This is a genomic window from Allorhizobium ampelinum S4 (genome assembly GCF_000016285.1).
In the GTDB taxonomy this organism is placed as follows: Bacteria; Pseudomonadota; Alphaproteobacteria; order Rhizobiales; family Rhizobiaceae; genus Allorhizobium; species Allorhizobium ampelinum.
Window position 1 is genome coordinate 2,750,222 of the sequence record NC_011989.1, and the last position, 114,384, is coordinate 2,864,605.

At 55.8% G+C, this 114,384-nt stretch carries 113 protein-coding genes and 1 tRNA gene (2 of these 114 only partly in view); 56 read left to right on the forward strand and 58 right to left on the reverse strand.

Annotation, left to right across the window (positions count from 1 at the left end; all coding sequences use genetic code 11):
• The 6 genes from AVI_RS13100 to AVI_RS13125 all read left to right on the forward strand — a co-directional run.
• Positions 1-821, forward strand: partial view of a LysR substrate-binding domain-containing protein gene (locus AVI_RS13100; protein ID WP_015916799.1) — the 3' portion only. Its footprint begins 97 nt before the window's first position; the window shows 821 of its 918 coding nt (coding positions 98-918); its start codon lies off the left edge, out of view; it ends in the stop codon at positions 819-821.
• A gap of 124 nt (positions 822-945) precedes the next feature.
• Entirely contained in the window at positions 946-2,178 is a 1,233-nt protein-coding gene (gene puuD, locus AVI_RS13105; protein WP_015916800.1) for a urate hydroxylase PuuD, read from the forward strand.
• Positions 2,178-3,485: a guanine deaminase gene (gene guaD, locus AVI_RS13110; RefSeq protein WP_015916801.1), complete on the forward strand. Its 1,308-nt coding sequence runs from the start codon at positions 2,178-2,180 to the stop codon at positions 3,483-3,485. The genes puuD and guaD overlap by 1 nt, the downstream gene beginning before the upstream one ends.
• 128 nt (positions 3,486-3,613) lie before the next feature.
• A complete protein-coding gene (locus tag AVI_RS13115; protein WP_041696942.1) occupies positions 3,614-4,633 on the forward strand; it encodes an ABC transporter substrate-binding protein in 1,020 nt (339 codons plus the stop codon).
• A 93-nt stretch (positions 4,634-4,726) separates the two neighbouring features.
• Complete coding sequence (locus AVI_RS13120; RefSeq protein ID WP_015916803.1) at positions 4,727-5,545, forward strand: ABC transporter ATP-binding protein; 819 nt, start codon at positions 4,727-4,729, stop codon at positions 5,543-5,545.
• Positions 5,546-5,558: 13 nt separating this feature from the next.
• Entirely contained in the window at positions 5,559-6,446 is an 888-nt protein-coding gene (locus AVI_RS13125) for an ABC transporter permease (protein WP_015916804.1), read from the forward strand.
• 254 nt (positions 6,447-6,700) lie between these two features.
• On the opposite strand, the gene AVI_RS13130 is transcribed toward AVI_RS13125, so the two are convergent.
• Positions 6,701-7,930: an argininosuccinate synthase gene (locus AVI_RS13130; protein WP_015916805.1), complete on the reverse strand. Its 1,230-nt coding sequence runs from the start codon at positions 7,928-7,930 to the stop codon at positions 6,701-6,703.
• A 126-nt stretch (positions 7,931-8,056) separates the two neighbouring features.
• Here AVI_RS13130 and AVI_RS13135 point away from each other — a divergent pair, with 126 nt between their 5' ends.
• From AVI_RS13135 to AVI_RS13145, 3 genes are all read left to right on the forward strand, one after another.
• Positions 8,057-8,524, forward strand: a complete 468-nt coding sequence (locus AVI_RS13135) for an Lrp/AsnC family transcriptional regulator (protein ID WP_015916806.1) — start codon at positions 8,057-8,059, stop codon at positions 8,522-8,524.
• A 105-nt stretch (positions 8,525-8,629) separates the two neighbouring features.
• On the forward strand, positions 8,630-8,854 hold the full coding sequence (locus AVI_RS13140) for an antitoxin MazE family protein (RefSeq protein ID WP_015916807.1): 225 nt from the start codon (positions 8,630-8,632) through the stop codon (positions 8,852-8,854).
• Positions 8,851-9,174, forward strand: coding sequence for a type II toxin-antitoxin system PemK/MazF family toxin (locus AVI_RS13145; protein ID WP_015916808.1), 324 nt, complete (start codon positions 8,851-8,853; stop codon positions 9,172-9,174). The genes AVI_RS13140 and AVI_RS13145 overlap by 4 nt, the downstream gene beginning before the upstream one ends.
• A gap of 36 nt (positions 9,175-9,210) precedes the next feature.
• Here AVI_RS13145 and AVI_RS13150 read toward each other — a convergent pair whose 3' ends face one another.
• From AVI_RS13150 to AVI_RS13175, 6 genes are all read right to left on the reverse strand, one after another.
• Positions 9,211-10,617, reverse strand: a complete 1,407-nt coding sequence (locus tag AVI_RS13150) for a sensor histidine kinase (protein WP_041698153.1) — start codon at positions 10,615-10,617, stop codon at positions 9,211-9,213.
• Between the two features lie 30 nt (positions 10,618-10,647).
• A complete protein-coding gene (locus AVI_RS13155) occupies positions 10,648-11,313 on the reverse strand; it encodes a response regulator (protein ID WP_015916810.1) in 666 nt (221 codons plus the stop codon).
• A 99-nt stretch (positions 11,314-11,412) separates the two neighbouring features.
• Positions 11,413-12,159, reverse strand: coding sequence for a metallophosphoesterase family protein (locus tag AVI_RS13160; RefSeq protein ID WP_015916811.1), 747 nt, complete (start codon positions 12,157-12,159; stop codon positions 11,413-11,415).
• Between the two features lie 3 nt (positions 12,160-12,162).
• On the reverse strand, positions 12,163-12,519 hold the full coding sequence (gene uraH / locus AVI_RS13165; protein WP_015916812.1) for a hydroxyisourate hydrolase: 357 nt from the start codon (positions 12,517-12,519) through the stop codon (positions 12,163-12,165).
• The gene (locus AVI_RS13170; protein WP_015916813.1) at positions 12,516-13,025 is read right to left on the reverse strand and encodes an ureidoglycolate lyase; all 510 of its coding nucleotides are present in this window, start codon (positions 13,023-13,025) and stop codon (positions 12,516-12,518) included. The genes uraH and AVI_RS13170 overlap by 4 nt, the downstream gene beginning before the upstream one ends.
• Before the next feature lie 187 nt (positions 13,026-13,212).
• Positions 13,213-17,217: a non-ribosomal peptide synthetase gene (locus AVI_RS13175; protein ID WP_015916814.1), complete on the reverse strand. Its 4,005-nt coding sequence runs from the start codon at positions 17,215-17,217 to the stop codon at positions 13,213-13,215.
• Here AVI_RS13175 and AVI_RS31815 point away from each other — a divergent pair.
• Entirely contained in the window at positions 17,217-17,450 is a 234-nt protein-coding gene (locus tag AVI_RS31815) for a hypothetical protein (RefSeq protein ID WP_417883035.1), read from the forward strand. The genes AVI_RS13175 and AVI_RS31815 overlap by 1 nt on opposite strands.
• 959 nt (positions 17,451-18,409) lie before the next feature.
• Here AVI_RS31815 and AVI_RS13180 read toward each other — a convergent pair.
• The 3 genes from AVI_RS13180 to uraD form a co-directional block, all read right to left on the reverse strand.
• Positions 18,410-19,444: a glutamine synthetase beta-grasp domain-containing protein gene (locus tag AVI_RS13180; RefSeq protein WP_015916816.1), complete on the reverse strand. Its 1,035-nt coding sequence runs from the start codon at positions 19,442-19,444 to the stop codon at positions 18,410-18,412.
• 189 nt (positions 19,445-19,633) lie between these two features.
• Complete coding sequence (locus tag AVI_RS31950) at positions 19,634-20,068, reverse strand: hypothetical protein (protein WP_071203805.1); 435 nt, start codon at positions 20,066-20,068, stop codon at positions 19,634-19,636.
• A gap of 162 nt (positions 20,069-20,230) precedes the next feature.
• Positions 20,231-20,740 (reverse strand): 2-oxo-4-hydroxy-4-carboxy-5-ureidoimidazoline decarboxylase, encoded by a 510-nt coding sequence (uraD, locus tag AVI_RS13190; protein ID WP_015916818.1) that lies wholly within the window; start codon positions 20,738-20,740, stop codon positions 20,231-20,233.
• Positions 20,741-20,964: 224 nt separating this feature from the next.
• On the opposite strand from uraD, the gene AVI_RS13195 reads away from it, so the two are divergent.
• Positions 20,965-22,011, forward strand: a complete 1,047-nt coding sequence (locus AVI_RS13195) for an NAD(P)-dependent alcohol dehydrogenase (protein WP_015916819.1) — start codon at positions 20,965-20,967, stop codon at positions 22,009-22,011.
• Positions 22,012-22,143: 132 nt separating this feature from the next.
• Here AVI_RS13195 and AVI_RS13200 read toward each other — a convergent pair whose 3' ends face one another.
• Both AVI_RS13200 and AVI_RS13205 read right to left on the reverse strand, forming a co-directional pair.
• Complete coding sequence (locus tag AVI_RS13200) at positions 22,144-22,668, reverse strand: DUF992 domain-containing protein (RefSeq protein ID WP_015916820.1); 525 nt, start codon at positions 22,666-22,668, stop codon at positions 22,144-22,146.
• A gap of 183 nt (positions 22,669-22,851) precedes the next feature.
• Positions 22,852-23,019, reverse strand: coding sequence for a CsbD family protein (locus tag AVI_RS13205; protein ID WP_015916821.1), 168 nt, complete (start codon positions 23,017-23,019; stop codon positions 22,852-22,854).
• Between the two features lie 590 nt (positions 23,020-23,609).
• On the opposite strand from AVI_RS13205, the gene AVI_RS13210 reads away from it, so the two are divergent.
• Complete coding sequence (locus AVI_RS13210; RefSeq protein ID WP_015916822.1) at positions 23,610-25,490, forward strand: sensor domain-containing diguanylate cyclase; 1,881 nt, start codon at positions 23,610-23,612, stop codon at positions 25,488-25,490.
• Between the two features lie 105 nt (positions 25,491-25,595).
• On the opposite strand, the gene puuE is transcribed toward AVI_RS13210, so the two are convergent.
• The 3 genes from puuE to AVI_RS13225 all read right to left on the reverse strand — a co-directional run bounded on the left by puuE (position 25,596) and on the right by AVI_RS13225 (position 28,960).
• Positions 25,596-26,516, reverse strand: a complete 921-nt coding sequence (puuE, locus tag AVI_RS13215; RefSeq protein ID WP_015916823.1) for an allantoinase PuuE — start codon at positions 26,514-26,516, stop codon at positions 25,596-25,598.
• Between the two features lie 81 nt (positions 26,517-26,597).
• Complete coding sequence (locus AVI_RS13220) at positions 26,598-27,305, reverse strand: DUF1045 domain-containing protein (protein ID WP_015916824.1); 708 nt, start codon at positions 27,303-27,305, stop codon at positions 26,598-26,600.
• Between the two features lie 401 nt (positions 27,306-27,706).
• On the reverse strand, positions 27,707-28,960 hold the full coding sequence (locus AVI_RS13225) for an NAD(P)/FAD-dependent oxidoreductase (RefSeq protein ID WP_015916825.1): 1,254 nt from the start codon (positions 28,958-28,960) through the stop codon (positions 27,707-27,709).
• On the opposite strand from AVI_RS13225, the gene mnmC2 reads away from it, so the two are divergent.
• Complete coding sequence (mnmC2, locus tag AVI_RS13230) at positions 28,959-29,702, forward strand: tRNA (5-methylaminomethyl-2-thiouridine)(34)-methyltransferase MnmC2 (RefSeq protein ID WP_041696946.1); 744 nt, start codon at positions 28,959-28,961, stop codon at positions 29,700-29,702. The genes AVI_RS13225 and mnmC2 overlap by 2 nt on opposite strands.
• A gap of 38 nt (positions 29,703-29,740) precedes the next feature.
• Here the strand turns inward: mnmC2 and AVI_RS13235 are convergent, their stop codons facing one another.
• Complete coding sequence (locus AVI_RS13235) at positions 29,741-33,556, reverse strand: PAS-domain containing protein (RefSeq protein WP_187152361.1); 3,816 nt, start codon at positions 33,554-33,556, stop codon at positions 29,741-29,743.
• A 407-nt stretch (positions 33,557-33,963) separates the two neighbouring features.
• On the opposite strand from AVI_RS13235, the gene AVI_RS13240 reads away from it, so the two are divergent.
• Both AVI_RS13240 and AVI_RS13245 read left to right on the forward strand, forming a co-directional pair.
• Positions 33,964-34,287, forward strand: coding sequence for a hypothetical protein (locus AVI_RS13240; protein WP_015916828.1), 324 nt, complete (start codon positions 33,964-33,966; stop codon positions 34,285-34,287).
• 308 nt (positions 34,288-34,595) lie between these two features.
• Positions 34,596-36,050 carry a DEAD/DEAH box helicase gene (locus AVI_RS13245; RefSeq protein ID WP_015916829.1) on the forward strand — a complete coding sequence of 485 codons (1,455 nt, stop codon included), beginning with the start codon at positions 34,596-34,598 and terminating at the stop codon, positions 36,048-36,050.
• A 170-nt stretch (positions 36,051-36,220) separates the two neighbouring features.
• On the opposite strand, the gene AVI_RS13250 is transcribed toward AVI_RS13245, so the two are convergent.
• From AVI_RS13250 to AVI_RS13260, 3 genes are all read right to left on the reverse strand, one after another.
• On the reverse strand, positions 36,221-38,437 hold the full coding sequence (locus AVI_RS13250; protein ID WP_015916830.1) for a GMC oxidoreductase: 2,217 nt from the start codon (positions 38,435-38,437) through the stop codon (positions 36,221-36,223).
• A gap of 162 nt (positions 38,438-38,599) precedes the next feature.
• A complete protein-coding gene (locus tag AVI_RS13255; protein WP_015916831.1) occupies positions 38,600-39,775 on the reverse strand; it encodes an aminotransferase class V-fold PLP-dependent enzyme in 1,176 nt (391 codons plus the stop codon).
• Between the two features lie 472 nt (positions 39,776-40,247).
• Positions 40,248-40,604 carry a winged helix-turn-helix transcriptional regulator gene (locus tag AVI_RS13260; RefSeq protein WP_041696949.1) on the reverse strand — a complete coding sequence of 119 codons (357 nt, stop codon included), beginning with the start codon at positions 40,602-40,604 and terminating at the stop codon, positions 40,248-40,250.
• 123 nt (positions 40,605-40,727) lie between these two features.
• Between AVI_RS13260 and AVI_RS13265 the strand changes: the two genes are divergently transcribed.
• From AVI_RS13265 to dinB, 3 genes are all read left to right on the forward strand, one after another.
• Entirely contained in the window at positions 40,728-41,327 is a 600-nt protein-coding gene (locus AVI_RS13265) for a nitroreductase family protein (protein WP_015916833.1), read from the forward strand.
• Positions 41,328-41,346: 19 nt separating this feature from the next.
• A complete protein-coding gene (locus AVI_RS13270; protein WP_015916834.1) occupies positions 41,347-41,748 on the forward strand; it encodes an ester cyclase in 402 nt (133 codons plus the stop codon).
• A gap of 699 nt (positions 41,749-42,447) precedes the next feature.
• Positions 42,448-43,572, forward strand: coding sequence for a DNA polymerase IV (dinB, locus tag AVI_RS13275; RefSeq protein ID WP_417883042.1), 1,125 nt, complete (start codon positions 42,448-42,450; stop codon positions 43,570-43,572).
• Between the two features lie 360 nt (positions 43,573-43,932).
• Here dinB and AVI_RS29650 read toward each other — a convergent pair whose 3' ends face one another.
• Together AVI_RS29650 and AVI_RS13280 are read right to left on the reverse strand one after the other, a co-directional pair.
• Entirely contained in the window at positions 43,933-44,079 is a 147-nt protein-coding gene (locus AVI_RS29650) for a DUF1127 domain-containing protein (RefSeq protein ID WP_015916836.1), read from the reverse strand.
• A 171-nt stretch (positions 44,080-44,250) separates the two neighbouring features.
• Positions 44,251-45,231, reverse strand: a complete 981-nt coding sequence (locus AVI_RS13280; protein ID WP_015916837.1) for a 3'-5' exonuclease — start codon at positions 45,229-45,231, stop codon at positions 44,251-44,253.
• 358 nt (positions 45,232-45,589) lie between these two features.
• On the opposite strand from AVI_RS13280, the gene AVI_RS13285 reads away from it, so the two are divergent.
• Positions 45,590-47,947, forward strand: coding sequence for an Orn/Lys/Arg family decarboxylase (locus AVI_RS13285; protein ID WP_015916838.1), 2,358 nt, complete (start codon positions 45,590-45,592; stop codon positions 47,945-47,947).
• Between the two features lie 22 nt (positions 47,948-47,969).
• On the forward strand, positions 47,970-48,530 hold the full coding sequence (locus AVI_RS13290; RefSeq protein WP_041698156.1) for a GNAT family N-acetyltransferase: 561 nt from the start codon (positions 47,970-47,972) through the stop codon (positions 48,528-48,530).
• A gap of 304 nt (positions 48,531-48,834) precedes the next feature.
• On the opposite strand, the gene AVI_RS13295 is transcribed toward AVI_RS13290, so the two are convergent.
• The 13 genes from AVI_RS13295 to tssI all read right to left on the reverse strand — a co-directional run bounded on the left by AVI_RS13295 (position 48,835) and on the right by tssI (position 61,894).
• Positions 48,835-49,068, reverse strand: a complete 234-nt coding sequence (locus AVI_RS13295; protein WP_015916840.1) for a PAAR-like domain-containing protein — start codon at positions 49,066-49,068, stop codon at positions 48,835-48,837.
• Positions 49,069-49,204: 136 nt separating this feature from the next.
• Complete coding sequence (locus tag AVI_RS29150; RefSeq protein ID WP_015916841.1) at positions 49,205-50,245, reverse strand: type VI immunity family protein; 1,041 nt, start codon at positions 50,243-50,245, stop codon at positions 49,205-49,207.
• Positions 50,246-50,320: 75 nt separating this feature from the next.
• Complete coding sequence (locus tag AVI_RS29155; protein ID WP_187152362.1) at positions 50,321-51,286, reverse strand: type VI immunity family protein; 966 nt, start codon at positions 51,284-51,286, stop codon at positions 50,321-50,323.
• Positions 51,287-51,358: 72 nt separating this feature from the next.
• Positions 51,359-52,348, reverse strand: coding sequence for a type VI immunity family protein (locus AVI_RS29655; protein ID WP_080516993.1), 990 nt, complete (start codon positions 52,346-52,348; stop codon positions 51,359-51,361).
• A gap of 29 nt (positions 52,349-52,377) precedes the next feature.
• The gene (locus AVI_RS29160; protein WP_015916844.1) at positions 52,378-53,352 is read right to left on the reverse strand and encodes a DUF4150 domain-containing protein; all 975 of its coding nucleotides are present in this window, start codon (positions 53,350-53,352) and stop codon (positions 52,378-52,380) included.
• Positions 53,353-53,356: 4 nt separating this feature from the next.
• Entirely contained in the window at positions 53,357-54,412 is a 1,056-nt protein-coding gene (locus AVI_RS13325; protein ID WP_015916845.1) for a hypothetical protein, read from the reverse strand.
• Entirely contained in the window at positions 54,409-55,425 is a 1,017-nt protein-coding gene (locus tag AVI_RS13330; RefSeq protein ID WP_015916846.1) for a DUF2169 family type VI secretion system accessory protein, read from the reverse strand. The genes AVI_RS13325 and AVI_RS13330 overlap by 4 nt, the downstream gene beginning before the upstream one ends.
• 10 nt (positions 55,426-55,435) lie before the next feature.
• The gene (locus AVI_RS13335) at positions 55,436-55,687 is read right to left on the reverse strand and encodes a hypothetical protein (RefSeq protein ID WP_041696956.1); all 252 of its coding nucleotides are present in this window, start codon (positions 55,685-55,687) and stop codon (positions 55,436-55,438) included.
• Between the two features lie 184 nt (positions 55,688-55,871).
• A complete protein-coding gene (locus AVI_RS13340; RefSeq protein ID WP_041696958.1) occupies positions 55,872-56,918 on the reverse strand; it encodes a hypothetical protein in 1,047 nt (348 codons plus the stop codon).
• 273 nt (positions 56,919-57,191) lie between these two features.
• Positions 57,192-57,890, reverse strand: coding sequence for a hypothetical protein (locus AVI_RS13345; protein WP_041696961.1), 699 nt, complete (start codon positions 57,888-57,890; stop codon positions 57,192-57,194).
• Positions 57,887-58,525, reverse strand: coding sequence for a hypothetical protein (locus AVI_RS13350; RefSeq protein ID WP_015916849.1), 639 nt, complete (start codon positions 58,523-58,525; stop codon positions 57,887-57,889). The genes AVI_RS13345 and AVI_RS13350 overlap by 4 nt, the downstream gene beginning before the upstream one ends.
• A gap of 1 nt (position 58,526) precedes the next feature.
• Positions 58,527-59,792, reverse strand: coding sequence for a hypothetical protein (locus AVI_RS13355; protein WP_015916850.1), 1,266 nt, complete (start codon positions 59,790-59,792; stop codon positions 58,527-58,529).
• A 14-nt stretch (positions 59,793-59,806) separates the two neighbouring features.
• Complete coding sequence (gene tssI / locus AVI_RS13360) at positions 59,807-61,894, reverse strand: type VI secretion system tip protein TssI/VgrG (RefSeq protein ID WP_015916851.1); 2,088 nt, start codon at positions 61,892-61,894, stop codon at positions 59,807-59,809.
• Positions 61,895-62,240: 346 nt separating this feature from the next.
• Here tssI and AVI_RS13370 point away from each other — a divergent pair, with 346 nt between their 5' ends.
• From AVI_RS13370 to AVI_RS13390, 6 genes are all read left to right on the forward strand, one after another.
• Positions 62,241-63,200 carry a phage head morphogenesis protein gene (locus AVI_RS13370; RefSeq protein ID WP_234617850.1) on the forward strand — a complete coding sequence of 320 codons (960 nt, stop codon included), beginning with the start codon at positions 62,241-62,243 and terminating at the stop codon, positions 63,198-63,200.
• Between the two features lie 16 nt (positions 63,201-63,216).
• On the forward strand, positions 63,217-63,609 hold the full coding sequence (locus AVI_RS13375) for a hypothetical protein (protein WP_041696967.1): 393 nt from the start codon (positions 63,217-63,219) through the stop codon (positions 63,607-63,609).
• A gap of 8 nt (positions 63,610-63,617) precedes the next feature.
• Positions 63,618-64,061: a hypothetical protein gene (locus tag AVI_RS13380; RefSeq protein ID WP_041696969.1), complete on the forward strand. Its 444-nt coding sequence runs from the start codon at positions 63,618-63,620 to the stop codon at positions 64,059-64,061.
• Between the two features lie 207 nt (positions 64,062-64,268).
• Positions 64,269-64,466 (forward strand): Com family DNA-binding transcriptional regulator, encoded by a 198-nt coding sequence (locus tag AVI_RS31820; protein ID WP_080516995.1) that lies wholly within the window; start codon positions 64,269-64,271, stop codon positions 64,464-64,466.
• Positions 64,435-64,713: a hypothetical protein gene (locus AVI_RS13385; RefSeq protein ID WP_041696971.1), complete on the forward strand. Its 279-nt coding sequence runs from the start codon at positions 64,435-64,437 to the stop codon at positions 64,711-64,713. The genes AVI_RS31820 and AVI_RS13385 overlap by 32 nt, the downstream gene beginning before the upstream one ends.
• Positions 64,710-65,075 (forward strand): hypothetical protein, encoded by a 366-nt coding sequence (locus AVI_RS13390; protein ID WP_041696973.1) that lies wholly within the window; start codon positions 64,710-64,712, stop codon positions 65,073-65,075. The genes AVI_RS13385 and AVI_RS13390 overlap by 4 nt, the downstream gene beginning before the upstream one ends.
• Before the next feature lie 202 nt (positions 65,076-65,277).
• Here the strand turns inward: AVI_RS13390 and istB are convergent, their stop codons facing one another.
• Both istB and istA read right to left on the reverse strand, forming a co-directional pair.
• The gene (gene istB, locus AVI_RS13395) at positions 65,278-66,072 is read right to left on the reverse strand and encodes an IS21-like element helper ATPase IstB (RefSeq protein ID WP_015915598.1); all 795 of its coding nucleotides are present in this window, start codon (positions 66,070-66,072) and stop codon (positions 65,278-65,280) included.
• Positions 66,062-67,579: an IS21 family transposase gene (gene istA / locus AVI_RS13400; RefSeq protein WP_015914912.1), complete on the reverse strand. Its 1,518-nt coding sequence runs from the start codon at positions 67,577-67,579 to the stop codon at positions 66,062-66,064. Before istA ends, istB begins: the two co-directional genes overlap by 11 nt.
• Positions 67,580-68,683: 1,104 nt before the next feature.
• Between istA and AVI_RS13405 the strand changes: the two genes are divergently transcribed.
• The 3 genes from AVI_RS13405 to AVI_RS13415 are packed head-to-tail and all read left to right on the forward strand — an operon-like array spanning position 68,684 to position 70,671.
• Positions 68,684-69,823 (forward strand): alanine dehydrogenase, encoded by a 1,140-nt coding sequence (locus AVI_RS13405; RefSeq protein ID WP_015916855.1) that lies wholly within the window; start codon positions 68,684-68,686, stop codon positions 69,821-69,823.
• Positions 69,816-70,448, forward strand: a complete 633-nt coding sequence (locus tag AVI_RS13410) for a class I SAM-dependent methyltransferase (RefSeq protein WP_041696975.1) — start codon at positions 69,816-69,818, stop codon at positions 70,446-70,448. Before AVI_RS13405 ends, AVI_RS13410 begins: the two co-directional genes overlap by 8 nt.
• The gene (locus tag AVI_RS13415; RefSeq protein ID WP_012650518.1) at positions 70,438-70,671 is read left to right on the forward strand and encodes a DUF6429 family protein; all 234 of its coding nucleotides are present in this window, start codon (positions 70,438-70,440) and stop codon (positions 70,669-70,671) included. The genes AVI_RS13410 and AVI_RS13415 overlap by 11 nt, the downstream gene beginning before the upstream one ends.
• Here the strand turns inward: AVI_RS13415 and tnpC are convergent.
• Genes tnpC through tnpA form a run of 3 tightly spaced genes read right to left on the reverse strand, consistent with a single transcriptional unit; the run spans position 70,652 to position 73,158 of the window.
• Complete coding sequence (gene tnpC / locus AVI_RS13420) at positions 70,652-72,310, reverse strand: IS66 family transposase (RefSeq protein WP_015914915.1); 1,659 nt, start codon at positions 72,308-72,310, stop codon at positions 70,652-70,654. The genes AVI_RS13415 and tnpC overlap by 20 nt on opposite strands.
• A 45-nt stretch (positions 72,311-72,355) precedes the next feature.
• Positions 72,356-72,709 carry an IS66 family insertion sequence element accessory protein TnpB gene (tnpB, locus tag AVI_RS13425; RefSeq protein WP_012650519.1) on the reverse strand — a complete coding sequence of 118 codons (354 nt, stop codon included), beginning with the start codon at positions 72,707-72,709 and terminating at the stop codon, positions 72,356-72,358.
• On the reverse strand, positions 72,706-73,158 hold the full coding sequence (gene tnpA, locus AVI_RS13430) for an IS66-like element accessory protein TnpA (protein WP_015914914.1): 453 nt from the start codon (positions 73,156-73,158) through the stop codon (positions 72,706-72,708). The genes tnpB and tnpA overlap by 4 nt, the downstream gene beginning before the upstream one ends.
• 310 nt (positions 73,159-73,468) lie before the next feature.
• Between tnpA and AVI_RS13435 the strand changes: the two genes are divergently transcribed.
• The 5 genes from AVI_RS13435 (at position 73,469) to aepY (ending at position 78,177) form a co-directional block, all read left to right on the forward strand.
• Positions 73,469-74,278: a class I SAM-dependent methyltransferase gene (locus tag AVI_RS13435; protein ID WP_041696977.1), complete on the forward strand. Its 810-nt coding sequence runs from the start codon at positions 73,469-73,471 to the stop codon at positions 74,276-74,278.
• Positions 74,279-74,310: 32 nt separating this feature from the next.
• Positions 74,311-74,769: an adenosylmethionine decarboxylase gene (gene speD, locus AVI_RS13440; protein WP_049777225.1), complete on the forward strand. Its 459-nt coding sequence runs from the start codon at positions 74,311-74,313 to the stop codon at positions 74,767-74,769.
• 63 nt (positions 74,770-74,832) lie between these two features.
• The gene (locus tag AVI_RS13445; RefSeq protein ID WP_015916857.1) at positions 74,833-76,029 is read left to right on the forward strand and encodes a TauD/TfdA family dioxygenase; all 1,197 of its coding nucleotides are present in this window, start codon (positions 74,833-74,835) and stop codon (positions 76,027-76,029) included.
• Positions 76,030-76,040: 11 nt separating this feature from the next.
• Complete coding sequence (gene aepX, locus AVI_RS13450; protein ID WP_015916858.1) at positions 76,041-77,027, forward strand: phosphoenolpyruvate mutase; 987 nt, start codon at positions 76,041-76,043, stop codon at positions 77,025-77,027.
• Between the two features lie 7 nt (positions 77,028-77,034).
• Positions 77,035-78,177 carry a phosphonopyruvate decarboxylase gene (gene aepY / locus AVI_RS13455; protein WP_015916859.1) on the forward strand — a complete coding sequence of 381 codons (1,143 nt, stop codon included), beginning with the start codon at positions 77,035-77,037 and terminating at the stop codon, positions 78,175-78,177.
• Positions 78,178-78,210: 33 nt separating this feature from the next.
• Here the strand turns inward: aepY and AVI_RS13460 are convergent, their stop codons facing one another.
• The 3 genes from AVI_RS13460 to AVI_RS13470 form a co-directional block, all read right to left on the reverse strand.
• The gene (locus AVI_RS13460) at positions 78,211-79,128 is read right to left on the reverse strand and encodes a LysR substrate-binding domain-containing protein (RefSeq protein ID WP_015916860.1); all 918 of its coding nucleotides are present in this window, start codon (positions 79,126-79,128) and stop codon (positions 78,211-78,213) included.
• 76 nt (positions 79,129-79,204) lie between these two features.
• Positions 79,205-80,035: a DMT family transporter gene (locus tag AVI_RS13465; RefSeq protein WP_015916861.1), complete on the reverse strand. Its 831-nt coding sequence runs from the start codon at positions 80,033-80,035 to the stop codon at positions 79,205-79,207.
• Positions 80,032-80,613, reverse strand: coding sequence for a TetR/AcrR family transcriptional regulator (locus AVI_RS13470; RefSeq protein ID WP_015916862.1), 582 nt, complete (start codon positions 80,611-80,613; stop codon positions 80,032-80,034). Before AVI_RS13470 ends, AVI_RS13465 begins: the two co-directional genes overlap by 4 nt.
• Positions 80,614-81,382: 769 nt before the next feature.
• On the opposite strand from AVI_RS13470, the gene AVI_RS30575 reads away from it, so the two are divergent.
• On the forward strand, positions 81,383-81,631 hold the full coding sequence (locus AVI_RS30575) for a hypothetical protein (RefSeq protein ID WP_041696979.1): 249 nt from the start codon (positions 81,383-81,385) through the stop codon (positions 81,629-81,631).
• Positions 81,632-81,943: 312 nt separating this feature from the next.
• Here the strand turns inward: AVI_RS30575 and AVI_RS29165 are convergent, their stop codons facing one another.
• From AVI_RS29165 to AVI_RS13490, 3 genes are read right to left on the reverse strand one after another with little or no spacing between them, the layout of a single operon-like run.
• On the reverse strand, positions 81,944-82,606 hold the full coding sequence (locus AVI_RS29165; RefSeq protein WP_015916864.1) for a transcription termination/antitermination NusG family protein: 663 nt from the start codon (positions 82,604-82,606) through the stop codon (positions 81,944-81,946).
• Entirely contained in the window at positions 82,593-84,047 is a 1,455-nt protein-coding gene (locus AVI_RS13485; protein WP_015916865.1) for a helix-turn-helix domain-containing protein, read from the reverse strand. The genes AVI_RS29165 and AVI_RS13485 overlap by 14 nt, the downstream gene beginning before the upstream one ends.
• Positions 84,044-84,253 carry a hypothetical protein gene (locus tag AVI_RS13490; protein ID WP_041696981.1) on the reverse strand — a complete coding sequence of 70 codons (210 nt, stop codon included), beginning with the start codon at positions 84,251-84,253 and terminating at the stop codon, positions 84,044-84,046. The genes AVI_RS13485 and AVI_RS13490 overlap by 4 nt, the downstream gene beginning before the upstream one ends.
• A gap of 58 nt (positions 84,254-84,311) precedes the next feature.
• On the opposite strand from AVI_RS13490, the gene AVI_RS13495 reads away from it, so the two are divergent.
• Complete coding sequence (locus AVI_RS13495) at positions 84,312-84,887, forward strand: XRE family transcriptional regulator (protein ID WP_015916866.1); 576 nt, start codon at positions 84,312-84,314, stop codon at positions 84,885-84,887.
• 181 nt (positions 84,888-85,068) lie between these two features.
• Positions 85,069-85,251 carry a hypothetical protein gene (locus AVI_RS13500; RefSeq protein ID WP_041698168.1) on the forward strand — a complete coding sequence of 61 codons (183 nt, stop codon included), beginning with the start codon at positions 85,069-85,071 and terminating at the stop codon, positions 85,249-85,251.
• A gap of 26 nt (positions 85,252-85,277) precedes the next feature.
• On the opposite strand, the gene AVI_RS13505 is transcribed toward AVI_RS13500, so the two are convergent.
• Positions 85,278-85,559 carry a hypothetical protein gene (locus AVI_RS13505; protein ID WP_041696983.1) on the reverse strand — a complete coding sequence of 94 codons (282 nt, stop codon included), beginning with the start codon at positions 85,557-85,559 and terminating at the stop codon, positions 85,278-85,280.
• 91 nt (positions 85,560-85,650) lie between these two features.
• On the opposite strand from AVI_RS13505, the gene AVI_RS29665 reads away from it, so the two are divergent.
• Positions 85,651-85,878 (forward strand): hypothetical protein, encoded by a 228-nt coding sequence (locus AVI_RS29665; RefSeq protein WP_071207818.1) that lies wholly within the window; start codon positions 85,651-85,653, stop codon positions 85,876-85,878.
• Here AVI_RS29665 and AVI_RS13510 read toward each other — a convergent pair.
• Positions 85,842-87,164 carry a tyrosine-type recombinase/integrase gene (locus tag AVI_RS13510; RefSeq protein ID WP_015916867.1) on the reverse strand — a complete coding sequence of 441 codons (1,323 nt, stop codon included), beginning with the start codon at positions 87,162-87,164 and terminating at the stop codon, positions 85,842-85,844. The two genes, AVI_RS29665 and AVI_RS13510, sit on opposite strands and share 37 nt — an antisense overlap.
• 141 nt (positions 87,165-87,305) lie before the next feature.
• Positions 87,306-87,382, reverse strand: a tRNA-Arg gene (locus AVI_RS13515).
• Positions 87,383-87,676: 294 nt separating this feature from the next.
• Here AVI_RS13515 and AVI_RS13520 point away from each other — a divergent pair.
• Positions 87,677-88,150: a MarR family winged helix-turn-helix transcriptional regulator gene (locus AVI_RS13520; RefSeq protein WP_015916868.1), complete on the forward strand. Its 474-nt coding sequence runs from the start codon at positions 87,677-87,679 to the stop codon at positions 88,148-88,150.
• 171 nt (positions 88,151-88,321) lie between these two features.
• On the opposite strand, the gene AVI_RS13525 is transcribed toward AVI_RS13520, so the two are convergent.
• Positions 88,322-88,789, reverse strand: a complete 468-nt coding sequence (locus tag AVI_RS13525; protein ID WP_015916869.1) for a hypothetical protein — start codon at positions 88,787-88,789, stop codon at positions 88,322-88,324.
• Between the two features lie 90 nt (positions 88,790-88,879).
• Positions 88,880-89,842 (reverse strand): quinone oxidoreductase family protein, encoded by a 963-nt coding sequence (locus tag AVI_RS13530; RefSeq protein ID WP_015916870.1) that lies wholly within the window; start codon positions 89,840-89,842, stop codon positions 88,880-88,882.
• Between the two features lie 182 nt (positions 89,843-90,024).
• On the opposite strand from AVI_RS13530, the gene AVI_RS13535 reads away from it, so the two are divergent.
• A complete protein-coding gene (locus tag AVI_RS13535; RefSeq protein ID WP_187152363.1) occupies positions 90,025-90,900 on the forward strand; it encodes a LysR family transcriptional regulator in 876 nt (291 codons plus the stop codon).
• 122 nt (positions 90,901-91,022) lie between these two features.
• On the opposite strand, the gene AVI_RS13540 is transcribed toward AVI_RS13535, so the two are convergent.
• From AVI_RS13540 to AVI_RS13555, 4 genes are all read right to left on the reverse strand, one after another.
• Entirely contained in the window at positions 91,023-91,847 is an 825-nt protein-coding gene (locus tag AVI_RS13540) for a transglutaminase family protein (RefSeq protein ID WP_015916872.1), read from the reverse strand.
• 14 nt (positions 91,848-91,861) lie between these two features.
• Positions 91,862-92,803, reverse strand: coding sequence for an alpha-E domain-containing protein (locus tag AVI_RS13545; protein ID WP_041698170.1), 942 nt, complete (start codon positions 92,801-92,803; stop codon positions 91,862-91,864).
• Positions 92,804-92,808: 5 nt separating this feature from the next.
• Positions 92,809-94,218, reverse strand: a complete 1,410-nt coding sequence (locus AVI_RS13550; protein ID WP_041696985.1) for a circularly permuted type 2 ATP-grasp protein — start codon at positions 94,216-94,218, stop codon at positions 92,809-92,811.
• 83 nt (positions 94,219-94,301) lie between these two features.
• On the reverse strand, positions 94,302-94,673 hold the full coding sequence (locus AVI_RS13555) for a hypothetical protein (RefSeq protein ID WP_041696987.1): 372 nt from the start codon (positions 94,671-94,673) through the stop codon (positions 94,302-94,304).
• Positions 94,674-94,945: 272 nt separating this feature from the next.
• On the opposite strand from AVI_RS13555, the gene AVI_RS13560 reads away from it, so the two are divergent.
• Positions 94,946-95,875 (forward strand): alpha/beta hydrolase family protein, encoded by a 930-nt coding sequence (locus AVI_RS13560; protein WP_049777307.1) that lies wholly within the window; start codon positions 94,946-94,948, stop codon positions 95,873-95,875.
• Between the two features lie 78 nt (positions 95,876-95,953).
• On the opposite strand, the gene AVI_RS13565 is transcribed toward AVI_RS13560, so the two are convergent.
• Entirely contained in the window at positions 95,954-96,520 is a 567-nt protein-coding gene (locus AVI_RS13565) for a recombinase family protein (RefSeq protein WP_015916876.1), read from the reverse strand.
• Positions 96,521-96,856: 336 nt separating this feature from the next.
• Here AVI_RS13565 and AVI_RS13570 point away from each other — a divergent pair, with 336 nt between their 5' ends.
• The 4 genes from AVI_RS13570 (at position 96,857) to AVI_RS13585 (ending at position 99,097) form a co-directional block, all read left to right on the forward strand.
• Positions 96,857-97,498, forward strand: coding sequence for a hypothetical protein (locus AVI_RS13570; RefSeq protein WP_041696989.1), 642 nt, complete (start codon positions 96,857-96,859; stop codon positions 97,496-97,498).
• Between the two features lie 199 nt (positions 97,499-97,697).
• The gene (locus AVI_RS13575; protein WP_015916878.1) at positions 97,698-97,940 is read left to right on the forward strand and encodes a hypothetical protein; all 243 of its coding nucleotides are present in this window, start codon (positions 97,698-97,700) and stop codon (positions 97,938-97,940) included.
• 394 nt (positions 97,941-98,334) lie between these two features.
• Entirely contained in the window at positions 98,335-98,727 is a 393-nt protein-coding gene (locus tag AVI_RS13580; protein ID WP_015916879.1) for a group II truncated hemoglobin, read from the forward strand.
• Positions 98,728-98,731: 4 nt separating this feature from the next.
• On the forward strand, positions 98,732-99,097 hold the full coding sequence (locus tag AVI_RS13585; protein WP_015916880.1) for a DUF423 domain-containing protein: 366 nt from the start codon (positions 98,732-98,734) through the stop codon (positions 99,095-99,097).
• Here AVI_RS13585 and AVI_RS13590 read toward each other — a convergent pair whose 3' ends face one another.
• Both AVI_RS13590 and AVI_RS13595 read right to left on the reverse strand, forming a co-directional pair.
• On the reverse strand, positions 99,098-99,376 hold the full coding sequence (locus AVI_RS13590) for a hypothetical protein (RefSeq protein ID WP_041696990.1): 279 nt from the start codon (positions 99,374-99,376) through the stop codon (positions 99,098-99,100).
• Between the two features lie 11 nt (positions 99,377-99,387).
• Positions 99,388-99,792 carry a DUF2325 domain-containing protein gene (locus AVI_RS13595; protein ID WP_015916881.1) on the reverse strand — a complete coding sequence of 135 codons (405 nt, stop codon included), beginning with the start codon at positions 99,790-99,792 and terminating at the stop codon, positions 99,388-99,390.
• Positions 99,793-100,081: 289 nt separating this feature from the next.
• Here AVI_RS13595 and AVI_RS13600 point away from each other — a divergent pair, with 289 nt between their 5' ends.
• From AVI_RS13600 to AVI_RS13615, 4 genes are all read left to right on the forward strand, one after another.
• Positions 100,082-101,443 carry an NAD(P)-dependent oxidoreductase gene (locus AVI_RS13600; RefSeq protein WP_041696992.1) on the forward strand — a complete coding sequence of 454 codons (1,362 nt, stop codon included), beginning with the start codon at positions 100,082-100,084 and terminating at the stop codon, positions 101,441-101,443.
• Positions 101,444-101,460: 17 nt separating this feature from the next.
• Positions 101,461-102,774 (forward strand): NAD-dependent dihydropyrimidine dehydrogenase subunit PreA, encoded by a 1,314-nt coding sequence (gene preA / locus AVI_RS13605; protein WP_015916883.1) that lies wholly within the window; start codon positions 101,461-101,463, stop codon positions 102,772-102,774.
• 957 nt (positions 102,775-103,731) lie between these two features.
• Positions 103,732-106,464, forward strand: coding sequence for a putative bifunctional diguanylate cyclase/phosphodiesterase (locus AVI_RS13610; RefSeq protein ID WP_085946593.1), 2,733 nt, complete (start codon positions 103,732-103,734; stop codon positions 106,462-106,464).
• Between the two features lie 124 nt (positions 106,465-106,588).
• Positions 106,589-107,542, forward strand: a complete 954-nt coding sequence (locus AVI_RS13615) for a DMT family transporter (protein WP_015916885.1) — start codon at positions 106,589-106,591, stop codon at positions 107,540-107,542.
• Between the two features lie 14 nt (positions 107,543-107,556).
• Here the strand turns inward: AVI_RS13615 and AVI_RS13620 are convergent, their stop codons facing one another.
• Positions 107,557-108,198: a TetR family transcriptional regulator C-terminal domain-containing protein gene (locus AVI_RS13620; RefSeq protein ID WP_015916886.1), complete on the reverse strand. Its 642-nt coding sequence runs from the start codon at positions 108,196-108,198 to the stop codon at positions 107,557-107,559.
• A gap of 299 nt (positions 108,199-108,497) precedes the next feature.
• On the opposite strand from AVI_RS13620, the gene AVI_RS13625 reads away from it, so the two are divergent.
• The 7 genes from AVI_RS13625 to AVI_RS13655 form a co-directional block, all read left to right on the forward strand.
• Positions 108,498-109,751: a Zn-dependent hydrolase gene (locus AVI_RS13625; RefSeq protein ID WP_041698174.1), complete on the forward strand. Its 1,254-nt coding sequence runs from the start codon at positions 108,498-108,500 to the stop codon at positions 109,749-109,751.
• Between the two features lie 185 nt (positions 109,752-109,936).
• Complete coding sequence (locus tag AVI_RS13630) at positions 109,937-110,347, forward strand: endonuclease domain-containing protein (RefSeq protein ID WP_049777308.1); 411 nt, start codon at positions 109,937-109,939, stop codon at positions 110,345-110,347.
• 219 nt (positions 110,348-110,566) lie between these two features.
• Positions 110,567-112,021, forward strand: a complete 1,455-nt coding sequence (gene hydA / locus AVI_RS13635; protein ID WP_015916889.1) for a dihydropyrimidinase — start codon at positions 110,567-110,569, stop codon at positions 112,019-112,021.
• Positions 112,022-112,023: 2 nt separating this feature from the next.
• Positions 112,024-112,545 carry a hypothetical protein gene (locus tag AVI_RS13640; RefSeq protein WP_041696994.1) on the forward strand — a complete coding sequence of 174 codons (522 nt, stop codon included), beginning with the start codon at positions 112,024-112,026 and terminating at the stop codon, positions 112,543-112,545.
• 16 nt (positions 112,546-112,561) lie between these two features.
• Entirely contained in the window at positions 112,562-113,353 is a 792-nt protein-coding gene (locus AVI_RS13645; protein ID WP_015916890.1) for an ABC transporter ATP-binding protein, read from the forward strand.
• Entirely contained in the window at positions 113,343-114,209 is an 867-nt protein-coding gene (locus AVI_RS13650) for an ABC transporter permease (RefSeq protein ID WP_015916891.1), read from the forward strand. Before AVI_RS13645 ends, AVI_RS13650 begins: the two co-directional genes overlap by 11 nt.
• On the forward strand, positions 114,206-114,384 hold the 5' portion of the coding sequence (locus tag AVI_RS13655) for an ABC transporter permease (RefSeq protein ID WP_015916892.1). Its footprint extends 688 nt past the window's final position; 179 of the gene's 867 nt are visible here — the first part of the coding sequence; the start codon lies at positions 114,206-114,208; the stop codon falls past the right edge of the window. The genes AVI_RS13650 and AVI_RS13655 overlap by 4 nt, the downstream gene beginning before the upstream one ends.

Below are 114,384 nucleotides of genomic sequence, written 5' to 3' on the forward strand. Positions count from 1 at the left end.
TGACGCAGACGGCGGTGAGCTACCAGATCAAGTTGCTGGAGGATAATCTCGGCACGCTGCTGTTCCTACGAACGTCAAGGCAAATCAGCCTGACCGAGGCGGGGGAGCGGCTGCTGCCGAAAACGCGGGAAGGCTTCGAGCTGCTGCGCGAGGCCGTGGCACTGGCAAGGCATGAGGCGAGCGAAGTTCTGGAAATTCACTCCACGCCAACCTTCGCCTCCCATTGGCTGGCGCGCCATCTCGGCAGCTTTCAACTCCAGCATCCGGGTATTGCCGTGCGCCTGCTGCGAAGCGATGAGAAGCAGCGGGATTTTGCCCGTGACGGCGGCGATGTCGGCATTCATATCGGCAAGGAGCCGGTAGCCGGATTGATCTGCCATCCGATTTTGAAGCTGGATTATGCCCCCATGCTCAGTCCGGCGCTGGCCGACAGCATTGGCGGCATCCGCGAACCCGCAGATCTCCTCAAACTGCCGCGCGTGAGCAGTTGTGAGGATTGGTGGGCGGACTGGTTTCACAGCGCTGGCATTGCATCTCCCCTGCCAGCCTCTATCGGCCTCGACGCGCAGGGCGCCCTCGACCTTCAAGCCGGTGCAGCTATGGCCGGACATGGCGTCGCCATTCTCAGCCCCTTCTATGTCGAGGAAGAACTCGCATCCGGCCGCCTGATCCAGCCCTTCGAGCTGCTGTTGGGGGATGAGCAGATCTACTGGCTGGTCTACCCGCCATCGCGCCGGACCATGCCGAAGGTCAAAGCCTTTCACCAATGGCTGATCGCAAGCCTGCCGCCCTTCGAACGGAACGGTGTCCATACGTCCTGATCCCTACCCAATCTGCCTAAAACATGCGCATGCACAATTTTTTACGCATTCCCCACAACACGCCCTTCCCTTGGCCGCCAGTATTTTGCAATGTCTCTGGTCGGGAGAGTCAAAGAGGTCAACCATGTATGAATTCGCCATCGCCTGGGAATGGCTGGCTTTTGCGGTCCGCTGGCTGCATGTCGTCACCGCCATCGCCTGGATCGGCTCTTCCTTCTATTTCATCGCGCTGGATCTCGGTCTCGTCAAACGCCCCGGCATGCCGGAGGGCGTCTATGGCGAGGAATGGCAGGTGCATGGCGGCGGGTTTTACCACGTGCAGAAATATCTGGTGGCACCCGCCTCGATGCCGCAGCACCTGACCTGGTTCAAATGGGAAAGCTATGCCACGTGGCTCTCCGGTTTTGCCATGCTCTGCGTGGTCTATTACGGCGGGGCTGATCTGTTTTTGATCGACCGCAGCGTGCTCGACCTCACCCAGCCGCAGGCCATCGGCCTGTCGATGGCTTCGCTTGCCATCGGCTGGATCTGTTACGACCTGTTGTGCAAATCCCCGATCGGCAAGAATACCTGGGGCCTGATGATCCTGCTCTATATCCTGTTGATTGCCATGGCCTGGGGCTATACGCAGGTGTTTACCGGGCGTGCCGCCTTCTTGCATCTGGGCGCGTTTACCGCGACGATCATGACCGCCAATGTGTTCTTCATCATCATGCCCAACCAGCGCGTCGTGGTGGCCGATCTGATTGCGGGGCGTAAGCCCGATCCGAAATACGGCATGATTGCCAAGCAACGCTCGCTGCACAACAACTACCTGACGCTTCCCGTCGTGTTTTTCATGCTGTCCAACCATTATCCGCTGGCCTTCGCCACCGCCTATAATTGGATTATCGCAGCGCTGGTCTTCCTGATGGGCGTCACCATTCGCCACTGGTTCAACACCACCCATGCCCGCAAAGGCCGCCCGATCTGGACCTGGATGCTGACCACGGTGATCTTCATCATCATCATGTGGCTGTCCACCGTGCAGAAACCTGATACTGGCGAGCATGCCGCCCTGTCTCCCATGCAGCAGCAATTCATGGCGGATGCGCATTTTGGCAGCGCCCGCGATATTGTCCAGGCGCGCTGTTCCATGTGCCATGCGGCGGAGCCGGTCTGGGACGGGCTGACATTTGCGCCCAAGAACGTCAAATTCGAAACCGATGCCGAGATTGCGGCGCATGCCCGGGAGATCTATATCCAGGCCGGACGAAGCCACGCCATGCCGCCCGGCAATGTTTCCGAGGTCACGCCTCAGGAACGCGCCCTGCTGGTCGCCTGGTATGAAAGTGCTGTGAAAGGCAAAAGCCCGTAATGACAAAGACCCTGATCCGTGGACGCCTGCTTTCCTTCCGCAGCCAGCCCCGCGACATCACCGATACCGACAGCTACCTCTTTGAAAGCGATGGCGCAGTCCTGGTGGAAAACGGCCTGATCCTCGCCTCCGGCGCCTATGACAGTGTCAAGGCAGAGGCCGACGCGCAGACCTTGGAGATCGACCATCGCCCGCATCTGATTCTGCCCGGTTTTATCGATTGCCATGTGCATTTTCCGCAAATGCAGGTGATCGGCTCCTATGCCGCCAACCTGCTGGAATGGCTGAACACCTATACCTTCCCTGAGGAGTGCCGCTTCGTTGAAACCGCTCACGCGGCGCGGATCGCCACGCATTTCTTCGATGAATTTCTGCGTCAGGGTACAACAACGGCGGTGGCCTATTGCTCGGTCCACAAAACCTCGGCGGATGCCTTCTTTGCCGAGAGCGCAAGGCGCGGTACACGGATGATCGCCGGCAAGGTTATGATGGACCGCAATGCCCCACAAGGCCTGCTGGACACGCCGCAAAGCGGCTATGACGAGACCAAGGAGCTGATTGAAAGCTGGCACGGACGCGGCCGCAACCTCGTCGCCATCACCCCACGCTTTGCCATCACCTCCACACCGGAGCAGATGGAACGGACCCGGGCGCTGGCCCATGAATTCCCGGATCTGCATATCCAGACGCATCTCTCCGAGAACCGCGAGGAAATAGATTTCACCTCCAGCCTTTACCCTGAGTCATCCGACTATACGGATATCTATGCCCGCTACGGCCTGCTCGGGTGTAAGACCCTGTTCGGTCACGCCATCCATCTTTCGGAGCGTGAAGCCGATGCTCTCGCAGAGTCAGGCTCTGTCGCGGTGCATTGCCCAACGTCAAACCTGTTCCTTGGCTCCGGCCTGTTTCCGCTGAAAGCCATCCAGCGCCGGGACATGCCGGTGCGCGTTGCCCTTGCTACCGATATCGGCGGCGGCACCAGCTATTCCATGCTGCGCACCCTTGATGAGGCCTACAAGATCCAGCAATTGCTGGGCGAACGGCTGAACCCGCTGGACAGTTTCTACCATATGACGCTGGGCAATGCTGAGGCCCTGTCACTCTCCGACAAGATCGGCACGCTAGACCCCGGCACCGAGGCCGATCTGGTGGTGCTCAATGCCCATGCCACCCCGGCCATGGCGCTGAAAATGGAAGCCGTGACCTCGCTGACCGAAGAACTGTTCCTGATGCAGACGCTCGGCGATGACCGGGTGGTGGTGGAAACCTATGTGGCGGGCGTGGCGTCGAAACCGCGGATTTAACAATCCGTTGTTTTTTCGCCCTCTGAAAGCTGACTGAAAGCTAGCGCTGCTACAAACGCTCCACCATCCCGTGGAGGAGACGCGCCGGGGAGCGCGCCACGGGACTGACCCAGAGGAGGATAATATCCATGCGTTCCACACGCCAATTTTTCCGCGCACTTTCGCTGTGCGCAGTCGCTGCCGCCAGCCTGACGGCCAGCACCGCGCTGTCGCAGGCTGCCGAAAAGATCACCATCATGGTCGGCGGTTTTGAAAAGCAGATCTATCTGCCCGCCAAACTGACCGAGAGCCTTGGCTATTTCAAGGAAGAAGGCCTTGATGTCGAGCTGCTGAACGAAGCGGCTGGCGTCGATGCCGAAAACCAGCTTCTGGCCGGTGCTGTGCACGGCGTGGTCGGTTTCTACGACCATTGCGTCGATCTGCAAGCCAAGGGCAAGTTCGTCGAATCCGTCGTACAATTCAGCCAGGCACCGGGCGAAGTCCAGCTGGTTTCAACCAAGAACCCTGAAATCAAGAACTTTGCCGATTTCAAGGGCAAGACGCTGGGTGTGACCGGGCTTGGCTCCTCCACCAATTTCCTCACCCTCTACATGGCCTCCAAGGCCGGGTTGAAGCCCGGCGAGATTGTCACCATTCCGGTCGGAGCGGGCGGCACGTTCATTGCCGCCATGCAGCAGGCCAGCATCCAGGGCGGCATGACCACCGAACCGACGATTTCGCGCATGGTGAAGACCGGCGAAGCCTCGATTCTGGTCGATCTGCGCACCGTGGACAAGACCCGCGAAGCACTGGGCGGCACCTATCCGGCCGCCTCGCTCTACATGGAAACCGCCTGGGTCAAGGAACATAAGGAAGACGTGCAGAAGCTTGCTAACGCCTTCGTCAAGACGCTGAAATTCATCAACACCCATTCGGCTGCCGAAATCGCTGAAAAAATGCCGAAGGATTTCTACGTTGGCGATAAGGAGGGCTATATCAAGGCTCTCGAGGCTGGCAAGGGCATGTTCACCCCCGATGGCGTGATGCCGGAAGATGGCCCGCCGACGGTTCTGGCCGTGCTCTCGGAGTTTTCCAAGAACGTCAAGGGCAAGAAGATCGACCTGTCCAAGACCTATACGACCGAATTCGTCAAGAACGCCAAGTTCTGATTTTCAGGGCCGCCAGTCACTTGGCCGGGCGGCCCTTTCCTCTCCTTTAACGACCACACTCTGCGGGCCTGACGCTCGCCGGAAGGATGTCCCATGGCCAAAGATCAGAGCCGGACCCCGGCTATCGAACTCATTAATGTGACGCGCCGTTTCGTCTCCCCCACCGGCAAGACGCTGACCGCGCTGAAAGATTTCAACATGGCGGTGGAGCGCGGCGAATTCGTCGCCGTCGTCGGCCCGACCGGCTGCGGCAAATCCACCACGCTTAACCTCGTCACCGGCCTTGCCAAGCCCAGCGCTGGCGAAGTGCGGTTGATGGGCGGCCCGGTCAACGGCATCGACCCACGCGTCGGCTTCGCCTTTCAGAAGGATGCGCTGTTTCCGTGGAAGAATGTCATCGACAATGTCATGGCCGGTCCGCTGTTTCGCGGCAAATCCAAAACCGAAGCAGAAAAGCTGGCGAAAGACTGGCTGGCCCGCGTCGGCCTTGGCAAGTTCCTGCATCACTATCCCCACCAGCTTTCGGGCGGCATGAGGAAGCGCGTGGCCTTGGCCCAGACCTTCATCAACGAGCCGGAAATCCTGCTGATGGACGAGCCGTTCTCGGCGCTGGACGTTCAGACCCGCACCGTGATGCATGAGGAATTGCTGAAGCTGTGGGCCGAGCGCAAGGCCTCGGTGATTTTCGTCACCCACGATCTGGAAGAAGCCGTAGCGCTGGCCGACAAGGTCTATGTGCTGACCGCCGGTCCGGCCACGGTGAAATCCGTCTACCCCATCGCGCTGCCGCGCCCGCGTGTTGTCTCCGAGATCCGCTACGAGCCGGAATTTGTCGAATATTGCAAGACGATCTGGGAAGACATGCGCCAGGAAGTGGAAACCAGCTACCGCCGCGCCAGCGAAGCCGCCTGAGGAGGATAGAATTATGGCAGACATTAGCATGCAAAGCCCGGCCACACCTGCGGCCACCTTTCGCGCCGGCACGTCCGACAAGGAAATCGAGGCCGCCGCCCTCAAATCCGTCAAGCGCCGCAAGCAGATCGTGCTGTTCTGGCAAATCGCCATTCTGGTTGGCGTGCTGACACTCTGGCAGGTGGCTTCCGACCAGACCTGGATCGACCCGTTCTTCTATGCCAGCCCCTATGCGGTGGTGGAGCGGATCTATGACTGGGCCGTCAATGGCACCACGGAAGGGTCGCTCTGGTACAATCTCGGCATTACCATGGAAGAGGCGCTGATCGGCTTCTTCTCCGGCTCGATTGCCGGTGTGGTGGTCGGTATCGGCCTTGGTCGCAACAAGCTGCTGTCGGACATTTTCTCCGTCTATATCAAGGCGATCAACTCTATCCCCCGCGTGGTTTTGGCGCCAATCTTCATCATGATCATGGGCCTCGGCCTTGCCTCCAAGGTGGCGCTGGCCTTCATCATGGTGTTCTTCGTGGTATTCGCCAACGCCTTCCAGGGCGTGCGCGAAGCCGACCAGGACATGATTGCCAATGCCCGCATTCTCGGTGCCAGCGACTGGCAGGTGACCAAGGCGGTGATCGTGCCCTCAGCGATGAGCTGGATCTTCGCCAGCCTGCACGTCTCCTTCGGCTTTGCTATCATCGGTGCCATCGTCGGCGAATTCGTCGGCGCCCGCTACGGCATCGGCCAGTTGATCTCGATTGCCAAAGGCACCTTCGACGCCGCTGGCATGTTCGCCGCCATCGTCCTCGTCATGATCATCACACTCGCCGCCGAATATGTGATGACGCTGATCGAAAACCGCCTGGCCAAATGGCGCCCGCAGCAGAGCCTCGACACGCATTGAGGTGAGTTGACGGAAGCAAATACTCCTCCCGGCAAGCCGCTCGCGACGTAAGTTGCGGGCGGTTTTTGATATTTTGATAACGCGTCATTGCGCCTCTTCGTCATGCTCGGCCCTGTGCCGGGCATCTAACCACAGTGGGGTATCCTGTAGAGTCAACCATGGGCTGGCGGTAGCAGACCCTTGGGACAAGCCCAAGGGTGACGGAAGAAGACGCGATCTTTCACCACAGGATACACCTGCGATTGGCGCAAACCTCATTTCGACCGCATAACGCTTCTGTTGCGCGCACCCCAACTTTTCAAGCGTAGTCCGTTCAACCGGATAAAGCCTTCGGCATCATGGTGATCGTAGCTGCCCGATCCCTCTTCAAAGGTCACCAGATCCATCGAATAGAGGGAATAGGGTGACGTGCGGGCGATGACACGCGCCTGACCTTTGTAGAGGCTCACTGTCACCTCCCCGGCAACATAATCCTGGCTTCGGTCGATCAAGGCCTGCAACATCTCCCGTTCCGGCGCAAACCAGAAGCCATTGTAAACCAGTTCGGCATACCGGGGCATGATCTCATCCTTCAAATGCGCTGCTGCCCGGTCGAGGGTAATGGACTCGATACCGCGATGCGCAGCAAGCAAGATGGTACCGCCCGGCGTCTCGTATATCCCACGGGATTTCATGCCGATGAAGCGATTTTCAACAAGATCGAGCCTTCCAATTCCATGCCGCCCACCCAAACTGTTTAATTTCGTCAGTAAGGCGGCTGGAGATAAATTCTCGCCGTTTAGAGAGATGGCATCACCCTTTTCAAAGCCGATTGTGATGATGTCAGGCACATCGGGAGCATGAATAGGATCAACCGTCCGCTGATAGACATGAGCGGGAGCAACCACGGACGGATCTTCCAAAGCCTTGCCTTCGGTAGAGGTGTGCAGCAGGTTCGCATCGGTGGAGAAAGGCGCTTCTCCGAGCTTGTCGTGAGGGATCGTGATCTGATGCGTCTGTGCGTATTCAATCAACTGCGTGCGTGACTGGATACTCCAAATGCGCCAAGGAGCGATGACACTGATTGACGGATCAAGCGCATTGGCGGCCAGTTCGAACCGGACCTGATCATTGCCCTTGCCAGTCGCACCATGGGCAATGGCATCGGCCCCAACGTCCTGAGCAATGCTGATGAGATGTTTGGCGATCAAAGGTCGGGCAATCGAACTGCCCAGAAGATACTGGCCTTCATAGAGCGCATTGGCGCGCATCATCGGGAAGACGAAATCGCGAACGAATTCTTCTCGAAGATCATCAATGCGAATATCCTCAATGCCCAGCCTTTGCGCATTCTGACGCGCCGGTTCAAGCTCTTCGCCCTGCCCAAGATCAGCGGTAAAGGTGATGATCTCGCAGCCATAGGTCTCCTGCAACCACTTCAGGACCACGGACGTATCCAGGCCGCCGGAATAAGCCAGTACCAGTTTTTTGATTTCCCTTGCCATCGTTCTAGTCTCCAGATTGATAACTGAAAGAATAGGTCAATCTCTGCGCAATGAGGTTGCGAAAAGGCTATCATAATCCCATATATTGGCATATAATTTTAATATTATACGATTGAAAGATAGAAAATGCCTTACACTTTGGACGATATAGATCGCCGCATTTTGCGGGCACTTCAAAAAAACGGACGTATTTCCAATGTCGATCTGGCCCAGCAGGTCGGGCTGTCTCCTTCTCCCTGCCTGCGGCGCGTGCGACTGCTGGAAGAGGCAGGCATTATCGACCGCTATGTTGCGGTGCTAAACCCGGCAAAGGTTGGCGCCGGGCTGACTGTGTTTGCGCGGGTGTGGTTCAAGACACAGGACGCGCAGCTCACCCTGCAATTTGCCGAGGCGATCAGGAAATTTCCGGAAGTTATCGAATGCTATCTGACGACAGGCGAATGCGACGCCATTCTGCGCATCGCCACCGCCGATCTACACAGCTATTGGCGCTTCCAGGCCGACCACCTCACCCGAATACCAAGCGTCCTCAGCGTGAAAACGGACGTGCCAATGGAAACACTGAAGCAGAGCTACGAATTGCCATTGGGATGAGAATAGTCGAACGCATGGCGAATGATCGCGGCTGGTTTATTGAAGCCGCTCCAATTCACAAACACCCATAATCCCATACGTTACATGTAACGAAAGGAGCCCCCATTGCCGACACCCGTCAATCACCGTGTACAAAAACGGCGCGATGCCTTGCGTGCTGCGGGATTGCGACCTGTGCAAATCTGGGTGCCGGATACGCGTCGGCCTGGTTTTATCGAGGAATGCCATCGTCAATCCATGGCGGTTGCGGCTGCCGATGGGACTGATGGTGATGTTCTGGCTTTCATGGATGATGCTCTGATCGATCTCAATAACGAGTATCCCGAGTGAAGCGGGGCGATCTTGTAAAAGTCGCCGTGCCCGGCGACTTTGGTAAGCCGCGCCCTGCCCTCATCATTCAATCAGATTTTTTCTCTGAAACCGGCACCGCAACCGTGTTGCTGATCTCCTCTACCCTTGTCGATGCGCCGCTGCTGCGGGTGATGGTGCAACCGTCGCCTGCCAATGGCTTGAAAAAACCATCACAGATCATGGTGGACAAAGCGATGTCGATCAGGCGAGAGCGGCTTGGCCCCGCCTTCGGTCGGTTGGATGATGACGCCATGCTGTCCGTGACCCGTTCGCTGGTGGTGTTTTTCGGCTTTGGCTGAACCGCCCACCCCCTTGACCCTCACCCCGCTTGAACCTCACCCCGCCCTCGGCAACCGCACCACCACCTTCAATCCGCCCTCCGCAGCACTCCCCAGCGTGACCTTGCCGCCTGCGCCCTCCACCACTTCGCGGACGATGGCAAGGCCGAGGCCGCTGCCTTCGGGTTGGGTGCCGATGATGCGGTAGAAGCGTTCGAAGACCTGTTCGTGTTCTGCGGGGGCGATGCCGGGGCCGCTGTCTTCGACGGTGAGTTGCACGGTGTCAGCAAGCGTCTCCACTGTCACCGTCACAACGCCGGGGGACGGCGTGTAGCGAAGAGCATTATCGACCAGGTTGACGACCATTTCGCGCAGCATGGTGGCGTCGCCGGTGACGGGGGCCGCCCCTTCCGCCTCCAGGCCGAGATCGATGCCGCGCCGCAATGCGTCTTCCGCCTGGGCTTCCAGCACTTGTCTAGCGATGTCGGCCATATCGACGCGGTCAGCGCGGGGCGCGCGGCTGCCAGGTTCGGCGCGGGTCAGGGTCAGCAACTGTTCGGCCAGCCGGGTGACTTGCCGTGTGCTGCGGATCAGCGCGTGCAGTGCTTCTTCACGCCGGGCCGGATCGGTTTCGCGGGCGGCAAAGCTGGCCTGCGTCGAAATCAACGTCAGCGGCGTGCGCAATTGATGGGCGGCATTGGCAACGAAGCGTTTTTGCGCCGCCATCTGGCGCTGCACGCGGTTCATATAATCATTCAGCGCCCGCACCAGCGGACGAAGCTCGGTATGGACGATTGTCTCATCAAAAGGTTCCAACTGGTCACGACGGCGGGCGCGCACCGCATCGCGCAGCCGTAAGACGGGGCCAAGCCCACGCTGGAGCCCCAGCACCGTCACCAACCCGGCGACCAAAACCAGCAGAACCTGCCCGTTAAAATTCGAAAACCACAGATGGGTGCGCATCGCCTGCTGGCTATAACGCGTCACCGCCACCGTCACCGTAACGCCAGCGCCCTCCGTGCCTACACTGGAATCAACCCCAACCACAGGATGGTTCAGCATCAAGGCGCGGACATTGAGATTGCGAAACACCATGTCCTCGCCCTGGCGCTCATGGGCCGGTGTTTGCAGGTCGGCATAGCCGGACACCAGATTGCCCCAGGCGGTCGTGACCCGGTAATAGACCCGGTCGCCAAAGCCGGTATCGAAGATTTCCAGCGCTGCGGGTGGAATATCCACCTCGACATTGCCGCCCTGATCGACCCGCACCGCCTCGGCAATCATTCGTGCTGAGCCGAGCAGCATATTATCCGTCACCAGATTGGCAGTGCTGCGGGCCATGACCAGCCCAAAATACAGATTGAAGCCGATCACGCCGACCAGCGTCACCATCACCCAGGCCAGAAGCTGGGCCCTCAGGCTGTGGCGCAGCCGCAGCAAGGGCCGGACACGACCAAAATTCATGCCGCGCCCGCCCATATCACGCTCCCCATCTCACGCGGCCCGCAGCATATAGCCGAGGCCGCGCAGGGTGGCGATCTGCACCGCCCCGCCTTCCAGCTTCTTGCGCACCCGGTGCACGTAAATCTCAATGGCGCTCGGATCGGTCTCGGCATCAAAGCCGAACACGCTTTGCGACAGCGCCGCCTTGGTCACGGTGCTGCCCGCCTTCAGTATCAAATATTCCAGCACCGAATGTTCGCGTGGCGTCAGCGACAAGACCTCGCCCTTCAGGGAAAACTGCCGTGTCGCGCTATTGAGCACCAGATCAGCCACGGCAATTTCCGGGCTGGCCAGATCATGGCCGCGCCGGATCAGCGCCCGCAGCCGGGCTTCCAGTTCGGCCATTTCGAAGGGCTTGGCGAGATAATCGTCAGCGCCGGAATCCAGCCCCGCCACCCGTCCGTCCAGCGAGGCATTGGCGGTCAGGATAATCACCGGCACTTTGCGGCCACTGCGGCGGATGCGCTTCAGCAGGGTCATTCCATCGATCTTCGGCAGGGACAGATCGAGAATCACAGCGGCATAATCGGCGAGGTTCAAAAAATCCTCGGCCTCTTCGCCATCATGGGCGGCATCGACGGTGTAATTCGCTTGCGTCAGCGCCTTCGCCAGCCAATCGGCCAATTCATGATTGTCTTCAACGATCAGCAATCGCATGATGGTTCATTCATCCTCTTCCCGCACTTACCATACAGCGCCGCCGATCAAAAAGGTCGTGGAAAGAGTGTTGCAACTGATTAATTTTTGCACTGACCGTCAGGCGAGCCAGCCACTTTCCAGCCCACTTGCCCAATCGTCCCGGCCCCTGTCCGCCGCCATTCGCGCCATTTCGAGATGACGATAAGGCACCTGCCGGAACGTCACCGTCCAGCCTGCCTCACCCTTTTGCAGAATGGCATAGGAGGCGAGCGGCGTTCCAGCTTCCACCCGATGATAAAACGGTACGTCGTCATCATAGGCCGGGCAGCCGACGCTGCCGGGATTGACGATCAGCCGCCCATCGGTTAGCCGCACCGCACGCGGCAGATGCGAATGGGCGCAGAGAATCAGTTCCTGCCCGACGCCCTCGGCCAGTGCCTCAATCTCGGCGCGGGCTTTCAGATGCACCAGGCCTTCGGGGCTGACGCTTTCCAGCCAGTAGAGATCGTCGATTTTTGGCGTGGCGTGGCAGAGAAACACCTCCTCGCGCCAGACCGCGGTGACGGGCAGGCGTTGCAGCCATTGCAAATGCCGAGGCGAAAGCTGGTCATAGGCCTCCGCATCGGAAGAATGCATCGCGGCCCTGTCCTGCTCGATCAGGTAGCGGTCATGATTGCCCCTGACGGTGACAAGATCCAGCAACAGCAGCAGATCGCCGGTGCGGCCCGCCTCCAGCGGCCCGGAAAAACAATCGCCGAGATTGACGACATGGTCATAGCCAATGCCCTGGGCGGCAATATCGGCCAGCACCGCTTCCAGAGCCAGACAATTGCCGTGAATATCGGCGATGGCGGCAAAACGCATATCTCAGCTCCCGCGATAGGTGGAATAGCCGTAGGGCGAAAGCAGTAGCGGCACATGGTAATGCGCCTGCGGATCGGCAATGCCGAAACGAATGGGGATAACATCCAGAAACGGCGGATCAGTCAGTTCCGCCCCCTGGCTCCTGAGATAGTCACCGGCATGAAACAGCAGCTCGTACTGACCGATGCGAAATTCCTCGCCAGCCAGGATTGGCCCACCATCCACCCGGCCGTCGGCATTGGTGAACACGGTCTTGATCAGGTCCGCCTCCTCGCCGTTCATCCGCATCAACTGGATGCGCAGGCCGGACGCCGGGCGGCCCAAGGCGGTATCGAGAACATGGGTGGTCAGGCCGGTCATGGGCGTGGCTCCAGAATCAGATAGGGCTGGTCGAAGAAGAACTCTTCCAGATTGTTTCCCGGCCCGTCGCGATCCGCAACCAGAAAATCACTGACCTCACCGATTGCCATCAAAGGATGGTGCCAGATATTGCGGTGATAGTTCACCCCCTGCTGCGGCTCGGCCAGAAATACCTGCGGCACGCCCGGACGGCCACCCTCGTCCAGCGAAACCGCCAGCAGAAACGGGCGGCCGGACAGCGGCGTAAAGCTCTGGCTGCCAAGCGGATGCCGTTCCATCATGCCAATCTCATAGGGAAAGCGACGCGGCTGGCCGCGAAAGATATTGAGGACCACGCGCGCGCTCTCACCCACCACATCGGGGCTGGCCAAGGCATGAAACCGCTCGGTCGTGCCGCCATTGATCAGCCGCATCCGGGCGGGGTCAGCTTGGATGACATCGCCGAAGGGAGCGAAGGCTTCAGGCGTTAACGGGCGGATGGCAAGGGGAAGGAATGGCTGGGTCATGGCAAGATCCGCAAACGAGGTGGGCCAGCAGTATAGTCGCGATTGGCTTTAGAGCCACGGACATATGCCGCTCATCTCGATAGCAGTAACCCATTGGAGCAGATCAGCAAACCTGATTTCGCTATTTTATCCGCCCCGCGATAGCGCGGGGCGGATAATTCAATTGTCGATGCTGGAACCTGTCGGATTAGGCAAACCGCGACACACGCTCAATCTTGACCTCAGTCTGTGGCCGCCGCAGGACCAGGAATTCACGCAGCAGTTCTGCCTGAACGACGGCGCTGATATGGGATGCCGGTTCGATATTCAGCATGTCGTGGTGGTTGCAGGTCATGTCGCGCAGGTAAACCCTGCCCTCCACATGCGGCAACCAGGTTTCCGCATCATAGTTAAGGATGGTGTTCAGCGCATCGCTGCCCGCACTTGGTTCGGCGCGGAAGAAATGCACATCGGCATCGATCTTGCCCGGGGTAAAGCGCTGGGCAATTTCCAGATTGTGCAAGATGGTCGCCTTGGCACGTTCGACGAAATCCGGATCGAACTGGTGAACCTGCTCCAGCAGGACATGGTTGTCCGTATCGAACATTTTCAGCACGAAATCGCCAAGCTCGGCCAGCGATGGCTTGTCGCCTGCCGCCTTTTCGTCGAAGCCGAGGAACCCAAGAGCTGCCCGCGCCAGCGTCGCATCGTCCTGCAATTGGGCCGCAGGCTTGAAATGGTAGCTGTCCATCATGCCCAGGAACGCAATAGCCTGGCCCTCTGCCTGCAATTGCCGGGTCATTTCATGGGCAATCAGCCCGCCCAATGACCAGCCCAGCAGATGATATGGCCCCTGCGGCTGGATCTTGCGAATTCTCTGCACGTAGAGCGCAGCCATGTCCTCGATAGAGCGCGGCAGGGCAGCGAGGTCATGCAACCCGTCCGATTGCAGGGCGTAAACCGGGACATCCTCGCTCAAATGTTGTGCGAGCGAGAAGAAGCTCCAGCCCAGGCCCAGCACCGGATGGATGCAGAACAGCGGCGGGCGCTCGCCCTTGGCGCGGATGGCCAGCACCGGCTCGATCAACGGTGAACCCGCACTTGCCTCATCCAAATGCACGGCCAAGGCGGCAATGGTGGGCGTTTCGAACACCGCACCAAGCGGAATTTCGCCTTTCAACCGGCTGCGAACGGCGGAAATCATTCCGGCTGCGGCCAGCGAATCGCCGCCGAGCACGAAGAAACTGTCGTGAATGCCGATCTGCTCCAGACCGAGGATCTCACACCACAAGGCGGCAAGCCGCTTTTCAGCATCGGTCCCCGGCAGGGCTATGCCTTCCGTTACCGTCCATTGCGGTACCGGCAGCGCGTGCCGGTCGGTCTTGCCATTCGAGTTCAACGGAATAGCGTCCAGCACCACATAGGCTGCCGGGATCATGTGAACGGGCAGAACCTTGCCTAGCCGCTCCGAAAGATCAGCAGCATCCAAGGAGGCACCCTCGCCTACCGCACCCTCTCTGGGGACAACATAAGCAACCAGTCGCTTTTCGCGGCCCGGATCATCGCGCAGAATAACCACCGCTTCACGCACCTGCGGCAGGGCGGAAAGCGCCGCCTCGATTTCGCCCGGCTCCACCCGGAAGCCGCGAATCTTGATCTGGTGGTCGTTGCGACCGAGATAATCCAGCACGCCATCGCGCCGCCAGCGCACCAGGTCGCCGGTCCGGTAGATCCGCTCGCCTTCGCCTGCGAAAGGATCAGCCATGAATTTTTCCGCCGTCAGGTCCGGGCGGTTCAGGTAGCCCTTCGCCACGCCCGCACCACCGATATACAGCTCACCGATGAAGCCGGGCGGCACTGGCTGGCAATGCCGATCGAGGACATAAACGCGGGTGTTCCAGATTGGCCGGCCAATTGGCGCACTGTCGAGATCGCTGCCCAAAAGCGGCATGTTGGTGGACCAGATCGTGGTTTCCGTCGGTCCGTAGACATTGAGAACGGGATGACCGAGCCGTGCCATCTTGTGGGCGAGATCGGCAGGCAGAGCCTCGCCACCGACAAGGCTGCGCAAGCCCGTCAGTCCCTCATGATGATCGGCCAGCAAGGACCGCCACAAAGACGGCGTCGCCTGCATGATGGTGATACCCGCACTGCGGATCAACCCATGCAGCACTGCCGGATCGCGCACTTCCGAGCGGAGCGCGATCACCGTGCGCGCGCCTGCCAGCAACGGCAGATAAAGCTCAAGGGCTGCAATATCGAAGGAGATCGTCGTCACGGCCAGCAAACGGTCTTCACTGTCCAGTTTCAACAGATCCTGCATCGACAACAGGAAGTTCATCAGGCCCCGATGCGGAATTTCCACGCCCTTGGGCCGACCGGTCGAGCCGGATGTGAAGATGATATAGGCCGTGTCGCTCAGCGACGGCCCTTTCGGCAGATCGCGTCCCTGTCGCTCGAGGGGCTTGTCGAGGAAGATCAGATTGTCGGTGGCATCAGGCAGGTTGCCAGCCACTTCCTCTGTGGTGATAACGCAGGCTGGCTGCGCATCCTCCAGGATCATCGCCACCCGCGAGGCTGGATCAGCCGGATCAAGCGGCAGATAGGCGGCACCGCTTTTCAGCACCGCCAGCAGCGCCACAACCATGTTTTCAGACCGCGGCACAGCCACAGCCACCAGAGAACCGGGTACCGCGCCCTTTTCCATCAGATAGCCAGCCAGATGATCGGAGGCGGCATCCAGCTCACCATAGGTCATCTGGCGACCGCCAAAGGATAGCGCTACCGCATCCGGCGTGCGTGCCGCCTGCGCCCGGAACAGTTCCGGCCAGGTCTGATCCGGCAGTTTATGGGACGTATCGTTCCAGTCGGTGAGAATTTCCTGCCGCTCCCACTTCGACAGCAGGCTGAAATCGCGCAGGGGCTGTTCAGGCGTCACGAGGATCTCTCTCAACATGCGGGTGAACCGCGCCTCGTGATCGGCAAGCTCTTCCAGCGTATAGAGCGCCGGATTGGCATCAAAATCGATGCGCAGGTCGCCATTGTCACCACGGTCATAGGCGAAGATGGTGAAATCCGTCATCGTGCCGTTCGAAAGGTTGTGCACGGTGGTTGGCTGTCCATCAAAGCGCAGATCGTAGTCGAAAGGCTCGATATTGACGCCCAGCCAGGCAATCTGCGCATCCTGGCGGACCATGCCGAGATCGCGGCGAATGTCCTCATAGCGATAGCGCTGATAGCGCAGCGCCCGGCTCATCTGCTGGGAAACCTGACCGGTCAATTCGCGCCAGGACAGGTCAGGCGTGATCGAAAACCGCAGAGGAACCGCATTGGCAGTCATGCCCGGAATGCGGCGCATCGTCTGGCTGATCCGGGCCGTCACCATGGTGACCATGGTCAGCTCTTCGCAGTCGGTCGCCTTGGCGTAATAGGCCGCGACCAGGGCAATCAAGGCCTGTGGCACGCTGGCGCCAAAGCCACGGCTGATCTCAGCAAGCGCCTTGACCGTCTGGCGATCGATGACCGTCGTATGGCGCAGCAGGCCACCGGATGGCTCGCCTTTCTTCTTCATCAAGGTCACCGGCTCCGGCAGACCCTTCATCTGCTCCGACCAATAGGCCTTGTCGCGCTGGAAATGCACCGAATCGCGGTAGGTGCGCTCAAGCTCCAGCAATTCCTGCGGAGAACCGCAATCATAGGGCTCCGGCTGGTTGCCCTGGGCCAGCGCCGAATAAATATCGGCCAGCCGCCGGGCCAGCAAGCCGCCAGAAAACCCATCCATGATGATATGATGTGCCCAATGATACCAGACCCATTCTGTGGCCCCGAGCTTCAAAAGTGAAGACCCCCAGAGATTGTCATTGGCAAGATCGAGCGGCTTAGACATCTGCTTGCGCATCCAGTCCATGGCGCTTGCGCCAGGATTGTCAGCACCGCTGAAATCGATCACGTCAAAGACGCCGCAATAGGCCGCCATGACAACCTGATGCGGCTGCCCTTCGATTTCCTTGATGCGAGACCGTGTGACAGCAACATCATCTGACAAGCGGCGCAACGCCTGGCAGAACAGTCCTGGATGAACGGGACCGTGAATTTCGATGGATTCAGCAAGGACAAAGCTCAGATCGGCGGGAGCTACCTTTTGTTTGACCCACAAGCCTGCCTGCGCAAGAGAAACCGGAAAAACCTGCTCATGTCTGCCTACAAAAGACATTGAAAAACCTCACTGAAATATCGGCCAAAACCAGAAAACAATCAAAAAGCAAGCACAATCAAACGATTGCGATGCTAGGAAACGCAAAAACTGCCACTCAAAATAAAGCACATCAGCATGCCATGAATTCAACTGCTCAACACAAATTAGAAATACTTAAATACAAAACAATAAAACCAAATTGTCGCGAAACGATACAATCACGAATAAAAAGAACACAGATTTTGCTATAAAATTCACAAACTATATACAAATCAGGCGCACAAGCCTGAAAACGTGAGACAATGAAAACAGCACACGGCACGTTTGTAAAGTGTCCGACTTGCAATAACCCGTAAAAATCAACGAAACAGAACGGGGATGGACTTTGCACTTAATGCCGAATTAATCGCCCAAAAGTAGAAAATTCAACAAATGCGCGCTTAAATTTCTATTTCTATCCAATTAAGTATACAAACCGAAGATGAAACAATTTTGACACTCTAACGGATAGATATAGTGCTCCAAAAAGAGATAAATAATACAAAATATACATAAACAAACATAGACATGAATTAAATGCGTTAGAATATCACTTTTTTGACATAAGATAATTTTTATACATAAAAACCCCTCATATTAAATAGTAAAATAATTTTCTCCGCCAATTTTCACAAAAACTAACTCATCCGTTATTGGCATATATCAAATTACGATATTTTAAAATAAAGACCAAGCATGATATTCAATGGATACGCGAACAATATAGACAGGATTGATATTATTAATGCATCAACAGAGGCCAAAGCCTTAAAAATTCTAGGGTTAATCCGAGATTCCAAGACAACACTATAATCTAAAGTGGATACAGATTGACTTAAATCTGTTCTGGATCGGGGAATGATGCAGTCTTCATTTTAAAATCGCCCGACCGTATTCACTTGAGCGTTGAATACTAATGACAGCATGTAACGGCGCTTTGACCGAATGATCGAGGGTCACAGAAGACCACACCGATATTCACCTATATACGAAGGCCCGAAGATGCTCCCACATCCTCTCCTTCAGAAAAAATCAAATACATCAATGGTTTGAAATATTCACACCATCTTCAAGACAAGGACGCATCGGCGCCTACAGTGTCCTGGTACACGATATCAAGAGCGCTTGCGCCCAGATCCGATGGATCAAGTCTGGGCGCAAGCAGAGAGGATCAGGCGGCTTCAGACTTTGCAGCCGGAACTTCTGCAATCGTCTTCAAGACCTGGGAAGCGATCTGGTAAGGGCAGCCCTGCGAGTTGGGGCGACGATCTTCCAGATAGCCACGATAGCCATTGTTGACGAAGGAGTGCGGAACGCGGATCGATGCACCACGGTCAGCAACGCCGTAGGAGAACTTGTTCCATGGAGCGGTTTCGTGCTTGCCGGTCAGACGCAGGTGGTTGTCGGGACCGTAAACGTCGATATGCTCTTTCCAGTTCTTGGCGAAAGCCGCCATAAGCGCTTCGAAATAGTCCTTGCCGCCCACTTCGCGCATGAACTTGGTCGAGAAGTTGCAATGCATGCCGGAACCGTTCCAGTCGGTATCGCCGAGCGGCTTGCAATGAAACTCGACATCGACGCCGTATTTTTCGCACAGACGCAGCAGCAGGTAGCGGGCCAGCCAGATTTCGTCAGCGGCCTTTTTGGAGCCCTTGCCGAAAACCTGGAATTCCCACTGACCCTTCGCCACTTCAGCATTGATGCCTTCATGGTTGATGCCAGCAGCCAGGCAAAGATCCAGATGCTCTTCGACGATTTCGCGCGCGACATCGCCGACATTCTTGAAGCCGACGCCGGTGTAATAAGGACCCTGCGGCGCAGGATAGCCATTTTCCGGGAAGCCGAGCGGACGGCCGTCCTGATAGAGGAAATATTCCTGCTCAAAGCCAAACCATGTGCCTTCGTCTTCCAGAATGGTGGCGCGGCTGTTGGAGCTATGCGGGGTGACGCCATCGGGCATCATCACTTCGCACATCACCAATGCACCATTGGTGCGGGCCGGGTCGGGGTAAACAGCAACAGGCTTCAGCACGCAATCCGAGCTATGGCCTTCGGCCTGCTGGGTGGAGCTACCGTCGAAGCCCCAGAGGGGGAGCTGTTCGAGGGTCGGAAATTCAGCGAATTCCTTGATCTGCGTCTTGCCGCGCAGGTTCGGGACCGGCGTATAGCCGTCCAACCAGATATACTCGAGCTTGTACTTGGTCATTGTCGATCTCTCATAAGTCCAGCGCCTCGCATCGGGCGCACCCTGGGGGTGATTCTCCGGCGGTCCGGGAGTCGATAAATAACAAGCAGGAACCATGCCAAACCCGCAAAAACCACCTTGCGACAGGCAGAAAAAACGCGAGCCATATTCAAAACACCTTAAAAGCCACGGGTTTTTAACGGTTTTGTGTCAGATTGGCCTGCATGCCACCGCCTTCTCAATGCGCATTTGCAAAATAAAAGGCAGCAATGCCCGGTGGATAGCAGCGATGGCGTGAAAAAACAGCCCAAAATGATTTATTTTTGGGCAAATTGCACTTTCTATGTGCATTTTAGCTGAAAAAATGCTATGAGATTCATCCGGGCGGAGGAGCTCGAGGAACAACGAAGGGCAGTAGCGATGACAACGGGCCTTGGTCGGGAATCGGCAAAAATCTACGAATTCCCAGTACATAATACGCAAAGACTGCGTGAAATGCGTGAGCGCAATCTCCATAAGCAGGTGATCCTCGAAAGCGGAGCCGCCAGCTGGTATCATGAGGCAGCGATCCGCGAGGCGGAAGACGCGCTCAAACAGTGACGTTTGGGCAGTGACGTTTGGCAACACCACAATCAGCAGGATCATGCTGCATGACCCTGCTTCGGCTGCGCGCCAGAGTATGTCAGGTTCAGAGTGAACCAGACATACTCTAGCTTGTCTTGTTTTCGTTTGTCTTTTCGGGAAAACCGGGTTCCACTTTTCCCTGACAAACTTTAAACGCGCGGCCCACTCATTCCTGCCCGGCACTCATTCTTGACCGGCACCTTCGGCTGGCAGCATTGCTTCGAGCCGAAGGCGGGCGATTTTTTCGACTTGAAGGCAGGCGGTTGAAAACTCCGTTTCGACGCTATTGTCGATCCGGGCCTCAAATGCGGCCAGAATGTCGTCTTTCGTCAGGCCCTTCACGGCGATGATGAATGGAAAGCCGAATTTTTCCATATAAGTACTATTGAGCGCTGTAAAACGTTGATGTTCAGCCTCGGATAAGCGATCAAGCCCGGCGCCAGCCTGTTCGCTGCGGCTTTCCTCTGTCAATTCGCCTGCAATAGCCAATTTTCCCGCCAGATCCGGATGCGCCCGCAGCACATCGAGCCGCTCGGCTTGGGTTGCTGTGCGAAACATCGCACTCATTCCATCATGAACACCAAGGGCGGTCAGGGGTTCGTCAATAAAACCGGCATCGAAAGCGCGCTCGGCAATGAACGGCGAATGTTCGAATATCCCGCCGAATTGCTCAATGAAATCCTGTCGCTGCATCGGCTCACCCCTAGTTTGATTTGCAATCGATAGACAATATGCACCGGGTTGGAAAGAGCCGGATTTTCGCAAGGCCCTTCCGAATATTCACGGTAGATGTTGAACACACCCGCCAGACACCTATCTAAAGGCCGGGCTGCCGTTCCCAACGGCGTTTCCATGCCCTTCCCAATTACAAAACCTGTTCTGTACACATTCCTCCCATGACAAAAAAGGAGCGCCGCATGCCAATCGCAAGAGGTTATGCCGCAACCGACGCCAGCAAACCGCTGGAACCCTTCACGTTTGAACGTCGCGAACCCAATGATGACGACGTGGTGATCTCCATCAAATATTGTGGTGTCTGCCATTCCGACATCCACCAGGCCCGTAATGAATGGGGCAATTCCGCATTCCCCATGGTGCCCGGCCACGAAATTGCCGGTGTCGTTACCGCCGTTGGCGCAAACGTGTCGAAATTCAAGGTCGGCGATCATGTCGGCGTCGGCTGTTTCGTCGATTCCTGCGTTCATTGCCAGGAACGCGATGAGGATATCGAGCAATATCTGCCCGGCCTCGTCCAGACCTATAACGGCGTAGACCGCGACGGCAAGACGGCAACTCAGGGCGGCTATTCCGACACGATCGTCGTGAAGGAAGGCTATGTCCTGTCGATCCCGGACAATCTGCCACTCGACAAGGCTGCCCCGCTGCTTTGCGCCGGTATCACGCTCTATTCGCCGCTGGCCCACTGGAAGGCTGGCCCGGGCAAGAAGGTTGCCATCGTCGGCATGGGCGGTCTCGGCCATATGGGCGTCAAGATCGGTGCGGCCATGGGCGCGGAAATCACCGTGCTCAGCCAGACCCTGTCGAAGAAAGAGGATGGCCTGCGTCTCGGCGCCAGCCATTACTATGCGACCAGCGACGCCAAGACTTTCGAGACGCTGGCCGGATCCTTCGACCTGATCATCTGCACCGTCAGCGCCGATATCGATTGGAATGCCTATCTCAACCTGCTGAAGGTCGATGGCACCATGGTTCTGCTTGGCGTACCGGAAAAGCCGGTTCCGGTGCATGCCTTCTCGCTCATCCCCGCACGCCGCAATCTGGCCGGCTCGATGATCGGGTCGATCAAGGAAACCCAGGACATGCTGGATTTCTGCGGCAAGCACGGCATCACCTCCGATATCGAGCTGATCGACATCAAGGATATCAACACGGCCTATGAGCGGGTGTTGAAAAGCGACGTGCGCTATCGTTTCGTCATCGATATGGCGACGCTGGCCGCCTAGGCGCCCTTGTTGCAGTTTGTCTTTTCGGGAACCCAACTGGCCACTTTTCCCTGACAGACTCTAACAGCGAACAAAAACATCCCCCGGCCAAGACCGGGGGATGCACAAACCTCACATCAAATGAATATCAGATCAACGCGCAGGCTTCAGTTGCAGGCGTGAGATTCCGGCTGCGACGTTCAGACCCGTTCCAGCCTCCGCGCTGAGCGGCTGCAACCCGAAATTCTTGTTGCTACCGCCAACCAAGGCGTTGGCGCCAAGGCCGATACCCACCGAGGCTCTCGCTGATGCGCCGACATAGGTGCCCGCCAGCGCGCCCTGGCGTGTGGTGGTCGGATTGATGTTATAAACGATCCAGCGGATGTAGCTCTTGCCGGTAATACCGACATCCAGGCCCAGCTTGCCGATAGAGCCGCTGTAGCGCTCAACTTTGCCAGAACGCTGCTGGAAATCGCAGGTCACGGTTCGGCTCGAGCCGATCAACATGCCGATGCCGCCTGCAACCTCGCAGGACAAGGTGCCCAAACGTTCCTTCGGCTGGGTTGCCGTCATCTGGGAGGCAGGGTGACGCGTGCTATTGTGATGGGTATTTGCTGCATTGGCGACCGAAGCCGCCCCCATCGCCGCCACCGCGACCAGAGCAAAAACTGTTCTCATCGAACATTCCTTTCCGCTGTTGCGGACCGTTTCCGGTCCCCTTTCGCAAGGTGGTAATCCACCTTGACCGAATGTGTTTCACCGGCAGCCACGCGGCGTGGCTACCGTTATTATCGTACAACGCCTGCGGGCGATGATGCTGAGCATCTTCAAACCCGTGAGACTTCGAGCATGATAATTCGTTTACTTGAAGGCATCCTTGGCCTTGCCAACGGTGGACTGAATCTTGCCAGCGGCCTTGTCCATCTTGCCTTCGGCTTCGAGCTTCTTGCTGCCCGTTACCTTGCCGACGGCTTCCTTGACGCTGCCCTTGGCTTCCTTTGCGGCACCTTCGATGCGATTCTTGTCCATAGTTTTCGTCCTTCTCTTGATTAAGGAAGACCGTTGTTGGTGTTCCGGCAGTGAAACGTGCGGCCGGAAAAATTGTTCACCAGTCATTAAAAGAAATTGAAATTGTTTGGCTCGCTATAGGCGGGTAAAATAGTACAGATCCTACCGTTGGATGCAGACATATCTATTCGATGTACAAGTTGAGTTCGAACATAACCATAGGGAAAGCGGCGATCTCTTACAGATTATATCTTGAATGAAGAATGAAGGATTGCGGATCAAATCCAAAACTTGAAAGCTATGATCGCGGCCAGATGCAGAATACCGGGTAACTCCCGGAACCAATTGCGGCTTAAGGAGAAAATTATCTATTATTTTCAATAGATTAAAAGCGTCTTCTGGGGCTTACAAAATGCATGAGGCCATAAGCGCAGGACGGTTCTCCCGGCAGGAATTGCTTGCACTTGTTTTAACATTTTTTGCTTTCAAATGCTTTTCCAAGTGTAAATTCCAAATTTTTATCATTTTATACGTTTGAAAGAATACGAAATATTTTTTTAATAATTGCTCTCTTAATATAATATTGATCTACTGCAAGAGAAAACCAGACCATGAATGTCATGCATATCGCATCGAAAAATCCCGCTCAACATCTGGTTATCGCGGGTGGACTTGCAATATTTCTGGCATTGACGATCTGGTCCGAGGTTGCAAACTGGACGGCCCAGGTGTCGCGGATGAATTCTTATCTCGCGCAGACGGCAAGAGCGATTGCCCAGCATACGGACGATGTCATCGAAGTGGCCAAGCAACCTCTGGCTGGTCTGGTCTTCGAAGTGCAGGAAAACAACAGCAAAAGCGTTTTGCAGAGCCTGGACCTGGTTCGCAGGATGCGTGAGCTTATCAAGACGTCACCCTATTTGCGCAGTTTGGCCTATATCGGCCCGGATGGTCGGCTGATTGAGTCGACCTCCGATCCGTTTTCATCGGGTCTCGATCTTTCCAGCCGCAGCTATTTCAAGATCCATCAAACATCCACGGAGTTGCAACCGCTTGTCGATGGACCCTATCAAAGTCCGTCGGTCAAAGACTGGTTCATTACCCTGTCCCAGCGGATGAACGATGATCGGGGGCAATTTGCCGGCATCATGGTGGCGACCATTGATGTCGAAAGCTTCATCCGGTTTTTCCGGAGTTTCAACATGCTGGACAACGGTGCCTTCGCGATGATGGATGGCGCCGGGCGGGTTCTGGTGCGTGCGCCCCTGGATGCGACGGCCATGGGCACCAGCATTGCCGATTCAGCTTTGTACCGAAACGCTATTTCAACAAGCAACATTGGAAATTTTCAATATACATCACGATTTGACGGCATATTGAGAACCTCTGGCTATTATAAGAGCAGCAATACACAGATCACCGTACTTGTCGCTGTCTCCAAAAAAGCTATTCTTTGGTATTGGATAGACATCAGCAAACCCCGATGGATCTGTTTTATCGTCGCATTGATGGTCGCGTGCGCTTTGGGCATCCGCTTGAGACGGCAATGGGCATTGAAGCGCCGCGACGAGATGATTATTGCCGCACGGGAAGCGGAGTTTCGCTTGATTGCCAATGCCTCATCCGACTTGATCGAAAAACTGGATGACAACGGTATCCGCGAATATGTTTCAGCAGCCGCCAAATCTGTTCTCGGCGTGGAGGCCGATACGATTGTCGGACGCAGCGTGTTGGACGAATACGATGCCGAGGCCCGGCAATACTGGTCAGAGGCGCTGGCCAACATTGCCGCCGGTTCATCAATCGAACGGCTTGTATTCCCGAGGATTAAAAAAACCGGTGAGATCGCCTGGCTGGAAACCGTGATAACCCGGGTTCGCAGCTTCGATATCAGCAGCGGCATGGTTGCCGTAACCAGGGACGTTACAAGTCAAAGGCTTTTGCAGGAAGAGCTGGATCGGCTTGCCAACACGGATGAATTGACGCAGCTTTCCAACAAGCGTCACTTCAACAGGCAGCTGAAAAGTCTTTCCGCCGAAGCACGGATGGTGGGCACTCCGCTGTCACTGCTTGTCGTTGATGTCGATAAATTCAAGCTGTTCAACGATACCTATGGTCATCTGCCGGGTGATAATTGCCTGCGGAAAATTTCGACGGAAATTGCCGCTGCAATCCGTCCCGGAACCGATCTTGCCGCGCGCTACGGTGGAGAGGAAATCGTCATCCTGCTGCCGGGAAAAACCGCAAGCCAGGCACACCAAGTGGGCGAGGAGATCCGCCAACGGATCGCCGCCCTGGAGATAATCCACCAGAAAAACCTGCCCTGGGGTCATGTGACCGTCAGCATCGGCGTGGCAGAACAATCACCTGCGCATGATGAAACAGATGAAGCTCTGTTTGTGAAAGCCGATAAATGCCTCTACACGGCCAAAAACTCCGGTCGCAATAAAGTCGTCTCTTTCGATGAGAATTTGTCAGCCGCGGCGGCCTGAGGCTGTCGCGACTCATTTTCAATATCTTGGGCCTTTGATGCATGTGGGGCATTCAAGTCGAGGATGCACGGGCATCTTCCATAACTTGTTCTGTTATTGTCCCTGCTACCATTCAGCCTTGTGGTGGGCGTGCCAGTGCTTGGCAATATCAAGGCGGGTCGGCGTCCAGACCTTGTCATGGGACAGCACGTAATCCAGAAAACGCTTCAGCGCCGCCGCCCGGCCCGGACGGCCAACCAGTCGGCAATGCAGGCCGACGGACATCATTTTCGGCGCGCCCTCTGCGCCTTCCTGATAGAGCGTATCGAAGGCATCCTTCAGATAGGTGAAAAACTGGTCGCCGGAGTTGAAGCCCTGCGGCGTGGCGAACCGCATGTCATTGGTTTCCAGCGTATAAGGAATGATCAGAAACGGTTTGCCGTTAAGATCCGGCACCCAGAAGGGCAGGTCATCGGAATAATTGTCGGAGGAATAGAGAAAACCGCCCTCCTCCATCACCAGCCGCAGCGTGTTGTCGGAAGGCTTGCCCTGATACATGCCATAGGGGCGCTCCCCCGCCACCTCGGTATGCAGGCGCACCGCTTCCAGAATGTGCTGGCGTTCAATCTCCTCGGGGAAATCCTTATATTCCAGCCAGCGATAGCCGTGGCTGGCGATTTCCCACCCCGCCTCCTTCATCGCCGCCACCGCGTCCGGGTTGCGGGCCATGGCCAGCGTGACGCCATACACCGTCACCGGTATATTGAGGGCCGTAAACATCCGGTGCAACCGCCAGAAACCAGCACGCGACCCATATTCATAGATGGATTCCATGTTCAGGTTGCGCTGGCCGGGCCATGCCGCCGCACCAACGATTTCCGACAGCAGATTTTCGGAGGCCGGGTCGCCGTCGAGAATGCAACTCTCCCCACCCTCCTCATAATTGATGACGAACTGCACCGCCACACGCGCCTCTCCCGGCCAGCGGGGATCGGGGGTGCGGCGACCATAACCGATGAGATCGCGGGGATAGGTTTCACTCTGCATAGCCGTTACCTTCTGGTCTTGTGACAAGAAACGGTAAGCAACCCTGCCCTTTTTGTCGAGAGGGCATACAGCATCGTGAGATCAGGCGATCTTGCGCGCCGAGACCCGCCCCATCGGATGCAGTGAATGCACCACCAGTGGCGCACCCGGCTCACGCTCGATAAACAGCGCCAGATTGGCAAACACGACAGGGTTTTGCAGCAGCGGCGCGAAATAGTGAGTCGCCGCCTGATGCAGGCGATCGCGGTGGCTGAGCGGCAAAGGCCCGGTCAAGGGCATGTAGAAACGGTATTCGTCCAGCACATGCGGATCGCCCCAGCGGTAAAGATTGGCAAATTGCGGCGCGCTGAGCCGTTCGGGCGCCATGCGTTCAATTTCGGCATCGCTGAGCGGCGCGCGGAACCGGTCGAAATTCTGTACCACCAGCGCCGCCACCCGGTCTAACTGGTTGGACGGATGTGTCAAAGTCAGACCGCAGAAATCACCGAGCTTCGCCACTTCCAGTCCCGGCAGTGCGAAAGGTTCGACAATGCCGGCGAAATGCATCAGTTCACGCAGCAACTGGGCTTCGCTGACCTCAGGATGTAAGGCAAACGGCGCTTTCAGGCAGCCATGGAACCCATTTCGACGCGGCAAGGCCGTATGAAAGGCAATCTCGTGCAGGCCAAGCCCTGCCAGCCCCGGATGTTCGACCGGCTCATCGGAATAGACATTGCGTCCCAGCCAGCTGGCGGCTGCAAGCGACAGCGGGTCACGCGCAGAGGGTGTATAGCAAATTGAATATCGCATGCGGGTGACCTCCGGCAGCGACGAGCGTCTGCAAAGACGCGCCAGGAACGCTGCAAATCTTATAATGACTGCATTACGGCATGCTCGACCAAACTGATCCTGTCACACGCATCCTTAAACCCGATGGATTTGTAGATTTATGCAACGCATTCAAATCGGTACAACGCCTTGCCTGCATTCTGCCAAACGCATGGCGCTGTCATGCAAAACAATCGAATCGACCATGACCGATAGCCCGCATGCGCAGTCAGATAGGGGATTTGCATGACACTATGACGAAAGTGACCGAGCATCAGGTTCACTTTTTACGCGAGATCACAGGAGGGTGATGAGAAGCGACCTCGGATTACGCAAGGCTCGACGCTTGAAATATTTTTAAAAGCAATATCAAGGCCGGTTTATCAACCGACCGGGTTTTCCAACGGTGGTTCCAAGGCTTTATCAGCAATACGGGAGGCGATCTGCAGATGATGGGCAAGCGTGAAACCATCAGGCATATCCGTCTCGCCACCGAAAATCGGCTGTAACGCCTGCTGCGCCAAGCTATGCGCCAGCCCGAAACTGATCTTGAAGCCACCGGTCAGCGCAATCAGCCTGGGATGATCGGGATGCGGCCCCACCATGGGATCCCGGTCTATCGACTTGGGCCGCAGTCCGGCCCAGCGCTCCACCACCGGGGCATCCCCCAGCATCGGCACCAGCCGGCGGGCCTTGGCAATCAGGGTTTCAAGCTGGTCGTCGGTGGTCAGGGGCGCATCCCAGCGATTTTCGCTGGTGCTGCCAATCGCCACATGCCCACCTTCATGCGGCACGGCATAGACGCCATCCAGATAGACCAGCGGCAGCGCAGGATCGACATCGGCCTTCAGCAATGCCGCCTGCCCTTTGACCGCCATGCCGAGCGGCAGCACTCCGGTCGGGCTAAACCCGTCCAGCAGTGGAAAACTCCCCACACCGGCTGAAACGATCACATGGCCGAAGGCAATCCGGCTTGTATCCGCCAAGTCTGCCCATTGCTGGACCGGATCGATGGCCCTGACTGCCACCCCCTCAATGATCCGGCAATGCGGTGATGCGACAAGGCCCGCCTTCAGTGCGGCCGTCAAACCGCGCGGCGACACCCGCGCCGCCAGCGTGTCATGCACCAGACCGGCTTGCGTGACAGCACGATCCGGCCAGCCATCACCAGCCGGGGAATGATCGATAACCTTCCAGGCAAATTGCCGGTCACCGGTTTTCCAGGCGGTTTCGGCGTCTTTTTCGTGCCGTTTGGCAATCACCCGCAGATGTGGCTTGGGCAAGGGCATCAGCCGCCCGGACCGCCGATAGCCCACAGCAATACCGGTCTCTGCCTCAAGCTGCGCCGCTTCCGTCTCCAGTGCTAGCAGCGCATCGAACTGAAACTGCTTCTTGCGATCCCATTTGTCCGGCATATAGGGCATGAGTGCGCCCAGCAGCCCGCCACTGGCACCACCCGCCACCCGACCGGCATCGACCAGAACCACATCCAGCCCGGCCAGAACCGCAAAGCGCGCCGCCCACAGGCCCATGATGCCGCCGCCGACCACCAACAGATCTGCCGCGAGGCTATGGGACGCGCCTTTTGGGGACAAGAGTTGACCGGAGACCGAAGCCGTCCTATCGCCTGTCTTCATGACCCACTCCACTTCCAATCCCGATCCGATGCCTGACGCCGAAACGGCACACACCCAGCCGCTGAGCTGGCAGGACGGCGATATGCCCTATTCCACCGCCTTTGGCGACCATTTTTACTGCCAGACCGATGGCCGCCTGGAATGCGGCCATGTTTTCCTCGAGGGCAATGAATTGCCGCAGCGCTGGATCGGCGCGTCTTCTTTCCGCATCGGCGAACTGGGTTTCGGCACCGGGCTGAACGCGATGGAAACCTGGCGTCAATGGCAGGCGACGCGCCCTCCCAGCGGGCATCTGACCTTCATATCCTTTGAGCTTTATCCGATGGCGCGCGCCGATATCGACCGCGCCCTGTCGCGCTGGCCGCAAATCGATGCAGAGCGGCAAGGCTTGCTGGCGCTCTGGCCGGATGATCCGCAAGGTCAAGTCCAGCTCGACCTCGACGCCCAGACCCGGCTGATCGTGGTTTGCGGCGATGCGCTGGCCTCGCTGCAAGCCTGGTCCGAACCATTCGACGCCTGGTATCTCGATGGTTTTGCCCCTTCCCGCAACAGCGCCATGTGGTCGCTGGAGCTGATGACGCGGCTCTACCAGCTGACAACGCCCGGCGGCCGCTTCGCCACCTATGCCGCCGCCGGTTTCGTACGCCGCAATCTGATCGCCGCAGGTTTCACCGTTGAGCGACGCCCGGGCTTTGCCGGCAAACGAGAAATGCTATGCGGGACGAAGACGGAGCCGTCGTGATGTCGGATACGCTGTCATCGGCGGGATCGGCCCCACGGTTACAGTGCCGTCAGCCTCGCACCGAGGTCCTCTGCCAGGGTCTGTGGTTGCGTCTGCGCTGCGGCGCCCCCTAACCAATAGGCAATGCAGTCCTGGAGACGGTCGGGACTGACAGGCTTGAGGACGAGATCATCAAGACCGGCTTTATGGCAGGCCGCCTTGTCATAGGTGGAAAGATCGCCCGCAAGACCGATCAGCACGGTCAGCGCGGTCTGTGGCTGCTGGCTTTCCTCGGCACGGATCTGCCTGACCATATCGAGCACTCGCGCCCGATCCTCAACGAGATCGATCAGCATCATGCCCGGCTGCCATTGGCGCCAGAGGGCAAGCGCCTCGCTTTCCCCCTCCACGCAGGCATGGCCAACCCCCAGCGCCTGCAAGGCCTGATGGAAAAAATGACGCTCCGCTTCACCGGCATCCAGCACCAGCAGATCGATCTGCTCCTGCTGCATCACACCCGACGACATCAGAGCCACTTGCTCTCCGTCCGAGATCACAGGCGGCTCAGCCTCCGGTTCCGCCCTCAACCCGGAGACAGCGCCGCGCCGCGTGCCGCGCAACACATCGATGACAACATTGCGCAGCAGGTTTTCACCCACCGGCTTAGTAAGCTGCGCTTGAATATTCAGCCCATCGGCCATTCTGTCGAGATTGAAGGGCGCATCCGCCGCCAGCAGGATGATCGACAGCGGATCGAACCGTCGATCACCGCGGATCTTGCGCACCAGATCCAGCCCGCCGCCGCTGCGCCGGCAGCAATCGATCACAACCACCTCAATCGGGCTTTTCTGGCTCTCGGCCTGTTCCAGCACGGCCAGCGCCAGCGCCGGATCGTTAACTGCCACGCCATCGAAGCCCCAACGGCAAAGCTGGTCATTGAGAATGCCGCAGCTGATATCATTGCTTTCAAAACCCAGGACCCGGGCACCGCGCAGATGAAAGCCAGCAAGGCTCGGTAGTTTTTCAGCCGCCATTGCAAAGGGCAGATTGACAGTCACGGTGGCACCTCGACCGGGCGCGCTTTCCACCCCGATCGTCCCGCCAAACAGATCGACAAGCCCACCGGCAATCGAAAATCCGAGACCCGCCCCATCCCGGTGATGCAAAGCCCCGTCATTCATCTGGGAAAATTTGGTAAAGGCCATCAGGCATTGCTCCGGCGTCATGCCATGGCCGGTATCCTCAATCCGCAGAACCAGCCATGCACGGGCGCGGTCACTCACCTCGGCATTCGTTTCAGAAATAGGATCTCCGTGGCTTTGGAGCGTGACGTCCAGATCCGGCTCTTCCTGGCGCAAACCGAGATCGACCAGCACATGGCCTCTGTCGGTGGCCCGGATTGCCTCCCCCAAGAGATTGGTGAGAATCTGGCGGAACCGACCCGCATCGCCCGCCAGCATATGGGTCAGCCTGCCCTGACCGCGCACCAGGATGTCCACATCCTTTTCCGCGGCGCGCCCAGCCATCAAGGTGACCACATCCTCCACCGCCGCCAGCGGATCGAAGGGGGCCGAGCGCAAGGACAGGCTCCCGTCATCGATCTTCGAGAAATCGATGATGTCATTGATAATGGTCAGCAGCGAGCGCCCGGATTTGACGATCACATCGACAAAGGTCTTTTGCCGGGCATCGAGATTGGAAGACAGCAGCAATTCCGTCATGCCCAGCACGCCGCTCATCGGCGTGCGGATTTCATGGCTCATATTGGCCAGGAACCGAGATTTGGCCTTGTCCGCCGCCTCGGCCTGCGCCGCAAGCGTGGTCAGTTCCGCCTCACGCTGCTTGGCCTCGCTGGCATCGCTGATCACGAACAGCCAGCGGTCCTCGGCGCTAACAATCGCCTCGATACTGCGCCAGGCACCATCGCGCCGTTGCACCACGACGCTGGCGGAGGTGTCAGCGGACATCCTTGATCGCATCCGGTCGAGAAACGCCGTTGGATTGTCGCCGAAATCGCCTCGCTCGGCGCAGTAATCGAAAAGCTGGCGCCAATCCGCCCCTGTGCGCACCAGATGCGGCGACACGTTCAATATTTCCGCCAATTTATCGTTGCGGTAAAGGATACGGTCCGTCTGGATAACACAGAGCCCCTGGGCCATGTGTTGGGTAGCCTCTTCCAACAGCTTGCCGACATCCTGCAGCCGGGCACGGGCCTCGTCTATCTCGCGCTCGCGCAACCGCTGCTCGGTATAGTCAGAAAAGGTCAGCATGATCTGGCCATCGTCCAGCGGCGATGCCGTAATCACGATATGCCGGCGATCCGAAAGCGTCACCTCGGTTTGCCGCGCCGCCGTCAATGTCCGCAATTCAAGACTATAGGCGGCGATCCGGCTTTCCGGGTCGATGCTATCAGGGTTGAGGCTGGCGTCATCGCCAGTCTCGAGTGGCCAGCCATTGGCATGGGCGTGGCGCAGATAATCCGCGAAACTTGTGCCAGTCATGGCCTGGTCTTCAGGCCAGCACACCATATTGCGTGCCATGAGGTTGGAAAAACTTAAACTCTGATCGGCATCGAGGATGATCACCCCGACCGGCATGGTGCGCAGAATGGCCTCTATATCGTCGTAGAGCTTTTCGGCATGCGCCTTGGCTTCGCGCAATTGTCGTTCGCCGATCTTCAGCAGCGAAACATCCGCCAAAGTCCCGACGATATAAGGCGCGCCATCCTTGGTCTCGATCCGCTTCAGGCTGGTCAGCAAGGGCACGGTGTCGCCATTGGGCATGATGATCAGCTGTTCGCGCTCCGTCGCGCATCCAGTTTCCAGGACCTCGATATTCTCCTGGCGCAGGGCCTCGCCTTCGGCAGGAAACATCTCGTCTTCCCGCAAGCCATAAAAGCGGGTCCGGTCGCCACCCAGCATTTGTTCATAAGCAGCATTGGCAAACACCAGCCGCCGGTCGCCATCGCGCAGAAAAACCGGCTCCGGTACATTTTCCAACGCTGCACGGTAAAGAGTACTTTCGCGCTCATAGGTCTGCGCCTCGGTAACATCGGTATAAAGCAGCAGAAACTGACCGTTTTCCAGGCGGTTGCCCCGGGCCGAAATCACCCGTCCGTTCGGCATGGCGATCTGGCATGGCTCTGGTTCGTCTATCGACGCGGCAAGGAATTGGCCGGATGTATCCTCACCACTCCCATCCCACCCCGCACCTCCGATAACGTCGAGAACCGCCTGAAAATTCATGCCGAACTTCAGCTCGACCGTTGTCTCACCCAACATCCTGGAGAAACTGGTGTTGAAATAGACAATATCGAGCTGCGAATCGAGAAGCAGCACGCCAAGCGGAATGAGATCGAGAAGCATCGCATAATCGGCTGGCAGGCAGGCACCAGGCGCCCCATTACCAACACCAGCGCTCCCACCTTGAGAAGCGACCTCTCTTGAGATTTCAGCCATGGCAGAAGGCATCTGGGCGCCGGATGGCAGCGGCTCTTTCTTCCAGCCCCGGCTCTTGACCCGGCCAGGCCGCTCGCGAAACACCCCGAAGACATAGGGCATTTCGTCTTCGGTGATGAAGCGCTCGATCTGCACCCGGCAATGCTGGCGGCCGCTGTGATCGAAACACAGAGCCAGATGTTCTTCCGCAAACACCAGCGCCCGGCGCTCGACATCCTCCCAGGCCAGATCTTCCGGACGGTCCGTCAGTTCCCCCGCCCGCTGTCCGAGAAGATCATCGAGATCCGCTCCAAAAAATGCGACAAAGGCGGGATTGACGGCAACGAAACGAAGCTCGCTATCCTTGATGAAAGCGGGCACATCAAGCCTGGCGATTTTCTCGCACGCTATGGTGAGCAATCCGCCTTCTATCGGCAATGGAATCCCCTTCGTTGCCCGAGCCGCCTGCATCACGGATGAACCTCTCTGTGCCCTTTTCCGCCGTGGAAACAACCCTATCACCAGGCAAAACACAAAACAAAGCGCCTTACTGAAAAAATCCTGTCAATCTCCTGTTTCACAAAGCTTTTTACCAGCACGGGCAGCACCGTGCGCAAGACAGGACCGAGCGCCCAGTCTTTGTGGCGGAGACGCGCCACGCCAACCGGCAATCTTATAAAATATTTTTTAAGTTCAATATCTTATGGCATTTACTCTTGTGGCGTCCGTCGCTTTAAATGACGATAATTTAATCTTGGCTCCACAATTCCATCATTAATCTGCCCGTTTTCAGGATCATCTTCATACCATTCTCTTCGGAGAAAAAGTTCTGAAAGGATCAAACCATGTCCGTATTTCGCATGAGTATGTCTGCGGGCCTTGTCGCCACTCTCGTAGGTGCCTCGCTGATGGCGACGGCCCCTGCCGCAGAGGCCCATGACCCGTTCTGGGGTGGCGTCGCAGCCGGTGCCGTCGGTGGCATCGTCGGCAGCGCCATCGTCAACGGAATGGATGGGGGACCGCGCTATTACCGGTCCTATGACCCACCACCACCGCCCCCACCGGTTTATCGGACCTATTATCGTCCGGTCTATGCGGCGCCCTGCCACTTCGAGCGGCGCTATGATGAATGGGGCGACAGCTACCGCGTTCAGGTCTGCCCCCGGTAAATGATCTGCCGCCCGTCACCCAGACGGGGATTATAGTAGAAATATTCAGCGCCCGCCCGTCCATGATGGGCGGGCGCTTGACATTTGGCCGCAAAACGCGCAAAAGCGGCGCAAGCTTTCAGCCTTCTGGCCGCCGCGTGAGCGCGCCACTGCATTCCGGCTTTGCCTATTTCGGCACTGTCATGCAAAAAAGGTATGGGTGCTTCATATATGACCGCATCAGCGGTCAAACGCACCGAAAGTCGTTTCCAACTTACAAGTTCCCAATTCACGCGGGGTTCTTGACGCCAAAGACCGCTATAATCGCAATGAGGCGATCGTGGCTCAGTGTCTTGGCGCCCCGAAAGGTTTATGAATTGACCAGTTTTAACGAACTTGGCCTCTCGCCGACTGTTGTCGCCACGCTGACCCAGCTTGGCTTCGAGACCCCTACCCCCATCCAGGCGCAGGGTATTCCGGTGGTGATGGCCGGTCGCGACCTGATTGGCCTTGCCCAGACCGGCACCGGCAAGACCGCTGCCTTTGGCCTGCCGATCATTGAGTTGCTGATGAAGGACGAACGCCGTCCCGACAATCGCACCACCCGCACGCTGATTCTTGCCCCGACCCGCGAACTCGTCAACCAGATCGGCGACAATCTGCGGTCCTTCATTCGCAAGACCCCGATCAAGATCAACCAGGTGGTTGGTGGCGCATCGATCAACAAGCAGCAGCTTCAGCTGGAACGTGGCACCGACATTCTGGTCGCCACGCCGGGCCGGTTGCTGGACCTGATTTCCCGCAATGCTATTTCGCTGCGCGCCGTCACCCATCTGGTGCTGGACGAAGCCGACCAGATGCTGGATCTGGGCTTCATCCACGATCTGCGCAAGATTGCCAAGATGGTTCCGGCCAAGCGCCAGACCCTGCTGTTTTCGGCCACCATGCCGAAGGCGATTGCTGATCTGGCCGGTAGCTTCCTCAACAATCCGGTCACTGTCGAAGTGTCGCCTCCGGGCAAGGCCGCCGACAAGGTCGAGCAGTATGTTCACTTCGTCAACGGCCAGAACCACAAGACCGAGCTGCTGAAGAAGACCCTTGCCGATCATCCCGATGGCCGTTCCATCGTTTTCCTGCGCACCAAGCATGGCGCTGAAAAGCTGATGAAGCACCTGGAAATCACCGGTTTCTCGGTTGCCTCCATTCACGGCAACAAGAGCCAGGGCCAGCGCGAGCGCGCCTTGAAGGGTTTCCGCGATGGTTCGATCCGCACGCTGATCGCCACCGACGTTGCCGCCCGCGGCATCGACATCCCGGCTGTCAGCCATGTGTTCAACTATGACCTGCCGGAAGTGCCGGATGCTTATGTCCACCGCATCGGCCGTACTGCCCGTGCTGGCCGCGACGGCATTGCCATCGCCTTCTGCGGTCCCGATGAAGCCCGACTGCTGCGCGACATCGAGCGGTTGATGGGGATTGAAATTTCCGTTGCCAGCGGTGAAGCTCCGGCTGACCGTGGCCGCCCGGCCCGTCCGACCCGCCGCGCAGGTGGCGGTGGTGCAGGGGCCGGTGCTGGCAACCGCAACCATGGCAACCCGGCCCGCAAGGATGGCCGTCCGCAAGGCCGTGGCCCGCGTGAAGAAGGTGATGGTGGCGAACAGCGTTCGGCCCGCCCGGCCAACCGCAACAAGCCAGCCAACGGTCGCCCGGCCCGCCGCCCAGACCGTCCACGCCAGGACGGCCCGGCCCGCGCCGGTGCAGGCGGCCAGCGCCGCGAGCGTTAAGCGTCCTCTGTGATTTTGCGAAAGGCCGGTTTTCCGGCCTTTTTCTTTGACCAGAAGACATGAAACACGGCTGAAAATGGAAAAAGGGCCGTGTGTTTCATCAAACACACGGCCCTTTGTTATGTTATCATGATTGCTTGCCCGTCAGCTTTCAATGGTGACGGAGCAGCTCACTGCTGCGTGGTGCCGACGATATTCCCGGTGATTTTCGTCATGCAATATTCGGCCACGGCGGCAATGGTCCATGCCGGGGTCGCGGCACCGGTGGAACCGGGGATCAAAGAACCATCAACCACATAGAGGCCCGGCACCGCCGTCTCGTTGTCGGCTGCCAAGACCTGGCCGTGTTTGTTGCAGGCCTTGCCCAGCACGCAGCCCCCGAGCGGATGGGCCGTGACGCCATAGGCCACCACGAATTCCTCCGGCACGCGTTTGGGGTCCCAGCCTTCCAGGCTTCGGGCGTGATGCAACCGGGTCGATTGCAGCGCTGGCAGCGGGCCACGATAGGTGAGCGGTCCATTGCGCCGGGTCAGGCTCTCGCCCTCCTTGCTGGCATTGACTTCTCCCCATGTGGTCAGCACCGTGGTGAGCGCATTGACCGAATCCAGCACGCCGACATTGATATCGCCAACCTCGGTAGGCTCCGCCCCCTCGTCCTTCTCTGTCGGCGTATTGGGATAATACAGGCTGTAGACTTTGCGGCCCGAAGACTTGTCCGAAGCCGGATCCACGAGGAATTCGCCCGGCGCCGGCTGGTAGCAGACCGACATATTATAGGTGTTCTGCAGATTGTCGGCTTCGTCATACCAGGCCGGATAGAGCATGAGGCGAATGAAAGACGCCGATTTATTGACCTTCATGTAGTCGATCGACTGATTGAAGGCCGCCTCCAACTCGTCATCCGGAAGGGTGATGCCATTCAAGGTGTCGTCATTGACGAAATAGAAGGAGGCATCGGTCGAACCGGGACCGCCATCCGAAGGCCGCGTCTTGATGCTCAGGTCCTGAGTGCCGGTGACATCGCCATTCTGGCCCCAGAACTTGCCAACATATTTGCTCAGAGCTGGCAGGCCTTTGGTGTCAGGTGCCTCTGGATTGGGATTGTTGGAATATTCCAGCAGCATCGATGCCGTATGCATGGAGCCGGCGGAGAAGATCACGTTCTTCGCCCGGTAGACCAGCAGTGTCGGATTGGCGACATCGGTCGGTGCGATCTGCTCGACATTGATGACATAAATTGGGCTGTCTTTATCGGAATTCGGGTCCTGATAGACATTGGTGACATTGCTCAGGCAACGAATGTCAAGCAGGCCGGTGTCCTTGGCCTGCTTGAGGTAATTCTGGTCCAGCGCCTTCTTGACGCCGAGCAATTCCTGGCCTTCCGACGGCGTCTTCGAGATCGAATAGCTGTTCATCCCATACCACATTTCGCCGATGATGGCGGAGGGCAGCATTTCGACTTCCACTTCCTTGCACACCACGCTCCAGTCGAGCGCCAGCTTGGTATATTCCAGTTGAACCGACTTAATCGGCGTTTCGACTTTACTCAACCGGACAGCATCTTCGATTTTCTTGACCTGCTTCCTGAAGCTGCGAGTGGAAAGATAGGGCGGGCTTCTCTTGAGCGCATAGGTAAAGACCGGTTTCTCTCTGACGGGCACCGTCTCCGTCACCATGTTGTCCTTGTCATCGATGGTTTTAGGCTCCATCATTTTCTCGACGGTGTCGTAATGCTGCGCCAGTTCGCCATAGGACAGCAGTACACTCTCGTAGGAGTCCAACTTCTCGGGATCGCGGAAGGCCAGGGTGAAGGCCAGCTGAGACGGCTTCTGGAAGAAGGTATTGTAGACATGCGAGGTGCCGCCGAGCGCCGCGCCAACGATGGTGGTCATGGTTGGTGTCGGGGCGGGAGCATCCGGCACCGGCTCCGGCGGCGGTGGCGGATAGGCAACGATCATTTCCACCAGGCCGGGATAGACCGGGATCGGACGCTGCGCATAGGTGGTCATCGTATTGAAGTTGGCCGTCTCGCCATCCAACTCCTCGGGCTGGCCATAGGTATCCGGTGGAGATTGCGGCGTGCCGAACGGCTCGAGATCCATCATCCAGCCAGCGCGTCCATCCGGCTGGCGATAGTTGCTAAACGGCGGCGCTTTGGTGGGCTGGCCTGTCAGATTGCCCCACCAGTCCTTGCCGCGCTCCAGCAGCAGCACGGGCTTGCCTGCAGTAGCCGAATAATTGACGTTCTGGAAGGCCTCGCACAGCCTGAGCGCGGCGACGCTGCCGCCGAAGCCGGAGCCGATGATGATCGTATCATAAACAGTCTGGCTGACGCTTCCGGGATTGACGATTTCTTCGGCAGGCGCCGAAACTTTTTTCGAAGACACGATAAAGACCCCCTAGGAAATATTGGGTTCGAAAGGAATACGAGGTTCAAAGCAGGCCTGTCCGGTCCGGATCGCACCGGACAGGTCTGTTCATTCTCTTGGTTTGCTTGTCTTTTTGGGAAAACTGGCTTCCCCTCCGTTCAACCGGAAGGGAAATCGAACTCACATGACAATGTGCTGGTGGTTGGCATTCATCTCAACGACTTCATGGCGAAGAGAGGGAATGACATCCTGATTGCTGGAGACGATCTCCGCCATGATTTCCGAAATGCGCGTGCAATCGGCTTCGACATAGCCAAGACGGGTGATTTCCGCCGTGCCGACCCGCATGAAGCCATCCACATGGATGTTATGCTGCTTCAGTTTATCGCGATATCCCTGACCCATCTGCCGGTCGAGCTTGGGCAGCACCTGGTGGCAATAGGATAATTCCGAGAATTTCTTGGTGGACTGGCCCCGCATCTCATAGCCCTTGGCTTGCAGCGTGTTGGCGAAGGCGCGCGAATTCTTCACCACCTGCTCGGCATAACGCTCCCATGGCACTTCATCGATGACGATGCCCAGCGAGGCAATGCGCGCCAGATGCGGATTGCAAATCATCGTCGGTCCATTCAACGGCGTGAAATTGGAGACGATGTCGATGCGATCGTTCAATTCTTTGCTGTTGGTGACGATAATGCCGCCCTGCGGACCGGGGAATGTCTTGTGGGTTGAGCCAAACAGAATATCGGCGCCCTCGTTGAGCGGGTCCTGATACTGCTTGCCAACGATCAGGCCAAGGCTGTGCGAGCCATCATAGGCGACGATGCCGCCATAGCTGTGCACAAGATCGGCCACTTCGCGCACCGGCATGGGAACGGTGAAGATCGACGCACCGAGAATGACCAGCTTCGGCTTTTCCCGCTCAAGCAGCTCCAGAGTGGCTTCGAGATCGAGCTGCCACTCCTCATCATCGAACGGAAGCGGCAAGGAAACCCGGTCAAACACTTCGTAATTGAAGGGATATCCGCCACCTGGAAAGAAAGGAGGCACACGCCCGACCTTGTCGCCCGGTGAGGTCAGCGCGAAGACAACGGCCATCAGGCTCGCACTGCCGGAAATCGGGGAAATATTCACATATTCGGCGTTGAAAAGTTTTTTAGCCTTCTGCTCGGTGATCGCGACGATTTCCTGGGAAATATCGGTGCCGGCATAAAATGGCGCCGCATAGCGGGACGCAAGGTCGGAACTCAGGGCCGCCAAAGCGGCCGGAGACATACGGTTTTCACTGACGATCAGGTTGATAGCACCCGTTCTCACATCATTATGCTTGCTAATAAGTTTTACAATTTCATTCATAATTCGCCTCGTTAATCCTGGGAGGTTTAAGGACTGCGCGCGAGAATTAGCAGTCAGTAAATTCTAAAACTACCCTAAATTGTAACTGTAATTTTTGATTGTTTTTTTCAACCCAAAAAAAGTCATTCGGCGCCGTCAGGACAGAGACGTCAGGATGTTGCCGACGGCGCATGGCGCGAGCTTCATGATCTCCAAGAGCTAGCCTTGGTGAAACATAAACAAGAACAATATGTTATGTTATTTCTTAGAAGAAGCCACTACGGCAGGCGGCAAAGGCAGCACGAGGCTCTGCACCGCAATCGACCCGTTTTCGCAATCAGTTTCCGATCCAAGCGTACCGATACCGAGCAGCCCTTGATGAGCGATGGCCCGAAGCTTTTAGCGGCGTATTCAACAGGTCATACGGCGCATGAAACCTTAAGAACCAGCAACCCATCGCTTAATCGATCTATTCGCCAAAAGCCGATGCTTTTTAACGATCACGCCCCAACGATCTGGATTTGCGGATCGTTGCATGATTTGCCTCGGCCCAATTTTTCATCAGATGAAACGGCACCAACAAGGAACGCCCAAGCGGAGTGAGATCATATTCCACCCGCTGCGGGACAACCGGATAGACCCGGCGTTCGACAAGGCCATCCAGTTCCAGTCGCCGAAGCGTCTGCGACAGCATCCGCTGCGAAATATCGGGAATGCATCGCTTCAGCTCTGAAAACCGCAGCGTCCCCCCTTCGAGGTGCAGAGCGATCAGCATGCTCCAGCGGTCGGATACGCGGTGAAGCACATCGCGTATGGGGCAGTTTTCCAGGTTGTTTTCCAGAGTTTCCATCACGTTAAACGATTGCCCGGTTACCTCAGGGTTACCAGGTAATTTCTCGCTCCCTTTCTTGCGCCGCTGACCACCGCGCCATAGCCTGGCGCGACTGGTAACGAGAAGAGAGCAGGTTCAATAATGGATGTAAAGACAATCTCCCGCACAGCGGACCACCCGATCGAAGATTTCTTCCTGGATCGTTGGTCTCCGCGTGCCTTCACCGAAGAGACGATTTCCGAACAGGATTTGCTTGGCGTGCTGGAGGCGGCGCGCTGGGCACCCTCCGGCCTGAACGCCCAGCCCTGGCGCTTTATTTACAGCTTCCGCGGAGAATCCCAATTTGATGGAGTCATCGCGGCGCTCTGGGAAGGAAACCGGATCTGGGCGCAACATGCGGCGGCGCTGATCGTCATCACCACAAAGACAACTCTCGTTCCACCGGGCAGCGATGCGGAGGTTCCCAATCCCGGCCACACCTTCGACGCGGGAACAGCCTGGGGCTATCTCGCGCTCCAAGCCCATCTGAAGGGCTGGTCCACCCATGCCATGGGCGGCATTGACCCGGTAAAGACCGCCGAAGCGGTCAATATGCCCGAGGGATATGCCATGCAGGTGGTCATCGCGATTGGACGACGCGCAAGTGCTGGCCAGCTTCCAGAGGCGCTGCGTGGACGTGAAACACCAAGCCCGCGCCGCCCTGTCGACACCTCCGCTTTCCACGGCACATTTCCCCTTTGACTGAATAGAGACGAGAATCATGAGCGACCATAAAAAGGCGATTGTCAGAAAACTCATTGAGGAGGTTCAGGTCGGCGGCAATTACGCCGTCTTCGATGCCCTGATGCATCCTGATTTCATCGACCACACGCCCACCCCCGGCTTCGCACCGGATCGCGACAGCGTGCGGGCATTCTACCGTGCCTTCCACGCCTCCTTCTCCGAACCGGTCTGCGAGATCGATTTTCAGACCGCCGAAGGCGACCTCGTCACCACCCGCAAGGTCTATTCCGTTACCCACACTGGCGCCTTTAACGGCATTCCGCCAACCGGACGGCGCATAACATTCGACGTTATCGATGTGCTGAAGATCGAAGGAGAGTTCATTACCGCGCATTGGGGCATTCTGAACCTCATGAAGATCGTCGCGCAGATAAGCTGACCCTTGAAATAGCCGGCGCGTAGGATCATCTGCGCGTCTGCGCCTGTCGGAACGAGAGGATAGAGGAAAAGGTCCGAATCAAGGGATCGAAACCAAAAAAGCTCCAAATCTTTGTCGCCATCTTGATCCGACACCCTTCTGCATAATTCCTTAGACCAGAATCGATTCAAGGAATTATACAGCAGGTACAAAGCTTTACAGCGCGGTGGGAATTTGCAAATTTAATGATATGGCGCATCCGACAGGATTAGGCATGAAAAATCATAAATACATGATTTATATCAGAAAAATTCCCTTTTTGTCAGTCAAAATTCTCATTTTGTATCGCAGTTTATATCTCACTTTGTATCGCAAAAAATGGACTTCTTACGACTGAAATCTGTTGAATAACAGGGGTAAATATTAGCCGCACGCCGCCGGGAATGCTTGCGCCCTGAGGCGTTTCCAGAAGCCACACGTAGAGAACAAAATGCGGCGTTCTTCCTTGTTTCTTTTATGGTGTTGGCCGACGGCAACAAGCTTTCCCGCATGACGGGATTCACGGCAATCTCGGGCGTTTCATGAACTTCTCCTTTCAGGGCTTTGCAGCTCACTTTGCCGATGCTATGTTCATTATTTGTTCCAAATACTTTTATGCGGCGGTCGGGAGGTCAGGCAGTTTTATTCATGCGCGATAAAACACATCCGAGGGATCACGCCATGACGAGTTCGGAAGGACCTGAGACGGCCATGAGCCCAGATCGTTCGACCGGCGTCTCTGTGCGCAAGATCATCCATGTCGATATGGACGCCTTTTATGCCTCTGTTGAACAGCGCGACAAGCCCGAACTGCTCGGTAAGCCCGTCGCCGTTGGCGGGTCCGCGGCCCGTGGCGTGGTGGCGGCCGCAAGTTATGAGGCACGCGCCTTTGGCGTGCACTCGGCGATGCCGTCCGTGACCGCCAAGCGCAAGTGCCCGGATTTGATCTTCGTGCCACCTCGCTTTGACGTCTACCGGCAGGTCTCTCACCAGATCCGCGAGATCTTCGCCGAATACACGCCGCTCATCGAGCCACTGTCATTGGACGAGGCCTATCTCGATGTCACAGAAAATCTGAAGGGCATGGAGATCGCCACCGAGATCGCGCTGGAAATCCGGGCAAAGATCAAGGCAGCCACGGGTCTCAACGCCTCAGCTGGCATTTCCTACAACAAGTTTCTGGCAAAGATGGCAAGCGACCTGAACAAGCCAAACGGTCAGGCTGTCATCACGCCCAAAAACGGGCCAGGCTTTGTCGAGGCCCTCCCCGTCAAGAGATTCCATGGCGTGGGACCCGCCACGGCCGAGCGGATGCAACGCCATGGGATCGAAACCGGGCTCGATCTGAAATCGAAGTCGCTTCAGTTTCTTCAGACGCATTTCGGCAAGTCAGGGTCCTACTTCTATGGCATCGCGCGAGGCATCGACGAACGGCAGGTCAGAGCAGATCGCATCCGCAAATCTGTTGGTGCTGAGGATACGTTTGTCGAGGACATCGATGATCTCGATCCGGCCAGGGCGGAACTGCGGCCCCTGGCCGAGAAGGTGTGGCGCTATTGCGAGTCGCACGACATCAAGGGAAAGACCATCACCGTCAAAATCAAATATTCGGATTTCAGCCAAGCGACACGCAGCAAGACCGTGGCAGGATACGTATCGGACATCGACATGATCATGGGGATAGCGGAGCCCCTGCTCGCCTCAGTATTCCCGTTCAAACATCCGGTGCGGCTGCTTGGGATCACCCTGTCATCGCTGAACACCGAAGAAAGCGAGCAGACACCGCAGCTCGCGCTCGAACTCTGATGCGACGGCCCTGAAAACGAAAAAGCCTGCCGCGGGAGGAGGTGCGGCAGGCTTTCCGAAAAGAACCGAACAACGGCTGGGAGGAGGAGTGCCGCAGTTCCGACAGACGTGCCCTGGGAGGAGGAGTAGGCCGTCTGAATTCGAAGCTCTGCGGGAGGAGGTGCATCGCTTCGATAAAAATAAGGATACCAGTTTCCGCCGCACACGAAACAGACTTTGCTGCAGTGCAGCTATGCAAGAAGCGCAAGGCCCTTTTGCGGCGTCAGAAGTATCGAGCTGAGGCTCCGTGGTGGGCCACATACAAAAACGCCCGCGTCATCAGCGGGCGTAGTATCAATTCAATAGCTTGGAAAAAGCCGCTTAGCGAGCAACCGACTGGCGGGCAACGCTGTTGATGTCAGCGCGATTGATGCCCAGATCCTGCAGCTCACGGGTGGTCATGCGACCCAGTTCGGTAACGGTCTGACGATACTTGCGCCAATTGTTGAAAGAGCGTGCTACGTTCATGATGATCCCCTTTCGTGAGGTCTCTTGACGCCAGCAACCTTGCCTTGGTTCCAACGTCGTTTCGATAATTGGAATATAGGCCCTTGCCCGCCCGTCGATAAGACACAAGGTCTGAGGTCAGCCATGCACTCAAAGCATTGGTCTTCTCGGAAACTGATCAAAGCGATTGCATCAAGCCCTAAAACGGTCGAAGGCAGTCAGGCGTTTGATCGGTGGATCTGCCTCGGGATAGCGGTAGATTTCGGTTCGCAGGTATGAGAGTTCCTCGTCTAGCGCCTGTTCATCGACTTCGATCCACCAGGATTTCGGACGACCGTCGCTTCCGTCAGACCAACGATAGCCTCTCGCTTTCAGGTGGTCCTTCATGTCAAAGGGGCTATTCTCGGCAAGGATCCGGACACGCGATCGCTGGCTTGCTTGATAGAGTTCAGCAAAAGCGGTGGAGGCCGTTCCATCATTGTCCCTTGCGAGAACCTCCAGGAGCGCGAAACAATCGTCAACCGCACGATGGCCCTCGTGGAAGAAACCCGCCTGCCCGATGAGATAGCCAAGCTTGGTGCCTTCATATCCCCGTGACGACCAATCGATCTCAGCATTCGAGCAGGCCCAGGCCTTGCCCGCAAACATCGGAGACAACATCTCGCAGAATGGACGGTCAAAACCGGCATTGTGGGCGATCACCAAATCCGCGGGTTCGATCAGGGCCTGGACGACCTCCATATCGATCGATTGACCGGCGACCACCTCGTCGGTGATGCCGGTGAGCGTCGTGATGTCAGCGGGAATAGACATGCTTGGCTGCTGAAGCCCGCCATAGACCTCGGTCACGTCACCGATGTTTCCATTGGAATCGAAAGTGAACGCGATCAGCCCGATCTCGATGATCTCATCCTTGCGCCAATTCAAGCCCGTGGTCTCGGTGTCGAGGATGATGCCTTTGAGCGGGAATTCCGGGCGTGGGAACGGTACGACCTCCCGCGGCATAAGTTTTGTGAGGATGCGGTAGCGGCCCGTCTCCGACAAATGGCGAACCATCTCCTCTTCACTCATGGAAGCGACCAGCTGCTCAGGCTTCACGGGTCTTGATTTGGCACGAACAGCGAGCCGATCGCGCGAAACCTCTCCCGAAAACATGTCAAACTGTTCTGTCATTTCTATCGCCATCACTTCGTCGCCGGTTGCCGCCGTTCAAACACGGTGGGACCGGCAGTTCAATCATAATGGAGCATTTTGGGTCGTTAAGTTAAGAACGCCTAACGTGCAACTGCATGCCGATCGCGACAGAGTCCTCCCTTCCCTGCCGCGACGACCTGATCAGTCTCCGGTCTTCGTGAGATCCAGTAGCCCTCTCGGCAGACTATTCACGCATTCCCGTGTTCAGCATTCCCGTGTTCAGGCTTTGCTCTCCATTGACCTTTTGAACGAACGCCAGTGGTAGCGCATCGCCGTTGTCACAGCCCCGTCATAAAATAAGGCGACAGCTTTCGTTCGATCAACTTTGGATGCTGGCATGGATTATTTCAGACGCTTCAACTTCTTGTTCGCCACACCCTCGTTCGACAGCGAGGATTTGGAAGGCGTTCGTTACAAACAGATCATTCAGGAGATCGAGCGTTCCGGTTTTGAAGTGGTGCGTGCCCGCAATCTGGACGACGCAGAGATCGTTGTTCAGACTGATGCCGCCATCGGCTGTATGATGGTCGATTGGGGCAAAAAGGGGCTCGAAGGCAAGACCTCTCACCTCATAAACTTGATGCGCCGCCGCGGGCTGGATTTTCCCATCATCCTCCTGATCCGTGGAAAGCGTTTCGAGGACGTGCCGGTCGAGGTGCTCGACTTCATCGATGGTTACGTTTTCCTGTCGGAGGAAACGCCCGCCTTCATCGCGAAGAACCTCATTAGCCGTCTGAAGCAATATGCGGAAACGCTGAAAACGCCGTTCTTCGGCGCGCTCGTGGATTACGCAGAGGAAGGTAACCATCTCTGGACTTGTCCCGGGCACAATGGCGGCGTGTTCTACAGCCGCAGCCCGATCGGCCGCGTGTTCATGGAGCATCTCGGCGAAGCGGTCTTCCGCGACGACCTTGACAATTCCGTGCTCGACCTCGGCGACCTCCTCACTCATGAGGGGCCGGCGCTTGCGGCACAGAAGGAAGCGGCAAAGATCTTCGGCGCCGAGAAGACCTATTTCGTGTTGAACGGAACATCTACCTCCAACAAGGTCGCGCTTTCCGCCCTTGTCACGGATGGCGACCTCGTGCTGTTCGACCGCAACAATCACAAGGCTGCGCACCATGGGGCCCTGATGATATCGGGTGGCATTCCCATCTACCTGCCGACCACGCGTAACGCTCATGGTCTCATCGGCCCGATCGACTACGCGTCACTGGACGAGACCGCGCTGCGCGCCCGTATTCGCGCCAATCCCCTGGTGAAGGATCCTGACGCCTGGCAGAAACCGCGGCCATTCCGTGTTGCCGTCGTCGAGCAGTGCACCTATGACGGCACGATCCACAATGCCGAGATGATCCTGAAATCGATCGGTCATCTCTGTGACTACATCCTCTTCGACGAGGCCTGGGCCGGGTTCATGAAGTTTCACCCGCTCTATGCGGGGCGGTTCGCCATGGGGCTCGCCAATCTTGGCCCGGATTCCCCGGGCATCATCGCCACCCAGTCCACGCACAAGCAGCTCGCCAGCTTTTCGCAGGCGTCGCAGATCCACATGAAGGATCGCCATATTACCGGGCAAAAGCGGCGTGTGGAGCACCGGCGCTTCAATGAGAGCTTCATGCAGCATGCCTCCACTTCGCCCTTCTATCCCCTGTTCGCCTCGCTCGACGTCGGCGCGCAGATGATGAAGGGTCGTTCCGGCGAGGTGCTGTGGGACGATACGATCCGCCTCGGGATCGAACTCAGGAAGAAGATGCGCGCCGTACGCAGGGAATTCGAGGACAAGGAGCCGCGTGCAGAGCGCCGTTGGTTCTTCGAGCCTTTCGTGCCGGATCGCGTCTTGATCCCTGATGTTGCAAGCCCCGGTGCCTCGCACGACGTGCCATGGGAGAGCATTGCCACCGACCAGCTGGCGACAAACCCGGCTTTCTGGCACCTCACCCCCGATGCATCCTGGCATGGTTTTAGCGGCATGGAACAGGGGTTCGCCATGACGGACCCCAACAAGTTGACGGTGCTGACGCCGGGCTTCGACCGCAAGACTGGTCTCTATGCCGAACATGGCATTCCTGCCCCGATCGTAGCGCAATATCTTCGCGAAAACCGCATTGTTGCCGAGAAGAACGACCTCAACTCCTTGCTCTTCCTGCTGACGCCTGGGGTCGAGGCAAGCAAGGCCGGCACCCTGATAAGCGGCCTCGTGGCCTTCAAGAAGCTGCATGACGACAATGCATTGCTGGAAGAAGTGATCCCGGAATTCTACCGTCGGCGCCCGGGCCGCTATGCCGGCGTGCGCCTGCGCGATCTCTGCGGCGATCTGCACCGCTTCTTTCGGGATGCCAACGTCAGCGCGTTGCAGGCAAAGCAGTTTTCTGCTGCGCACCTACCACCAATGGCGATGTCGCCGCATGACGCGGCACGCAGCCTGGTGCGCAACGACGTCGATTACCTGCCGATCGACGAGATTACTGGACGCATCGCGACAACCCCCTTCGTGGTCTATCCGCCGGGCATCGCCACCATCGTTCCGGGTGAGCGGCTCACCGATCTGGCGCAGCCGATGATCGACTATCTCAAGATGTTCGAATCCTGCTTCAACACCTTCCCCGGGTTCGAAGTGGAAATCCAGGGCGTCTATCGCGAAACGGATGCCGCCGGGCGCGTGCGGCTCTATACCTACGTCGTTGCGGAGTAGTCTGGCCATGTCGGAACAAATGATGGACCAGGACAACCGGATGGTCATCCGGCCGTCGCGCGACGCAGACGTGGAGGCGATGCTAGCGATTTATCGCCGGCATATCCGCCGCGGCCTCGATGAGGGCGTGGACGACAGCGACACCCCCGAGCCGGACGACCTGCGGGAGCGGCGCAAGAACCTCAAGAGCAAACGCTTTCCCCATATTGTCGCAACCATAGACGGCACGGTCGTGGGCTACGCCTATGTGGTTCTGTTTCGCAAGCGGCCGGCCTATCGCTATACGGTCAAACACTCGATCTATGTGCATCACGACCATATCGGCAAGCGGGTCGGAAGCCAGTTGCTGCGCGGTCTGATCGACGCCTGTGCTGCAGCGGGATTCCGGCAGATCATCGGCTACATCGACGCCGACAATGCGGCTTCGCTTGCCTTGCACGATCGTTTCAACTTCGTGCGCGTCGGCCTGTTGCCGGCCGTAGCCTATCGCTATGGCCGCTGGGCCGATAGCGTCATGGTGCAACGTTCGCTGGGGACGGGTGCAACCACGCCACCTCCCCCGCCGCCGTTATCCACACGCTGACGCCCCACCCCGGCTTTATGCTATGGTAGGACCACAGACCTGCTGGGCTCCGCACGCATCCTAAGAGCATTGGACCGAAAAGTGGAACCGGTTTTCGGATAAATCTGATGCGTAAACAAAAACTTAGAGCAGCGCGACCACTGCAATCGGCTGCATGGTGAAGCTCGACACCGTCATGCAGCCTGTTGGAACACCAATGGTAGATCCTGGGCGTACGGGGTCGGGCATTTTTTCAGATCATCGGCCTGGCTTCCTGTTATTCGAAGGAGCAGAGATGCAGCGTTTTTAGCTCAAGTGTGCAGTTTCAAGGTTCATCGCCGAAGGAGCGGTAGAATTCGGAACCCGTGATGCCATTCATGGCACCGCCATGAGAGAATACCGTGGTCGTGCCATTGGCGAGATCACGGGCATAGGCGGCGTTGGTGTAAGGCACCGGTTTATCCGAGCTTTTGCACAGATCCGGAAGAGTTGAGCGAACCCAGCCATCGGAATGGTTATGGCAAAGTGTCAAGCCGTTGATCGAGACAGTTTCCTGCATGAGGCTCAACTTCCCCGGTAATCCCCTTGTTAAAAGCGGGACTATTACCGATCCACCCTCCTGATTAAGTTTAGACGAATAGCCACAAAAGATATCGGCTGTTTCTACATTCTGCAGCAAGGCGACTATATTGTTATTAATCAAAGCGCCTAACCCACGACAAGGTCTCTTCCACACTGTTATAAGGCTCGGGTAAAACGATCATCCCGAGTTCGTAATCCTCAAATCGAACAGACTTTAAGGCTTTTGCGACACGGCGATAATCATCAAGGACGATACCGCGGTTGTTATCCCCCAGTTGTGGCTCATCACCAGCCTGCACAACGATCCCGCCATCGAAATCATGGACAGGGCAGGATGACCCCAGTTTTTCCCGCAAGACAGTTTTGTCACCAAGACTGGTGGCGACCTTATCCCCAAGCACCGTTAACCAATTTATCGACTTAATAGAAATGCCATCGCTCTCTTCAGAATAAACTATAAATTTCCCAGGATCGGAAAAATCCAAACCAGGAAAACGCTTAAGTGCTGGTAGAACTGTGAGCGCATGGCTGCCCGAATAACTGCCATGCTCAAATAAGACGCTGTATCCAGCACTGCCATGAAGGATATCGACGGCAGACGACCAACGCATAGCAATATCAAGCAACACACCATAACCGTGCTCCGCAATAAAACTTGCAGGGAAATAGGCGCAGATATTAGAGCGGCCGAGTGTCATGAGCGGGTCTGGCCCAATAGCGGTAAAGGCTATACTGATGGGGGCCGGTTCATCGACTATTATCTTAGCCGGATAACCAAACACCATCGTGTCCATGGCTTCATCTGGTGGTAGCGATCTCGCTTGCTCCTCATAGTAATCGATATAAGCCTCGCCATCGGCTTTTGTGAGACGGTTTGCATCGACTTTCAGATAATGCGAGATCTTGTCTGCAAACAGCGCGTGATACTCGCGCAGCATTTGGCAAAGTGCCAGACGTGTTTCCACCCTCTCGCCGCCTAGAAAATAGAGTTCAAGGGAAAAGCCGATTCGAGAAATGACAAAGCCGTTGTGTGTCAATTCGACTTTGTCCAGTTCATTGGCAATCTCAGGCGTAAGATGTTTTTTGCCCATAATATCAGTTTTTCGACAGCTAAGATTACAGCGCTGACGAGGCCCCGTATCCGAATCGGCCATGCTCAGGGAACTTCAATTGCCACGCTATAGCGCCAACGGGAGTAACGAGGAAGAGGCTGCCGGAAGCCTGATGCGTCACTCATCAAATCGGCGAACCCATTTTTGCGTCTCCTCCAAAGAGTCCAGTGGTCGCGGCGCATCGATAAGAGGTCGTTGATGTTCATCAAAGCGAATAGGCTTGAGAACTCTGGAGACGTTTCGGTAGGCTTCTGGGATCTGTCCCTTATTCAAATCACCGAGTTCAGGCCTTTCCCCAGCTTGAACAACGATCCCTCCAGCATATGGATATAAAGCACAGAGATCGCCTATGTCTTTTTCAATCTTAGTCTTGCCGCCAAGTTCGGTTACAAAATCATCATCTATAAATGTGAGCCAATTGACCGTCCTGATTGCTCGCTTGCGCAAACGGTTCATCCGAGCATACCAACGCGATTGCTCGGGCAGGTCTAGTCCTGGAAAGCGCTTCGCTATCGGGAAAGCGAGAAGTCGGTCAGAAAGGCCTTGACGTCCTTCATTGAAGAAAATCGACAAGCCAGCAGTGCCATAGGCCGGTTTCAATTTCTCGCACCACCCCGAAATTAGTGATCGAAACCTCTCATAGCCGACCTTTTCTGGCCAACTTGCAGGAAGGTAAATTCCAATTCGGGAAAACTCGCGCGCCTCTGTATTTCCAATGGCCTCCGCGTAATAAATAGTCGGATTATCAAGATCACCACCTTCTGGATAACCAAACAGAGAAGCTTCAAAACAATCATCTTCCTCGACATTATCGGGCCTCTCTGCTCGCTCCATAATATATCGATTATAATCAATTTCGGTGAGTGGATGAAGGCGGCGGGCACCATCAGGTATATAATGCGTCACCTTGTCAGCGAATATCGATTTATACTCTAAGATGACATCAGCCATCGCCCGCCGTGTCTCAAGGCTCGTCGCCTTTTGCAGCGCAAAATCGATATAGATGCCGAAGCGCAACATTGGAACACCGCGCTCGGATGCTAAACCAATCTCATCAAGGAAACTCCAATCTTTCGCTGCCACACAAAACATCCGTTGAGTCCAAGTGATTTCCCCCCAGGAAAATTGTGCGCTTTACACCTACGGACACTTGTTTCAGTCAAATCGGTGAAACCATTTTACGGTTTCTTCATGGTGGTCGAATGGTTTAGGTGCCTCAATGATGCTGATTGTGCTCGGTACGAAATTGTCGAACCTAATTGGCTTGGTGAGCCGTGCGACTTTCCGATAAGCTTCAGGGACATCACCACGATTGACGTCACCGAGCTGTGGTTCGGCACCCGCCTGAATGATGATGCCGCCATTCCATTTGTGAATCGGGCAATCTTTACCAAGCTCCGCCTCGACATGAGATAATCCACCTAGTTCTTCGACGAATGCGTCATCGAGAATGGTGAGCCAATTTATGGTTCTGATCCACCGTTTGTCAGCCTCTTCCCCAACTTCAATAGTCCAGGTGCCGAGACGAGGCACATCCATACCCGGAAATCTTGTGAAAACAGGAAAGGCGAGCGCGCATTGACGACTGGTAAAACCGCCGGTATCGAACAGCACCGAGACGCCAAATGTTCCGTGACTAGGCTTGAGAATATCGCACCATGACAACAACGTCTTTAGCAAGAACTCGTAGCCTTGAGCCTCCACCCAGGAAGCACGGAAATAAGCATCCACATATGACCACCGGTCAAACTTTGAAGAACCGACGTTTCCTATCGTATATGGAGTTGCTCCATTTACATGGTATTCTGCGTTAAACCCATATAATCCGGCTCCATAGGTTTCAGCGTCGGAAATTTTATCCGTAGACTTATTGTAATAATCAATTGGATCGATTTTATCGATTTTTCGGCGATGTCGCGCACCAAACGGATGAAAGTGGTTAACTTCCTTAGGAAATAAATCACGATATCGGGACAATAGTTTATTACCTCGAATACGCCCTGCTTTCGTTGAGCCGCCTTCATAGAAAAAACTTGCGGAGAATCCGAATAATACATCCTTATATTCGCCCTCTGATAAATATATTTTATCAAAATCGGAAAAATTATTAATGGCGAATGTATCGACAGCGTGAATCTCAGTCATTGCATTGAATTCCCTCAATCATCCAGGATTCAGTAAGCAGGTGAAGCTGTGAAAAGCATATCCAGAAACAGACCAACTGGATTTCTTCTTGCAGCAAAACTGGCTACCGACATTAACGTTTGCGCAACACTCAAGTCTTGCGCTGCCTGCTCTGCTTCTCTTTTTCGAACCTCTTTCGATCTGCCTTTTCCGTCACAATCACAATCGTCAAAATCTACCTTTTCAAAAGTAAGATCATTCTGCTTTGCCATTCTCTGATAATCACTCTCCTGACCGGGATTATATCTGTCCTTAAAGCCGGTCTTCGGATTACTCAGTTTCCCCTCAACGATCGATTTATTATCAAGGTCAGTCACATCTGGGACTCTCGAGCCCGGTGGACGACTTGTACGCAAGCTGCCGTCAGCGCGCTCCCCCAACAGACGCCACTCACCTTTTGGACCGCTTCGAACATAGGTAGCCTCTGGATAGACATTTTTCCCATTTGCCTTGGCCCATTCCTTTAGCTTTGCTGCGACGCAACGCTGGTTCATTGTCCCAGCAGCGAGGCATGCACAGGCAGCCTTGCAAAACTCTTCCAATAGATCTTCATTTTTTTTATCCCGCACTGGCCCGGTAAAATACCCACCCGCCGAGATCGTGTTACCCTTGTTGAGCAACATACGATCCGTCAATCGCGTGACATTACGTCCCTCCATGAACACGTTGGGCGACCAGGAGAGCCATGTTGCCCGGTCAAGGTGCACGCCGGATTTGACACCACCGCCGCTGCCGGGTTCATCGCCGAAGGAGCGATAGAATTCAGAGCCCTTGATGCCATTCATGGCACCACCGTGAGAGAATACCGTGGTCGTGCCTTTGGCGAGATCACGGGCATAGGCGGTGTTGGTGTAAGGCACGGGTTTATCCGGGCTTCTGCACACATCTGGAAGAGTTGAGCGAACCCAGCCATCGGAATGTTTATGGCAGAGTGTCAAGCCGTTGATCGAGACAGTTTCCTGCATGGGCTCAGTTCTCCTTTCCATAGCGCTCGAGCGCGATGACACAGCGGGGGCCTTCAAAATGCGAAGTCGATAGGATCGATAGAAGGCTGGGCCGTCGTTCCTGATCATCGCCTGCGGAAAAATCGGGGTCGATAATGTCCGCAGACGAGCACAAAGCAAATGCTGTCATCACCAAGCCGTTGGCGGCGCCGCAGTCACCGGTATTCGAGAGAGGTGTTTCAAAGTCCGAGAGCAACCTGTCAGGAATGAGCGCCCCCGAAAGCGCAAAGCCAAGGTCTTCCGAGCGCCACCGTTCGCCATTCAGATCGACCAGAAACCGATCCGGCTGAAAGGCTTCAAAAGCCTGACGCAGCGGCTTTGCGAGACCCCGACCAATAATACCTTGTGGCGCCGAGAGATTTTCGGTCTCAAAGCCATTGAAGGCCGATCTTACCGTGCCAACAGGTGAGGCATCCAGGAATGCCGCGTTTGAACCGATCATCACAATAACCGCCGCCTCACCGGGGACAAGGCCATGTGGCGTACCACGCTTATAAATACGATCGTTTATCGCGAGTATGTCGAGGAGTTCTGCATCCATATAGCTGTCAAGCGCAGCAATGGCCATGGCGGGAACCTCTCCCTCCGCAACCTGCCGCAATCCCTTGACCAGTTCATAGGCTGCCAATGTATCGCCATCGGCAAGCAGAACCACGTCCGTAAACAGAGTGGGCCAAGTCTCGCCGATCCAGGACATCAAGCTTTGCCCGATTTTATGCCTGGCTAGCCAGCGCGGCACAACAATCCGTATCGCAACAGGGCCGGATGTAATGGTGAGCGTTGCAATCATATCATCCACGGCACCTGCGAAAAGCCGTTGCAGCCTCAGTTCGAAATTCCGGACGTCTTCAAAAGGCATCACACAGGAAAGCGTGACGGATGCGCCATCCGCACCCACGGGGCCTTTTTCAGACTTCACAAAATTATGCTCATTTGCAGCATAGGCCTTGGACGCATCCGCAAGACTTTTGCCCAACGGACAATTAATCCCAACGCCGTAAACCTGGGCAACAGCGCTCATCGCTCCACCCCAGCCATCTGCTTGATATGGACGCGGCAATGCGAAACCGACATGTCGCCCGTCGGACATGGCACGCTGGTGTTCCACACCATTTCCAGCGTTTTGTCGGAACCATTCAAAAGCACAGAAATCAATTTTGGTCTTGTTTCGACTTTATGACCTCTGATCCAGGTACCACAATCCATAATGACTTGAGGCAGACGAAAGCCGTAGTCGCCTTCTTCGTGCATGCCAAAGATGCGGCCTGACTCTCCCCCCCTAAGATCGAATATCTGATCAGCCGGCGCCACTTGGTAAAATTGCTCGGAAAAGTCTGATGGCAGCAAGGGAGCTTCATATTTACGCCAGTCATCGTCATAGGTTCCGGCATGAGATGCCCGCGGTTGCCATGAGGGTTGGATGGCACCAAAGCCAATAGGCGCAGGCAAGGGCCGTGCATCAACGAAGGCTTCCGGGTTCTCGATCAACGGCAAGAAAACTTCAGTCCCGTTCGGAATGTTTGGCCATTTCGTTGTCCATCCCATACCAATCGGATTATCCTTATTGGCTTCCCCACCAGGATCGAGAAAGTCCGGGCCACCAAGGCTATGCTTCCAGTTCAAGGCGCATGCTTTAAACGCCTCATACCCTTCCAGATCCAGTTTTCCGACCTTCTGGCGCAGCTGTCTTTTGCCAAAAACCATTGCGCGTTTGCCACGTCCAGCCAGATCGAAGCCTACTTCGACCTTATTCACCTCGTAGCCCGCACGGGCACGCGCTTCACCGGTCAAAAGCACGTCAGTCTTTGGCCTGAAAGGGCAGAAATCCCCGTCTGCCTGCAACTCCAGTCCCTCACTGTCAGCATAGTCCGGTTTGATTCGGATTTCACCTTGATCTTCCATCAAGGTGTTCAACTGGCTCGGAAGAATATGAAACCGCGCACGGACTGCGACAGTCCAATGCTCCAGACCAGCCCGATCCCGTGCGAAATAGCCGAGCACAGCAAACGGCGTTTTATTTTCCACCTGCCACATAAACAGATCGTCAATTTAGATCGATAACGGCCGCATCGAGAGCAATAGACCGCTCTGCCTGCTGGGTAATCGAAACTCCTTTGACACGAATGCGGCCATCCTTGCGCAGCGTAAGCGAGGATTTTCCATTGGTTATTGTCAGCGCACCGGTCAGCTCGTCGATCTCCATCATATCAGCCAACGCCATCAATTTTGACCAGCGATCATCACCAGTCGATATGTCGGGCAGCAAAAACGCAGCCTTGTCCTGAATTGCATTCATGAAGAGCTCCTCGGATATTGGGTTTAAAACGGCTTGCACGGCGCAACAAAACATCATCCGTCAGCAACACTATCTGCATGCCCTAAGAACAAGATTACAAATCGCACCGCCAAGGAGACTGTTAAAGATTACGAAGCAAGTGATACGTCGCTAAAGAAAACAAACGCCATCCCCTCCCATTGATTTAATGTACTCGCTTCAAAATTGACTGCATGACGAGATCATAGCCCGTTATTCCCCCCAACCGGACGAAGAAGGGCCCTGTCTCATCAACACCAGGAGCGTAATGGGTGACCATAAGAACGGAGTATCGAACGCCTGCTGATGCAAACAGGCTCAGGCGGACCTGTGCCTGTCCACCGCTATCTGCAAGCTTGTCAACGACATAGGCATAGGAGCGCCCCATATCGCCACTGCCAAGGCCTGACAAATCTCCTTTGGTCGCCAGGACGGGATTAGCAAAAAGCTTCGCATTCTGCTCCAGCCAGTTGTGCATCATTCCATCCGCGACGGAGTCAATTGCGTCAGCGCTTGGGGGTGCGGTTCCAGCCGATGCGGCAACCATGATCGCAGAGAGGGGATTATCAGCATCCCCCTGTTGCAGATGGAGCGTTCCAGGCAGATCACCGCTAAAATCATTATCAACTACAGAAAATACGGAGGGATAGACCAAAGTGAGTGAACCCTTCGCACCCAAGGATATCTTCAGATGCTTAATCTGATTGGCGTCAAACCCTTCCTTGACCCCGTCTTCAATTTGAAACGAATCTTTCAGCATGCGAGCCTGTTTTTCAAACTCGGAGTGGTGCTCAGCGTCGCCTTGCATGAAAAAACATAGAACTTTGTGCTGTCGCACCTGGCATATGGAACGAGCAAGTTTGGCAACCGTGCGTTCATCTTGTGTTCTGCCTTCGGCGTCGGCAAATGTGAGTGAGATGTGATTTGCCTCGGTAATTCCGAAACCGTTTTCCATCAATAATTGCTCACTTATAGAAGGCGCTTCCGCCGCGAAGCCTGGCTTAAACAAAGCCACGGTCACTTCGAACTTATCTCTATCATCGGGCACAAACACCTTTGCCAATTCCCCGCGACCTGGCGCTTCGATCGCTTCCGCCTTGGCGAGTAGAGTTGTCAGCGAATGACCCTTGGCAAAAAAAGAAGCCTTGACGTCATTTCCCAAATTTGAAGATAAACGTTTGTAGCCAAGATCCTTCGCCGCCTGCTCGGTCAATGTCTGCCTCCTCCCTGTTTCTCGTTTTGAAGATGCCGCTTGTCCGACACTCGCATAAGCACAAAGCGATACTGCAGCCACCCCTACAATGCAGCCACCCCTACAATAATGCATCGCGTAATAATTGGTGCACCCGTCTGAACCATACAAGCGTCGCCTTGCCTTTATCCGCTTTATTCGATCCATTAATTTTGTGTATTCTGCCGAAAAGTATTGTAAAGGCATTATCTAAATTTCTGGCAGCGATCACGTGATCACAACGCCGCAATCTTTTCAGGAAGAGCCATTCAAACGAAGATTCTCTTCAAATAATCGTTGCATCACCAACCGGCCATTAATGACCGCTTTGCCCAAGTCATCAACGTTAGCATTTTTTCTGAAGTCAGCTTCCCAAACCTGTTTTGGCATAAGCTGAAATTGAAAAATGATACCGTCACCCAGAGGCTTGATGGCAAAATTACTGACTAATTCCCAGCTGTATCCTTCAGAACTATACTGATACAAGGATACCTTACGGTGCCAACCGCCTTCCTGATTATCGAGTAAACGTTCATCTATCTTCTTTAAATCTTTAACATCTAAGAATTCCTTTGTTATGTCGAGGCGAAACTGATCATAATCTGACGTATTGACTGCATTAAACTTTAGATATTCAGCCCAAAATATTGTCAATGCATTATCTGAATCGTTGGCCTCGATCACTCGCCCACAAGTACCTTGAGTGTTACCTTGCTTGTAGGAAAGCGAGAAGCCGGGATCATTCTTGACGTCTCGAACTTGGTAAACCTCCACATTTTTAAGAGGGCAAATTTCGACCTTTTCTAGTTCAAATCCACGCTCGCGAAACCACAAATATCTCGTATGCCCCACAAAAAAGAAATTAATATGCCAATAAAAAAATGCCATTAAAAAAAATAAAAAAATAAATTTATTGATTTTTTTATTTTTTTTAATAAATAAAAAATTACTCATTTGTATTTCTCGTGAAAATTATCTAAATTTTTATTATACCAAAAGGAAATGAAATCATTTATTTCTTTCATTTGAGGCTTTATTTCTATAATTTTTCCATTTTTTAATTTTACTGATTCTTTGTTTTTGAAAATCTTTGGCACAATTGAGTATATAAATAATGTTCCTTCGTCTATATCCAGTAGCGTTGAATTAAATTCTGATATTCTGTCGTAATCAGCTCCTTTCAAGCCAACCTCAAATTCATAACTAAATAAAAAATCAGATCTTTTTTCATCTAGGAATTTTATATATCTATTATTGGATTCTGTGTACTCGTTAATTATAAATTCTGCGAAACGTTTACGCTCTGTGTCTTTTAGTTTATCTTTTACCAAAAAAACACCAAAATTAGCTAAACCAAAACCATCAGTGGACACGGCCGAAAATGTCCACTGGCAGGCGAATTTATCTTCTTTTTTTACCGGTGAAGCTTCAACATCCTCCTTAGGAACAAATATGTTTACTTGAGCGCACAGTTGTCCCACTTCTAAATTATCGAAAAAGCTTGTTTTTTTATCTTCTGCCATGATGTTATGCCCGGTGAAAAAAATAGAAAGAGATAAGGTGATTTTTAAAAATAAATTTCTATTCATTTTACTCTCTCTTGAACTTTTCAACTTGAGCCTCACCACCAACCTTCACTCCGGGACCCAGTTGCCCTCCCACGCTTCCTTTTATGTGAAAGCCTGACTTTCCAACCTTAGCCTCTCCTTCTGCCGTGTAGCCAACTCCAACGCTTGCACTTGCCTCCCCTCCAAGACAAATACCCCAATCATAATCGTCATGCTCGACAGCCTTGCAAAGCTCTTCGGGGAAAGCCCAATTCATATGGTTGCTATCGCACGCCCTCTTGATCGGTCTAGCGGGAATAAAGCAACCTTTGACGCTACCTGTCCCTTCGAGAAGAGTCATGTTAGCGGCGAGCTTTCCGCTAGTTGCTGCCTCTCCTTTTTTAAAATCAATAGTTGCCTGCCCTTCAGCTTTTCCCGATATTTCCACCGCTTTAACACGTATTCCTGCCTCCCGAGGCGCTATGCCATTTTGTCCCCCCTTCAACTTGTTATCCCAATCAAGAAGCCCTGCCTTCCCGCCAATTGATGATTTTACACCATAAAGATCACTGTCCTCAGTTTTGATCCGACCAGCGGTGAATTCCGCTTCAGATTTAGCACCGAATACATTTAGCTCGTATTGATGGATGCCCTCTTCATCTTTTTCTGATTTAACTGCGTATTTTTTATTAAACTCATCTGGTTTGTATTTTATTCCTTGTTCTACCGTTTTATCCTTCTTTAAAGGATCGGAACCAGGAGCAGCATTCGTTTTGACTTCGTTCTCTTTCTTCGAAAACAAACTCCATTCAGACTCTTTTTTTTCTTCTTTTTTATTGCCTGAAGGCGCTGCTAACGTTTCATTTGCATCTCTTTTACTCGCATACTCGACGAGGTTTTTTAAGTCTTCCCTAGAATTCAGATCGTTATCTGAAAATAATTTGGGCTTCTCCTGAAAAAAGGAACTGTATCTGTCCGTAGATTTTTGATAACCAACATGGCAGCCTGCGGGACAGTTTTCGCCGTGAAGCACAGGCTTCCATGGCGAACTGTCATCTTTCGTTCGACCGGCATCCGAAGACGCCTCACCGGCACCCAAAACATCTTTGTGATGCACATGTTTAAATTCATCTTCTTGCTTCGTGGTTCTGTGCTCTGCATCTGGCAAGGCACCAATCGGGTCGGGCTTTGGATAAGGCGACGGAGAAAGTGGGACGGGCTTTAAAAGCGTGTCCGACATAGCTTTTCGAAAAGCCACAGGATAATAAGATTCCGGTCTATCAAAAAAGCTTCTCAAGCGATCTGACATGATTTGGCGGCCTATTAGTTCTGATGAATTTCCAGCGCTTTTAGATAGATTTTTCCGTCTTTTACATGGATCGACGCATCTTTTCCGACCTGCAGAAGAAATTCTTCGCCAACATAGATACGACGGCTTTTGCCGATATCTTCCTGATAGTCACCGCGCACTATGAGGCTTTTCTTCCTGCCAACCGTGGTCTGTTGAACATTCCCCACAATTGTAGACTTAACCACCCCAACAACCTCGGAGGATCCGCCATTCACAATTTCAGATTTATTTTTCTCAACGAAAATCTGGAAGTTTCCCTTTCCAGGATTAAGCGGATCGGGAATATGGAATTTCTCGAGAAGACCTCCAACACTTTTAAATAAATTCCCCGTCCGGGATAAGAGGAACTCAGAAAGCTTGTTCCGCCCAACTGCAATCGACATGTTTCCGGCGATTACCTCTTCATGATCTCCGGCAACCTGTATGGTTTTGTCGCGACCAATGAATTCGTGTTGATCGTTTTCTATTCTTTTGGATCTGTCGTTAAGAACGTGAACATTCATATCCTTTTGGGCATGAAGATATATTTCCTCGCGTTCCTTCTCATCTTCGAAGCTCAATTCATTGAAACCTTTACCCTGGTGAGTATTCGTCCGGAACACGCTCTTTGTCTTATTCGCAGGTAAGGTATAAGGCACAGCATTCTTCGGGTTCGGCACCACACCGGTCACGAGCGGCCGATCAGGATCGCCGTCGATAAAGGCAACCATCACCTCCATGCCAATGCGCGGGATGATCTGGCCGCCCCATTGGCCGCCCGCCCAATTTTGCGCCACCCGCACCCAACAGGTATCAGAGCCGTCCTTCTTGGCGCGCCTGTCCCAGGGATACCAAACCTTGATGCGGCCATACTGGTCGGTGTGGATCTCCTCGCCCGATGGCCCTGCAACGATCGCCACCTGCGCCCCCTCAATGCGGGGGCGTTTCGTGTCACGATGCGGGGTTAGCGGCACGCGTGACGGGATAGCCTCGAACTCATTGCGATATTCTGGTTCGTTCTCCGTCGTTTCATAGGAGCGATCAACGACCCAATGGGTAATCCTGACGATCACATGCTCTTCGTATTTGTGTTCCGGATGCGGCTCCTCATAGGGCGTGAACCGGCGTCCTGCTTCCAGGAAGCGCACATTGGACTGGCCCGTCACCCGCTCATGGTCGGCTTCCGTCGCCTGGGTTCGGAACGTTTCAGCCACTTCGGCTTCTTTGATATCGGAGATGCGGGCCGGATATTCGTAAAGCTCGCGCTGCTTGGCGCCCGGCATCTGGATCAGCGACGGCGTGACATTCAGCGGCACAGTGCTCGGCGTCTCGAAATTCCAGTCCGCGCCGGCACGCTGGCCGGGGACATAGGAGAACTGCCGCATCCATTCATTGATATGGTTGCGGTCCGATGAACCTTGGGCTAATCTGACTTTGTCGACACCTTCTGCCGCAGCCGATGGCTTGCTCCAGGCCACCTTGCTGTCGCTGACCTTCAGGCGATGAACGCCGGTCTCATGTTCAAACCAGTAGAACAACCCGTCTTGCTCGAAGCGGCGCAGTAGGTAATCGAGATCCGTTTCATTCCATTGGACAGAATATTCGCGCGATGGCGGTGTCTTGTGCAGAGGGGCATAGGCGGCACTGGGAAGACCGTGTTCAGAGAGCAATGTTTCCATCACCTGGATGGCCGTCATATTCTGCCAGATCCGGCAATCGGAACGGCGCGACAGCAGCCATAGTTGCGGACGGATGGTCAGGGTATAGGACCGTAATCCACGGGTCACCGGCGGTCCCTCGGACAGATTGGTCACCAGTCCGTTGAACGGTCGGCGCACGCCATCCCCGTCCAGTTCACCCTGCCGGATTTCCAGGGAGACATCGACCAGTTTGCCGATCAGCTCTTCAGGCTTGACTGCCTCGCGCTTGGCGCGCACCGACAACGTGATCTCGAACAGACGATTGACGCCTTCGTCAACCATCATCCGTTCAGGCAGCAACTGGTCTTCACCCAAGGGTGACGAGACCTTCAGCACACGGCTTGCTTGAATGAAATCGGCCGGCGACAGAATGTCGTCCATGGATTGCCCCCCATATAACGTCATCGAAAATCGTCAAAACAGCTCGATCGCGCAAGGAAACTGTTTCAATCACGCCATCCATGACGAGAATAAGCTAGCCTCCCAAAAGGTCAAGGTCTCGCTTGTGCTTTTGATGCACTGTCAATTGAACCCTGGAGTAGACCACCAGAAGCTATCAAACCAGCGATTCGCTCGCTTCAAAGACAAGCTTTCAACTTTCGATGAGAAAAATGCGGTTAATGGCCACAAGGGATGCCACATGCCAACAAAGAAAACGAACCGTGCTTCCTCCCCGCGATTTTAATGCAGTCGCTTCAAAATTGACTGCATAACGAGATCATAGCCGGTGATCCCTCCCGCATTCTCCAGCCTTTCCACCCGCCGCCTCAACACCATCCGCACCGCCATTGAGGCCGCGCCTGATTATCCAGACGCCGCCCGCGCCATTCTCACCCTTGGCGCAAAATGGACCCCAGATGCATTTGGCAAACTGCTAGGCGATGGCTTGGAGCTGGCGGCCCTTCATGGACGCGAGGCCGCGTTTACTGACGGCGAGGACGATGACGCCCGCTTTGCTGACGCTGACGTATTCAACCAGCCGTTCAAGGAGCAGATTGACTTCTTTACCCAAAAGCGGGGCAAGCCGACCAAGGCGTGGACCGATGCCCTGCGCGGCACCCATGACCGCGCCTTTGTTATTGCAGGCGCCTCCGATCTCGCCATGCTGTCGGATTTTCAGACTGCCATTGCCAGCGCCATGCAAAACGGTACCACCTTCGCTGATTTTCAGAAGGACTTTGACCGGATCGTTGCCAAATACGGCTGGGCCTATAAGGGTGAAGGTGGCTGGCGCAGCCGGGTGATCTTTGAAACCAACCTGCGCACCAGCCATATGGCGGGGCGGCTGAAGCAGATGCGCGACCCTGACGTGCTGAAGCTGCGCCCCTATTGGGAATATCGCCACGGTGAAACCCGCAAGCCGAAAATTCCGCGCACCCAACATCTGGCGTGGCACGGCAAATGCTACCCGCATGATGATCCGTTCTGGCAGACCCATTTCCCACCGAACGACTGGCATTGTTCCTGCGGTGTGCGCTCGCGCTACATGCCGGAGACCGCCGATGATGCGGCTCTCGCCAATGACGTCTGGGGCGATGACGCGATCCTGGCTTATGTCCCCGAAGCGGGCGACAATTTTCAGGTGCCGTCCTTTGCTTACGATCAGCCTTTTGGGCGATGTCACGATCCGCAAAAAACATACGACCTTTTCCAGCGCCATCACCATTCGGGATATGGACGGCGTTAACGACCAAAAAAGGGTATTGCGGACCGTAAGCTTTTCGCCGACTGCGAGCAATTCACCGAACATCTACGGCAACAGCTATCCGGCAGGCGTAGAACTCCAATCCCGCGTCGGTCTGCGGCTCGATTATGTTTCGTTGATCATTCCCGACACACCAAGCACGGTGACCAACACGAACGTGTTCGGCGTGCATTACGGCATGGCCTTCATCATGACTTATGGCACCTTGTCGGCGGAAAAGGCCACGACAAGCGCGGTTCTGTTCCAGCCGTGGTGGGCCGCACCGCTTGAAGTTTGGTGCTCAAACGTTGCTATCGCTGATAGCGCCAGGGGCCATATCCTTTCGGGTATCGCGGCAAACGCCAATCCCCACGTCATCGCCAACTATCGCTCCAATCTGACAGCATTGTGAGGTTTTAAATGACCGCTGATCTCTCTACACTTGTTCCAGCCGTTCCTGCGCAATCGCTGACCATTGATTACAATGGCCAGACGTATGCTGGGTTTAACACCGACGCCCTGGCCGATGCAGGCGTCCCCCAAACCGTTATCAAGGACGCGCAGGCCCTTGCTCACCACGAGGCCGTCAAAGCCGAATGCCGCCGCCGCATCTATGCGGTTGGCTCGTCCGAGGCGCAAATGAACGTCACGTCGATGACCGCCGCCATCAGCGCCAAAACGGAAGCCAATCGAACCGCAGAAGAAAAGGCCATCGTTGCCGCCGCCAGCCAGTCCATCGAATGGGTGACGGCCATGCGCGGTCGGTTCGCGGAGTTGGCCGAAGATATGGAAGCGAACTATCTGGCCGACGCAAGCTGGCCGGAATGCCCGCAGGCCGTCATCGATCTCTATGCGCAGTTCTAACGCCTGTCGCGCAAAAGTGCATCGCGGTTTTGCGAGAACGACAGGCGCAGCAAAAAACCTCGCATAGCCGCCGGGTGCCGGGACAAAGCCCCGGAAGACGGGTCCAGTTTGGCGACCAACCCCGTCCGACATCAAGCACGCTCAACTGTCCACCCGTTCTGCCCGAAGGCAGAGCGCGGTCATAATCGGAATCTTGAGCGTTAGAAAATGAAAAATATCCGTTGCGGCACATGCACCGCCCTTTTGTTCAAGGCAGGGCGGGCATTCGCAGGGGACATCGAAATCAAGTGCCGCCGCTGCGACACCATCAATCACTTGAGGTCAGCCGAGCCCGAACCGGATCGCCAAGAGCGGCCAAACGAAACGGCAGACTATGAAAAAGCAGAAGGCCGATTATCCGGCTGACTTCCCCGAAAAGACCAAGCAGCCCGATGCGACCGTGCGTGTGGCCGCGACGGGCTACGAGGCAACGGTGATGATGCGGATGATCTGGAACGGCAAGCTTCAGGCCGGTGTTTCGTTCGCGGAGGTTGCCGAAAAGGAAATGCGGCTGGCTGGCATTCAGCGCTCCATCGAACCGCACGAGCTTGGAAGGAAGGCTCTTGAAATATTCCGCTTTGCCGATTTCCCCGGATGGATCATTCGTGGATGACCCTGGACGATATAAACAAACCGGGCGGCGACATGGCCGACCTGACAAATTTAAGTTTTCGTGTCCAGAAGCTGTTGCGGATTTGTCCAGAAGGTCGCGCCGCGCCACAGACAACGACTAACGGCGCTTCATCACATAAGCGGTTGATTTCACTTATTAAAATTTTCACCGCAATATTTAAAATGATATTTTGTGGCGCACCCGACAGGATTCGTCATCAAAATTCAAAACATCCTAATAACTTGATTATAATCAATAAAAGCCAATTTTTAGGAAATCTAAAATTCCTATTTGTATCGCAGTTTGTATCTCATTTTGTATCGCACAAAGTGAACTTCTTCGGGCTGAAATTCATCGCATAACCGCAGTAGAATATTAGCCGCTAGCAGCCAAGCAATCGTTCACCGTGAGACGTCGTCCATACGGGATATATCTCCATCGACTTCGCCCCCCAAGATTTCGGACGGCCGTCACTTCCGTCAGACCAACGATTGTTGGTTTCCACGCGGAACTGAGCCGGTTTTTCCACCGAGAAGTGAGCCACCTCTGAGTATGGTTTTCTGCTCAGGCTTTAGTCAAGGTGCTGGTCTTTTCTCCTCTCTTCTGTGCTGCTGCGGCCGAACTGGCCTTGAAGCGGAAGCTGTCGTTTCCTGTTTCCAGGATATGGCAACGGTGGGTCAGGCGGTCGAGCAACGCGGTCGTCATTTTGGCGTCGCCGAAGACGGTCGCCCATTCGCTGAAGCTGAGGTTGGTGGTGATGATGACGCTGGTGCGCTCATAAAGCTTGCTCAACAGGTGGAACAGCAGCGCTCCACCTGAGGCGCTGAACGGAAGGTATCCGAGTTCATCGAGGATCAGCAGATCGAGGCGAACCAAGGTCTCGGCGATCTGACCTGCCTTGCCCTTTGCTTTCTCCTGCTCAAGCGCATTGACCAGTTCGATGGTCGAGAAGAAGCGGACCTTTCGGCGGTGATGTTCGATGGCCTGGACACCAAGCGCGGTCGCGACGTGTGTTTTGCCTGTGCCCGGCCCGCCAACGAGGACAATGTTCTGTGCTCCGTCCATGAAGTCGCATCGGTGCAGTTGGCGCACCGTCGCCTCAACGATTTCGCTGGTGGCGAAGTCGAAGCCGGAGAGGTCCTTGTAGGCAGGAAAGCGGGCGACCTTCATATGATAGGCGATGGAGCGGATCTCACGCTCGGCCACCTCGGCTTTCAGTAACTGGGACAGGATCGGCACGGCAGCGTCGAAAGCCGGAGCACCTTGCTCGATCAGGTCCGTGACGGCCTGGGCCATGCCATACATCTTCAGACTACGCAGCATGATGACGACGGCAGCACTGGCAGGATCATGACGCATGGCGACCTCCCACGATGCGGACACGTAAACCGTCATAGCGTTCGACATTGGCCTTGGGTTCACGCAACAAGGTTAGCGCCTGTGGCGTGTCGATATCGGGACCATCGGTGGTCTTGCCGTCAATCAACCGATGCAGCAGGTTCATTACATGCGTCTTGGTCGCCACGCCCGCATCCAGAGCCAACTCCACAGCACGGAGTACGGCCTGTTCGTCGTGATGAAGGACAAGGGCAAGGATATCGGCCATCTCACGATCACCGCCAGGACGACGAAGCATCTGCTCCTGTAGTTGTCGAAAGGCAGACGGTAATTCTAAAAACGGTGCGCCATTGCGTAGGGCTCCGGGCTTGCGTTGGATGACGGCAAGGTAATGCCGCCAGTCGTAGATCGTTCGCGGTAGCTTGTGGCTGCGCTCAATAATCCGCGCGTGTTCACACAGAATGTTTCCCTCGGCCGCAACAACCAGTCGGTCTGGGTATATCCGCAGGCTGACGGGCCGGTTCGCAAATGATGCTGGCACGCTGTAACGATTACGCTCGAAGGTGATCAGGCATGTTGGTGAGACGCGCTTGCTCTGCTCGACGAAGCCGTCAAACATGGCAGGGAGCGCCATCAATGCTGCCCGCTCATCGGCCCAAACATCCGCGATCGTGCCTGACAAGGTGCCATGCAGCGTCTCCCGCCACAGCTCCTGGCAATGTTGCTCCAGCCAGTCATTCAACGCCATCAGATTTGGAAAGTCTGGCATCTGTTGCCACAAGCGTGGTCGGGCATCCTGGACGTTCTTCTCGACCTGACCCTTTTCCCAACCGGCCGCTGGATTGCAGAATTCGGGCGCAAAGACGTAGTGGTTCGTCATCGCCAGGAAACGGATATTGACCTGCCGCTCCTTGCCACGGCCGACCCGATCAACGGCTGTGCGCATATTGTCATAAATCCCTCGCGCAGGCACACCGCCGAAGACCCGGAAGCCGTGCCAGTGAGCATCGAAGAGCATCTCGTGCGTTTGCAGCAGGTAAGCCCTGACCAGAAAGGCCCGACTGTGCGATAGCTTGATATGTGCGACCTGAAGCTTCACACGCTCGCCAGCGATCACGGCATAATCTTCACTCCAATCGAATTGGAATGCTTCACCTGGGCGGAATGATAACGGTACGAATATGCCGCGGCCCGCCGTCTGCTGCTCAGCCTGCCACTCACGGGCGAACGCGGCGACCCGGCCATAAGAGCCGGTAAAGCCGAGAGCCACAAGATCGGCATGAAGCTGCTTCAGCGTTCGGCGCTGCTTGCGCGACCGCCCTGCCTCGGTCTTCAGCCAGCCAGAAAGTTTGTCGGCGAAAGGATCAAGCTTGCTCGGTCGCTCCGGTACCGTAAACGTCGGCTCGATCGTGCCAGCGTTCAAATACTTTGCGATCGTGTTACGTGACAGCCCAGTACGCCGGCTGATCTCGCGGATCGACTGCTTCTCACGCAGCGCCATCCGACGGATGATGTTTAAAAGTCCCATGTGGATCACTCCGTTGCCCCCGTCGCTCACCGCGTTGGGGGAAGGTTCACATGGCTCAATTCTCAATGGAAATTATCCGCCTAACCGGCTCAGTTCTGCGTGGAAACCAACATTCGTCCAAGCGCGTGAGCGCGACACCAGCGTCGAAAGCCGGCCGCATCAGGGCTGTCATGCTGATTTTTGCGAGATCGTAAGCCATTGAAATCATGGTAAATGATTTGCTAAAAGAACTCTATATAAATATTACAGTTCCTCACATGGTATAATTGTCAGTTGGCGGTATAACCATCGATAAGTAACCCTTATCGAATATTATAGTCTGGCGTTGAGGTGGCCCTTCCATCTCGCTTTCGTCAGGATCATTTTATGCGAAAGCCGAACTCACCTCTCCCGCAATCATGGTCGGCGATTTCCGCTCAGACGAATTTGCCCAGAGTGCCCTTAGCAGTTTGCTCCGATGGCTTGTTGGACCGCGTCCCGTATCGCATTTCGAGAAGCTTTGCATAGGTATCGATATGTCCTTATGGCGGAGGCGATCGACGGCCTCGACATAGCAAAGGCCTGCGTAAAGCAGCCGTCCACTCGTTACGAACGAACGAAAAGGACGGAGCCGACCCGGGGGATCGTCACAAAATCAAAAGGAGAGCCCGGGTTGTCTTCACCCGCTCAGCGCCACGCCATACTCATCGTTTAACGATAACGGTCTGTTTCATTCCCACACAACGTGGCTGGCAAAAAATGCTTGGTTACCGGTTCATTAAAAAACTCTCCAAAAATCGCAACACATTCAGACGGATAGCTCTTTAAATATAGATTTTCTAATTTTTAGATTAGTACAACGCAGTTGCACAGCCGCAGGTTTTCGTGGTTTTAATAACCCATCGCTGTATTACTAGCCTATGCGTTAGCATACCTCTCCCATACGACATTTGTGTGAACAACTCAGTCGTAGGATGACAGTCTTACCAAGTCACAATAGCCAGATCCTGCAATACGTTGGCGCTTGTCGGTAGCACCTGGCGCTGCGTGAGTGATTATTATTCCGGTTCAACACTGATCGCGTCGGCACTGCGTGTGCCGCGACGAAATGACATGAGGCAAACTATGCAGCCTTCCGTCTCGATTTTAAAAGAAACGCGCGACGATGACAAACGTGTCATCTTACTTCCCGATGCTGTGCGAATGTTTTCCGACGAGGGATTCGACGTATTTGTTGAAAAAAATGCCGGCGTTGGCCTGAATATCTCCGATCGAGAATACGCGGATGCGGGTGCAACAATCACATCAACTGATGAGGCGTGGGCCGTCTCGCCTTTTATCTTGAAATATAAGTATCCGAGCGTCGACGAGCGGAAATATTTGTGCCGTCCGCTGCACATCGCAGCTCATTTTTATCCGGGCGAAAACTATGAACTTACGCAGCATCTAAGAGCCAACAGCATCACGGCATACAGCTACGAATATTTTAAGGCCGATGACGGATCTTTCCCTCTCATGACGCCCGACAGCGAAATCAGCGGCAAGTTGGCTGTCCTGCTGGGCGCACGGCAATTGCTATCTTCTCAAGGCGGTTGCGGAATCCTGTTGGCTTCAATCCCCGGAATCTCCTCACCCAAAGTTGTAGTCATCGGTCACGGAAACGCGGGTGGAGCTGCGGCAAGAACGGCTGCCGCCCTTGGCAATGAGGTCACTGTATTTGGGCATCGCGCAGAGAGCCTGAGGCGGTTCCAGTCGACTGTTCCGTCCTCCGTGAAGTGCCTGCTGCTGGACGACGAAACCCTTGCTCGCGAAGTACAGGATGCCGACCTGGTCATAGGAGCCATCCTGATCTCAACCTTCGACACGCCGGCTCTAATATCCGAAGAACTGGTCAAACGAATGAAAAAAGGCGCTGTGATCATCGACGTCACTTGTGGGTATGGCCCAGGATTCCTACCAACCGCAGATAAGCTTACCCGGCTCGGCGCCCCCGCCTACGAGGTACATGGCGTCTGGCACTTCAAGGATCCTGTCTTGCCAACACAAGTCCATCGGACATCGGCGATCGGAGCAAGCAATAATCATACCCCTTACCTCATCAATCTCGGGAAATCGATCTTCGACAGGTCGTTCAAAGATCCGGTCTCGGAGCGGGCAAAATTTACTGATGGCGGAGAAATTGTTCACCCCGACGTGCTCAGCGATTTCGCTTTTATCGAGCAGCTCGCCGCGCGAAACGTCAGTGAGGAGCGGCGTCATGGATGATTACGTTCAGGTTTCCTACAAGGAACGTGCCTCACTCTACGCAGCAGAATATACCGATACGGTTGACTTTGATTTTTTACGCAGCTTCGTCACACCGGCTGTCACGTCGATTCTCGAAATACCCTCGGGGGTTGGTAGAAATGTAATGAACATGGCAACCACCGGCTGTTCAATCGTCGCCGTTGACAGAGAACCAGAAATGGTGCGGTTCCTGGAGGAGCGCATCAGGAGTTCTCAGCCTAAATCCAATGTGGAGGCCTTGGTCGGCGATCTGACGACATTGGATCTGGACAAAGTATTTGATCTCATTCTCGTTCCGCGGGAGGCGTTTCAACTGCTCACATCCCAGGACGCGTCGCGACAGGCGCTTCTCTCCTTAAAAAAGCACCTATCGCAGCGCGGCATCCTCATTATCGACCTATCACCGTTCTCTCACTCGCCTGCCGCCGCTCATGACTTGCGACCGGATTACTATAACCCCATGCTACCCGATGGCGTGTGGAATTTCGATTGGGAACGTCAAGCGAATGCGCAGGTGCGCTTTTCGCGGGAGCATCGTATCCATCCGAGCAGAACCGCGGGATTTTGCTCGCCGCGCGTGATAATGTGGGTCCATGGAGATTGATGAGGACAAGATCGATGACGCGGTTTTGGCACTGCTATGGCTGACGCTGCATAACGAGGGTTGTGCGTGGAAAGGCTTCGACTGGGCAACGACGGATCGACTTCATAAGAAGGGCATGATCGGCGACCCGGTTAACACGTCAAAGTCGTTGATCCTGACCGATGAAGGCTTGGAGCGTTCGGAGGCGTTGTTCCGAGAGTTGTTCACCCGACCGGCGCTATAGCTATCCCTTTGCGCAACTTCCATTGCCAAGGCAGCAGTTCGTGCAGGCGGGTGACGGGGAGATCGGCGATGCGGGTGAACACATCGGCAAGCCATGCCTTTGGGTCGACATCATTAAGACGGCAGGTTGTGATGAGTGTGAGCATGACGGCAGTGCGCTCGGCCCCACGCTGGGACCCGGCGAAGGTCCAGTTGCGGCGTCCCAATGCAATACCTCTTAAAGCGCGCTCGGCGGCATTATTTGTGAGGCAAATTCGGCCGTCTTCCAGGAATAGCGCAAAGCCGTCCCAGCGCTTGAGCATATAGTCCATGGCTTTGACGAGGTCGGATGATCTGCTGAGCGTGGCGCGCTCGCGTTGCAGCCACGCATGCATGTCGTCGAACAGCGGCCTGCTTTTGTGCTGTCGCACCGCCAATCGCTCTTCAGCGCTCAGCCCATTGATCTGCCGCTCGATGTCAAACAGCGCGTCGAAGCGTTTGACGGCCTCAAGCGCGATCGGGGAGATCGGCCTGCCATTGCGCTTGCTGTCGCGCGCACTTTTTTCGAGATCGGCCAACTCAAAGAATTTTCGTCGTGCATGCGCATGGCAAAAAGCAAACGTGATCGGCACGTCTTTCTGTGCGGCAATCGATATCGGCTCGAACCCGTTGTAACAATCCGTCTGCAGAATGCCGCCATATCTGGCCAGATGTCTTTGCGGATGCTCGCCTCGGCGGTTGCTCGAGGCGTAATAAACCGCAGCCGGGGGTGCATCCCCCTTGAAGGGCAGATCATCACGCACATAGGTCCAAATGCGCCCAGTTGTGCATTTGCTTTTGCCCCAGATGGGAATGGTGGTGTCGTCACCGTGGAGGCGCTCAGCCGCAAAGACCTGGGCCTCGATGAGATCGAACAGTGGCATGAGAGCCGATGTTCCAAGCCCGACCTGATCGCCAAGCGTTGAGGTCGACAGATCGATCCCCTCGCATTTGAACCGGGTACTCTGCCGATTGAGCGGGCTATGCATGCCGAACTTGTCGAACAGGATCGTCGCCAGCAGTTGGGGTCCTATGAAGCCACGCGGGGTGGCATGGAAAGGGGCTGGCGACTGGCTGATGGCCTCACAGTCACGGCAGGTGAACTTCTCGCGCACCGTCTCGATGACCTTGAAGCGGCGCGGAATTTCTTCCAGCGTCTCGGTAACGTCCTCACCCAGTTTCGACAGGCGCGACCCGCCGCAACACGCGCAGGTGCTCGGAGGGGCAATGACCACGCGCTCGCGCTCGACATCGTCCGGCCAAGGCTTGCGAACTGGACGCTTGCGCACAAACGGACGCACGTTTGCCGTTTTGGCCGCCGCTGCCTGCGCTGCAACTTCATCTTCGCTCGCTGCCGTCACCAGCTCTTCGAGCTGCAATTCCAACTGATCAATCAGCCGCGCTGAGCGTTCACTGCTCTGGCCGTGTAGTTCGCGCTTGAGCTTGTCGATCCGCAATTCAAGACTGGCGATCCGCGCATCGCGATCAGATAGCATGGCTTGCGCATTGGCAGCCTCCGCGACTGCAATGTTCCGCTCGTTGACGACGACATCGTGATTGGCCAGTAGCGCCAAATAGGCGCTGGCAAGGTCTTCGGGAAGAGCGTCAGGTTTCAAAGCCATGACACTATTCGATCAGATTTTCCCTGCATTTTCAATTGAATATTGCTATCCAACCTTTGTTGGACGCCATGTTTGTTGCGGATTTCGCCAGTCAATCCCAGACAGCAGATAAGACAGTTGCGCAGGCGAGATCGCCACCGCGCCACCGTCCGCAGAAGGCCAGATGAACTTGCCCCGCTCAAGCCTTTTTGTGAACAGGCAACTGCCCTGGCCATCATGCCAGATCAACTTGATCAGGTCGCCGCGCCGACCCCTGAAGCAAAACAAATGTCCACTGAGCGGTTCATGCTTCAGCACCTCCTGCACCCGAAGCGCTAACGATGGAAATCCACACCGCATGTCCGTATAACCTGTCGCTATCCAGACACGCACATCCTGGCCAGACGGAAGCGCGATCATTGTTGCCGCCGCAAAACATCAAGCACGCGCTCCAGCGTGTCGGAGGCAAAATCATTGCAAACCCGAACCCGGTGCAGCGGTCCAACCTGAATTTCGATCGCTCCCGAAATCGAAGATGTCACTGACCCACGCTCAGGGCAAGACAGAGCTTCCGCCTGTTCTTGGCCTGCATGTTCCTGGACCGACGCTTGCTCACCATCAGCTGCTGCCCAAATCTGCACGGGCAGAAATTCCGGTGACGTTGCAACCTCCTGAGATGAGAGCCGCGAAACCTTCAGAGCCTTGCGCCACTGATAAATCTGAGATGGGTCCAGATCGTATCCCCGCGCCACCGATGCCACCGTCGCGCCAGCCTCAAGCGTTGCCAGAACAATCTCTTCTTTTAACGCCGCAGGCCAGTGTCGGGTGCCTGCCGCCTTACGCGGTAAATCGATCCTGTGAGAACTCACGTGACGCTCCTTGTCTCTCGCTGTTAATCGCGACAAACAGAATCTTCACCTTCACTCATAACCACAAGACGGCCTTCCTCGGATACGTACGGAGCATCTGCAGCGCCATCATAAGGATGACGATCTTGAAATTCGCTTTCGGTACCACATAACCGGAGAAAGCGGACAATCGTACCTCACAGAAACGTCGACTTCATTCACCATCTACACGCAGGAAAGCTTCAACGGTTTGGCAGCATCGTGCGGCTTCAGCATTTCCGCCTGTTATGGTGACTACCACTTCAAACCATTCGAAACTGGAGATCCTCGAATGATCTTCTGTCTCACGCTGCCTGATGAGCATCAGCCAGGCTCATCACTGAAGCTTTCACGCGGCTTTTCGAATGAAGTGGATGCGTACAGGATAACGGATTTCGCGAATGTGGAAGTCCGCCCAGATATTCTCTCTTATTTCCAAGGCTACATGGACTCATATTTCAGCGGTCCCTTCGTTGAGGCGCAAGGAGCCGAGCATATTCTTACCGCCATGCACCGCTTCGGCGGACCAGGCGATGCCTTGGATCTAGGCGCAGGGACATCGACGCTATTTTGGTACACTCCAGTTGTCGATCTGAACTCGATCACATGCGCGGACATTGCGCCTGAGCCCCTTCTTATTCTCAAACACTTTATCGAGGGATCTAGTTTACCCGAATGTTATCAATGGTCTGTTGGGCACTTCAATCTAGAAAGCAACCATATCCGAAAGATTCGCTCAGCAGTGAGAGATTATATCGTCTTCGACACTCTTACACGCTGGCCTACGATGTTGGATTCCTACGGCTTCGATTTGATAACGGCTTTTGGCAACATCGCGATCAGTAGCAGTAGCAGCCAGTACCGGTCCGTTTTCGCGGAAATAGCACGCCATCTCCGGCCGGGCGGCCGAACAATCGGCGCGGATTGGATACGGCGCCCCGAATTCATGAACGCTAGCGGTCATAACAATTCCTATCTCGATCTGTCCTTGGTTCGGTCGTCGATCGAAGGTGCGGGTCTACGGCTTCTCGAATGCGAACAAATCAGTATCGAAGGAGACCAGTTCTACGAAGGTATAATCTACTGGGCCGCCGCCCGGTAAACGTATTGTGAAAAGATAGGCTGGAGAGACCAATGGATCATTTAAATATTCCAGGGGAATACGGCTCCTACGTGGAGATCGACGGTCAAAGCTGTCTCGGGTCGCACTACATTGGTGAGATCTTCGGGGCGGTAGGAATGGACGACCCCCATTTTGTCGAAGCAACTTTGCGCAAATGCGCCCTTTCCGCTGGCGCGACGATCCTTCAGTCAAATATGCATCATTTTCCGTCTGGAGGCGTCACCGGAATCGTTATTCTTTCGGAGTCTCACATCAGCATCCATAGCTGGCCAGAGCACGACTACGCCGCGATCGATATTTTCATGTGCGGGAGAGCCAACATATCGGAAGCAGTCCGGGTCCTTGAAACCGACTTCATGCCCAAGCGGCTGATCGGAACAACGCTTCTACGCGGCCATGATGACCACGGGGCGCAGGCTGCCGTTTCGCTTTCCCAACAGCTACCTGCAATGGCCTTAAACAGAATTTGATCCCCACGGCGTGACCTCCGGGAGGGGGTCGCATGTGCCAACAAGCTTGAAAAGGGCAGTGCCATGATTGAGAAACATGATGATTATCTCAGCGTTGACGCCGGTAATGGCATTACACGGCGGTATCACTGGATTTGGCTTCGTGACAAATGTCCGTGCAGCCAGTGCTTTAACAAGAATAGCCGCCAGAAATATTTCGACAGCAGCACAATTCCTATCGACATTCGTCCCGTCGAGATCGGAGAAGCTGGCAGTACCCTCAGGATAATATGGATGGGAGGACACAAAAGCGAGTACGATTTATCGTGGCTCGCACGGCAAGATTACTCTCATCAAGTCCCACCAAGGCCTGAAGGAGCAAAGCCGGCATACGAACTCTGGGGTGGGATGGAGCTTCCTGCGGAGGCCCGCTTTAGCAGTTTGCAGGCGCAACATGAAGATGAGACCCTGCGGGCAGCCTTGGATGCACTTCTCCGTTTCGGAGTGGTCACCTTTAAGGGAGATCCGATTCGAAAGGTCTCCTTCGAAACCTTTACTGATCGTGTTGCGGGCTTTCTCGACCGGACATATTTCGGTGAATTCTTCGATCTGAATGTGAAACCGGAAGCGACAACAGATAGCGTGGCGTTCAGCACAAGAGAGCTGCCGCTGCATACGGATATTCCCTATTACTCCCCACCACCAGATTTCCAGTTCCTTTATGGACTCGATGTAAGCCCGGAGTGTGCAAGGCGCGGGATAGGAAGCACACGTTTCGTCGACGGCCTTGCCGCCGCCATCGGTCTTCGGTCGGAAGAACCGGAGGCATTTGCAGCTCTTACACGGATCGCCGTTATTAATCGGGCTGAATATCCCCAGGCGAGCAAGATTTACGAGAATATCGCGCCGATCATAAAGCTTGCAAAAGACGGTTCCATTGAGCGGCTTTTGAACAACCCATCGAAGATGTTCTTCGACAACGTCGAGTTCGACGACATGTTGCCTCTCTACAGGGCTTACAAAATCTTCAAGGAACGACTGGTCAGCGCTTCTCCGGCGTACTCACATAACTGGTCCGACGGGGACCTCGTAATCTGGGACAATCGCCGCATCCTGCATGGTCGCGGAGAGTTTGGTAGTCAAGGTGTCAAGCGTATCTTAAGAGGCGGCTACATAAGCGAGACCGAACTGCTCGCTCGCCGTCGTTTCCTGCGCGGCAACGGTCCCGCTCATTACTTTGCATCCGAGACAAGCCGTCCTCCCGCCTTAGCTGAGATGTGAGGTAAAGCCATATGAACATCGCAACAAACTCCCTTTACGTCGACAACCTTACACGCGGTACTGCGCTCCGGGGCCTTATCCATCGCTCTGAATTGACCTTTCTGATGGAAGCCCACAGCGGCTTGTCCGCGAAGATCGTTGAGGAAGCGGGATTCGACGGTATCTGGGCATCCGGGTTATCGATCTCAGCAATGTTGGGCCTGAGAGACAATAATGAGGCGTCGTGGACACAAGTCCTCGACGTCTTGGAGTACATGGCCGATTCCGCGTCTATTCCAATCCTTGTTGACGGCGATACCGGATATGGGAATTTCAACAATGCTCGGCGCTTCGTACGAAAACTGTGCGACAGAGGGCTGGCTGGCGTGTGCTTCGAGGACAAGTTGTTTCCAAAGACAAATTCGTTCATCGGAGAGGCACAACCTCTCGCCGAAATTGGCGAATTCTCCGGTCGAATTAAAGCGGCGCTCGATGCTCGAAACGACGACGGATTTTGTGTCATAGCCAGGGTTGAAGCCCTGATCGCCGGTCATGGCATGATGGAGGCGATGCGCCGTGCCGAAGCGTACCACCAAGCCGGCGCCGACGCGATTTTGATTCACTCGAAAAAAGATGACGCCGGCGAAATCGTCGAGTTCTCCAGGCTTTGGGCTAATCGGTGCCCGCTTGTGATCGTGCCCACCAAATATTATCGCACGCCGACCCAGACGTTCAAGGACGCCGGCATTTCCACTGTGATCTGGGCGAACCATTTGATCCGTTCATCTATCACGGCCATGGCAGACACAGCTAGAAAAATCCAGGCCGAGCAGTGCCTTGTCAATGTTGAAGGCGGTATTGCAACCGTCGATGAGATTTTCCGTCTAACCAAACAAGATGAGCTTTCAGCAGCCGAAAGCAAGTACCTGCCGCCAATGACGGGACTTGTGCCATGCATAGGTTGCTCCGGCCAATTAACTGGGCAGGAAATGCCATGCTCATCAAATTGCAAGCTTTAGGTGAAACATGATTTCGGCTGACAGCTTCATCGATACGGCTATCTCGAACGGATTTTCATTTTTCTCCGGGGTTCCATGCAGCTATCTCTCGCCACTGATCAACCGAGTGATCAGCCGGCGCGATGCAAACTACGTTGGTGCAACGAGTGAAGGTGAGGCCGTTGCAATCGCGGCTGGAGCTTGGTTGGCCGGAAGGCAAACAGTAGTAATGTGCCAAAACTCCGGTCTCGGGAATGCAGTGAATCCGTTGACCTCACTCAACTACCCATTCCGGATACCGACGCTGTTAGTTGTGACCTGGCGCGGAAAACCTGGCGAGGCTGACGAGCCTCAGCATGTTCTAATGGGCAGAATTACCAAAGAGCTGCTGGCGGTCATTGATGTTCCGTCGGACGAGTTTCCAGCGCTGGAAGCCAATATTGGACCTGCTCTCCAAAACGCCCGAAACCGAATGGCGACATCGAGTCTCCCGTTTGCCATGATAATGTCCCGTGATGCTGTCGCTAATTCGGCGCTTGATGAGGTTTCAATTATAGAGCGCGGTGTATCAGGCCCAAATACAAACCTCACCATCGGGGGCCACAGACCGAGTCGGCATGCGGTGCTGGAAAGGCTTTTAACCACGATTCCCAACGACGTCGCAGTGGTCGCTACAACGGGAAAATGCGGCCGGGAGCTGTTTACCTTGGAAGATCGGAAACAGCACATTTATCAGGTCGGTTCCATGGGGGCCGCGAGCGCCATGGCTCTCGGGATAGCGTTAACGACTCAGCGACGGGTGATCGTGATCGACGGCGACGGAGCGGCTCTCATGAAATTGGGGAATTTAGCAACGATCGGAGCTCGGCGCCCTGCGAACTATATTCACCTTCTTCTCGACAACGGTGTCCACGATAGTACCGGTGGGCAGGCGACGGTATCACCATCAGTCGATTTTGCAGCTGTAGCAATTTCGTGTGGGTACTGCTCTGCTTGGACGTGCGACGATTTGGAAGGTTTGGAAACTGCCGTAGCCAATGCGTTTCGTAGTGTCGGACCGACAATGATACATATGCGCATTGCGCCCGGTTCAATGAAAAATCTCGGAAGGCCGACTCTATCACCAGCAGAGGTGGCGCTTCGCTTCAAAGCATTTTTGCAGGAACGATAATTCTTTCAATTTAAGCACAAATCGGACCGTTGCTCATGGCCTCGATAGGAGATCGAGGAATACTGGCCTTGCCATCTCAGATAGTATCCAATTCTTGCACGCATCTACAACGGGTCGCTGGCTGACCAATGAAGGGGTCAAGAGATAATATGATTGAAACGGTTCCATGGATGTTTCAATGGCTATTTTGAGGCGGCCGTGTAACAGCAGATTTTCAGCGTGGATATCTCTAACCAAGGCTAACCCCTGAGCAGCCGCCGCGGCTGCAACTAACAACGACTCATCCGCAAAACTAAGGCCTTTTCTTGAGGCAGCAGGCAGATGCGTGGACCCATTCGCCCGAAACCAAGCAGGCCAGTTAAGCCTATCGTGATCGTGCAACAGTGGAAATTTCAAACAGTCACTGGGATCGCGGATAGGAGAAGCTCCTTCAAGAAGCTGCGGGCTTCCAACGACCACTAATTTCGAAGAAGGCAAGCGTTTAGCCTCGACGCCGGGAGCTGTCTCGTTGCCGTACTGGATGGCGATATCAAATAACTGTCGGCGAACACCCTCCGCATGTGCGGTGTCGATATGTAGTTCGATGTCGGGATGCCGCCTCGAAAATCTATCCATGCGCGGGACCAACCAATGCGAAGCCAAGGCAATCGGTGTCACAATTCGGACGACGTTACGAGCTGAACGGCGTCTGTCAAAATCCTCAACAGCCTCGCGAATTTGTTCAAAAGGTACATGGATTGCCCCCAGCAATCGTAAGCCCTGCTCCGTGAGTTTAACATTTCTGCCGGACCGTTCGAATAGAGTGACATCCAATCTGTTTTCAACGAGCTTGACCTGCTGACTTACTGCTCCGGAGGTCACACCCAAGCTTTGCGCCGCATCCTTGAAGCTCCGGAGGCGGGCTACTTCGACGAATGTTCTGAGCGCGGCAAGAGAAACCGATAACATCATCCTGACACCCGAAATACACCAAGAATTGAATTCCCATTCACCGAACGTTTTTGTGAACGGATACGGCTCGCAATATTCAGATCCCTAAGCAGATCGCCCCCACAGCCACTATTGCGCATGACGCGATACGCTTGAACGTCAGAGCTTCTTTCAGGAAAAACCAGCCAATCAAAGCAGCGAAGACAACACTCGTCTCCCGAAGAGCGGTAATCGGTCCTGCGGGACCGAGCGCGAAGGCTGCCACGACGACGCCATATCCGACCATGGCGAATAGTCCGCCACCGAGAGCTTTCCATGTCTCCATTTCATCAAATGGGACGATTAGCTTTCCGCGAAAAACCCTGAATGTTAGGGGTAAAAGTATTCCGTAAAGCACGAGGACCCAGGCGGTATATCCTCCAGTCGTCATCGCCTCCCGCACACCCAGAGCGTCGACCGTTGCGTAGCTGGCGATAATCGCCCCCGTAGCAAGAGCGAACAGAATCGAAGCCGTCGCAGCACGGCCTTTACCGAGAGAAAGACTCATGATTCCGATTGCTACGAGTGCAACGCCAGCCGTTTGCAAGAGTGTGATATGGTCACCGGCAAATAGAAGTCCGCCCACTGTGACCAAAACCGGCACTGTACCTCGAACGATCGGATAAACCTGTCCTAGCTCTCCATACTTGTAAGCGGCAACAAGAAAGACGCTGTAGCCGACCTGAAGTATCGCCGACAGAGCGATATATATCCATGCGGGGGACGCTGGTATCGGATAATAGAAGAGGAACGGAGCTGCAATAACGGTACTCGAAAAGCTCATGACTGTAACCGTCCAGAGGCGATCTTTCCCGGTACGGAGAAAAGCATTCCATGTCGCGTGTAAAATTGCTGCGAACATAGCGAGGCCGATAACCACAGCGCTCATGCGTCACCCGCGCACTTAACGAGGTGAGCAGCAGCTAATCGGGCATCATCAATCGCGTTCAGTCCTTGTCCCATCTGTGCGAGCAATGTTGCGCCCTCAAGAAGCATTAGGAGCGCTGTTGCGATCTTGCCCGCAGATTCAGGTGACATACAATCCAAGAGGATTCTTCGCATTCGTTCCTGCAGTCCGAGCTTCTGGGCTACAGCCGCTTTATTTACTTGACTGCGCGGATCATTGAACTCCGCCAGTGCGTGTTGAAATACACAGCCATAAAACTCGCTGGTTTTGAACCAGCGCTCGTACCAACAGAATATCTCGTCGATCTTGTGCTGTGGGCTGCTTGCATTTTCTTGTAATTCATCCAGTTGTCGCTCGAAACGCGCAGCACGATACCGCAAAACCTCGACAATAAGCGCATTTTTAGTTGGAAAATGGCGATACATCGTCATCTTCGCAATATCCGCTTCATCAATGATACGGTCTATTCCAGTCGCGTGAAATCCGTTCCGCTTGAATAAGCCGTAGGCCGTTTCGACAATCTTAAGGCGCTTTTCCGCATTTCCGTAGGGGGAACTCATAGCTTGCTTCCAAAGGATGAGACAGGTCTGTATCATCATCATTTACAAAGCAGTTGTCAATGATATGTCTTTAGCCGACTTCACCATAATTCCTTTTGCTGAACCATGACGGGAGTCACGACACCTGAACAAGTTGCTGCTCGATGCCGAGGCTCTTAAAACCGAGGACTGTTAGGGTCTGGCGTAAGTACAGCCTGGAGCGCGAATTTCCGCGACCTATCTGTGTCAGTGATCCCCACGACCGCACTCGCTCCACTGGAGGGGGATGACATGGACGTAGTCAACGATCAGGCGGTTCAAGAATCCCCGGGAAGCCCGCCCATAGCTCCGCCCCGAGTGCCATGTCTTCACTAAAAACCGGCTCCACTTTCCGTTGCTAAGTGTTTGTTAGCCGAACAGAACCACTACGACCGCCTCCTTGCGCCGACCAGCGAGTAACAAAGCCCATTTGAGTAAGTTTGCTCAACCGGAGCATCATCCCTGTGCAAGCTCCGCAACAGGATATCATTTCATACCAGACATGGCGGCCGATGTTGCCAAGCGGAATTTCCAACGGCGACTTCAAGTCGCGACATCGTCAGCGCAATCGATCTCAAACTCATCGATCGGCTTCCAGCCTCTTGTATATCAGTGCCCCATGGCCAGCGCCGCGAGCCGCAACTGCTCGTGAAGGCGACGGCAGTCTGTGAGCAGCGTGCGGATTGCCATCCTAGGGTCGCCGTCATGCCACGCGATCAGGTGAGCAACCTCGTCGTGAACTGGAGATTCAATGGGCTTTGATATCATCACCAACCCCAATGTCGAGCGTGAGTTGCTGACCGCCAAACTTTCTCAGAATATCGGTCGCGGGCCGATACATGGCAGCCTCGGCCCTGCGCTGCATTTCGAGGCGCTGCGTCATGTACCTAGCGCGCGCGCTGCCCTGATTTTGGAAAGTTCCTGCCTGGCTTTCTCTATCACGGTATCGGCCGAATTCATGACAAGCCTCCAATTAATGTTCACCTTATGTTCTATTTAAAATGAAGCTAAGTCAAGGTCGGAACGCGACAGCTCGGCTGAGCGCCGGCTCTAAGTGAGACGGCCCTTCCTGGCATTTAGACATTCACCTCCTGCCTCGTGTTTCCGTGCTCTCTCAGAGTGGCTTTTTGTCTCCAATTTCCGCTCGCTGCACACGAATGACTGACGCCGGTGCAGGAGGCGGATCGGGTTCAAGGCAAACTCACCCCCTCCCCCTATTCGTCCTACTCTTGGAGCCCACCGGACCTTCGGAGCCATCAGGCAGTCGTGGCAATCCGAGCTTCAAGACGTCTCTGTCTCTGGAGCTTTCGTCTCACCCCTCGATGGCATCCACACCCATAGTGACCTCACTCATGCCACCGAACATCGGAACGTCAACCACCACCTGGCCCCGCTTCGACAGTACCTTGCGCACCGTCACCACGAAATCGGCAAACGGGCCGGAGCGGATCGTCACCTGCTTGCCCAGCATATCAGGCATCGGCGGGACACCGCAGGCATCCATGTGTTGTCTCTCCGCAGTCTTGGCGGATAATTGCAGCTGGCGCATCAGCGTTTCGGGCATCAGATAAGGCTTGCCATCCCGGCCCATCAGGCTCTGCAGCCTGGAGGCCAGCAGGAGCCCGGCATAGGCCTCGTTGTCCGGGATCATCCGCACGAACAGATAGCCCCGAAACAGCGCCCGCTCGACGACGATCGCCGGCTTGCGGCGGCGGGGCGGCAGTCTTCGCCGCTCGCAGGGGCACCAGCACTCGATGCCCTGCTCAGTCAGCGCATCGCGGATGACCTGCTCGAGGCCGCTCTTGCAGCGCGCCACCACCCAGCGGGCGAGTTGATCGAAGTCAGGACGGTCGTGCCGTGCCATGGCGATCTGACGCTTCCGTCTGGCCTCAACGGCTGTGACACGCGCCAGCGTCAAGAGCCTTTCGTTTGAGATGACGGTCTGTTGGTTACGGTCACGGTTATGCTCCATCATAGGTGCGTCCCTTGCTCAGGCTGGTGGTGAAGTGATCAAGGGCAGCCTCGACCGCCACATCGAGATCGGGTTGTTGTTGGTCGATCGCCGGAAACGAGATCCAGTCGCTCAGGCCATCGACGAACATCCAGCCGCGGCGCTCGTGCAGCCGTCGCCAGGCCGCAAACAGAGCGCTGCCGCACGCGACCGTCTCGAAGCTGGTGACCAGCGGCAGGATGTCGGTCGTCGTCTTGAACGGCTCGTTGCGCCCGGCAAGATCGTGCATCTTGCTGACCATTGGCCAGCCATGGTCACGGCGCTTCTCCCAAGCCAGCGCCTCCCGGCTGATCGCTCCGGATGTAATCCGCCGTTCATCGAAAGCCGTGATCACCAGCTGGCCTGTGGGCTCGCAGAGCAGGGCCTGGAAATGCCGACCCATCCAGAGCTTGCCGCAGACCTTGGCGATGACGTGGGTGTGGGAACGGGTGTGGGGATCAGTTTGGGCGCAGGCATGGACATGGGAATGGGGATGTGTCCGAGCGTCGGCATGCGTCCGGGCATCGCTTGGAACCCGATGTCCCGTCACACCCTCAGGCATCTCCCTCCATGCCCGTGCCTTGAGGTAGACGGCAGGTACCGTCAGGTCCTCGCGTGCTGTCCAAGCCAGATAGGCTGGCGTCCGCTCGATGCAGGCCTCCCGCTCATCAGCCGACAGCGCAAACCAGGCATTGCGGGCAAAGTCAGGATTGCCGGGCCTCGGCCACAGCTTGAACCAGGTGTCGAACTGTTGTCCGATCCGGGCGCGCGCCAGTCGCCTTGCCGCCCTGTCATCGACATCAGCGGCACCACGACCGTCCCCAGCCGGTTCGCGCGCGCCCTCCCCTTGGTAGGAGTCAGTCTTTGCTAGATTTGAGTTATTACTAAGGGCCGATTTTACCGGCGCCGGTAAAACCGGCGACGGTTCTGCCGGCGACGGCAATTCAGTCTGCGGTCGATATGCAACGCTTTTGGATGCCGCATCGGCTCCGGCAAAGCCGTCGGAATGACAGGATGTGTCGGAAGCATCAGACGCATCTGCCGTCTCCGAAGCATCAAACGCTTCTGTCAGCTCGGCGGTATCGGAGACATCATAGGCGTCGGTATTGGCGACGCCTGGTTGGCGCGGCTCGTCAAAGATCACCAGCATTGTTGGCCCGAATTTGCCGCCGGCGCGGGTCTGCTCGCGTTCCGCATAGCCGGTCTCCACCAGCTCGGCGATCATCTTGCGGGCCTTGTCGCGCCCGCAATTGCCCTTCTTGACGATGTCGCCGATCACCACTGTCCAGTTGTCGGGCTTGGACAGCAGATAAGACAGCAGCCAGCGCGCCTCCATCGACAGCCTGGCATCTTCAAACACATGATTGGGAATGGCAGCATAGTGCGCATTGCGCACCCCGCGCCGGATCGTCGCTTCGCCGCTCACAACGCACCGCCTGCGCGCACCAGAGTGCGCAGATCGAAACGATCGATGAGACCGCAGAGACCGAGGATATCGAAGAGATCGAGCATGCCGTCATCGTCGCCAGCGGCCGGGACAGGCTGGTCGTTATCGATGTCAGGATCGATCGGACGGATAAGGCTGAGCAGGATCGGGATCATTCGCGCATAATATGCGCAAACAGATATCATGAAAAGGCGATTTTATCCATAAACGGATTTTTTAGTTTCGCCGATCTATAGTACCCACATGACCATGGATATCGCGACCTACATAGCCCAACTGCTCAGCATGAAAAAATGGAACCAGGTGAAGCTGGCAGCCCATTTTGGCGTGTCCCAATCCACCGTCAATCGATGGAAGTCCGGCTCCGAGCCGGAAGGCCACCACCGCGACGCTATCCGCGAACTCTACAACACGGAGTTCGGCACCCCGGACAGCAAACCGTTCAAGCGCGTCAAGCTGATGGGCAAGGTCGGCGCCGGCCAGGAAATCTACGCCATCGACGATGGCGGGCAAAGCGATGTCGATGCGCCGGCAGATGCCCATCAGAACACCGTTGCCGTTGAGGTGTCAGGGGAATCGATGTATCCCGCCTATGAAGAGGGAACCATCCTCTTCTACTCCAAGACCTTGCCGCCCTCGGAGATGGTCAACAGGCGCGCCGTCGTGCAGCTGGCGGATGGTCGAATCTTTGTCAAAACCGTCCGCCCGGGCACAACCCCGAACACCTGGACGCTGACCAGCATCAATGCGCTCTACCCAGATATGATCGACCAGATCGTCGAGTGGGCCGCGCCGATCGACTGGATCAAGCCGCGGTAAAATATCCGGATTATCCGCTCACCGAAAAATAATTATGTGTTTGCGCATTTTTATCTTGCTCAGGAAATTCCGTTTGCGCATATTATCCTCGTCTGCAGCGTGCTACGCTTATCCCTGCGGATAACCGGCAGCGCGGTGTGCGCCGCGCCCTAATCTGCAGGACAAAATGAGGATGAACCCCATGCAGCAGACTGACACCCTCACACCCGAAGACGAGCGTGATCGAGCTCAGATGTTCGCGCTCTATCAGGAGCGCGGCCCGCAGACCGAGACTGACCTCCTCAGCGCCGGCATCAGCAAGGACAGTCAGCAGCGCAATGCAGCGGCGGTCGCATATCGCGTTCGGCTGTTCGACGCGACCTAACCCAGCAGCTTGTCGACCCACCCCGCTTACCGGGTAGCAACTCGGTCGGATTGGGGTTCCGCAACCGGGCCATTGCGGTTTGCGAACGGATCAAACTCCCACAGCACCACCAACAAGCCAACGCAGCCGCACAGCGGACTGCGATCGATGATCCGTGCCCGCATCACGGCCATCAGGAAGAGGACGTCATGAGCACCCCATCCAAACAGCAGCCGCGCCGACCGCTCTTCCGCATCCGCTTCCGCGATGGCCACACCGTCACGATCGCTGCCGCCAACAGCCTCAAGGCGGAACAGAAGGCACTCCACGGCCGGCCCGGATTTATCGACACGGTTCGCATTATCAAAGGGAAAAGCTGATGTGTGAAATCAAGGCAACTGCGAAGCATATGGTCATTCCATGATCGTCAGTATGGAAGATCTTTATCTGGCCCGCCAGGGCGTTGCTGAAGCAATTGCCGCTTGCGAAGATGAAGGTGAACACGACGAAGCGGCGACTTATGCACCGCTTTTTGAGCGCCTAGACAATGAAATAATCTCCCGCGAAAATCGCAGGGATACGATCAGCCGCGCACGGCAGCTAATCGCAAATCAACCCAGATCAATCGCGGCTGGCTCAAACCGATAAGCCATTGCCGTGAGGACTTCCTGTACCTGTGAGATGGGATGCCCGTCACCATAAGTTTCACGGCTGAACGCATGCCCCATTAGATCGGCCTGCATACGCTCCGGTGCTTTTTGCTCATTCAGGCGATCCTGGAAGCTGTGCCTAAGTGAGTATAAGCTGTGCTTGTCAGACGGCAAAAGCCCGTTCTTGCGCAGATACTTATTGATCGCGGTCGACATCGAAGCCGCCTTATCAAAGTACCTCTCCAGCCCGTTCGGGACCTGTTTTGCCGCCAAAAGCGACACGCCCACCAAAGGAATTGTTCTCTCGCGAAATTCCGTCTTGAGCGTCGCCCCGGTGCGTGGTGTCAGGCGCACATGAGGCACCGAACCATCCAGACGAATATCTTCCGGACGCAGAGCACACAGTTCCTCCGCGCCCATTCCCGTTTCAATGGCCAGATAGACTGCCATACGCGCTGTTTTATTCAGACCGCAGAGCGCCTCAGGCCGCAACAGAACATTCTCGACATGGTCGCGCGTGAACGATGGCCGGCGGCGCTGGATTGATTGCAGCTTCAACTTGGAAAACAACGACGGAAGATCCAAGTTGTATTCCGTCGCCATTGTCGAGATAATACTACTGACGAGCATCATATGCTTATTGGCCGTCTCGGGCGAGATATGACTGCCCACAACGCGTGCAGCAAGCCAATCTCGATATTTTCGGGAATGAATACGGGTAAGATTGGCAAACTCTACCTCGCTTCCCAAACAATCAACGAACTCTCGCCAGGCCTGCTCGCGAGCCACCTTCCACCGTCGCTTTTGATCCTCTCGCTTCTGCACCTGACCAGGCACAGTAACCTGTTCATAAGCCATGAAGAGATCGGACAGAGTGACTGCAGGAGGCTCTTCTGCACCAAGCAATGCGCGCCGAGCACTTTTGTCTGCCCCTCGACCAACAACCGCTTTTGATTGTTGCACCAGATCCAACAGCGGCCCGTCGTGCAGCTCCGATGCCGAGCGATAGATGTAGCCCTCCAACTGGGCGCGACTGACGGCGGCCTTGTGACGGTCCCAAGCAGACTTGCTTTCACCCTTTGCCAGCGCTGCCCAGAGCGCTTCGAGATTTCGCTCCGCGTCGACTGCAGCATTGACTGCTGCCGTCCAGCTATCCGTTCGCAAGCTGACGCGGACAATGCCTCGTTGATCGAGTCGCGCCAAAGCCGTTGGCACGCGCCGCACATAATAGAAGATTCCTTCGCGCCGCTTAATGCGGTCAGAGGCTGATTTATGACGCGCCATACAATCAATTGTATCCCAATTTGTTGCGCAGTTTGTATCGCAGAAACTGGCATCTCGCCATCGGGAAGAAGCGTCACGTGAGCTAAGTACTTGATTTTAACGACGCAAAAATTTCAAACTCAAATTTACTATGGAAATTTGTGGCGCACCCGACAGGATTCGAACCTGTGACCTTTGGAATCGGAATCCAACACTCTATCCAGCTGAGCTACGGGTGCGTTCAGATGAGCACTTGTGGTGCGAAGCGGTACATAGCCTAGTCTGGTGGCCGCATCAATGGTGAATTTGTGTTCGATCCACAGAAGCCTGCCTGCCGAAAAAGGCACCTCTAAAATAAGCGATTGTGGATACAGCTGTTTTACTCCTATATTGTTTCAGGGAGAAATCGTTCAATTAAAGAATTATCTTGTACCCATATGTTAAGAAGGGTAAAGATGAACTGTTATTGAGAGTCAGAACATGCCGGATTGTGGGATCGGGCATTGGTCACGGGAGGTTTGTAGTCTAGGGGCATGAGCAATCAACATTTTATTGGTGAGGGCGCCGGTGTTCGACAAGGGGTTGTCGATTATTCCGGGCTAGCCTATTCACTCGGCTTTCGCGTTAGGCGCGCACAACTGGCCATTTTGCAGGACTTTCAGGATGTTCTCGGCGGTCATGATATCCGGCCAGCTGATTTTTCCGTTCTGTCGATCATTGCCGGTAATTCCGGAATGAAACAAAGCGACGTCGCCTCGACGCTGGCGATCCAGCGGGCCAATTTCGTCGCGATCGTCGACGGGCTGGAAGACAAGGGCCTTATCGAGCGCCGTCGCTCGGATACGGACCGCCGCGTCTATTTTCTTCACCTGACGTCCAAGGGTTCGGCATTTCTCGAAGAGCTTTTGCCCAAGTGGCGCGAGCATGAGGAAAAATTCATTGGTCGGCTCGGCGGATCGGAAAAACGCGATCAGCTCATTGAATTGCTGAAGTCGATTTCTGAGTAATGGTCAATCAGACTCAGGTCCGGTGTCATATCCGGACCTGAGTTATCGCATTGAAATGCGGCTTCATTTTTTCCATGAAAATTTCGGCTATCGCCTGCCTGGCCCGACGAACAAGAGCTTTTCCCTGACGCTTGGGTTTTCAAGCACTTAGGTTTTCAAGCACTTGAGTTTTCAAGATCTTGTCTTCAGGGCCTGGTCTATCAGTTGATTGGCAATGGTCATCCGGGTATGAGCCGCATCCGCAAATAACGGATGAACCAGGTCCGGGTGATTGAGCTGCGCAAACGCTCTCCGCTTCGCTTTCAAGCTTGAAGCCTCGTCGTTATCAGCAATACCCAGATCCTCCGCAACTTCCTCCGGCGCAAGACGCGCGAGGTAGGCGGGCATTTCAGGGGGAGCCACCTCTTCCTCGGCCAATTCTGCCTCGGAAACAGCTTCCTCATCAGGCATCAGCTCGAGATATTGCTCTTGCGCCCACGCCGCGGCGGCTTGTGGCACGTGGCTGTTTTCCTGAACGAAGCCGGTATTCAATCCAGAGACGCGGTAGTGATTGGCCCCACCCTCACGTTCGGCCTTTTCCGCCTCTTCGTTGGAAAGCCGCTCGACGACGGATTGAAAGATCGATTGTCCAAACAACATCGCGCCTGTCCTGATTTGCCAAGAACTCTACAGCACAACGGACAGAACCGGAATTAGTTTCCAAGAGCGGCACGACAACAGCGGTAAAAGCTAAACGATCAGCCTGACGGAGCCGGAGGTTCGTCCTTCCTCCAGGTCGGCATGGGCCTGCGCCGCTTGCGCCAAGGAATAGCGCGCGCCTTCCGGCAGGCTGAAACCGGCTTTCAGCACCTCGAACCACGCTTCAGCTGCTCGCCGGTATGCATCCCGATCGGCAAGGAGAGAAATAATGCTCGCCCGAATGAGCGATCGATTGACAAGACTCATGGGATCGATGAGCGGCAAGGCGCCTGCGGTTTGCCCGATCGATGCCACCAGTCCGAAAACACGCACGGCGCGCAGGCTTCCGGCAAGGGTATCACCACCCACACCATCGATGACCAGATCAACGCCCCGGCCCTTCGTCAGTCCCAATGTCACATCGACAAAATCGCTTTGTTTGTAAAGGACAGCATGGTCGAGGCCGTGTTGTGTCGCAAGCTCGGCCTTTGCCTGCGATCCGACGGTGCCGATGACTTTTGCGCCCTTCTTCTTCGCCCATTGCGTCAGGATCAGGCCAAGCCCGCCTGCCGCAGCATGAACCAGAACCACCTGCCCCGGCACCACCTGTCCAACGGTTTCAAGCAGCATATGCGCGGTCAATCCACGCAGAAACGATCCACCGAGAATCTCGTCATCAAGCTCCGCAGGCGGCTTTACGGCGATGGAGACCGGAATGATCCTGCTGGCCGCATAGCTGCCAGCTGGCAATCCCGCATAGACCACCCGGTCACCAACCTGGAAATCGGTAACGTCATCCGCCACCTCTTCAACCACGCCCAAGGCTTCCACGCCCGGCACCGCCGGCAAGGGCAAAGGATAGGCGCCGCTCCGGTGATAGATGTCGATATAATTGACACCGACCACCGTCTGCCGCAGGCGAATTTCACCTGGCTTGAGAGAGACGATGTCATGCGAAACCGGCTGCAAAACATCCGCTGCGCCAGGATATTCAAATTCCATGACCAAAGTCATCAGCTCACTCCCTGTGTGTCGCACCCTCGCTGTCATACCAAGGCTTCTTGCCAAGCATTGTGGTATTCCATTTTCAGACATCTCAAGGCGAGGTGCATTTGCATCTTTGTGCATTGGTATCTCTGGTAGGCTCATGTGCGATAGTGCATACTTACGCACAGTACATGTGGAGAAACGCACAAGTGAACTGGGATGATTATCGGTGCTTCCTGACCCTCGCCAAAACGGGTAGCTTCTCACGGGCAGCACGCCTGCTTCACGTCGATCACACTACTGTCGGCCGGAGGGTTGCGGCATTAGAGGTGGATCTCGGTATAAAGCTGGTGGAGCGGCTGGCGAGAGAAGTCCGGCTGACGGCAGAGGGTCATGATCTGGCGACCCTGGGACTACCCGTCGAAGAAGCAATGGCCAGCGTCGAACGGGCGGCGGCAGGCGGCGGTGCAGCATTGGCGGGACCTGTGCATATTTCCGCGCCACCCGGGCTGGCATCGCTCTTGCTGGCACCGAAACTGGTTTCCCTGCATCGCCAGTATCCCGAAATCAAAATCACGATGTCGAGTGACAAGGATTTTGCAAATCTCAATCGGCGCGAAGCGGATATTGCACTACGATTGTCGCGCCCACTCTCGAACGGACTTGTCGCCCGCAAACTCCGCGATATCCCATTCTTCTTTTTCGCAAGCCACACCTATGACATCGCGGAGGATGACTGGGAATTTATCACCTATCTTCAGGCGGATGATATTTTGCCGCAACAGAGCTGGTTGATGCAGCATATCGGGTCGAGAACCATTGCGCTGCGATGCAGTGATGCCGCGAGCCAGGTTCAGGCCGCCGCCTCCGGCCTCGGCGTGGCACTGTTGCCGGACTATCTTGGATATAATGATACCCGTCTCAGGAAATGCCCCAGCCGGCTCACGCCGCCACGGCGCGAATTATGGATGGTGGTACATGACGATATTCGCCACGCACCACGGGTGCGGGTCGTGCTGGATTTCCTGATCGGCATACTCACCGCCACGCAAGATCTCGAATTGCCACATGCATCAGAGGCTTGAGACATTCGAAACCGGAATGGTAATTATCCAGCAGACTTAAAGTGTTACAGCGCCGCACGTTTTATAAAACGCACGGCGCTGCAAAGAGAGCCTCCCACCGCAAGCGGCGGCAACTCCTGCCTTCACCCCTGGCTCTGCGACTGGCTTTGACCGGTTTCCGCGACGCTCACCGTTACGGACATGTCTTCGCCCGCCAGGCCGATGCGCATGCCGGAAACTGGTGCTGCGTCGGCGTAGGACAGGCCAGAGGCAAGCCGCACATAGCGGGCATCCGGGCAGACATTATTGGCGGCATCGAAGCCGACCCAGCCGAGCGATGGAAGGTGTATTTCGGCCCAGGCATGGGTTGCCGTCTGCTCTTCGATCCCTTCCATCATCAGATAGCCGGAAATATAACGGGCCGGCATGTTCATCAGCCGGGCGGCCGAGATCATGATATGCGCATGATCCTGGCACACGCCGATCCCCGCCTCCAGCGCCTGTTCGGCGTTCGTCTCGGTGGTGGTCGTCCCCGTCTCATAGCGCACTTGTTCATGCACACGGGCCATCAGGTCGTGCATCCTGGCCAATTCGTTGTCCCCTGCCAGGCTTTTGACCAGATCACGCACCAGCTTTCCGGCCTTGGTGCGCGGCGTATCGCGCAGATAAAGCCAAAGCGGCACATAGCCGGTATGAACGCCAAACACGCCAGCGCGGTCCTCGGTTTTTACCTCGCCCGAGGCGACGATTCGCACGGACTTGGCTTCCCCTTCAAAGGAAACCAGATGAGTGTGATTGCCGAACTGGTCGTTGAACCCGGCCTCGACATTGGCACCATCCACCACGATCGTCCAGGACAGCACGTGCAGGCCAGGGTTTTCGATCGGGGTCAGCCTGAGCCGCTGGAGCGAGAACTGCACCGGCTCGTCATAGCTATATTCCGTCACATGATTGATTTTCAGACGCATCGCTTGTGCCCCGCTCAACTGTAGAATCGGTAGCCCTCGTTAATCTCATGCCCCAACCGGTTGTTGCGGGAAATGAAATTATCGAGAAACTCGTGCAGGCCCTGATCCATGATCCGGGTAATGTTGCTGGAGCGCAGCGACGCACGAATGCTATCGGCTGTTTCATGGGCAGGCAGCCGCTCGCCATATTCCTTGCCGATATAGGCAAGATTGCTGACGATCTTCTCATAGCAATAGGCCAGAGACCGTGGCATCTGTCCATTGAGGATCAGGAAATCGGCAATATTGGCAGCAAGATAGTCGCCATCATAAACCCAGCGATAAGAGCGATGCGCCGAAACCGACCGCAGGATCGATTCCCACTGGATATTGTCCAGCGATGAACCGACCTGGTTTATCGAGGGCAGCAGCACATAATATTTCACATCGAGGATGCGGCTGGTATTATCGGCTCGCTCGATGAATGTGCCGATCCGGGCAAAATTATAGATCTCGTTGCGCAGCATCGAGCCATGAAATGCGCCGCGGATCAGCCCTGCCCGCCGCTTCACCGTATCGATGGTTTCCGGCAGGTCGGCGGATTTCAGCTTGCGCGCCAGAAGCTGTTTCAGCTCGATCCAGCATTCGTTGGTGGCTTCCCAGGTTTCCCGGGTCAGCGCGGTGCGCACCATGCGGGCATTGTTGCGGGCGCTGTCGATGCACGACATCACGCTGGACGGATTGGCCGTGTCGCGCAGCAGAAAGTCGATGGCATCAGCCGCCGTTACTTTCGGATGCGCTTCCAGGAAAATATCCAGAACATCGGCACTTTGCAGCACGCCAGTCCAGTCGTCGTCGGTGGCACCGGACCGGGTCAGCGAGACGCGCAGCCCCGCATCCACCAGACGCGCAATGTTTTCAGCACGTTCGATATACCGGAACATCCAGAAGAGGCCGTTTGCAGTTCTTCCCAGCATGACCATCAGTCCTCCAATACCCATGTATCCTTGGTGCCGCCGCCCTGGCTGGAATTGACCACCAGCGACCCCTGCTTCAGGGCCACGCGGGTCAAACCGCCGGGAATGATCTGCACCTTGTCGGAGACAAGCACATAGGGACGAAGATCGACATGCCGGGGCGCGATGCCCTTGTTGACCAGAATCGGCACGGTCGAGAGCGACAGGGTCGGCTGGGCAATGTAATTGCTGGGACGGGTCTTCAGCTTTTCAGCAAACAGCACCCGCTCCTTCTTGCTGGCGGTCGGCCCGACCAGCATGCCGTAGCCACCGGAGCCGTGCACTTCCTTGACCACCAGTTCTTCCAGATGCTCGAGCACATAGGCCAGACTATCAGCTTCCGAACAGCGCCAGGTCGGCACGTTTTCCAGGATCGCCTTGCGGCCGGTATAGAACTCGACGATTTCAGGCATGTAGGAATAGATCGCCTTATCGTCGGAAATGCCGGTGCCGGGCGCATTGGCGATGGTGATATTGCCGGCGCGGTAGACATCCATGATCCCAGGCACGCCCAGCGCCGAATCCGGGCGGAAGGTCAGCGGATCGAGGAAATCGTCATCGACGCGGCGATAAAGCACGTCGATCGCTTCATAGCCGCGGGTGGTGCGCATCTTCACCTTGCCGTCGATGACGCGCAGGTCCGAGCCTTCCACCAGTTCCACGCCCATCATGTCGGCCAGGAAGGAATGTTCGTAATAGGCGGAATTGTAGATGCCCGGCGTCAGCACCGCAACGCGCGGCTTACCTTTGCAGCCGGGAGGTGCCAGCGAAGCCAGCGACTGGCGCAGCAGATAAGGATAGTCCTCGACCCGCTGTACCTTGTTGAGCTGGAACAGTTCGGGAAACATCTGCATCATGGTTTCGCGGTTTTCCAGCATATAGCTGACACCGGACGGCGTGCGGGCATTATCCTCCAGCACATAGAATTCGCCCTCGCCGGTGCGCACGATATCGGTGCCGACGATATGGGTATAGACGCCGCCCGGCGGACGGAAGCCGATCATTTCCGGCAGGAAGGCGACATTGTTCTCGATCAGCTCGCGGGGAATGCGGCCAGCCTTGATGATTTCCTGCTTATGATAGATGTCGTCCAGAAAGGCATTGAGCGCCAGAACGCGCTGCTCGATACCCTGGGCAAGCTTTCGCCATTCCTGGCCGGAAATGATCCGGGGAATGAGATCGAAGGGTATGAGCTTTTCCGAGGAATCCTCGTGACCATACACGGCGAATGTAATGCCGGTCTTTCTGAAGATGGTTTCCGCATCCCGCGATTTTGCGATCAGATGCTTGGGGTCCTGGCTCGAATACCAGTCGAAATATTTCTGGTACGGTCCGCGCGGGCTGCCGTCCGCCGTAATCATTTCATCAAATGCCAATGGCGCTATCCCCGTTTGTTTTAGCCATATGAATACAGTGCCTTTTACAATGCAAGAAGCGTGCTCAATTTGAATGAAATATTTCAATCCGCCAAAATCCCGCGAAAACAGCCAAAAAACTGGGCGTTCGCCAGCGCTGTGACCAACCTCGCTTTAGGCGCCGGCAACAGCGCGCATAAATTCGATGCAACTGCGAGATTTATAAGCAGCTCCTTCAGGTTTCCCCACCACCATGTCTGAATGTTGAAACCATCGGCAACAGAGAAAACGATAGAGGGGCTGGCGCGCTGCCCTCGCCTCAAATCAGGCCTGATGAAAGTCGTGATGCCGCCCCTTTTCCGGGCTAACGGCTGCTCTATCTTCAGGTCAACAAAAGTTGTCTTGGCGAAAAAGCTGTCTACAGACACGATAAGCCATCGCCACCAAGCCAGAGAGCCGGACTGCTGATTTGCCATTGTAGATGCACATAATTGTCGTGTTGAACCGATTCCGGTTTGACCGTTTATGCGCTAGCGTCAGGAATATTCGAATCACGACCAATCGTGTTCTGGAAACATCGATACGCTATCCCGCGCATGTCGCAGACAGGATGTATTCAGAAACGGTTGTGAAGGTCATAGCCGCTGCGGAATTTGAAGACTTGCGTAACGGGTCCGGCATATAAAAGACAGGTGCGCATTGCATGGATGAAAACGGCAGGGGCATAAATGGTATGAAGGAATTCGGCATGGGATATGACGACGCGTCAGGCAAACAAGCAATACTGACGCGGCGCGGACTGCTTGGCGGCATTGCAGCCACACTGGCCGCACCGTCTTTCGCACATGCTTTTGACGTTCCCGCTGAGCCGCGCCTGCTGCATCACGATTACATGAAAATGCGCGAGCGCTTTCGCACCCGGCTGCTGCAAAAAGGCCCCGCCCCCGACAAATATGAGCCCTTGACCGCACCTGCGGGCGCCAACCGGATTTTCTACCGCTCAGGGCGTGGCGGTGAACTGACCCTGGCGGCCTGGGTGTCCAGCTATAAACGCGAGCGTAAACTGAAGCCCGCCGTGCTGTTCCTGCATGGCGGCAATGCCATGGGTGCTGGCCAGTGGGAGCCGCTGAAAGGCTATGCGGATGCCGGCTATGTGGTGATGATGCCCTCCATGCGCGGTGAAAACGGCCAGATGGGGATTTTCTCCGGCTTTTACGACGAAGTGGATGACGTGCTGGCGGCAGCCGACCGGCTGGCGCATCTGCCCGGTGTAGACCGCGAGCGGGTATTTCTGGCCGGTCACAGCATTGGCGGCACGCTGGCCATGCTGGCCGCGATGAGCACCCATCGCTTCCGCGCCAGCGTGCCGATATCAGGCAATCCGAATGCCTTCCGTTTTTTCAATCGCTATCCAGAAGACATTCGCTTTGACGACAGCCGCCCGCATGAATTCGAGGTGCGCAGTGCCGTCTGCTATGCCCATAGCTTCAAATGCCCGGTGAAACTGCTGCATGCCGAAACCGAAACCAGCTTCGAGGACAATGCCGCCCTGTTGATAAAGCGTGCCCGGGCCGCCAACGCCATCATCTCGTCGCAAGAGGTGGAAGGCAATCACACCAGCGAAATCCCGCATGCGGTGGAAGCCAGCATGCAGTTCTTCCATCAGGTCGCGGCGTGACGCCTGTTGCGCAAGTCTATAGACCGGAGGCGGTGTAAGAGGAAATTGTGCCGCGGGCTCAACCCGCAACATTCGCCTTCACTGAAAGGCGCTCTTGCGTCTAAGTGCGCGATAGAGCGTGGCGCGGCTGATGCCCATGTCGCGGGCCGCTCCCTGGACGGTGACAGATCCACCATGAATGGCACCACGCGCCACCTCCACATCCTGCGTCGTCAGTTTGACGGGCCGCCCTATGGCGCTGCCGCGCTGCCGCGCGGCTGACATGCCCGCCCGCGTCCGCTCGGAAATCAAACTGCGCTCGAACTGTGCGAGGGCGCCCATGATGTGGAAAATCAGAACGCCGCCAGCCGAAGCCGTATCGATACATTCGTTAACGGAATAAAGGCCGATTTTCCGCTCTCCAAGTTCCGTGACCATCTCGATCAGATGCGACAAAGAGCGCCCCAATCGGTCAAGGCGCCAGATCACCAGCGTATCGCCTGATTTGAGTGCAGCAAGCGCCTCCATCAAACCCGGCCTTTGCCGCGTCGCGCCGGAGAGCCCCTGATCCGAAAAAATCCTCTCACATCCCACCTGCGCCAACGCCTGGAGTTGAAGATCAAGATTCTGATCACTGGTGGAAACGCGAGCATAACCAATACGCATCAGGCAAAAACACTCATAACAGATGAAATTTAAAGTCTCAAAGGTGAGATCAACAATAAGTGTATCATAATGGTTCCCTTTTAATCACAACCAAAGAGCGTGTTCAACCTAAAAAACGACCCTAAAGTGCTCATTTTTGGTGTTTTTTTTCTGTCAAGAAACAGTGGAGAATTGAACATTACAAGTAGAACATCAGAGAATCTAATTTTAGTTGTATAAAATAAAATTATATCCTTGGATTGCATTTTTTATGTATCAGATTGCAAATGGGAACGCTTTCGAGACGGAAAAAACGTCAGAAAGCATCACAGGAACCACCATTAAGGATCTGACAAAATGAAATATTCCCTGTCTCTCGAATTCGACACCGATGTCTTGGGCCTCATCAAGGAAGCCGGCCAGCGTGTGGCGGTTGCCAAGCCGGTCGGCAATGGCGCTCCGAACGTGATTTGGGTCGATATCGACCCCTTTCAGGTCACGACCATCGAATGGGAGGAGAATTACTGGATCTATGCTTCGACCGACAGCGTAGAACATGGCGTATCTATCAATAAGCTGAGCGAAGCCTCGAGAGACCCAGCGCTCGACGGCGGATACTACGAATTCACCAACAACAACATCTTCGCCCCCTTCCGAAAAAACAGCAGCGCGCTGCCGGTAAATACCGGCACCTATGCTGCAATCAACAACATGGATTTCGATCGCTATCCGGCCCTGACCTTCGGTCTTGCCCAGGACGCTCTCGTCAACAGGAAGCTGCATGAGCGTAAGCCGATCTCGGCCCAGACCGTGCTCGCCACCCAGTCGATCCGCATGACGCCCTTCACCTATGTCTACGTCTGGTTGCAGGCCGAATTCGAAAGCCAGACGATCATCACCGAGATCGCCGGCACGCCCAGCATTGCCAAGTTCGGCGGCAGCGTCTCCGAAATCTCCCTGAAATACGATCCGATCCACGGCCTGTTCGGCCAGGCGTGATCTGAGACACGTTGAGCCGCAGAGCCGACGCCTTCCCACCAAGGCGTTACCCTTTGCGGCTGAGCTTCGGCGGTCAGCATCCCCACCCCTGCGTGCTGACCGCCGGTTGATCGAAATATTCACTGCCCTGCTTCAACTCATGCCGGAACCCACCGGACGCAAGCGTCCGCACTCCGCCACTTATTCCTCAGGAGTCATTATGATCCATGTCCAAAAAGACGACAGTCTCGCCAATGTCATCGTCAATGCCTTTGCAAATGCTGCGGCACCGGCAGCCGTTGCCCTCGACCCTTACGTAACGGGTATCTCTCCCGAATCCATCACTATCACAGCCAATGGCTTCGGGCCGATCATCATCGACGACCCGCAGGACAATATCATGTATATCGTCTCGACTAATGAGGTCGACTTGGAAATCACTACTCACTCAATCGTCGGATAGCCGAGGAGGACCAGCCCGCGCCTGATCCACAGGCGTACGGACGAACCAGTCGCTCATTCGTAGATGTGCCGGCCGAGCAAGGTTCGGCGGTAATAGCCGCCGAACCACACAACCCCGCCTGTAACAGAACGACCGTTTGCCATCCACAACCGGTATACGGAAGAAAGATTGGATCATGCCAATCTGAAAATGCCTTTTTATGACCAACGCCGTGCTGACGCTCCATATTTACGGCGGCTTTCTGCAAACGTCGATCACCCACGCACACACGCCGCCATTTCTATCACCCGAGCAGATAACGGCCAAGCCCTGCGCCTCAGCCACATCCTCCCCTCGCCCGTTGCCTCCCGCCGCCAAACCCGGCAAAAGAGGTGATGACAGTCGAGGGCAGGATGTGAGTGACGAGAAGACCATCACGCTTTATGAAGCGATCGGCGGCGATGCGACCGTGAAGGCGCTGGTGCATCGCTTTTATCAGTTGATGGACACGCTGCCGGAGGCGGCGCATTGCCGGGCCATTCATCCGGCTGATCTCACCGAAAGCGAAGAGAAGTTTTACGATTATATCACCGGCTATCTCGGCGGGCCGCCGGTCTATATGCAAAAGCGCGGCCATCCCATGTTGCGGCGTCGGCATTTTGTGGCGGAGATCGGGCCACAGGAGCGCGATGAATGGCTCTTATGCTTTCGCCGCGCCATGGACGAGACCATTGCCCACGAGAAGCTGCGTGAGATCATCGGGACGCCGATTGAAAAGCTTGCCCATCATATGCAGAACAAGGAATAGCGCCATGAGCCTGCGCGCATTGAGACCTCTCCTGCTAATCTTGTCCGGCCTGTTCGGCGCCTGCGGCGTCGGGCTGGCGGCAGCGGCGGCGCATGTGACGGGAGCTGGCAATCTGCTTGGCCCCGCCTCCTCGATTGCGCTCACCCATGCCCCCGCCTTGCTGGGGCTTTATCTGGCCGGTGACAGGATTCGCACCGCCACGCTATCCGGCCTGATGATCGGCCTCGGCGTGCTGCTTTTTGCCGGTGATCTCACGGTCAAGCAATGGACCGGCCAGAGCCTGTTTCCTATGGCCGCCCCAACGGGCGGTATTGCGATGATGGTCGGTTGGGCGCTGTTGGCGCTCGGCGCATTTTTGCCGCGCAGCTGATCAGCTGCTACGCCGCGCCGCGTTGCGGTGCCATTGCGGCGGCGGAAAATCGATGACCTCGGCTGAAATCGCTTCCCGCCGCAACCCCTGCGCCAAATGCTGGGTGCGCGATACAGGCCGTTCATGCAGGCCCGGCAGCCGGATAATGTCAGCCATCGCCGCCTGCCGTTCCCGGCCATCCTGCTGCCGCTCGTAGAGCGCGCCAATCAGCCCCTCGCCCGCCTGGTCGCCAAGCTTGTGCAGCTCGATCATCAGGGTGCTATCACCACCGTCATGCATAAATCTGTCCCTTAATTGCTGTCAGAGCGGTCGTTCAACGTCTGAAGCGCCCGTTCCAGGCTGGATTTCGAGCCGTTGCGCAGCGGAATGAAGGTCTTGCCGAATTTCTTGCAGCCACTCTTCACCCGCAGACACGCATCATGGCTGATACAGTCGATCGGGCAGAACACGCAGTCCACCGAAGGCAGCACAGTGTCGATGCGCGAAACAGCTTCCCGCAATCCGCCATCGTGATGGATCAGCTCGGCACCGAAATTCGTGGCTATCTGGCGCAGATGCGCCACCTGGCAATCCCGCCCGCCGACATAGAGGAAGCTCTTGATATCTGCCTGGCCGCCTTTGTCATCAACCGGGGCAGCCGTTACAGCCCGCTTATCTGTCTGCTTCTTCTTTTTCGGCGCATTGTGTTTTGCCATGGACCGTCTCCTGTGTGTGGCGGCGGCGTCTTGCCATCCTCGTGTCTGTTGCAACCACCCTACAAAACATGAGTAAAAGAGTAAAGTATATAGTGGAGGATTTTCATCATGTTTTATCACAGGACATGGCGGCCGAGGTTCGGCATCAAAAACTTGATAAAATCTTTAAATATCAGTTATTTGAACGATTTTCCGCATTGCGGCATATTCCAATTTTTACCGTTTGATAAATTTTTTATCCTGCGTTACGATTTTCCCAATCGCTTCGAACAAAAAAGAGGGAACTGCGATGCGAAAACTGGAACCGGGCGTGAAGGCCGGGCGGCTTGACGCTGCCGATTATGTGAAAAACTTCTCTGACCTGCATCCGCGCCTGGGCGACCATGAAGCGCTTGTTGCCTCTGACCGCTGCTATTTCTGTTATGACGCGCCCTGCATGACGGCCTGTCCGACCTCAATCGACATCCCGCTGTTCATCCGGCAGATCTCGACCGGTAATCCAACCGGCTCGGCCAAGACGATTTTCGATCAGAACATCCTTGGCGGCATGTGCGCCCGCGTCTGTCCCACCGAACAGCTCTGCGAAGAGGCCTGCGTGCGCAACACCGCCGAAGAGCGCCCGGTGGAAATCGGTCGCTTGCAGCGTTATGCGACAGATCTGGCCATTGAACATGGCCACCAGTTCTACACAGCCGCTGCCTCGACCGGAAAGACCATTGCCGTGGTCGGTGCCGGTCCTGCCGGGCTTGCCTGCGCGCATCGGCTGGCCATGCACGGCCATTCCGTCACCATCTACGACACCCGCCCCAAGGCAGGCGGGCTGAACGAATATGGCATCGCCGCCTACAAAACCCCTGAGGGCTTTGCCCAGGCGGAAGTGGATTACATTCTCTCCATCGGCAATATCGACGTGCTGCATGGCCAGATGCTGGGCCGCGACTTCACGCTCGCCGACCTCAAGGCCAAGTTCGATGCGGTGTTTCTCGGCACCGGCCTTGGCAATGTCAACATGCTGACCATTCCCGGCGCCGATACCAATGGCGTCATGGATGCGGTGGAGTTCATTGCTCATCTGCGCCAGGCGAACGCCAAGAGCGATGTGCCGGTTGGACGCGATGTCGTCGTCATTGGCGGCGGCATGACCGCCATCGATGCGGGCGTGCAGGCTAAGTTGCTGGGTGCGGAAAACGTCACCATCTGCTACCGCCGTGGCAAGGAGCATATGAACGCCTCGGATTATGAGCAGGACCTTGCCGCCTCCAAGGGCGTGCAGATCCGCCATTGGCTCCAGCCAAAAGAAGTTGCGCATCACGGCGGCCATGTCGCCTCGATCAGCTTTGAATATACCCATCTGGAAAACGGTCTGATGAAGGGCACTGGGCACATCACCGAGATCAAGGCCGACCAGATCCTCGTCGCCATCGGCCAGAAGCTCGACCCGGAAGGCCAGGACAGCCTTGCGATGCAAGGCGGCAAGATCGCTGTGGATGCAGAGGGTCGCACATCGCTTGCCGGTGTCTGGGCGGGCGGTGACTGCGCCTTCGGCGGCCAGGACCTGACGGTCTCCGCCGTTGCTATGGGCCGCGACGCGGCTGAAAGCATCAACCTGACGCTTGCTGCGGACGCCTCCGGCGTCAGCGCCGTCGCCTGAGCCGGAGGGATTGAACCATGGCTGATATCAGAAATAATTTCGTCGGCATCAAATCACCCAACCCCTTCTGGCTGGCCTCTGCGCCACCGACCGACAAGGCCTATAATGTCGAGCGCGCCTTCAAGGCGGGCTGGGGCGGCGTGGTGTGGAAAACCCTCGGCTCGGAAGGCCCGCCGGTCGTCAATGTCAATGGTCCGCGCTACGGGGCCATCTGGGGGGCGGACCGCCGCCTGCTGGGTCTCAACAATATCGAGCTGATCACCGACCGGCCCTTGCAGGTCAATCTTCAGGAAATGAAGATGGTCAAGATGAACTGGCCGGACCGCGCCCTGATCGCCTCAATCATGGTGCCCTGCGAGGAGGAAGAGTGGAGGGCGATCCTGCCGCTGGTTGAAGAAACCGGGGCTGACGGCATTGAGCTGAATTTCGGCTGTCCGCACGGCATGTCGGAACGCGGCATGGGGGCCGCCGTCGGTCAGGTGCCAGAATATATCGAAATGGTTGTGCGCTGGTGCAAGCAATATAGCCGCATGCCCGTCATTACCAAGCTGACGCCGAACATTACCGATATCCGCAAACCGGCCCGCGCGGCCAAGGCTGGCGGCACCGATGCAGTTTCGCTGATCAACACCATCAATTCCATCGTCTCCGTCGATCTCGACAGCTTTGCCCCCAACCCCAGCGTTGGCGGCAAGGGCAGCCATGGCGGTTATTGCGGCCCGGCGGTCAAGCCGATTGCGCTGAACATGGTGGCGGAAATCGCCCGCGACCCGGAAACCTACGGCCTGCCGATCTCAGGCATCGGCGGCATCACCACCTGGCGCGATGCGGCAGAGTTTTTGGCGCTCGGCGCTGGCAATGTACAGGTCTGCACCGCCGCCATGACCTATGGCTTCAAGATCGTTGAGGAAATGATCACAGGCCTGTCCGACTGGATGGATGCCAAGGGTCACGCATCGCTGGATGACATCTGTGGCCGCGCCGTTCCCAATGTCACCGACTGGCAATATCTCAACCTCAACTATATCGCCAAGGCGCAGATCGATCAGGATGCCTGCATCAAATGTGGCCGCTGTCATATCGCATGCGAGGATACGTCTCATCAGGCAATCACCAGCATTGTCGATGGTGCGCGCAAGTTCGAGGTGATGGAAGACGAATGCGTCGGCTGCAATCTCTGCGTCAACGTCTGTCCGGTCGAAAACTGCATCACCATGGTTGGGCTTGAACCCGGCATGCTGGACCAGCGCACTGGCAAGCCAGTCGATCCGAACTATGCCAACTGGACGACACATCCCAATAATCCGATGGCGGTGCAGGCAGCGGAATAAGTCCAACCGTCATTGCAGTGATGTTGGATTTCCGTTTGTGAGTATCTCAAAGCCTTAAATTGGCAGCAACTGAGAGTCTTTCGGGTTCAGATTGAACCAGACAGATTCTCAGTTTTTTTGTTTGTCATTTCGGGAAAACCGGTGACCACTTTTCCCTTGGCAAATTTTAAGACCAAGGGTCGAAGATGATTACCCATTCTCACCGTGAGGGCATTCCACGCGTTGCGAACAAAAATGACAGGCATCGCCGTGAATTGCATTAGATTTATTTAAATATTAGAAATATACAAATAAAAACAAACCTGCGAAACGTGGCGAGAAAATTCAGGAATTCTCAATTCTTTCATGAACTGATGCAGTCGTTATTTCATCGCATGCTTGACGACAATATCCGTACAGCGCATTGCACCCCTATCGTGGAGCGCGCTTCATCCAAATAACATGACAACACAATGCGTCGACTATACCGCATGCAACCCTATTTTCATCTATGGATCATTGGAGAATTTCTCTCAAAAACTCCAGAATATTTGAGAGGAAATTCAATAAAATAATAAATTTAAATTCTTCGGCAATTTTCTTTTATCCAAGAAATATCAATGATATCAATTGGAAATTGGATAAATTTCTGCAATGCATTTTTTTACACCACAAAGGAAATTTTAGAGAGTTACTTTGCAATGAAATGACCAAGCCTGCATAAGTATATTTGAATAAGAAGAGAGGTCTATCCAGATCATCCAAAATGGGCGAAGCGATTAGGTTCAAACTTCGAAATGAATACTGCATCTTACGCTCTACCAAGGGCGACAGGATTTGACCGGGAATTTGGATCGATTCTCGGAAAAATCCGAGGCGAAGACAACAAGATCGAAAGTCCGTCAGGTGACATAGGAGCCTGGCAGACTCTAAAGAGCAGGACCGAAACATCGATATATCTGCACGTTGAAGAGTTTGATGATGATCATTTCTGCCTGGGCCGGTAACATTGTGGGAAGTGTCAGGAAGCTTGCCAGCTTCTACTGGCCCGCTTTGATTGTTTGCGCTGCGGTTTTCGTCACTATTTTTGCAATCGAAAGTCAAAATCGCAAAGCCTATCTGGAAGACAGGAAGGCCGCGATTTCCGACAAGCTCAGCCCCGTCCGCGCCCGGCTGGAAGGCAATATCAAGGCTGACATCAAGATGCTTCAGGGCCTGCTTGCCGTGCTTGAAACCGAGCCGGACATGAGTCAGGCCCGGTTTTCCGCCATTGGCCGGCGATTTTTCTCCAGGCCTGTCCGGTTGCGCTCGATCAGTCTTTCCTACGACATGCGGACAAGACTGACCTATCCGTTCATTCTCAACCAGGCTGGGCATGATTTTACCGCCAACCCGCAAGAGCAAAAAGCCGCCGTCCAGGCCGAGAACAGCAATATCTATGTCATCACAGAGCCGATGAACCTGCCGACAACAGGCAATAGTCTCGTTATCTTTTACCCCATCGCATCATCGAGCCTCAACGAACCGGCCAGCACGTCACCAGACTTGCCGGACCAGACGTCCCCTCAGGATAAGCCCTTCAGCCATGGCCTGCTGCGTGGCACCGTCGATGTGGAGCGGCTGTTTCGCGAAAGTGGCCTCTACGACCTCGATCTGAATGTCGCGCTTTACGCCGGTTCCGATACGCAGAACGCAGTCAGCAGGGCGTTTTTCGGCGATCCCGCACTGATCGGCGCCAGCGCGGTGCGCATGGAGGTCAGTATCGGCGCACAGACCTGGATATTGGCGGCAGCGCCCAAGGGTGGCTGGCAACAACCTGCCAACGAAATCTGGTTCCGCCAGCTGGTAATGTTCATCCTGGCGCTGGCAATCATCACGCCTTTCCTGTGGGTCGCGCATCTGCTGATGGAACGGCAGGCCAATATTGCCGAGCTCAACGAGCAGGAACGGGAACTGCGCACTCTGTCACAACGATTGCAAATCGCGCTCGACGCCTCGCAAATCGGTGTGTGGGAAATGGATATCGGCAGCCTCGCCCTGACCTGGGACAATCGCATGCGCCAGCTCTACGATTGTGATCCGTCCCGTCCGATTGAAATCCGCGAGGATTGGAGCAACTGTCTCCATCCAGAGGATCGGGAAAGCGCCACTCACGCTCTGGCCACGGCCATCCGCACGGGCTCCAATTACTCGACCGAGTTCCGCATTCTGGATCGCAGCGGCCAGATACGCCATATCCGCTCCTTCGGCTCGATCTATCGCGATGCCGATTTTCGCAAGAAGATCGTTGGCGTGAACTGGAACATCACCGCGGATGTCAAACTGCATGAAGCCCTGCACGATGCCAAAACCGCGCTCGAGGCCCAGAACCAGGAACTGGAAAACGCCCGGCAGATCATGGAACATACGTCTCTGCACGATCCCCTCACCGGACTTGCAAACCGACGCTTCCTCGACCGGCATCTGGCAGAGATCGAAGACCTCAGGGGTAACGGCAAATCTGTCGCTCTGCTGCATATCGATCTCGACAGGTTCAAGGAGATCAACGACACGCTGGGCCACGCGGCGGGTGATGCCATGCTGCGCCATGCTGCCAGCCAGATCAACGCCCACATGTCGCCGGGCGATTTTGCCGCGCGCATCGGCGGCGACGAATTCGTGGTGGTCAAGCACGATGAGAGCAGCCAGGCCGCAGCCCGCATCCTTGGCGAAACCCTGATCGACGCCATCAACCAGCCGATCCATTGGGAGGGCCAGGAATGCCGTGTTAGCGCCAGCATCGGCATTGCCCAGTCCTGCAACAACCACCCGCATCTGGAACAGGCATTGATCAATGCCGATATCGCGCTTTACGAGGCAAAACGGCGCGGAAAGAACCGGCTGGAATTCTTTTCCGACACGTTGAAGGAAGCGACCCTTTCCACCAAGCGCACCGCCGACGCCATTCTGCGCTCGCTGGCCGATCACGATTTCATTCCCTATTTCCAGCCGCAATTTGACGCGCACACCATGCAGATTACTGGCGTCGAGGCGCTCGCGCGCTGGCAACATCCGCAGCTTGGCCTGTTGCCGCCGATTGCATTCCTGTCGGTGGCCGAAAGCCTGAATGTCGTGGCCGCCATCGACAACAGCATTTTGGAACAATCGCTTGCCCAGGCCCGCCGCTGGCAGGAGCATGGGCTGGATACGCCGCATGTCTCGGTCAATATCTCTGCCCAGAGATTGTTCGACGACGGCCTTTTTGCCCATCTGCGCGATACGCCGCTTCCTGCTGGCGGCCTTGCTTTCGAGTTGCTGGAATCGATCTCCTTCGATGACAAGGCGGAAGCCGCGGCCATCGCCATCAGCCAGATCAAGATCCTCGGTATCGATATCGAGATCGATGATTTCGGCACCGGCTATTCCTCGATCCTCAGCCTTTTGAAACTCTCGCCCCGACGCTTGAAAATCGACCGGCAATTGACCCTGCCGATCATCGAGAGCAAGCAACAGCGACGGTTGATCGGCTCTATCGTCGAAATCGGTCGGTCGCTTGGCATTGAAATCATTGCCGAAGGTGTCGAAACCATGCAGCATGCCGACATTCTGCGCGATCTCGGCTGTCATACCTTACAGGGCTTTGGCCTCGCCCGCCCGATGAACGGCGATGACCTGTTCGCGCTTTTGAAGCGCCGGTCCCTGGACCGTAAACAGGACGCCATCGCGCTCTGATACTTTGTAAATGCCTTAGTTTTGAACGGAAAAAGGGTCGCCTCGCTTTGCACTGCATCGTATAGAAAGCCTTGGCGCGACACGAGTAGGCGTCACCAACCTATCATTGCACAAAGACCCGACCGTGACAGCATCGACGATTTCCCCTGCGCCTCAAAAAGACACCGCAAAAGACCGGCACAACAGCCATGCCCGTGGCCGCGAGAAACTGAAGGCCCATCTGGCCGTTCTGCTGTTTGCCGTGTTGCTCGCCACCTCCTTTTCCTTCGGTGGCATGGCGACCCACATGATCGATCCGATTGCGGTCCAGGCGCTACGCTATATCGTCACCATCGCGCTGACCGCTTTCCTGTGCTTCCGCGTCAAGCGCTATCCGCTCAAAGCGCCGCGTCGCCCGGTCCGCTTCGTGATTATCGGCGCGCTGATGGCCACCTATATGATCAGCATGTTCATCGCCCTGCAATTTACCGCCCCTGTGGCGACCGGGGCGATCTTCACGATGATGCCGCTGATGAGCGCAGGCTTTGCCTGGCTATTGATGCGCCAGAAAACCCGTGGCCGGGTGATGGTCAGCCTGGTGATTGCCGCCATCGGCGCGATCTGGGTGATCTTTCGCGGCGATGTGCAGGCGCTGATCCATTTCGACATCGGCAAGGGTGAGCTGATCTACCTCGTCGGCGTCACCGCGCATGCGATTTACGTGCCTCTGCTGCGCAAATTCAACGAGAACGAACCGGCGCTGATCTTCATGCTGTGGTCGGCGGTGGGGACGCTGGCCTTCATTCTGGTGCCGGGCCTGCCCCGGCTGATCGCCCTCGATTATGCCTCGATCTCCTGGCTTGGCTGGGGTCTGGTGCTCTATCTGGCTGTGGTGACGACGCTGATTACCTTCCTTCTGCTGCAATATGCCTCGCAGCGCCTGCCCGCCCCCAAAGTGCTGGCCTATAGCTATCTGACGCCGAGTTTCATCATTGTGCTGGAAGGCGCCATGGGCCATGGCTGGGCGCCGATGGCCGTATTTGCCGGGGCGCTAATCACCGCCGCCGGACTTCTCGCCATGGCCATGTTGCCAGACTGATCCCGTCCCTGCTTTCACATTCCCGGCTGTAGACCCCTCAGAAACAGCCCTTCCAGAAACCGCGCGGCATTCTCGAACCGGTCGTCTTCCGCCGTCCCCGCGCCCAGCACGGCACGCACCTGCACGTCGAAATCAGCATAATGCTGGGTGGTCGACCAGATTGAAAAAATCAGGTGATAGGGATCGCAGGCGATAAGCTTGCCCGCCATGATCCAACTGCGGATCACCTCGGCCTTTTCATCGACCAGGTCTTTCAGCGGTCCTTTCAGCACATCCTCGATAATGGGCGCCCCCTGGAGCACTTCATTGGCAAACAGCCGACTTTCGCGCGGAAAATCGCGGGCCATTTCCAGCTTGCGGCGGATATAGCTCCGGATTTCCTCCTGCGGATCGCCCTCGGCATCAAAGGCGCGCAGCGGCTCAAGCCAATTGGCCAGCAGCCGGTCCATCAGCACCCGGTGCATCGCCTCCTTAGTGCGGAAATAATAGAGCAGATTGGGTTTCGACATGCCCGCCACCTCGGCGATCTGGTCGATGGTCGAGCCGCGAAAGCCGCGCATGGAAAACACGTCCAGCGCCGCTTGCAGGATGACCTCCTCCTTTTCCTCCTGAATTCGCGTCCGCCTCTGCGTCTTCGATGCCCTGGCTATTGCCATGCCCTCTCCCTGTCTTCCCCATGCCTGCCTGCGCCTTGCTGCTTCCAACCCTGCCCCGGAAGCCACCAGACGCGCCTCAAAAACCGGGCGAAAGCTTTGACCGAATTTTTCGCGTTTTTCGGCTTGAGTGCCGCGCCGGAAGTTGTAATGTTTACCAATCGGTCAAATATCAATCACTGCCCTGAGAAAGGCAATGGTTGAGACCGAAACAAAGGCTCAAAAATAACAAGAGCTAACAATGATGGGAACAGCGGTTTTCGATGGGCATCGAAATCCCTGCACAAATTAGGATTGATAAGATGACGGCTCACCCCGGTGCGAACCTGCGCGTAAATGCTGACCGGCTGTGGGACAGCCTGATGGACATGGCCAAGATTGGCCCCGGCATTGCTGGCGGCAACAACCGCCAGACCTTGACCGACGAAGACGCCGAAGGTCGCGCGCTGTTCCAGAGCTGGTGCGAGGCAGCAGGCATGACCATGGGCGTGGACCAGATGGGCACCATGTTCGCCACCCGCCCCGGCACCGACCCCGATGCCCTGCCCGTTTATGTTGGCTCCCACCTCGACACCCAACCCACCGGCGGCAAGTATGATGGCGTGCTGGGTGTGCTGGCCGCGCTGGAAGTGGTGCGCTCCATGAACGATCTTGGCGTTAAAACCAAGCATCCGATTGTTGTGACCAACTGGGCCAATGAAGAAGGCGCGCGCTTTGCCCCGGCCATGCTGGCCTCCGGCGTGTTTGCGGGCATGCATACGCTGGATTACGCCTATTCCCGCAAAGACCCAGACGGCAAGACCTATGGCGATGAGCTGAAGCGCATTGGCTGGCTGGGCGAGGAAGAGGTTGGTGCGCGCAAAATGCACGCCTATTTCGAATATCACATTGAGCAAGGGCCGATTCTGGAAGCCGAAAACAAGCAGATTGGCGTTGTTACCCACTGTCAGGGCCTGTGGTGGCTGGAATTTACGCTGACAGGCCGTGAAGCGCACACTGGCTCCACGCCAATGAACTTGCGCGTCAACGCTGGTCTGGCCATGAGTCGGATCATTGAGATGGTGCAGGATGTGGCGATGAGCGAGCAGCCGGGTGCTGTTGGCGGCGTGGGACAAGTGTTCTTCTCGCCCAACTCCCGCAATGTGCTGCCGGGCAAGGTGGTGTTCACGGTGGATATTCGCACCCCAAGCCAAGACAAACTCGACCGGATGCGGGCGAAGATTGAAGCAGAAGCCGCAACAATCTGCGAAGCGCTGGGCGTTGGCTGCTCAGTGGAAGCTGTTGGCCATTTCGATCCCGTGACGTTTGATCCCACGCTGGTAGGCCGCGTGCGCGATGCCGCCGAGCGGCTGGGCTATAGCCACATGAACATCATTTCCGGTGCTGGCCACGATGCTTGCTGGGCGGCGCGGGTTGCGCCATCGACGATGATTATGTGTCCGTGTGTGGGTGGGCTTTCGCACAATGAGGCGGAAGAGATTTCCAAGGATTGGGCTGGTGCCGGGTGTGATGTGTTGTTGCATGCGGTGTTGGAGACGGCGGAGGTTGTGGGGTAAGCATGGGCCTTCGGCACCCCCTCATCCGGCTCTTCGAGCCACCTTCTCCCCGCTGGGGAGAAGAGGGAGTGTGCCGTAACCTTTGCATTGCAAGACAGCAGCATATGAAGATGAACCGGCTGCGTCTTGGTCTCTTCACGCCTGCGGGGAGAAGGTGCCGGCAGGCGGATGAGGGGGCCGAAGGCATGACGGACATTACCAAACGCCGACCCGGCAAAACAGGACAAGCAAGACAGCTTCGTCAGAATGAAACCGATGCAGAATATCGACTGTGGGGCGATCTTCGCAACAGGCTGCTCAATGGTCATAAATTCGCGCGTCAGGTGCCTCTCGGTGCCTATATTGCTGATTTCGTTTGCCGTGAACGCTGCTTGATTGTTGAACTGGATGGATGCCAACATGCCGAAAGCGCTTCAGACGAGATGCGAACAGCGTGGCTGAATGACCAGGGTTATGATGTGCTTCGGTTTTGGAACGGCGAGGTTCTCTCGGAAAGACGCGATGTTCTTGAAACAATCCTTGCCGTTCTGGAAGGCAAGATCACCGAGCGTTGTGGCACATTACGGTTCTATCCGGGGAAACGAGGACATGAATGAGCAAGCCTAGGGGCCTTCGGCCACCCCCTCATCCGGCTCTTCGAGCCACCTTCTCCCCGCTGGGGAGAAGAGGGAGTGTGCCGCGCCCTTTGTGCTTTCCAATAGACGAAGCGGCTGCGTCCGGGTCTCTTCTCCCCCGCGGGGAGAAGGTGTCGGCAGGCGGATGAGGGGGCCGAAGGCCACCAAACGACAACCAAAAACAAACACGGGTGAACACACATGAGCACAGTCATCAAGAACGGCACCGTCGTCACCGCCGATCTCACCTACAAGGCCGATGTGAAAATCGAGGGCGGCGTCATCACCGAAATCGGCCCGGACCTTTCCGGCGATACCGTGCTGGATGCCTCCGGCTGTTACATCATGCCGGGTGGTATTGATCCGCATGTGCATCTGGAAATGCCGTTCATGGGCACCTATTCCGCCGATGATTTTGAAAGCGGCACCCGTGCGGGTCTGGCTGGCGGCACCACCATGGTGGTGGATTTCTGTCTGCCCGATCCCGGCCAATCGCTGCTGGAAGCGCTGACCCGCTGGGACAATAAATCCACCCGCGCCAATTGCGATTATTCCTTCCACATGGCCATCACCTCATGGGATGAGCGCATTTTCAACGAGATGCAGACCATTGTGCAGGACAAGGGCATCAACACTTTCAAACACTTCATGGCCTATAAGGGGGCCTTGATGGTGAATGATGACGAGATGTTTGCCTCCTTCTCCCGCTGTGCCGAACTGGGCGCGCTGCCGCTGGTGCATGCCGAAAATGGTGATGTAGTCGCGGCCATGTCGGCAAAGCTGCTGGCAGAAGGCAATGACGGGCCGGAGGCGCACGCCTATTCCCGCCCGGCTGAAGTGGAGGGTGAAGCCACCAACCGCGCCATCATGCTGGCCGATATGGCAGGAGTGCCGCTCTATGTGGTGCATACCTCTTGCGAACAGGCCCATGAGGCCATCCGCCGCGCCCGGCAAAAGGGCATGCGGGTCTATGGCGAGCCGCTGATTCAGCATCTGACGCTGGATGAGAGCGAATATTTCGACAAGGATTGGGACCACGCCGCCCGCCGGGTGATGTCGCCGCCGTTCCGCAACAAGCAGCATCAGGATAGCCTCTGGGCGGGCCTGCAATCCGGCTCGCTCTCTTGCGTTGCCACCGACCATTGCGCCTTTACATCAGAGCAAAAGCGGTTTGGCGTTGGCAATTTCACCAAAATCCCCAATGGCACCGGCGGGTTGGAAGATCGCCTGCCGATGCTGTGGACCTATGGCGTGGCCACGGGCCGCTTGACCATGAACGAGTTCGTGGCCGTCACCTCCACCAACATCGCCAAAATCCTCAATATCTATCCGAAGAAGGGCGCGATCCTTGTGGGGGCCGATGCCGATATTGTGGTGTGGGACCCGAAGCGCTCCAAAACAATCTCGGCCAACAACCAGCAATCGGCCATTGATTACAATGTGTTCGAGGGCAAAACCGTCACCGGCCTGCCGCGCTTTACGCTCACCCGTGGCGTGGTGGCGATTGAGGAAAGCACCGTGAAAACGCAGGAAGGCCACGGCAAGTTTGTGAAGCGCGAGCCTTATCCTGCGGTGAGCAAGGCGCTGTCTACGTGGAAAGAACTGGTGTCGCCGCGCAAAGTGGAGCGCACAGGCATTCCGGCCAGCGGGGTGTGAGGATGAGCAAGCTCAGGATGGTGAGGGCTTATCTGGGCGCTGTAATCACAGGGCTAATGGTTTTCGCTCTCATCATGCTGCCAATATTTCTCTTACCTTTGATGACGTCAGGTGAAACAAAATTCTCAACCGATGCGTTTTTAAACGGATCAGTCGGCTCATTTATACTAATTCTTATGTTTATTGGATATGGTCTTCCAGTATCCCTCATCACAGCCGCACCTTTTACTTTAATATGCACTTCCCTTATCGGAATTGCATGGAACGCAACGCATAGGAATTCTATTATTTTAGGTGCGCTATGCCCACTAGTATCGACAGCATTTTTCACCATGCTGTTTATCATGCCGACGACGTCACCACCTGATCCTGAAAGCAACCGATTTAACGACTATATTTTACCGGCTCTGGTCGTAGGTGTCGCATTGATCCCGAGCGGTGCCGTCGCCGGATCGGTTTTCTGGCGTCTGGGGCTGAGACCGAAGGCCTCTCCATCCAAACCCGCTCTTCAGGTGAAATCATGAGACATGGAAGATCGTAATGTCAGCCTCCCCCTATTCCGTCGTCTCCGCCAAAGATCTCTGTCTGACCTTCCAGACCAATGATGGGCCGGTGCATGCGCTGTCCAACGTGGATCTGGAGGTGAAAAAGGGCGATTTTGTTTCCTTCATTGGCCCATCCGGCTGTGGCAAAACCACGTTTTTGCGCGTCATTGCTGATCTGGAAAAGCACACATCCGGCACCATTACCGTCAATGGCATGACGCCGGAGAATGCCCGCAAGGAACGTTCCTACGGCTATGTGTTTCAGGCGGCAGCGCTCTATCCATGGCGCACCATTGAGCAAAACATTGCCCTGCCGCTGGAGATTATGGCCTATAGCCCGGATGAGAGGAAAAAGCGGATTGAGCAAACACTAGAACTGGTCAATCTCGCAGGCTTTGGCAAAAAATTCCCCTGGCAGCTCTCCGGCGGCATGCAGCAACGTGCCTCGATTGCCCGCGCACTGGCTTTTGATGCCGACCTGTTGTTGATGGATGAGCCATTTGGCGCGCTGGATGAAATTGTCCGCGATCATTTGAACGAGCAATTGCTGAAACTCTGGGATCGCACCAACAAGACCATCTGTTTTGTCACCCACTCGATTCCAGAGGCCGTTTATCTCTCCACCAAAATCGTGGTGATGAGCCCCCGGCCCGGGCGCGTGACCGATGTGATTGAATCGACCCTGCCACGGGAGCGACCGCTGGATATTCGCGAAAGCCCGGAGTTTCTGGCCATTGCCCATCGTGTGCGCGAAGGTTTGCGGGCGGGGCATAGTTATGAGGAATAGACTTCTCCCCATCCTCACCGTCATCCTTGCCATATTGATCATCTGGCATGTCTTCGTGGTCATTCTCAACGCGCCCTTTGTGCGCGATCAGGCAGCAAGAGCGGGTGAAACCATCACCACCGCGCAAGTGATTGAGCAAACCTTCAATCAGGAACGCCCCGTCCTTCCCGCCCCGCACCAGATCATTGCCGAGCTGTGGGATACGACCATCGACAAACCCATTACCTCCAAGCGCAGCCTTGTGTATCACGCATGGATCACCCTTTCCGCCACACTGATGGGCTTTGGCATGGGCACCGTTCTGGGCATTCTGCTGGCCATTGCCATTGTCCATAACCGTGCCGTCGATAAATCGCTGATGCCGTGGGTGATTGCCAGCCAGACCATTCCCATCATTGCCGTGGCCCCGATGATTATTGTGGTACTGAACGCCATTGGCATTTCAGGCCTGATGCCCAAGGCGCTGATTTCCACCTATCTGTCCTTCTTTCCCGTGGTGGTGGGCATGGTCAAAGGCCTGCGCAGCCCAGATGCCATTTTGATTGATCTGATGCGCACCTATTACGCCAGCAACACCCAGACATTCTGGAAACTCCGCATGCCCGCCGCCATGCCCTATCTGTTCACCTCGCTGAAAGTGGCGATTGCGATTTCGCTGGTCGGTGCCATTGTGGGGGAATTGCCCACCGGAGCCGTCGCGGGCCTTGGCGCACGGCTGCTGTCTGGCTCTTACTATGGTCAGACGGTGCAAATCTGGGCAGCGCTGTTTATGGCGGCGGGGTTGGCGGCGCTGTTGGTGGCTATCGTCGGGCTTGCCCACACTGCGGTTCTGAAACGCATGGGAGAGCGGGCATGAGTGGGTATCTGCTGTTTGCGCTGATCTTCTGGCTTGTCGCATGGGGCGTGAACGAATGGCTGGTGCGCCAACATTTCGCTGCCCTGCCCGCCCAGCGTGCCGCCAATATTGCGGTGCCGTTGCTGTTTGGCATCACGCTTTTGGTCATCTGGGAATGCGTGGTGCGCGGCTTCGA

Bases quoted from the DNA above. Each gene is read 5' to 3' on its own strand.
- AVI_RS13295 (WP_015916840.1), bottom strand. From the start codon at position 49,068: ATGCAGGAAACTGTCTCGATCAACGGCTTGACACTTTGCCATAACCAT.
- AVI_RS13610 (WP_085946593.1), top strand. From the start codon at position 103,732: ATGATGATCATTTCTGCCTGGGCCGGTAACATTGTGGGAAGTGTCAGG.
- AVI_RS13465 (WP_015916861.1), bottom strand. From the start codon at position 80,035: ATGAGCGCTGTGGTTATCGGCCTCGCTATGTTCGCAGCAATTTTACAC.
- AVI_RS13390 (WP_041696973.1), top strand. From the start codon at position 64,710: ATGACCCTGGACGATATAAACAAACCGGGCGGCGACATGGCCGACCTG.
- AVI_RS13210 (WP_015916822.1), top strand. From the start codon at position 23,610: ATGAATGTCATGCATATCGCATCGAAAAATCCCGCTCAACATCTGGTT.
- AVI_RS29655 (WP_080516993.1), bottom strand. From the start codon at position 52,348: ATGACTGAGATTCACGCTGTCGATACATTCGCCATTAATAATTTTTCC.
- istA (WP_015914912.1), bottom strand. From the start codon at position 67,579: ATGGGACTTTTAAACATCATCCGTCGGATGGCGCTGCGTGAGAAGCAG.
- AVI_RS13330 (WP_015916846.1), bottom strand. From the start codon at position 55,425: ATGTGGCAGGTGGAAAATAAAACGCCGTTTGCTGTGCTCGGCTATTTC.
- uraD (WP_015916818.1), bottom strand. From the start codon at position 20,740: ATGCAGCGACAGGATTTCATTGAGCAATTCGGCGGGATATTCGAACAT.
- AVI_RS31950 (WP_071203805.1), bottom strand. From the start codon at position 20,068: ATGATCCTGCTGATTGTGGTGTTGCCAAACGTCACTGCCCAAACGTCA.
- AVI_RS13510 (WP_015916867.1), bottom strand. From the start codon at position 87,164: ATGGCGCGTCATAAATCAGCCTCTGACCGCATTAAGCGGCGCGAAGGA.
- AVI_RS13405 (WP_015916855.1), top strand. From the start codon at position 68,684: ATGCAGCCTTCCGTCTCGATTTTAAAAGAAACGCGCGACGATGACAAA.
- AVI_RS13115 (WP_041696942.1), top strand. From the start codon at position 3,614: ATGCGTTCCACACGCCAATTTTTCCGCGCACTTTCGCTGTGCGCAGTC.
- AVI_RS13255 (WP_015916831.1), bottom strand. From the start codon at position 39,775: ATGAATGAAATTGTAAAACTTATTAGCAAGCATAATGATGTGAGAACG.
- AVI_RS13640 (WP_041696994.1), top strand. From the start codon at position 112,024: ATGAGCAAGCTCAGGATGGTGAGGGCTTATCTGGGCGCTGTAATCACA.
- AVI_RS13590 (WP_041696990.1), bottom strand. From the start codon at position 99,376: ATGCATGACGGTGGTGATAGCACCCTGATGATCGAGCTGCACAAGCTT.
- AVI_RS13380 (WP_041696969.1), top strand. From the start codon at position 63,618: ATGACCGCTGATCTCTCTACACTTGTTCCAGCCGTTCCTGCGCAATCG.
- tssI (WP_015916851.1), bottom strand. From the start codon at position 61,894: ATGGACGACATTCTGTCGCCGGCCGATTTCATTCAAGCAAGCCGTGTG.
- AVI_RS13540 (WP_015916872.1), bottom strand. From the start codon at position 91,847: ATGCGTCTGAAAATCAATCATGTGACGGAATATAGCTATGACGAGCCG.
- AVI_RS13265 (WP_015916833.1), top strand. From the start codon at position 40,728: ATGGATGTAAAGACAATCTCCCGCACAGCGGACCACCCGATCGAAGAT.
- AVI_RS13160 (WP_015916811.1), bottom strand. From the start codon at position 12,159: ATGCGTTTTGCCGCCATCGCCGATATTCACGGCAATTGTCTGGCTCTG.
- AVI_RS29150 (WP_015916841.1), bottom strand. From the start codon at position 50,245: ATGGCCGATTCGGATACGGGGCCTCGTCAGCGCTGTAATCTTAGCTGT.
- AVI_RS13245 (WP_015916829.1), top strand. From the start codon at position 34,596: ATGAGGCGATCGTGGCTCAGTGTCTTGGCGCCCCGAAAGGTTTATGAA.
- AVI_RS13415 (WP_012650518.1), top strand. From the start codon at position 70,438: ATGGAGATTGATGAGGACAAGATCGATGACGCGGTTTTGGCACTGCTA.
- guaD (WP_015916801.1), top strand. From the start codon at position 2,178: ATGACAAAGACCCTGATCCGTGGACGCCTGCTTTCCTTCCGCAGCCAG.
- AVI_RS13345 (WP_041696961.1), bottom strand. From the start codon at position 57,890: ATGAGTAATTTTTTATTTATTAAAAAAAATAAAAAAATCAATAAATTT.
- AVI_RS13530 (WP_015916870.1), bottom strand. From the start codon at position 89,842: ATGACTTTGGTCATGGAATTTGAATATCCTGGCGCAGCGGATGTTTTG.
- AVI_RS13225 (WP_015916825.1), bottom strand. From the start codon at position 28,960: ATGAAGACAGGCGATAGGACGGCTTCGGTCTCCGGTCAACTCTTGTCC.
- AVI_RS31820 (WP_080516995.1), top strand. From the start codon at position 64,269: ATGAAAAATATCCGTTGCGGCACATGCACCGCCCTTTTGTTCAAGGCA.
- AVI_RS13385 (WP_041696971.1), top strand. From the start codon at position 64,435: ATGAAAAAGCAGAAGGCCGATTATCCGGCTGACTTCCCCGAAAAGACC.
- AVI_RS13270 (WP_015916834.1), top strand. From the start codon at position 41,347: ATGAGCGACCATAAAAAGGCGATTGTCAGAAAACTCATTGAGGAGGTT.
- AVI_RS13555 (WP_041696987.1), bottom strand. From the start codon at position 94,673: ATGGCAAATCAGCAGTCCGGCTCTCTGGCTTGGTGGCGATGGCTTATC.
- AVI_RS13650 (WP_015916891.1), top strand. From the start codon at position 113,343: ATGAGGAATAGACTTCTCCCCATCCTCACCGTCATCCTTGCCATATTG.
- dinB (WP_417883042.1), top strand. From the start codon at position 42,448: ATGACGAGTTCGGAAGGACCTGAGACGGCCATGAGCCCAGATCGTTCG.
- AVI_RS13435 (WP_041696977.1), top strand. From the start codon at position 73,469: ATGATCTTCTGTCTCACGCTGCCTGATGAGCATCAGCCAGGCTCATCA.
- AVI_RS13280 (WP_015916837.1), bottom strand. From the start codon at position 45,231: ATGACAGAACAGTTTGACATGTTTTCGGGAGAGGTTTCGCGCGATCGG.
- AVI_RS13460 (WP_015916860.1), bottom strand. From the start codon at position 79,128: ATGATGTTATCGGTTTCTCTTGCCGCGCTCAGAACATTCGTCGAAGTA.
- AVI_RS13150 (WP_041698153.1), bottom strand. From the start codon at position 10,617: ATGAATTTTGGTCGTGTCCGGCCCTTGCTGCGGCTGCGCCACAGCCTG.
- AVI_RS13470 (WP_015916862.1), bottom strand. From the start codon at position 80,613: ATGAGTTCCCCCTACGGAAATGCGGAAAAGCGCCTTAAGATTGTCGAA.
- AVI_RS13355 (WP_015916850.1), bottom strand. From the start codon at position 59,792: ATGTCAGATCGCTTGAGAAGCTTTTTTGATAGACCGGAATCTTATTAT.
- AVI_RS13285 (WP_015916838.1), top strand. From the start codon at position 45,590: ATGGATTATTTCAGACGCTTCAACTTCTTGTTCGCCACACCCTCGTTC.
- tnpC (WP_015914915.1), bottom strand. From the start codon at position 72,310: ATGGCTTTGAAACCTGACGCTCTTCCCGAAGACCTTGCCAGCGCCTAT.
- AVI_RS13195 (WP_015916819.1), top strand. From the start codon at position 20,965: ATGCCAATCGCAAGAGGTTATGCCGCAACCGACGCCAGCAAACCGCTG.
- puuE (WP_015916823.1), bottom strand. From the start codon at position 26,516: ATGCAGAGTGAAACCTATCCCCGCGATCTCATCGGTTATGGTCGCCGC.
- AVI_RS13500 (WP_041698168.1), top strand. From the start codon at position 85,069: ATGCAGCAGACTGACACCCTCACACCCGAAGACGAGCGTGATCGAGCT.
- AVI_RS30575 (WP_041696979.1), top strand. From the start codon at position 81,383: ATGGGCTTTGATATCATCACCAACCCCAATGTCGAGCGTGAGTTGCTG.
- preA (WP_015916883.1), top strand. From the start codon at position 101,461: ATGGCTGATATCAGAAATAATTTCGTCGGCATCAAATCACCCAACCCC.
- AVI_RS13625 (WP_041698174.1), top strand. From the start codon at position 108,498: ATGACGGCTCACCCCGGTGCGAACCTGCGCGTAAATGCTGACCGGCTG.
- AVI_RS13525 (WP_015916869.1), bottom strand. From the start codon at position 88,789: ATGTTGTTTGGACAATCGATCTTTCAATCCGTCGTCGAGCGGCTTTCC.
- AVI_RS13205 (WP_015916821.1), bottom strand. From the start codon at position 23,019: ATGGACAAGAATCGCATCGAAGGTGCCGCAAAGGAAGCCAAGGGCAGC.
- AVI_RS13290 (WP_041698156.1), top strand. From the start codon at position 47,970: ATGGACCAGGACAACCGGATGGTCATCCGGCCGTCGCGCGACGCAGAC.
- AVI_RS13180 (WP_015916816.1), bottom strand. From the start codon at position 19,444: ATGACCAAGTACAAGCTCGAGTATATCTGGTTGGACGGCTATACGCCG.
- AVI_RS13120 (WP_015916803.1), top strand. From the start codon at position 4,727: ATGGCCAAAGATCAGAGCCGGACCCCGGCTATCGAACTCATTAATGTG.
- AVI_RS13220 (WP_015916824.1), bottom strand. From the start codon at position 27,305: ATGCGATATTCAATTTGCTATACACCCTCTGCGCGTGACCCGCTGTCG.
- AVI_RS29160 (WP_015916844.1), bottom strand. From the start codon at position 53,352: ATGCAGGAAACTGTCTCGATCAACGGCTTGACACTCTGCCATAAACAT.
- AVI_RS29165 (WP_015916864.1), bottom strand. From the start codon at position 82,606: ATGATGGAGCATAACCGTGACCGTAACCAACAGACCGTCATCTCAAAC.
- aepY (WP_015916859.1), top strand. From the start codon at position 77,035: ATGATTTCGGCTGACAGCTTCATCGATACGGCTATCTCGAACGGATTT.
- AVI_RS13495 (WP_015916866.1), top strand. From the start codon at position 84,312: ATGACCATGGATATCGCGACCTACATAGCCCAACTGCTCAGCATGAAA.
- AVI_RS13490 (WP_041696981.1), bottom strand. From the start codon at position 84,253: ATGATATCTGTTTGCGCATATTATGCGCGAATGATCCCGATCCTGCTC.
- AVI_RS13350 (WP_015916849.1), bottom strand. From the start codon at position 58,525: ATGAATAGAAATTTATTTTTAAAAATCACCTTATCTCTTTCTATTTTT.
- aepX (WP_015916858.1), top strand. From the start codon at position 76,041: ATGAACATCGCAACAAACTCCCTTTACGTCGACAACCTTACACGCGGT.
- AVI_RS13135 (WP_015916806.1), top strand. From the start codon at position 8,057: ATGCCTTACACTTTGGACGATATAGATCGCCGCATTTTGCGGGCACTT.
- AVI_RS13155 (WP_015916810.1), bottom strand. From the start codon at position 11,313: ATGCGATTGCTGATCGTTGAAGACAATCATGAATTGGCCGATTGGCTG.
- AVI_RS13600 (WP_041696992.1), top strand. From the start codon at position 100,082: ATGCGAAAACTGGAACCGGGCGTGAAGGCCGGGCGGCTTGACGCTGCC.
- AVI_RS13175 (WP_015916814.1), bottom strand. From the start codon at position 17,217: ATGTCTTTTGTAGGCAGACATGAGCAGGTTTTTCCGGTTTCTCTTGCG.
- mnmC2 (WP_041696946.1), top strand. From the start codon at position 28,959: ATGACCCACTCCACTTCCAATCCCGATCCGATGCCTGACGCCGAAACG.
- AVI_RS13130 (WP_015916805.1), bottom strand. From the start codon at position 7,930: ATGGCAAGGGAAATCAAAAAACTGGTACTGGCTTATTCCGGCGGCCTG.
- AVI_RS13565 (WP_015916876.1), bottom strand. From the start codon at position 96,520: ATGCGTATTGGTTATGCTCGCGTTTCCACCAGTGATCAGAATCTTGAT.
- AVI_RS13260 (WP_041696949.1), bottom strand. From the start codon at position 40,604: ATGGAAACTCTGGAAAACAACCTGGAAAACTGCCCCATACGCGATGTG.
- speD (WP_049777225.1), top strand. From the start codon at position 74,311: ATGGATCATTTAAATATTCCAGGGGAATACGGCTCCTACGTGGAGATC.
- AVI_RS13645 (WP_015916890.1), top strand. From the start codon at position 112,562: ATGTCAGCCTCCCCCTATTCCGTCGTCTCCGCCAAAGATCTCTGTCTG.
- istB (WP_015915598.1), bottom strand. From the start codon at position 66,072: ATGCGTCATGATCCTGCCAGTGCTGCCGTCGTCATCATGCTGCGTAGT.
- tnpB (WP_012650519.1), bottom strand. From the start codon at position 72,709: ATGATCGCGCTTCCGTCTGGCCAGGATGTGCGTGTCTGGATAGCGACA.
- AVI_RS13620 (WP_015916886.1), bottom strand. From the start codon at position 108,198: ATGGCAATAGCCAGGGCATCGAAGACGCAGAGGCGGACGCGAATTCAG.
- AVI_RS29650 (WP_015916836.1), bottom strand. From the start codon at position 44,079: ATGAACGTAGCACGCTCTTTCAACAATTGGCGCAAGTATCGTCAGACC.
- AVI_RS13410 (WP_041696975.1), top strand. From the start codon at position 69,816: ATGGATGATTACGTTCAGGTTTCCTACAAGGAACGTGCCTCACTCTAC.
- AVI_RS13200 (WP_015916820.1), bottom strand. From the start codon at position 22,668: ATGAGAACAGTTTTTGCTCTGGTCGCGGTGGCGGCGATGGGGGCGGCT.
- AVI_RS13595 (WP_015916881.1), bottom strand. From the start codon at position 99,792: ATGGCAAAACACAATGCGCCGAAAAAGAAGAAGCAGACAGATAAGCGG.
- puuD (WP_015916800.1), top strand. From the start codon at position 946: ATGTATGAATTCGCCATCGCCTGGGAATGGCTGGCTTTTGCGGTCCGC.
- AVI_RS13585 (WP_015916880.1), top strand. From the start codon at position 98,732: ATGAGCCTGCGCGCATTGAGACCTCTCCTGCTAATCTTGTCCGGCCTG.
- AVI_RS29665 (WP_071207818.1), top strand. From the start codon at position 85,651: ATGATCGTCAGTATGGAAGATCTTTATCTGGCCCGCCAGGGCGTTGCT.
- AVI_RS13545 (WP_041698170.1), bottom strand. From the start codon at position 92,803: ATGCTGGGAAGAACTGCAAACGGCCTCTTCTGGATGTTCCGGTATATC.
- AVI_RS13170 (WP_015916813.1), bottom strand. From the start codon at position 13,025: ATGACCCAGCCATTCCTTCCCCTTGCCATCCGCCCGTTAACGCCTGAA.
- AVI_RS13325 (WP_015916845.1), bottom strand. From the start codon at position 54,412: ATGAGCGCTGTTGCCCAGGTTTACGGCGTTGGGATTAATTGTCCGTTG.
- AVI_RS13240 (WP_015916828.1), top strand. From the start codon at position 33,964: ATGTCCGTATTTCGCATGAGTATGTCTGCGGGCCTTGTCGCCACTCTC.
- AVI_RS13575 (WP_015916878.1), top strand. From the start codon at position 97,698: ATGATCCATGTCCAAAAAGACGACAGTCTCGCCAATGTCATCGTCAAT.
- AVI_RS13560 (WP_049777307.1), top strand. From the start codon at position 94,946: ATGGGATATGACGACGCGTCAGGCAAACAAGCAATACTGACGCGGCGC.
- AVI_RS13125 (WP_015916804.1), top strand. From the start codon at position 5,559: ATGGCAGACATTAGCATGCAAAGCCCGGCCACACCTGCGGCCACCTTT.
- AVI_RS13630 (WP_049777308.1), top strand. From the start codon at position 109,937: ATGACGGACATTACCAAACGCCGACCCGGCAAAACAGGACAAGCAAGA.
- AVI_RS13445 (WP_015916857.1), top strand. From the start codon at position 74,833: ATGATTGAGAAACATGATGATTATCTCAGCGTTGACGCCGGTAATGGC.
- AVI_RS13335 (WP_041696956.1), bottom strand. From the start codon at position 55,687: ATGAATGCAATTCAGGACAAGGCTGCGTTTTTGCTGCCCGACATATCG.
- hydA (WP_015916889.1), top strand. From the start codon at position 110,567: ATGAGCACAGTCATCAAGAACGGCACCGTCGTCACCGCCGATCTCACC.
- uraH (WP_015916812.1), bottom strand. From the start codon at position 12,519: ATGACCGGCCTGACCACCCATGTTCTCGATACCGCCTTGGGCCGCCCG.
- AVI_RS13570 (WP_041696989.1), top strand. From the start codon at position 96,857: ATGAAATATTCCCTGTCTCTCGAATTCGACACCGATGTCTTGGGCCTC.
- AVI_RS13520 (WP_015916868.1), top strand. From the start codon at position 87,677: ATGAGCAATCAACATTTTATTGGTGAGGGCGCCGGTGTTCGACAAGGG.